Origin of the sequence: Pseudomonas oryziphila, assembly GCF_003940825.1 — a bacterium.
Classification (GTDB): domain Bacteria; phylum Pseudomonadota; class Gammaproteobacteria; order Pseudomonadales; family Pseudomonadaceae; genus Aquipseudomonas; species Aquipseudomonas sichuanensis.
Genome location: NZ_CP034338.1, coordinates 2,490,548 through 2,605,300 on the forward strand (window position 1 = coordinate 2,490,548; position 114,753 = coordinate 2,605,300).

The window sequence follows — 114,753 nt, forward strand, 5'->3', positions numbered from 1 at the left end:
GCTGAGCCGGGTGATCCAGGGCATTGTCGCGGGCATCGGCTTTCTCGGTGCAGGCACCATCCTCAAGGGCCACGGCCAGGACACCAGCCATGTGAAGGGCCTGACCACCGCCGCCGGGCTGTGGATGACCGCTGCCATCGGCACGGCCGCAGGCATGGGGCGCGAGGCCACGGCGTTGCTCAGCACGGTGCTGGCGCTGTTGGTGCTGGGCACGATGCCGCTGCTGGTGGACAAGGTGGAGGGCGGGAGCGAGGAGAATAGCGAGGAGGAGGGCAGGAAGCACTGAGGGGAGCCGAAGCTCCCCTCATAAGCGTTGTTGCCTGCTCTTTTTTTATTATTGGAGACTGGCCTGTTGTTGTTTTTGTCGGCTTTTGTCTCGGTACTGCGGGGCCCCTACCCGGGGCCAAGAGCAAACGTATTTTTTTGAGCGCTGACCTGCGTTCATGCAACGTGTGTGATCCAACCGTGACTGTCGCTACCTTCAGGTAGTTTTATTGTTCTGTGTCAGGCTGCGGGGCTTTTCTGCGAAAGCTTCCCTGGAAAGCACGTCGACTCCAAAAAAATCTGCTTGCTACGCTTCTGCCGTGTTGTTCTTGTTATGTCAGAACCGTTTCATGTTGTTTTTATTAGATGTCGCTTTTTTTGTTCTTGTTGTGCCAGAGATATAGCAGGTGCCGTGCCAACTTTTTAAATCCCTTTAAAATCAATGATTTAAGGATTTTCGAAAAAACCTGGCACCTGAAATTTTGTCGATTTGTTTCCCTGTTACCCGATTTTTTGCTGCCAGAGGTGTGGGCGGTAACACTCCACCCACACTTATGTGACACCGGTGTGACTCAGCCCGCGCTGCGTGCCCGTGCCACCCGCGAACCGGTAGCGCGGCCCAGTACCTCACTGATACGCAGGCCTGCGGCGATCAGGCGGTCGAGGTCTATGCCGGTTTCAATGCCCAGGCCCTGCAGCAGGTACAGCACGTCTTCGGTGGCAACGTTGCCAGTGGCGCCCTTGGCGTAGGGGCAGCCACCCAGGCCTGCGACCGAGCTGTCGAATACCGCGATGCCTTCGAGCAGGCTGGCATACACGTTGGCCAGCGCTTGGCCGTAGGTGTCGTGGAAGTGCCCGGCCAATTGCTCGCGTGGCACATCCTTGCCCACTACCTCGAACAACCTGCGGGTGTCGCCCGCCGTACCGGTGCCGATGGTGTCGCCCAGCGATACTTCATAGCAGCCCATCTGGTGCAAGGCGCGGGCCACTGGGGCAACCTGCTCGGCCTGCACGAAACCTTCGTACGGGCAGCCCAGCACGCACGAGACATAGCCGCGCACCCGCACGCCATGGCTGCGCGCTGCGTCCATGATCGGCTCGAAGCGCTTGAGGCTGTCGCTGATCGAGCAGTTGATATTGCGCTGGGAGAAGGCCTCGGACGCCGCCGCAAACACCGCCACCTCCTTCACCCCCGCCGCCAGGGCATCCTCGAAACCACGCAGGTTGGGCGCCAGCGCAGCGTAGGTCACGCCGGCACGTTGCTGGATACCGGCGAACACCTCGGCGGAGCCGGCCATCTGCGGCACCCACTTGGGCGAGACGAAGCTGCCCACCTCGATGTAGGCGAGGCCAGCGTCGGTAAGGTCGTCCACCAGCCGCACCTTGTCGGCGACACTGATAGGCTGGGCTTCGTTCTGCAGGCCGTCGCGGGGGCCGACTTCGACCAGGCGGACGTTCTTGGGCAATGACATGGCGGGCTTCCTGTGGCAGGTCAACGGTTGTGGGGCTGCTGGTTCAAGGTGGCGGCCAGGGCCTGCTCGCAGCGTTCCTGGGCGGTGTCCAGCTCCAGGTGCATCTGCTGGATGTCGAGCATCTGCTGCTCCAGCTGGGCACGGCGTTCGGCGATCTTGCCGAGCATGCTGTTGAGCTGTTTGAGGTTGCCGCCCGTGGGGTCGTACAGCTCGATCAGCTCGCGGCACTCGGCCAGCGAGAAGCCGATGCGCTTGCCGCGCAGGATCAGCTTGAGGGTGACCTTGTCGCGGGCCGAGTAGATGCGCTCCAGGCCGCGGCGCTCGGGGCTGAGCAGGCCCTGCTCCTCGTAGAAGCGGATGGCGCGGGTGGTGATGTCCAGCTCGCGGGACAGGTCGGAGATGCTGTAGGTCTGGCTGGTCATGCTGATGCTCGGGGGGTGGGATCAGCGTTAACCTAAAGTGAGCTTGACGTAAACGTCAAGCTGAAACCGCTGCAGGCTCCCGGCGGTCGATGTGCCGGGAGCCCGCGCAGGTGCTACTTGCAGTTACCGGCTTTGCGGTAGCCGGCCGCCTGCGCCGCGGCTTCGGAGTCGAATGCCACCTGGTTCTTCGCCGCCACCTGGGCATAACCCGGGCAGCCGCTGGCCAGGTGGTAGACCTGGCTGTTGCGGTTGCCCAGCACGACACCGTGCGGCGCCGTGTTGGCCGGGCTGGGCTTGGCAGGTTGCGCGGCGGCGGTCACCACCGGGGCGGCACCCGCTGGTTTGTAACCCGGCGTCCAGCTGCGCTCACCGGTCACGAACGGATTGGAATGCCCCATCACCGCCGCGATGCGACGGTCGCGTTCCTTCTCCCAGGGGGTAACCGGGTACTGCTTGTCCCACGCCATCAGCAACTGCTGTTGTTGGCGCGACATGCTCAGCTGGTAGCGATCGAACATGTAGAAGGTGGTGCGCGCCACCAGGCCTTTGACTTCGTTGCGCGGTTCGGCGGCTTTCTGCTGGAAGTCGATTTTCGTCGTGCACTGGCCGTACTGCGGGGCAACGCCTGCGGCCATGCCGTAGTTGAAGTTGCTGCGGTCACCGTTCACTTCGCCCACGGCCGGGTAGAGGTTGAACAGGTCGGCTTCCATGGCGCGAAACACCGGGTCCTTGTCGACGCAGGCTTCGCGGCCGCCGTTCTGCCAGCACTGGCGCTGGTGGCCGAAGGTCCAGGCCGGGACGATGTGTTCCCACTCGGTGCGTTCGGCGCGGCTCTGCTGCTTGCGGGTTTCATAACCGCAGGAGGCCGGGTCGACGCGCCCGCCCGACTTGCCGACCCAGGTCCATTTGCAGCCACAGTACAGGTCGCCCTGGGCGCTGTTGGCCTGGTCGAGGTAGATCTTCTGCTTGGCGATGACCTTGGCTTCGGTGAAGGTCGCCGGCGGGGTGGCGAAGGCGTGGGGGATGAGGGCGAGGCACAGGGATGCTGCGTACAACAGTCTTTTCATGAAGGGGTAAATCGCAGTCGGAAAAAGCCGCGATTATACGCACGATTTCTTACCTGTTCGGCTGCTGTTGAAAGGTTGTCCGTGGCAGAGGTTTGCGTCTGAAGCGTCCTGCATACCTTGTGAAAGCCCTTGCAGGGCAAGGGTTCCAGCTTGTTGCAGTTTGCGCATGGCAGGTGCAATGCACCCCCTTTATCGGAGATTCGCCATGAACAGCACCAAGCACCCTTTCCTTGTGTCCCGCGCTCTTCCCCTGTTGCTCTGGGCTGGGCTGGCATCGACCAGTGCCCTGGCCGGGGCTGTCCCGCTCACATCATCGGAGCACGCGCTGCAACAACGCATGTCCCTGTGCCAGGACCGCCTGGGCAGTTTGGAGCAACTGTTGATCGAGCGTATCGCCTGGGTGGAACGCGCCTTTGGCGATGAATTGCGTCGGCGCCCGCAACTGGAGCAACTGGCACGCGAGGCACTGCGCGAGTTGGAAGACGCCAAGGCACGCTATGGCTACCCGCCCACCAGGCCTGAACATCGCCTGTACTTCCAGGGTCTGGAAAACGCGCACAGCACCGTTCAAGGCAGCCTCGCGATCGCCCGTCGCGCCGAGCAAGGTATCGAGATCATCAAACCTTTCCTGAGCACCACGCGCACGCGTAAACAGGCCAACTTCATCTTGCTCGACGACTTCGATTACGCGCTTGAGGCGTGTGCCCACCGGACAGGTGATCAGGCCACTTGCCATGCCCAGGCGCTGCAACCTTTGCGCAAGCCCTTGCGCGATGCCTTGGGCGCCAGCCACCGGCTGCTCTACGACGCCTGGCCGCCGTTGCGCGCAGAAGACGTGCGTTACCCCAGCGATTGGGAAAATGACTGCATCCCTTTACCTGGTTCTGACTGATCGATTAGCCGTGTCCCACTTTGCGAGCAGGCCACTACCTACCCGTGATGGGGTTATTTCCTGCTTAAGCGGGCATGGGCAAAGCGCGCACATTGGTTCTGCCTGGCTTTGCTGGCGCCGCCATGAATGGTGGCTAAGGCCAGGCATGCCTGCCACGCACTGCGCCATCGTCGCAGCGGCCGTTACCAACCTACTGAAAGGATGTATTACATGTCTGAAATCGTCTCTTTTACCAATCGAAATGTCCTGCTGGAGAGTCAGATAACCGAGCAGGTACAGAGCATCGTCAGTGCTCAGCCACTGCAACTGCCCGGCGCTGAATCGCCGCTGGTGGCCAGTTTCAAGAAGAAGATCGAAGGCAATTACCAGATCGATCGCGCCAAGACCGACACCGACCATGCCATCGAGCTGCTGTACATCGCCTACAACACCACGCCCCAGGCCCAGGGCGCGATCCGGGTACGGATCGCCAATATCATGAATCGGCTGATCCAGGCCCAGCAGCAGAGCGAACGCAGCATCAAGGGCGCTGTGCGGGTCGCCAGGAGCCTCGGCACCCGGTTGCGCACGGTGCTGCCGGACTGGCTGGATGTGAAAGAAGACAACGATGCCGAAGAAATCCGCCAGTATGTCGGTGGTGAGTTGCTGGAAATGGCCCGGCACATTGCCCAGGCTGCGGCGGGGGTTCGCGGTAACCTGGCGACCATCGTCGATACCTATGAGCAGATCCTGCGTGATATCGAAGCGGTCATGGCCAGCAGCGAGATCGCCCTGAGCGAGACCCTCGAAGCCAATCGCAAGATCAAGCAGGAGATCCTCGAGGCCACGGCCCGGCGTGACGAACTGGACAGCTTGGTCATGGCGCTGCAGGAGCAGGTCAACCGTTTCGACAAGTTGGCGCGTGAGTACGGGCAGCAAGCCAAGGGCGCGGAACAGAAGGCGTTCTGGGCGTCGCTGATCAGCGGCGTCACCCAGGTCCTGTCGGCCGTGCTCCCGATCGCGGCCATGGGGGCTACCGGTGGCAGCTCGGCGCTGCTGGGCGCGGCCAGTGTCGGAGCGCTCGCCAACCAGTACAGCGCTAATGCCGACCCGACCAAGCTGGTGGAGAAGGCCAACCTGGAAACCAAGCGAGTCGCCCAGGGCAAGGTCGTTACCGATCTGCAGCGCACCCTTGCCGAGCTCGAGGCGCAGCGCGAAGCGGCAGCCAGTGAGCTGGCGGTTGAGGAACTGGACAAGCGCCTGGAGCGCGTGCGTGGCGAGTTGCGCGAGGCGCAAGCGTTGCTCGGTGGCACCGAGCAGCAGTTGGGCGCACTACTGCGCGAACTGGCAAATGCCGCGAGTGACGTGGGGGGGCAGCTTAGAGATCAAGCATTGTCGTTGCGCCAGTTGGAGCGGCAGATGCTCGACAACGTCGAGCGCTACGAAGGCGTCAAGCGCGAGCAGGCGGCGGAATTGGTGCGCATTACCGTGCTGCTCGACGGCGCGCGCAGTGAGCAGAGCAGCATCGAACTGGCGGTCAAGTCGCTGAACCTCAGCGTGGCGGCGCTCAAGCGCAGCAAGGAGATCGTCGAGGAAATCGCCTTCTTCTTCAAATCGTTCACCGATTTCATGCAGTTGATCATCGACGAGGCGTTGGAGCGGGTGGAGGACTACGAGCGTGCGGGCAGCAGTGAATCGCTGCGACGTAATCGCCTGGCGCAGCTGGTGCTGGCCACCGATCAGTTCTTCGTTACCCAGGCCGCGGAGTGGCTGGCGGTGAGTGCGGTTTCGGAGGATTTCGTGCAGGTGTTCAACGATGGCTGGAGCAAGCTGAACAAACTGTCGGGCACCTATATCACCGGCGATGCGCTGGAGGCTTACCTGGTGCAGGCGTCGCACCAGCTCAAAGTGATCGTCGAGGAGCGCGAGGCTGCCAGCGCCCAGCGCATCGCGTCGTTGCGCAGCTACCGCGCCGAGCTTGAGAGCCGCGCTGCTCAAGGCTGATTGCCTGGCTGTTATTCGCCATCATCGCGCCAGTGCCCTGTCTCGGCAAAACGTTTTCTTTTGGCGGTGGCTTGGCTGTCAAACCAAGCCACCGCCAGAAGCGAGCAGCTTGCTCCTGAGGCAGGACGCTAAGTGTGCGGTATGGCAGGTGTGCCATTGCCGGCATATTGCCCTTTCAGATGCCCCTGCTCATCCAGCAGATAGGCATCCATCACCTCGCGCACCACCGGCCCCGCCACCCGTCCACCGGCCTCGCCGTTCTCGATCATCACTGCCACCACCACGGCCGGGTGGTCGGCCGGGGCGAAGCCGACGAACAGGGCATTGTCGCGGTGGCGTTCCAGGGTCTTGTTACGGTTGTAGCGCTCGCCCTGCTTGATCGCCACCACCTGCGCGGTGCCGCTCTTGCCGGCGATGCGGTACTGGGCCCCGGCGGCGGCGGCGCGGGCGATGCCGCGGGCATCGTGCATGACCATTTGCATGCCCTGGTTGACTTGGTCCCAGGCGCGCTTGTCGTGCAGCACGATGTCCGGCATAGGGTTGGGGTCGATGGGGGCCTGGCCGCCGACGGTCATCGCCAGGTGCGGGCGGTGCCAGGCGCCCTTGCTGGCCAGCAGGCTGGTGGCCTGGGCCAGTTGCAGCGGGGTGACCTGCATGTAGCCCTGGCCGATGCCAAGGATCAGCGTTTCGCCGGGGAACCAGGCCTGGCGGCGGGTGGCGCGTTTCCAGGCTTGCGACGGCATCAGCCCGGGGGCTTCCTCGAACATGTCCAGCGAGACCTTCTGGCCCAGGCCGAATTCGGCCATGTAGTCATGCAGCCGGTCTATGCCCAGCTTGTGCGCCAGGTCGTAGAAGTAGGTGTCGTTGGAGCGCATGATCGCGGTGTACATGTCTACCCAGCCATCGCCGCTGTGGTTCCAGTTGCGGTACTTGTGGTCGTAGTTGGGCAGTTCGTAGTAACCGGGGTCGAACACCCGGCTACCGGGGGTGATCACGCCGCTGTCGAGGCCGGCAATGGCCACTTCCGGCTTGACCGTCGAGCCTGGGGCATACAGGCCGCGCAGCACGCGGTTGAACAATGGCCGGTCGATCGAGTCGCGCAGTGCCGAGTACTGCCTGGAGCTGATGCCCTTGACGAACAGGTTGGGGTCGAAGCTGGGGTTACTGACCATCGCCAGCACGTCGCCGTTGGCCGGGTCCAGCACCACCACTGCGCCACGTCGGTCACCCAGGGCCTTTTCCGCGGCCTGCTGCAGGTGGGCGTCCAGGCTCAGCACGATGGACTTGCCCGGCACCGGGTCGTGGTGGCGCAGCACGCGCATCACCCGGCCCTGGGCGTTGGTCTCGACCTCTTCGTAACCCACCTGGCCGTGCAGTTCATGTTCGTAGAAGCGCTCGACGCCGGTCTTGCCGATCGACTGGGTGCCCCGGTATTCGGTGCTGTCGAGGGACTTGGCTTCTTTCTCGTTGATGCGCCCGACATAGCCCACCGAATGGGCGAAGTGCTCGGCCAGTGGGTATTCGCGGATGAACTGCGGCTCCACCTCCAGCCCCGGCAGGCGGAACTGGTTGACGGCGATCAGGGCAATCTGTTCCTCGCTCAGGCCAACCATCAGCGTGACCGGCTCGAAGGGCTTGCGGCCACGGCGCAGGTCCTTGTCGAACTGGTGGCGCTCGTCCTCGCCGAGGTTGAGAACCTGCGCCAGGGCGTCGAGCACCTTGGCCGAATCACCGGCCCGCTCGCGGGTCATGGTCAGGTTGAAGCTGGGCTTGTTGTCGGCCAGGACCACGCCATTGCGGTCATAGATCAGCCCGCGCTCGGGCGGGATCGGCAGCACGTGCACGCGGTTGTTTTCCGACACTGCGGTCTGCTGGTCATGCTGCACCACCTGCAGCACATAGAGCCGGCCCACCAGCACCGCCACCAGGCTGAACACCAGCAGGGCACAGGCCAGCAACCGGCGGTTGACCAGGTGCTTTTCTGTTTCGTGGTCCTTGAGGGGGATGGGTTGTGGCATGGGCAGTGGCGGGTCGGTCAGGGCGATGCGTGCGGGGCGGCGATGCTACGCGGGCGTGCGACGGGGCTCAAGGTGGGGGCTGGCGTGCAGCGCCGGGGAGGGGCGTGGAGCCCTGCTGGCAGGGGCGCACAGCGAAGATGAAGATTCGTTCATGTCTTGGGCTGGGATGTTTGGGGGCGCGATGCATGCGGTTAGGCTGCCTGGGACAGCGGGGCTTCAAGCACCTCGCCGCGGGTTGTTGGGCTTCGCGTTGTGGATCGCGTGGGGGCAATGGGCTTGAGTTGCTATTGCGTAATGTTGTTGCTAGTTGCTAGTTGCTAGTTGCTAGTTGCTAGTTGCTAGTTGCTAGTTGCTAGTTGCTAGTTGTTTGGGGTGAGTGGGTTTGTGTAGTTGTATGTGCATTCATTTGTGATGTCGACGCGAAGTCACCTTTCCGCCCTTACGGCGGGTTACTTTTTTTCTTGGAAAAAAGTAACCAAAAACCGCTCGCTCCATTCATACGGCCCTCCGCTGCGCTGCGGGTCCCTTCGCTCCGGCGTCTTCCGGGCCCGCGCGGCCTCCGACTTGCTGCGCAAGTCTACATCTCGCGCCTTCGGCTGCGCCGAAGGGTGCTGCGCACCAGGGCCCTCCAGACGCCTACGCTCAGCCTCCTGAAGTCGCGAAGTTAGGGGCGGCGCCTGGGCTGGCGTTAGCTGTCGCTAGTTGGAATGGTTGGGAGCTCAGGATTGCAATGCACTGCACTTGTAGGAGCGGCCTTGTGCCGCGAAAGGGCCGCAAAGCGGCCCCAGCGTTACCACATAGATTGCCGGGGCCGCTGCGCAGCCCTTTCGCGGCACAAGGCCGCTCCTACAGTGAACGTGCAAGTTCAATGGGTTCGAACAAACAACACATAAACAACAGCCAAATATAGATAGCCGTATTACTGCTCTTGCTCTTGCTCTTGCTTTTGCTTCTAAGCGCGCAATAGTCCAGGCAACACAAATTGCGACTTCAGGAGGCCGAGTGGAGGTGACTGGAGGGCCCTGGTGCGCAGCACCCTTCGGCGTAAGCCGAAGGCGCGAGATGTAGACTTGCGCAGCAAGTCGTAGGCCGCGCGGGCCCGGAAGGCACCGGAGCGAGGGGACCCCGGAGCGCAGCGCAGGGGCCGTATGATGGGAGCGAACGGCTTTGGTTACTTTGGCCAAGACCAAAGTAACCCGCCGTAAGGGCGGAAAGGTGACTAAAAGTCGACATCACCGCTGAATGCGCATACATCTACCAAAACCAAAACACTAAGCCCCAAACCCCACCCTAAAAAATCTATACAAAATCAAGATTTCAGCCACCAATATCTGTACAAGAAAATATACTTGTACAGTATTCGCATACGCCTGGGTGTTCGCTAAATGGCCCACAACCCCGCAAGGCAAACGCTGATTACCCTGGCCATCCTCCTGGCCATGGCTATGGCCCTATCCCAGCCCGCCTGCGCAGACTGGCGCACCACCCTGCCACAGGCCCACCTGACCGGCAGCGGCGACTTCAGCTGGTTCGGCCTGCGCCTGTACAGCGCCCGCCTGTTCAGTGCCGGTTCGCCGCAAAGCTGGGATGAACCCTTCGCCCTCGAACTGCGCTACCACCGGGCACTGTCCCGCGACACCCTGGTCGACGCCAGCCTCACCGAAATGCGCCGTCTGGCCGCGCAGCCGCCCAGCCCGCAAACCCTCGAGCGCTGGGCAAACAACATGCGCGCCGCGTTTGTCGAGGTGCGCCCGGGCATGCGCATCACCGGGCTGTACCTGCCCGGGCAGGGCTGCCGCTTCTATGTCGATGGCCAACTGCGCGCCGAGGTCGCCGACCCGGCCTTCGCCCAGGCGTTCTTCGCCATCTGGCTGGACCCGAGAGCCCGAGACCCACAGTTGCGCCAACGCCTGCTCGGGCTGGCCAAAGAAGATCGCGGAGGCTGACCATGCGTAACCTCGTACTTGTGCTCGCCTGCCTGCTGCTCGGCAGTTGCGGCAATGTCGGCGTCGAACACTATCGCGGGCAGCAACCGGGCCTGGACCTGGTGGCGTTCTTTGCCACCCCGGTAGAAGCCTGGGGCATGTTCCAGAAACGCAACGGCGAAGTGGTCAAGCGCTTCCACGTGCGCATCGACAGCCGCCGTGAAGGCGAGCGGCTGATCCTCGACGAGCACTTTGTCTACAGCGACGGCACCCGCCAGCAGCGCACCTGGACGCTCACCCCGGACGGCCCCGGCCGCTGGCGGGGGCGGGCAGGGGACGTGATCGGCGAGGCCCGTGGCGAGGTAGCGGGCAATGCGCTGCGCTGGCAGTACCGCCTGGATCTGCCGGTGGATGGCAGCCACTGGCAGGTGGACCTCGACGACTGGATGTACCTGATGGATGAAGACACCCTGATCAACCGCTCGAGCATGCGCAAGTTCGGCGTGGAGATCGGCCAGATCACCTTGTTTTTCCGGCGTTTGCCCCAGGCCGGCGGATGAACAAAAGCCTGTTGCCGAGCAAAGTCTGCGTGGCCTGTGGCCGGCCGTTCAGCTGGCGCAAGCGCTGGGCGCGTTGTTGGCAGCAGGTGCGCTACTGCTCCGAGCGCTGCCGTCGCTCAGCGCCACGCGGCCAGGCGCAAGGCCAGCGGCAAGGCCAGCGCCCATAACGGCGCCAGCAGCAGGGCCGTGGCGAGTGAGCCCAGCGGCAGCCCCACGCCCGCAAGCTGCGCACCGGCCAGATAGGCCAGCGGACCGCCCAGCAAACCCAGCAGCACCCCGCGCCAGGCCGGTCTCGCGGCCCAGGCCAGGCTGTGGCGCAAGCCGCTGGCCAGCACCAGCCACAGCAAGGCCAGCCAGCCGGGTAGCGGCCATTGCGCAAAGCTGAAGACCCCCAGTGCGCCCAGCAGGCTGTCGAGCAGGCAACCGGCAAGCGTCACGCGCAACAGAGCCCGTGCCTCGCCCACGCGGTCGCGGCAATAGCGCAGGTGCAGCGCCAGCCCGGCAGCCACCAGCAGCAACAGCCAGGGCCGTGTTGCGCCGAGCACGCAGGCCCACCAGCCAGCCTGCAGCCACAGCGCATTGGCCAGCAGCCAGGCGCGCAGCATGCTCAGGCGCCCGGCAGCGGTGCCCGGCGTGCCTGGGGTGTGGCCCAGAGCAATTGCGCCACACCGATGACCCGCTCCTCGAAGCCGCCCTGGCAGTAGCACAAGTAGAACTCCCACAGCCGCTGGAAGGTGTCGTCGTAACCCATTTCGCTGAGCGCCCCGCGCGCCAGGCGCAGGTTGTCGCGCCAGTGGCGCAGGGTGCGTGCATAGTCCTGGCCGAAGTCCTCCATGTGCAGCAGGTTCAACGCGGTCTGCCGGCTGGCGGTGTCGAGCAGCACGCTGAGCGAGGGCAAGGCGCCGCCGGGGAAGATGTAGCGCTGGATGAAGTCCACCGAGCGGCGCGCCTGGGCGTAGCGCTGGTCGCGGATGGTGATGGCCTGCAGCAGCATCAGGCCGTCGTCCTTGAGCAACGCCGCGCACTGGCGAAAATAGGTTGGCAGGTAGCGATGGCCCACGGCCTCGATCATCTCGATCGACACCAGCTTGTCGAAGCGCCCGCGCAGGTCGCGGTAGTCCTCGCACAACACGCTGATGCGCCGCTCCAGGCCCAGCGCCTTGACCCGCTGCAGGGTATGGCTGTATTGCGCCTGGGACAGTGTGGTGGTAGTGACCCGGCAGCCATGGCGGGTGGCGGCGTGGATGGCCAGGCTGCCCCAGCCGCTGCCGATCTCCAGCAAGTGGTCGTGGGGCTTGAGCTCGAGCTTCTGACAGATACGTTCGAGCTTGTTCAACTGCGCCTGTTCCAGGCTTTGCTCGGCGCTGTCGAACTGCGCCGCGGAATACATCATGGTCGGGTCGAGCAAGCGTTCGAACAGGGCATTGCCCAAGTCGTAATGGGCCAGGATATTGCGCCGCGCGCCGCGCCGGCTGTTGCGATTGAGGCTGTGCAACAGGCGCAGGGCCGGGCGGCCGAAGCGCGCCAGGCCGCGTTCCATGGCATCGAGCACGTCGAGGTTGGCGACGAACAGACGGGTCACTGCCGCAAGGTCAGGGCTGCGCCAGTAACCGTGGATATAGGCCTCGCCGGCGCCAATCGAGCCATTGCCGGCAACCATGCCCCAGGCGGCCTCGTCCAGGATCTCGACTTCGGCGTATAGCGCGCTGTCGGTTTCACCGAAGGTCCATTGCTGGTCGTTGCCGATCAGCCGTAGCTGGCCGCGGCTGATCCGGCGTAGCTGGGCCAGCACGGCGTTCCTGACCAGGCCACCGAGCAGCGGTGTCAGGCCCGCCGATTTGCTAACGCTCAACGTGGGTTCGGGCATGTTTGGGCTCCTCACAGGTGGTCTGGCCAAGGCGCAGGTTGCCCTGGCTTGCGCGGTGATCGTGGATGGGCGTGCGCTTGAACAGCAGGCGCAGGGCTTGCCAGTAGATGGCCGACAGCGTGCGCAGGCTCATCCACGGGAAGGCCAGCAGGTGCTGGTGCAAGCTGCTGCGGTTCAGCACCCGGCGCTCAAGGGCCAGGTCGGCGGCGAACACTGCCTGCCCTTCGCGGTGGTTTTCCATGTGGATGCGCAGCCGCTGGGCATCGAGGAAAAAACGCAGGCGGTACTCCATGTCCAGCGGCATGAACGGCGACACATGGAAGGCCTTGGCCACGCAGAACTGCCGGGGCTGGCCTGGCTGCACCGGCAGCACGTAGTGGAAGCGTTCGCGCCAAGGGGTGTTGCGCACTTCCAGCAGGATCGCCGCGAGCTGGCCCTCGCGGTCATGGCAGAAGTAGAAACTCACCGGGTTGAACGACAGCCCCCAGCAGCGTGGCTGGGTGAGCAGGTGCACGGCGCCCTCGGGGACCTGCCCGGTAGCCTGGCCGACCAGTTGGCGGGCGGCCTGGGCCAGCGGCATGCCGCTGCGGGTAAGGGCCGGCAGGTAGTCGCTTTCACGCCAGCAAAGCGGGGCCAGGCGCGAGTGCCCGAGCCAGCGTGACAGGCCAAGCAGCCAGGGCTGTTCGGCCAGGTCCAGGTAGAGCATGCCGATGCGGTAGCGAAAGGCATGCAGGCGCGGTGTCAGGCGCCGATGGCTGACCCAGCCGCGGCACAGGCTGCTGTTCACAGGCGCTCTCCAAAGTGTTCGGCCACTTGCAGCGCGCTGACCACGCCGTCCTCGTGAAAGCCGTTGGCCCAGTAGGCACCGCAGTAATAGCTGTGCTGGCGCCCCTGCAACTCGCCTTGGCGGGCTTGGGCGGCCAGCGCCGCCAGGCTGTATTGCGGGTGGGCGTACTGGTAGCGGGCGAGGATCTGCGCTGGGTCCACCAGGGCGGTCTGGTTCAGGCTGACGCAGAACGTCACCGGAGCCTCGATGCCCTGCAGGATGTTCATGTCGTAGGTCAGCGCGGCGGGCGCCTGTTCGCTGCCACCCAGGCGGTAGTTCCAGCTGGCCCAGGCCTTGCGCCGCCTTGGCAGCAGGCGGGTGTCGGTGTGCAGCAGCACATCGTTGCTGGCGTAGCGAATGGCGCCGAGCACCGCGCGTTCCTCGGCGCTGGGGGCCTCCAGCAGCGCCAGGGCCTGGTCGCTGTGGCAGGCGAACACCACCCTGTCGAACCGTTCGCTGCCGGCCGTGCTGTTCAGCGTTACGCCGCCATCGTCACGGCAGACCCGGCTGACCGCGCAGTTCAGGCGAATGCGCTCTGCGAACGGCCGGCACAGCGGCGCCAGGTAACTGCGCGAACCGCCTTCGACCACCCGCCATTGCGGGCGGTGGCTGACCGACAGCAAGCCGTGGTTGCGGCAAAAGCGCACGAAGAACTGCAGCGGGAAGCGCAGCATGTCGCTGCGTGACATCGACCAGATCGCCGACCCCATGGGCACGATGTAGTGGTCGATGAAACGCTGGCCGTAGCGCTGCGTGCGCAGGTAGTCGCCAAGGGTGGTGGTGGCTTCGATGCGCTGGTTGTCCAGGTCGGCGAGGGCCTGGCGGTTGAAGCGCAAAATGTCCCGCAGCATGCCCCAGAAGCCCGGTGACAGCAGATTGCGACGTTGGGCGAAAAGGCTGTCGAGGGTGTGGCCGTTGTACTCGCAGCCGGTGCGCGGGTCGTGCACTGAAAAGCTCATCTGCGTGGGCCGCGAGGCTACCCCCAGGTAGCCCAGCAGGCGGATGAAGCTGGGGTAGGTCCAGTCGTTGAAGACGATGAACCCGGTGTCCACGGCATAGTGCTGGCCGCGCCACTGCACATCGACCGTGTGGGTGTGGCCACCGATCCAGTCGGCAGCCTCGAACACCGTGACTTGGTGCCGGCGCGAGAGTAGGTGGGCGCAGGTCAGGCCGGCGATGCCGCTGCCGATGATGGCGATCCGCATGGTCGGCTACCCCTGTTCACGGCGGGCCATGCGCTGGCCCAGCTTCAGGCGCCAGCGCACCGGCAGTGCGCCGAGCAGGCGCAACACGCAGGTGAACAGGCCGGGGAAGTTGATCTCCAGTGGCCGCTGCGCCAGGCGTGCGGCGATATGCCGGGCGGCGCGCTCGGCACTCCACATTTGCGGCATGGCGAAGTCGTTGCGCCGGGTCAGCGGCGTATCGACGAAGCCGGGGCTGACCAGGGTGACATCGATGCCTTCGGTGATCAGGTCGATGCGCAGCGACTCGACCAGGTAGCGCACTGCGGCCTTGGATGCGCCGTAGGCACCGGCCCGTGGCAGCGCCAGCCAGCTCACCGAACTGCCCATCACCACCAGATGTGGTCGCTGGCCGCGCCGAAGCAGGGGCAGGGCGGCCTGGATGCAGTGGCACAGGCCCAGCAGGTTGGTGCGCATTACCCGTTCGACCAGGGCCGGGTCGAAGTGGCCGGGCTCCAGGTACTCGCAGGTGCCGGCGTTGAGGATCACCAGGTCGAGGGCGCCCCAGTGCTGCTCGATACTCGCGGCGATCTGCGCTACTTGCGGCGCCTCGCTGATATCACCTACGGCCATTAGCGTCTGGCCTGCAAAGCGCTCGGCCAGCGCTTGCAAGCTGCTGGCCTGGCGGCCACCCAGCGCGACCTGATGGCCTTGTTCCAGCAAGCACAGCGCCAGGGCAGCGCCGATGCCGCTGCTGGCGCCGGTCAACCAGCAGCGGCTCATGCCAGCCGGCCCTTGAGCCAGCCGATCAGCCCACCGACCACGGGCACGTGCTCGTACAGCAGCGCGCCGGCATCGAAGTAGTCCTGGTGAAACTCGACTTGCTCGCGCCAGCGCAGGTGGCTGCAGCCGTCAAGGCTGATCGGCCTGCCGCCGGCCAGGCGCGGGTGGCAAAAATGCAGGGTCCAACGCAAGTAGCCGTGGCCCGGCTGTACCTGGTCGGCGCCGTGGAAGTCGTAGCGGATGACCTGCACGTTGGCGTACAGCGTGGCGAAGTAGGCACGCAGGGCAGGCAGGCCGTCGATCTGGTGCAGGGGGTCGCGGAAGGTCACCGTTTCGCTGTACAGCTCGTCGAGCCGCTGCAGGTTGCCAGCGTTCAAGCCGGCAAAGCGTTCGGCGAAGGTTTGCAGGTAGTCGGACATGCGCGGCTCCAGGCAATCCTGTACACGGAACGATTTTTGTACAGGTATACCTGAAGCCTATGTCTAAAACTGTACAAGTCAACCTGCTTGTACAGTTTTAGAAGGGCCCGCTCCCACAGGCGTGTACATCAGTGGTTGCTGGTGGCCAGTTGCTGGCGCAACTGCGCCACCTCGGCTTGCAGCTCGCGGACTTTCTGCTCGGCGGATACCTGTGCACTGACGTCACGCTGAATGCCGATGAAATAGGTCAGCTGGTCGGCCTCATTGTGCACCGGGGTGATCGACAGCTCGTTCCAGAACAGGCTGCCGTCCTTGCGGTAGTTGCGCAGCACTTCGCGGCAAGGGCGGCCGTCGCGGATCGCCTCGCGGATGTTCGCAAGCCCCGGCTGGTCATGGTCCTGGCCCTGCAGGAAGCGGCAGTCCTGGTAGAGGATGTCGTCGACGGCATAGCCGGTCAGGCGTTCGAATGCCGGGTTGGCGTAGATCAGGATGCTGTCGCTGCCTTCCTGTTCGGCGACGACGATGCCGTCGTTGGAGGTTTCGACCATCAGTTGCAGCAGCTTTGCGTCGATCATGTGAGCCTCGGGTAATGGTGGCGTGCGCGCTGGCCGCCATGATGACGCACGAACGCTCGGCGCAAAAGGCGGGGATGGGTTTAGAATGGCGTCCCCGGCCCCTAGACCCCACATGCCCGATGACCGAAGCGATTTCCCCTGATTTGCTGCCCATGCGCGATGTGGTGAGCCTGACCGGCATCAACCCGGTGACCCTGCGCGCCTGGGAGCGCCGCCACGGGCTGATCAGCCCCCAGCGCACCGAAGGCGGCCATCGCCTGTACACGCCCGAGGATGTACAGCGCATCCGCGACATCCTGCACTGGACGGGCAGTGGCCTGCCGATCAGCAAGGTCGGCGAGTTGCTGGCCCGTCAGCACGAGCAAGGGGGCCGGGCGGTCGAGCAGGGCAGCGATGCCTTCGACGACTGGCGCGCTGCCGTGCTGCGTGCCACCCAGGCCTTCGATGGGCAGGCGCTCGAAGCGCTGCATGGTCAGGTGTTCACTTTGTTCCCCAAAACCGTCGCGCTGCGCGAAGTGCTGATGCCGGTGTGGCGCCAGTTGGCCGCTGGCACGGCGTTCGGCCAACGCAGCCAATGGCTGTTCCTCGATACCTTCCTGCGCGCCCGGCTGTTGCTGCGCCTGCAACTGAACCAAGCCGCCGCCCCGCGCGTGCTGTTGTGCGCAGTCGGTGGCGTCAGCGAGTTGGAGCTGCTGTGCAGCGCCCTGATGCTGGGTGGGGAACAGCAGCGTGTCGAGGTGCTCGGCAACACCCAGCCGCTGGACGAGCTGCCGCTGCTGTGCGTGGCCATGCGCCCGGCTGCACTGGTGATCAGGGTGCAGGGCCCGATCAGCCCGGCCCTGGCCACGCGGTTGCGCAGCCTGCAGATGGAAATTGCCTGCCCGATGGCATTGCTGGGCGACGGCCTGGCCGAGTTTGCCTCGCTGTTGCAGGGCATCCCGTTGGCGCTGCTGGAGGGGCAGGGCGCCGAGGCCGGGCCCAAGCTTGCGGCCTTGCTCAGGGGCGCACTGGAGCTGTAAAGGCTCAGCCGCTGCGCCACTTCTCCAGCAGTATCGCCACGAACTTTTCCGCCGCAGGCGACAGCGAGGCGCCACGCCGGTACACAAGGCCCAGGGTGCGGGTGACCTCCGGCTCGGTGAGCGGGACGCTGACCAGGGTCGGGTGGTCGGGCCCAGGCATCGCCAGGCTGGGCATTGCCGAAACCCCCAGCCCGGCCTCGACCATCCCCAGGGATGTGGACAGGTGCTGCACCTCGTAGAACCATTTGGGCCTCAGGCTCAGCCCGCTCAAGGCGTGGTCCAGCAGCATGCGGTTGCCGCTCAGGCGGCCAACGCCGATCAGCCGATAGTCGGCCAGTTCCGACCAGGTCACCGCTTTGCGCGATGCCAGTTCATGGTCGCGCCGGCAGGCCAGGACGAACGGCTCCTGCACCAGCGAGACGAACTCGATGTCCGAGTGCTGGCCGCTCATCATGTTGATGCCGAAGTCCGCTTCGCCGCGCAGCACTGCCTCCAGGCCGTCGTTGGCGCTGAGGTCGAGCAGGCGGATGCGGATCTTCGGGTACTGCTGGTTGTACAGGCGGATCACCGAGGGCAGGAAGTAGAAGGCCGCCGTGGGGATGCAGGCGAGGGTGACCTGGCCGCTCTGGCGCTCGGCCAGCTCGCGGATGCTCAGGATCGAGTCCTCGAAATCATCGAGCAGGCGGCGTGCCTTGGGCAAAAAATCCCGGCCGACGCTGGTCAGGCTGACGCGCCGGGTGGTGCGTTCGAGCAGCGGCGTGCCCAGGCCCTCTTCGAGCTTCTTGATACGCCTGCTCAGCGCCGGCTGCGACAGGTGCAGCACCTCTGCCGCTTCGTGGAAGCTGCCCAGTTCGGCGATTTTCACGAAAGATCTGATGTCTTGGAGCTCGTATTCCATGGCGACTCTCGGTTTAGTCCTTGATATAGCGATCAGGGCTGCCTTGCAGCCCATCGCCGGCAAGCCGGCGATGAGGCCAGTGCCTGCCACACAAAACATGGGTTCCACACGTGATCAACATCCACGTTTGATTGATTTGCCAAACGCAATAATAGCTACGATCTTTGCATTGGATTGATTTATCCATGCCTGTCACTCTTTCGATCACAACATCAATTCAGCCGATTGATCAACAAGAGTCACTAGACATGCAACGAATCCCCTGTGTGCTCATGCGCGGCGGCACCTCCAAAGGCCCCATCTTCCATGCCTGGGATCTGCCCACCAATGTGGTCGAGCGCGATGAAGTGCTGCTGCGCCTGATGGGCTCCGGCCACGAGCTGGAAATCGACGGCATCGGTGGCGGCAGCCCGCAGACCAGCAAGGTGGCGATCGTCAGCCCGTCGCTGCACGCCGACGCCGATGTCGATTACCTGTTCGTCCAGGTGATGGTGGCCCAGCGCCGCGTGGACACCGCGCCCAACTGCGGCAACATGCTCTGCGCCGTGGGCCCGTTCGCCATCGAGCAAGGCCTGGTCAAGGCCGTCGAGGGCAAGACCCTGGTGCGCATCCGCAATCTCAACACCAACACCTTCGTCAATTCCCTGGTCGAGACGCCCAACGGCATCGTCCGTTACGAAGGCCGCACGGCCATCGATGGCGTGCCGGGCACGGCGGCGCCGATCCACCTGACCTTCCTCGACGCGGTCGGCAGCAAGACCGGGCAGCTGTTCCCCACCGGCCAAGCCTGCGATGTGATCGACGGCGTGCCGGTGACCTGCATCGACATGGCCATGCCGATGATGATCGTCGAGGCCAGCCAGCTGGGCCTGGACGGCGGCGAAAGCCCCGCCGAGCTGGATGCCGACAGCCGCCTGCTCAAGCGCCTGGAAGCGCTGCGCCTCAAAGCCGGGCGGGCCATGGGCCTGGGCGATGTCAGCGGCATGGTCATCCCCAAGCCGGTGCTGGTCAGCCCGGCGAAGTTCGGCGGCACGCTGCAGGTGCGCTACTTCATGCCGCACAACTGCCACCGGGCCCTGGCCATCACCGGAGCAATCGGGCTGGCAACTGCCTGCGTCAGCCCCGGCACCGTCACCATGAACCTGCTTGGCGATGCGGCCCAGGGCCTGCAGGAAGTGCGCCTCGAGCACCCCAGCGGTGGCATTGATGTGGCGCTTTCGCGCAGCGGGCCGGATGGCAAGACGATCCAGGCGTCCGTGGTGCGTACCGCCCGCCGGCTGTTCTCAGGTTTCGTCTACGCGCCAACGGCACGGCGGCTGGCTGGCTGAGCCGCTGTACCCACGGACGACACAGCGCATCCGCACAAATCCAACAATGGGTGATGCCTCATGAAACTGGTCAAATCGCTGTACTTCCAGATCCTCTGCGCCGTCCTGCTGGGCGTGGTGGTCGGGCACTTCTGGGCGCAACAGGCTGTGGCCCTGAAACCGCTGGGCGATGCCTTCATCAAGTTGATCAAGATGATGATCGCACCGGTGGTGTTCTGCACCATCGTCACCGGCATCGCCGGCATGAGCGATCGGCGCTCGCTGGGCCGGCTGATGAGCAAGACGCTGTTGCTGTTCCTGGTGCTGACCGTGATCAGCCTGGCGATCGGCCTGGCGGCGGTGCATATCTTGCGCCCGGGCGAGGGCATGAACATCGACCCGTCGACCCTCAGCACCCAAGGGCTGAGCCAGTACACCGACTCGGCGGCCAAGCTGGGTGTGGTCGACTTCTTCATGCACATCATCCCCGACACCTTCATCGGCGCGTTCAACAAAGGCGAAGTGCTGCCGGTGCTGTTCCTCGCCGTGCTGTGCGGCTTTGCCCTGTCGGCCATGGGCGAGCGCGGCCAGCCGGTGCTCACGGTGCTGGAGTCGGCCTCGCAGATGGTGTTCAAGATCTTCGGCTACCTGATGCGCTTCGCCCCGGTAGGTGCCTTCGGCGCCCTGGCGTTCACCGTGGGGCAGTACGGCATCAGCTCGCTCGGCGCGCTGGCCAAGCTGGTCATGACCCTGTACATCGCCTGCGCCTTCTTCGTGCTGGTGGTGCTTGGCGGGGTGTGCCGGGCCAATGGCTTCAGCCTGTGGAAGCTGCTGCGCTACCTGCGCGAAGAGTTTTTGGTGGTGCTCGGTACTTCGTCCACCGAGCCGGTGCTGCCGCGCATGCTGCAGAAGCTCGAAGCCCTGGGCTGCAAGAAGGGCGTGGTAGGGCTGGTGCTGCCCACCGGCTATTCGTTCAACCTCGACGGCACGGCCATCTACCTGTCGCTGGCCGCGGTGTTCATCGCCCAGGCCTGCAACATCGACCTGACCCTGGGCCAGACCCTGACCATGCTGGCGATCATGCTGCTGTCGTCCAAGGGCGCGGCGGGGGTCACTGGTAGCGGCTTCGTTGCGCTGGCCTCGACCCTGACCGTGATTCACGACATCCCGCTGGCGGGGCTGGCGCTGCTGATCGGTGTCGACCGCTTCATGTCCGAGGCGCGGGCGCTGACTAGCCTTGCCAGCAACGCGGTAGCCACGGTGGTCATCTCGCTGTCGGAAAACGCCTGTGACCGGCAGACGCTGATGCGCACCCTGGCCGATGGCCCGCAACCCGCCGCCAGCACAGACAGCCCAGCCCACTGGCCGGCCGGTGAGCCACACCGGCACGGCTAGACCGCCCGCTTACAAGCACTGAATGACATAAACTTCCACCCAGCGCCGCGAGGCGCGGGTGGGGCAAGGGCCGTTCGCGCTCGCCGCGGCCACTCCCAATAAAAACAAGAGAATATTCCCATGCTTGCATTGCTTGGCCTGGTCATGGTGGTGACCTTCACCTACCTGATCATGAGCAAACGCCTGTCGCCGATCGTCGCGCTCACCGTAGTGCCCATTGTCTTCGCCGTGATCGGTGGCTTTGCCCCGGACCTTGGCAAGATGATGCTCGACGGCCTGAAAACGGTCGCACCGTCCGCCGCCCTGCTGCTGTTCGCCATCCTGTTCTTCGGCCTGATGATCGATGCCGGGCTGTTCGACCCGTTGATCCGCAAGATCCTCAAACGGGTCAATGGCGACCCGATCAAGATCGCCATGGGCACCGCGTTGCTGTCGCTGCTGGTGGCCCTCGACGGCGACGGCACCACCACCTACATGATCACCTGCGCCGCCATGCTGCCGCTGTACAAGCGCATCGGCATGAACCCTATGATCCTGGCGACCATCGCCATGCTGTCGCTGAGCATCATGAGCGGCCTGAGCCCGTGGGGCGGGCCGGCCACCCGGGCCATCGCCGCCCTGGGCCTGGATGCCAGCGAGTACTTCATCCCGATGCTGCCGACCATGGTCGGCGGCGCTGCCTGGGTAGTGTTCACCGCCTTCCTGCTGGGCCGCGCCGAGCGCAAGCGCATCGGCAACATCAAGCTCGAATCCGGCGGCGGCAACTGCTACATCAAGGCGATCCTGGAAGACACTCCGCACAAGCGCCCGCGCCTGGCCTACGTCAACCTGGTGCTGGTGATCGCAGTGATGGTCGCGCTGGTGATGGGCCTGATGCATGCGGCGATCCTGTTCATGATCGGCTTCGTCGCGGCCTTGATGATCAACTACCCGCAGCTCGAGCTGCAGAAGGAACGCATCCTCGCTCACTCCGGCAACGCCATGACCGTGGTGCTGCTGGTGTTCGCCGCCGGCATTTTCGCTGGCATCTTCTCCGGCACCAAGATGGTCGATGCGCTGGCGCAGACCCTGGTCGACTGGATCCCTGAAGCCTGGGGCCACTGGTTCCCGCTGGTGGTGGCGATCACCAGCATGCCGCTGACCTTCGTGCTGTCCAACGATGCCTACTACTTCGGTGTGGTGCCGATCCTGGCCAACGCGGCCGCCGCCTATGGCATCGACCCGGTGGAGATCGCCCGCGCCTCGGTGCTTGGGCAGCCGGTGCACCTGATGAGCCCGCTGGTGGCGTCCACCTTGCTGTTGGTCGGCATGGTCGACCGCGACATCGGCGAGTTCCAGAAAGCCACGGTGAAGTGGGCGGTGCTGACTTCGCTGGTGATCACCGCGCTGGCCCTGCTGACCGGGGCCCTGTCCTTCTTCGTCTGACCCTCCCTGACGGGTGGCCGAGCGGCCGCCCGGTAACGCGCCAATAACAATAAAAGAGTCCCCGAACATGACACGAGCCCTTCAGCGTGGGGCCGCTTGCGGCCTGCTGTTCTGCACCTTGCCTGCGGCCCAGGCGGCCGGTTTCATCGATGACGCCAGCCTCAAGCTGCAGCTGCGCAATGTGTATTTCAACGAGAACTTTCGCGACGAGCAGGGCCTGAGCCCCCGCGCCGCCGCCAACGCCAAGAGCGAGCGGGTGGAATGGGCGCAGGGTTTCCTGCTGGACTACCAGTCTGGTTTCACCCAAGGCCCGCTCGGCCTGGGGGTGGATGCCCTGGCACTGGTCGGGGTGAAGCTCGATTCGGGACGTGGGCGCAGTGGCACCGGCCTGCTGCCGGTGCATGACGACGGCCGCGCGGCGGACGAATTCGCCAGTGCCGGGGTAACCGCCAAGGCCCGGCTGGGCGCCACCGTGGTCAAGCACGGCAGCTTGCTGCCCAAGACCCCGGTGCTGGTCTACAACGATGCTCGCCTGCTGCCGCAGACCTACCAGGGTACCCAGCTGGTCAGCACCGACATCAGCGGCCTGACCCTGAGCGCCGGCCACCTCGACCGCTTCAAGCAGCGCGACTCTTCCGACAGCACCGGGCTGTATGCCGACGGCTACGGCGGTCGCGAATCGGGTGATTTCACCTACGCCGGCGCCGAGTACGCAGTCAGCAAGCAACTGCGCTTGAGCTACTTCCACGGCGAGCTGGAGCACTTCTATCGCCAGGACTTCGGCGGGGTCCAGCATGACCTGCCGCTGGCGGGCGGCGTGCTGACCACCGACCTGCGCTATTTCAAGAGCCACGACAGCGGCGCGGCCTACGGCGGCCGCATCGACAACGACATGTTCAGCGGCCAGCTGGCCTACACCCACAGCGGCCACACCCTGGGCGCGGGCTACCAGGTGCTCGATGGCGAGGCAGGGCTGCCTTATGTCAGCGGGGCGACGGTGTATTCGTTCAGCAACGTCGGCATCGGCAAGTTCATCGAGGAAGAAGAGAAAACCTGGATGGCCAGCTATGCCTACAACTTCGCCGCTGCCGGCGTGCCGGGGCTGACGTTCATGACCCGTTACCTGAGCGGCGACAATGGCCGCTCCGGCACGGCGGGCTTGAGCGAGTGGGAACGCGACATGGAGCTGGCGTACGTGGTGCAGTCGGGCAGCTTCAAAGGCCTGGGGGTGAAGCTGCGCAACTATGTGTACCGGGCGGACTTCGCCCGTGGCCGGGACAGCAACCGCATTTACCTGACCTACGACATCGCCCTGTGGTAGCGCATCCTCGGGCTAGGGTTTATACGAGAAGTTCTGTGGGAGCGGGTTTACCCGCGAAGGGCTGCAAAGCAGCCCCATTAGTGGCGATGAAACCTTAGCTGACTGGCACCCGGCAGTGGGGGAGGGCTGAACTTGCATTTTCTAATAGCGGGCGATGAGCTTAGTTAGCGAGCTTTGGCCTTGCCCTTGTCAGGGACTGGGTCGCCGTTAAGCAGGCGGTGGACGAGGTTGCCGCGCTCATCGTACTGATAGTGGGTGCCGGCGTACTCGCGCAGCAGGTTGTCCATCCGCTTGTTACGGCGCGGGTCGCGTTCCAGCGGGCGGTTGAGCTGCTGGGCGTTGTCGTCCAGCAGGTTGCCGGCCGGGTCGAAGGCAAAGGTCTCGACGCCCAGGCGGCTGGTGGCTTGCAACAGGCGCCCGATCGGGTCGTACCGATAGGTCAGATGGCCACGGCGACTGTCCTGGATATCGGTCAGCTGGCCAACCGCATCGTATTGATACTGGCGCTTGAGCAGTGTGGACTTGCCGTCATGGCTACCCAGCAATTGTTCTTGCAACCGACCTGCCGGGCCCCAAGCATGATGGCGGACCACTTCGCGGTACAGTTCATCGCACTTATAGTTCAGCAGTATCTTGAAGCTGTTGCGCACCTCTTGGCGCACCAAATAAAGGTGCACCACCTCATTCCGGGGCCGAACACGTAGCGACAGTAGCTTCGCGGGCTTATTTTATATATCAGGGCAATAATTTCGGCACGTACCCCGGACTGGCATTTAGAGGTTTCCTAACCCCTGTATTGAAAAACAAATGCCAGTTTTTCCCCGAACTCAATGCCCCGTCCGTCCAGTGATACCTATCATTTACATGCTTCCCATCCCCCGCAGAGCTCATAACACCTTTATGCGCTATTTTCTTGAGCAATTTGTTTGTGATTCTACTAATTTTCTGTTCCGCTTCGGATCTGTCGCCTGCGAGTACTGATGCTCCTATCGCATGTTCATCCTCACCACCATAAACAACCCTGACAAAACCCACCTTATCTTGGCGATTCACTGCACCTTGCCGCACGCCTGCAAAGCCAAAATCTTTTTTATCCCCGATCAGCACCATCATCTGAATAGAGTCTTCAAAGTGTTTCTTGGTTATCGAGGAAATTTCTTCAATCAGAGTAAATGGCTCAGAATAATTGGTCGACATGAACACATCATAGCCGGACTCATTCTTTAGCTGCTCAAGCAAAACCAAGTACTCATCAAAGCTCATGAAGACATTTTTTTCCACAATACACCTCAAGGACAGGGCTTATTATATGCACGGAACTGTACTTCATCAGAGGCATCCTCTTGGGAGGCCTTAGTTCTTAGATCTTCCATCGCCTTCTGTTCACGTGCTATAGGCGTTTCACCATCTGCTTTTACCTTGCCAACATTCCCGTATACCCTCTTACCATTTTCGTCGACATAAATAATATCGGGGCGCCGTCCATTTTTGTGGCCACCTGGTGTAAAGATTTTTCGTTCACTCAACACCCCTCCACCGGCAATTACCGTACCACCAGAAGCCTGCACCTCTCGCCCCCACGCCGCAATTACCTGGTTATGCGGCCCCTCACCATTAGTTTTCGGCCCCCGCTTCGCCAACCCAAGCGGGTCTATCCAGTCAATAGGGTTCGGCGTATACGCAAAGAGGTTCAACCCACCAAAGTAGCTGATCGGATCTTGGTTGATGAACCGCCCAGCCTTCGGATCATAGTATCTATAACGGTTGTAATGCAGCCCGGTCTCGTGATCGTGGTACTGCCCCTGGAAGCGAATCGGGTTGCTCAGGCCAATCTGCCTGGCCCACTCCGAACGCGCCTCGCGTACTTCACCCCAAGCCTTGTATTGTCCGGCCCACGCCACCTCACCGTTGTGATCGGTTAGCTCCATCGGCGTGCCCAGGTGATCGCACTGATACCAGGCAATCGCCTCGAATGGCTGCGCCTTGACCTCGGTGTGCCACAACGGATCCTGATCGAAATCGTATTCCCGGCCGCACCAGTCGGGCTGGCGCAGCAAGCGGATCGGGGTATTTCGTTGTGCCTGGACCACCGGCACAAAACTGCCCGGCTCGTACAGGTAGTGCACGGTCCGCCCGGTCTCGCCTTCGTCTTGCGGCGGCGAGCTTTCCCAGGCGAGGGTGTCGCCATCCCAGCCATACAGGGTGTAGCCACACCCCAGTTCACGTTGGCGTTTGGCCCGCTGCATCCGGTTCCAGCCGCTGCCCGAACGGGGATCGTCCTGATAGCGTGCGCTCGAGTGCTTATGCAGGCGGCGGCCCAGGGCGTCGTAGCTGTAGACCACGCTGAGCTTGCTGTCGTCAAAGCGAGTCAGCCGGTCGAACAGGTCCCAGGTCAGGCGCGCCTTGTCGCCGTTATGCAGGCGGTGGACGAGGTTGCCGCGCTCGTCGTACTGATAGTGGGTGCCGGCGTACTCGCGCAGCAGGTTGTCCATCCGCTTGTTACGGCGCGGGTCGCGTTCCAGCGGGCGGTTGAGCTGCTGGGCGTTGTCGTCCAGCAGGTTGCCGGCCGGGTCGAAGGCGAAGGTCTCGACGCCCAGGCGGCTGGTGGCTTGCAGCAAACGCCCCACCGGGTCGTATTGGTAGGCCAGGTGGCCACGGCGGGTGTCGTGGATATCGGTCAGCTGGCCAACCGCATCGTATCGATACTGGCGCTTGAGCATCGTGGACTTGCCGTCATGGCTGCCCAGCAGTTGTTCCTGTAAACGGCCTGCCGGGTCCCAGGCCTGGGTCTGCATCAACTGGTTGCCTTGATGGCGGACCACTTCGCGGTGCAGGTCGTCACGCTCGTAGGCCAACAGTTCGTGCTGGTCGAGGGTCATGCCCAACACATGGCCGCTGCCGTAGGTGAGCACGCTGACCTTGTGCCCGTCCGGGCGAATCGTCGAAACACGATGATTGAGGGCGTCGTACGCGTGCTGCCACACCGCGACCATCGGCACGTCAGTCTTGAAGTAGTACTGGTGCTCGCGGGTCAGGTTGCCGGCTTCATCAAAGAACCACTGCAGCTTGCTGTCGGCGTTGACGGCCTGGACCAGCTTGCCGTTACCGTCGTAGGCAAAGGTTTCTTCCTGGCGCTGGTCGCCCAGGCTCGCCACCCGCGAGGCCAGGCGCCCCACGGCATCGAAGGTGATATCGATCCGGCGTTGGCCGACCTGCGTGCTGGCCAGCCGACCGCTGTCCGGGTCGTACCGGTAGCGCGTCACCAGGCCATCGAAGCCCTTTTCTTCCAGCAAACGACCCACCGGGTCGTGGAGGAAGGTGGCCTTGCTTTCGTTCTCGTTCTCCAGCCCGATCAGGCGGCCCAGCTTGTCCCAGCGGTAACGCACCGTGTGCTCGGCAGCATCCACGCGTTCAGCAAGCAGCCCCGCCGTGTTGTAAGACCAAGTGGTGCAGCGGTCCAGGGCATCGGCGTGGGCCAGCAGGCGGCCTTCGGCATCACGTTCGAAGCGCTCTTCGGTGTTGTCCGGATGAATGACTTTCGCCAGCTGGCCGGCGTTGTATTCATAGGCGGTCTTGCTGCCGGCGGCATCGGTGAACAGCGCTAGGCGGCCGAGATCGTCGTATGCCCACTGGCTGGTCTTGCCTGAGCAGTCGGTGAACTCGACCAACTGATCGGCTGCGTTGTAAGCCAGCTTCTTTTCGTTGCCCGCTGCATCCTTGATTGCCTTGATCAGGCCCGAGGGCGTGTAGGTGTATTCGGTCCTGTTGCCCAGCGGGTCAGTGGCTTCAATCAGGTTGCCCTTGAGATCGTAATCACGCAGCCACAGGCCACCTTCGGCATCGCGGATCTTGATCGGATGGCGACGGTCGTCATAGGCAATGTGGACCTTGCTATGGTCGGCACGGATATGGCGGATGACGCTGCCTTGATCATCGTAGTCGTAGCGGTCTTCGCTGCCGTCCGGGTGAACATGACGCACGAGTTTTTTGCGGTCATCGCGGAACAACCACTCCGAACGCTCGTCGGGGTAGCGGATGCGATAAAGGTGCCCCTGGATATCGTAGTAGTACCAAGTCTCCTGGCCGTGGGCGTCGGTGACGTAGGTCAGGCGGATGTTCTCGTCCCACTCCAGTCGGGTGTCGAAGCTGCCGTCGTCGGCCCACTCATGAATAGCCTTGGCGTGGGCGCTGCTACCGTCCCATTCCAGGTTCATGCCGCGACCGGTACGGTCGGTGTAGCGGGTCACCAAATGGTGCTGGTACTGGTAGTGCCAGGCAGCGCCGTTTTCATCCTGGGCGGCGACCAGGTCGCCCTGGTCGTCGTAGTGGTAGGCGCACAGCTGGCGCAGCGGCTGGCCGTCGCGCATTTCCCACAGGCCGGTGATATGGCCGTGGTCGTCGATCAGTGTGCCGAGGTGGCGCAGCACATCCTGCGCATCGCCCTGGAAGGTGATGATGTCGGACAGCACCGGGCGGCCTTCGTGGCGATGCTCGTAATGCAGCATGCAGCCGGCGTCGTTCCCCAGCAGGATCTTGCGCAGGTAATAGCGATCGCCCACGCGCAGGTAATACTCCTTGCGCACGAAACCACGGCAGATCACCAGCTCCTCTTCGCTGCTGCGCACCAGCAGCAGGTCTTCGATGGCGTTGAACAGCGCCTTGCCGACCTTGGGCAGGTCGAAGGCATGGCTGCGAGCGTCGTGGTCATGGAACACCAGGCCCTTGCCCACCACGTCGATTCGGGTAGTGAATTCGGTGACCCAGCGCGCCCCGAGGCTGCCCTGGTCATATTCGGCCAGGCGCGAGTGATAGGTCCGCTGCCATTCGATGGGGAAGGGGCCAGGCAAACTGAAATCGGTATGCAGGATGAACTCGGAACCTAGCGAGAAACTGATGCTATGGCCGGTACGGGCCTTCGGCTCGGGTGGGCAAGGGGGACGCTTGGGGCTCGGTGTCTGCTCAGCCGGTGCCTGCCTGCCACTGACCGCCAACTGCCCCTTGCTTTGCTCGCGCTCCACCTGGGTCACGGTATCCGGCTTGACCACCCCCGGCTGGCCGTTCCTGTTGCGCTTGCGAAAGCCCTTTACCGCGCCGTCCAACACGTTGAGCATCCAGCCGATGCTCATCTGCGTGCCAGGGTCGGCCAGCTTGTTCAACTGCTGGGTCGTCTCCGGGCCCAGGGCGCGCAACTGGCCGGTGTTGGCCAGCACCTTGGTCTTGATTTCGTCCGGCAGCAGCTTGCTGGTCGCGCTGTTGGCCAGGCCCTTGCCGGCAGCCTTGTAGGCGCTGTGTACCGCACCGAAGAAATTGCTGATCGCGGTCTTGGGGTCATAGAGCAACTGATCGCTCGCCGCCGCCATCTGCCTGCTCACCGCCGCTTTGTCGCCTTTGGCATCCAGCTGGCCGAGCACCACCTTCTCCAGGCCATCGGCAATCTCGCCGGTCACCTTGGTGCCGAGCGCACCGGCGTCGGCGAGGATCTCGGCAATCTTCGGCTGGGCCTGTTTGACGAAGTCGTCGATGGTGCCGGCGATGGTGGCGTTGAGGTGCCCGCTCAATACCGTGATCAGCGAATCGCCCAGCAGCATCTTGGCGCTGTTGCGCAGCTCCTGGCGCACCAGGAACAGCGTTGGCCGCAGGCTCATGCGCGCCGCGGCCATGGTCGGCGGCGTCGGCAGCACGCCGATCAGGTTGATGCCCAGGCTCACCCAGTCGAGCAACTGGCGGTTCTTGCTCTTGACCAGGGTCACCACGTCGCCCAGGGCGTCGACCAGGGCCATGATGTTGCCGACCACCGGCAGGGCGCCGGCCACGGACTTGATCCGTTCAAGGGTGACGTAGCCAGCGCTGACCGATTGCAGCCAGGCGTCGAAGGCGGCGGCGCCACGGCCGACGTCCTTGGCATCGATGGTGTTGAGCGGGGCGACGGCGACCTGGGATTCGCGCTGCCTGGTTTCGCCGCTCATGGCAGCGCCTCGCTGTCCAGCGGGCGCTTGGCCTGTTTTCCAGGGGTGACGGCCATCTTGGCGCGTGTTGCCATGTGCAGCTCTCCATGCGTGAACGCGGTCGCCCGGCGGGATCCAGCCAGGTCGAAACGGGGCTGGAAAAGATACCGAGGCGGTTCACAGGGAGGGCGTCAGGTCTTTCTTGAGAGGCTGAAGGGCGTTTCCTGCATGACGGCTGGATAATTCCTACAGGCGGCAGGGGCAGATAAGTGGCATTCGATCATCAATGGGCCGGCAGAAAATGGTCAGCCCAACCCAGGCTGATGCATGCAGGCGTTCAGGTCTTCAAGAAACGCCTGCAGGATCGGCGGTGGCGATACCCCACGGCGGGTGATGACGTCGAACGGCGAGGTCAGGTCCAGGCTGCTGGCGCCCAGGCGGCGCATGTCGCCGGTCTTCACCCACTGCTCGGCGAAGTGCACCGGCAAGAAGCCGATGTAGGCGCCGGAAATGATCAGGATCGCCGCCGCCTCGATGTTCTCCACGGTAGCGGCGGCCTTGCTCACGCCCAGTTGCTCCAGGTCGTACTGCTGCATGTAGCCGCGCACGACGATATGGCAGCCGCGCACTTCTTCCAGCAGGCGGCCATTGCTTGCCTTGCTCCCATACAGCGGGTGGCGCCGGCCGCAGTACAAGCCCAGGGCTTCGTCATACAGCGGCAGGTAGGACAGCCCCGGCACCCGCAGGGGGAAATGGCCGATGGCCAGGTGCAGACGGCTGTCCAGCACCCGCTCTTCCAACTCCGCCGGGGCGCCGATGTAGATGTGCAGGTGGGCATCGTGCCCGCGCGAGACGAAGCGCTGGGTGGTGCTCGAGGTGATGCAGCGCTTGCGCGAGCACCAGGTCGACATGCTGACCCTGGGGCATTACCTGCAACCGTCGCGCAGCCACCTGCCGGTGCAGCGTTTCGTGCACCCGGACACCTTCGCCTGGTTTGCCGAGCAGGCCGTGGCGATGGGCTTCAGGAACGTGGCGTCGGGGCCGCTGGTGCGCTCGTCCTACCATGCCGAGCAACAGGCGGCGCAGGCGGTGGGGTAGATCCCGCGCTGCATGGGCCGGCCGACACTGTCGGCCGGCCTGCGCGCTCAGCCCCGCAACATGTGCACTGCCAGGCCCGCCAAGGCACAGGCGAGCAACACTTGAATCACCCCACGGCGCCAGCGGAACAATGCCAGCGCCGCGCCCGCGGCAATCAGCGCCGAAGGCCAGTCGAATGCCCCAGCGAAGCCGTTGGGCCACAGCACGTGGTAACCGAAGAACAGCGCCAGGTTGAGGATCACGCCTACGACGGCAGCCGTGATCGCGGTCAACGGCGCCGTGAACCTCATTTCGTCGTGGGTGGATTCCACCAATGGGCCGCCGGCAAGGATGAACAGGAACGACGGCAGGAAGGTGAACCAGGTGACCAAACTCGCCGCGAGCGCCCCGGCAAGCAACGGATGCTCGGCACCGAACATCGGTTGCAGGTAGCCACCGACGAAGCCGACGAATGCCACCACCATGATCAGAGGCCCTGGCGTGGTTTCCCCCAACGCCAGGCCGTCGATCATCTGCGTGGGCGACAGCCAGCCGTAATGGCCGACTGCCCCCTGGTACACGTAGGGCAACACCGCGTAGGCACCGCCGAAGGTCAACAGGGCGGCCTTGGTAAAGAACCAGCCCATTTGCGTCAGGGTGCCGCCCCAGCCGAATGCCAGGGTCAGCAGCCCCATGGGCAGCAGCCATAGCGCGGCGCCGATCACCACAAGGCGCAGCAGGTGTCGCCAACGAAAGCGCGCATGTTCGGGTGGGGGCGTATCGTCATCGATCAGCGCCGGCCCGTAGTGCTGGCGGGCGGCGCCATGGCCGCCACCGATGACGAAGGTGCCGGGCGCCAGTCGCCCGCCCGCATAGCCGACGATAGCGGCCACCAGCACGATCAGCGGGAACGGCACATTCAGGGCGAAAATGGCCACGAACGACGCGCCGGCGATGGCCCACAACCAGCCGTTCTTCAGCGCGCGCGAGCCGATGCGGTGGGCCGCATGCAACACGATCGCGGTCACCGCAGGCTTGATGCCGTAAAAGATGCCGGCCACCATCGGCACTTCGCCAAAGGCCAGGTAAACCCACGACAAGCCGATCAGGATGAACAGCGACGGCAGCACGAACAGGGCGCCGGCAATCACGCCGCCCCAGGCGCGGTGCATCAGCCAGCCGATGTAGGTGGCCAACTGCTGGGCCTCGGGGCCGGGCAGCAACATGCAGTAGTTAAGTGCGTGCAGGAAGCGTTTTTCACTGATCCAGCGTCGGCGCTCCACCAGTTCCTGGTGCATGATCGCGATCTGCCCGGCGGGCCCGCCAAAGCTGATGAAGCCCAGTTTGAGCCAGAAGCGCAGGGCTTCGGCCAGGCTTATCGGTTGCCTGGCCGCCCGTGGTTGTTCGCTGACCGGGGTGCTGCCTTCACTCATTGTCGATGCCCTCGTGTGGCAAAACCGTCAGCAGGAGTCACCCACCTTCGGCTGCCGAGCGGCGCCGCAGTCGGTGGGGTTGCGCAGGACATTAATCGATATTCGCTCGAAGTCGAAAGCCTGGTTTCGCTGCCCGACCCACATCCCAGCAGCACCGGCCGCTGCGATTGGCCTGGGGGCACGGATACCGTGCTTTTTTACGCTCTTTTTACGGCCGGCCAGATCGCTTGCAAGGATACTGGCCGCCTCTGCTGCCCGGTCCGCAGGGCCTCAGGCAGGTAGCCGGGGGCGGAGCGGGCGCCACGCGAGGTCGTCATGCACAGGGAGGGCAGGCGCTTTCCACCCGCCAGCCCAGAGACGTCATCCGTGAGCCAGAGCGTTACCGCTGCAACCCCAACCCATCCCGGCAAGACCACCGCAATCGGCACCCTCGTTGCCGCGGTCGGCGTGGTGTATGGCGACATCGGCACCAGCCCGCTGTACACCCTCAAGGAAGTCTTCGCCGGCCACTACGGCGTCCAGGCCAATACCGTCGGCGTGCTCGGCGTATTGTCGCTGGTGTTCTGGTCGTTGATCTGGGTGGTGTCGCTCAAGTACGTGCTGTTCATTCTGCGCGCCAGCAACCAGGGCGAAGGCGGCATCATGGCCCTGACCGCACTGGCGCACCGGGCCGCGGCGCCCTATGCGCGCCTGGGCAAGGGGCTGGTGCTGCTGGGGCTGTTCGGCGCCGCCTTGTTCTACGGCGACAGCATGATCACCCCGGCGATATCGGTGCTCTCGGCGGTGGAAGGCCTGCAACTGGCCTTCGACGGCATCGAGCACTGGGTGGTGCCGTTGTCGGTGGTGGTGCTGGTGGCGCTGTTCGTCATCCAGAAGCACGGCACCGCGCGCATCGGCATCCTGTTCGGGCCAATCATGGTGCTGTGGTTCGTCGTGCTCGGGGCGCTTGGCGTGCATGGCATCGCCCAGCGCCCCGAGGTGCTGCAGGCGCTCAATCCGGCCTGGGCGGTGCAGTTCTTCGTCGCCCACCCTGGCATGGGCGTGGCCATCCTCGGCGCTGTGGTGCTGGCGTTGACCGGCGCCGAAGCGCTGTATGCCGACATGGGGCACTTCGGCCGCAAGCCCATCGCCAGGGCCTGGTTCCTGCTGGTGCTGCCGGGCCTGGTGCTGAACTACTTTGGCCAGGGCGCGTTGATCCTCGGCAACCCGGACGCGGTGCGCAACCCGTTCTATCTGCTCGCCCCCGACTGGGCCCTGCTGCCCATGGTGGGGCTCGCCACGCTGGCCACCATCATTGCCTCCCAGGCGGTGATTTCCGGCGCCTTCTCCCTGACCCGCCAGGCCATTCAGCTCGGTTATGTGCCGCGCATGTTCATCCAGCACACCTCCAGCGAAGAGCAGGGGCAGATCTACATCGGCATGGTCAACTGGGCGTTGATGGTCGGCGTGGTACTGCTGGTGGTGGGCTTCGAGTCGTCCAGTGCACTGGCCGCCGCCTATGGCGTAGCGGTGACCGGCACCATGCTGATCACCACCTTGCTGGCCTCGGCGGTGGTGCTGTTGCTGTGGAAGACGCCACGCTGGTTGGCGATCCCGCTGTTGCTGGGCTTCCTGCTGGTAGACAGCCTGTACTTTGCCGCCAACGCCCCGAAGATCTTGCAGGGCGGTGCGTTCCCGGTGATCGCCGGGGTTGCCCTGTTCGTGCTGATGACCACCTGGAAGCGCGGGCGCCGGCTGATCGTCGAGCGCCTTGACGAAGGCGCGCTGCCGCTCGACCTGTTCATCGCCAGCCTGCAGTGCCAGCCACCCCACCGGGTCACGGGCACGGCGGTGTTCCTCAGCGCCAGGCCCGAAGCGGTGCCGCACGCGCTGTTGCACAACCTGTTGCACAACCAGGTCTTGCACGAGCAGGTGGTGCTGCTGACGGTGGTGTTCGAGGACGAACCGCGGGTCAGCGTGGGCAAGCGTTTCGAGGTCGAAGCCTTCGGTGAGGGCTTCTTCCGCGTAAGCCTGCATTTCGGTTTCATGGAAGAGCCCAACGTGCCGCTGGCCCTGAGCCGCTGCCAGCGCGACGATCTGGAGTTCGCCGCCATGCGCACCACCTATTTCCTCAGCCGGGAAACCGTCATCGCCAGCAAGCGCATGGGCATGGCCAGGTGGCGTGAGCACCTGTTCGCGTTCCTGCTCAAGAATGCCAACAGCAACCTCAAGTACTTCCAGTTGCCGCTGAACCGGGTGATCGAGCTCGGCACCCAGGTCGAGATGTAAGCACATCGGGCCCTGTTCAGTGCCCGACCAACTCCCCCAGCAACCGTTGCTTGAAGCCCTGCAGCAGCGCACTGTCGCGCTGCCGTGGGTGCGGCAGGTCGATGCGCAGGTCCTCGCGGATGCGCCCCGGGTGGGCATCCAGCACGATCACCCGGTCGCCCAGGTACAGCGCCTCCTCGATGTCGTGGGTGACCATGATCACCGTGCAGCGCTCCTGTACCCAGATCCGTTGCAGCTCCTGTTGCAGCCGCACCCGGGTCAGGGCATCGAGGGCGCCGAGGGGCTCGTCGAGCAGCAGCACCTTGGGCTTGTTCACCAGTGCCCGGGCAATCGCGGCACGTTGGGCCATGCCACCGGAGAGCTGGTGCGGGTAGGCGCTCTCAAAGCCGGTGAGGCCCACCAGGTCGATGTGCTCGGCCACCAGGCGGTTTTTTTCGGTGACGGGCAGGGCGTGGTTCTTCAGGGCCAGGGCGATGTTCTGCTGCAAGGTCATCCACGGGAACAAGCGATGGTCCTGGAACACGATGCCGCGCTCCAGGCCCGGGCCGCGCACCGGCTGCTGGTCGAGCAGGATCTGCCCTTGATAGTCCTGGTCGAGGCCGACGACCAGCCGCAGCAGGGTGGACTTGCCGCAGCCACTGGCGCCGAGAATGCTGACGAACTCGCCGGGGCGGATGTCCAGGTCGATGCTTTCAAGCACCGGCACCTGTTTACCCTTGAGCGGGTAGGACTTGCTCAGGCCGCGGATGGACAGCGCGCCGGTGGCGGTGCTGGGGTCAAGCTTGGGAGCGATGGCGTTCATGGTCGGGCCTTTCAAGGGGTCGGGTGGCCGCGCAGCAGGCGGCGGGCGAGGAGGGTGCAGAGCCAGGACATCACATAGCCGCACAGGCCGATGCACAGCACGCAGACCAGGATGATCTCCATGCGCGCGCCGGCCTCGGCGTTCATCATCAGGCTGCCCAGGCCGGCGCCGGAGGCCAGGAACAGCTCGCTGCCCACCGCCGTCACCCAGGCGAAGGCCAGGGCCTGCAGCACGCCGGCGGCAATGCCCGGCAAGGCGGCCGGCAGCAGGATCAGGCGCAGCTGCTGGCTGCGGCTGAGCATCAGCACCCGGGCCGCCTCGCGGTGCTGGCCCTCGACCTGGCGCAGGCTTTCGAAGGTGTTGAGCACCATCGGGTACAACGCCGCGAGGCTGACGATCAGCAGCTTGGCGCTTTCACCGTTGCCCAGCCACAGGGCGATCAACGGGATCCAGCCAAGCATCGGCACCTGGCGCAGGGCGTGGAACAAGGGTGCGATCAGGCGGTTGGCCAGGCCCGACAGGGCCATCAGCGCACCCAGGGCGGTGCCAGCGACGATCCCTACGGCCAGGCCGATGCAGGTACGCAGCAGGCTCGCCCACAGGTTGACCAGCAGCTCGCCATTGCCCAGCAGTTCGGCCAGGGCCGCGCCCACCTGGGCCAAGGGCACGAAAGCGTAGGCGCCGGCAGTGCTCTGGCGCGAGGCATATTCCCAGGCGGCCAGCAGCAGTAACGGCAGCAGCAGGCCACGCAGTGCGTTCAGTTTCATCAGCAGCTCCTTAGCGGCTTTGCCAGCCGGACAAGCGTCGTTCGACCCGGCGCAGGCCGACATCCAGGGTGAAACCGATCACCCCGGTGACCACCACCCCGACCATCACCACATCGATGCGCAGCATCTGCCGGCCCATCTCGATCATCTGCCCCAGGCCGCTGTCGGCGGCCAGCAGCTCGCAGGCCACCAGCACCACCCAGGCGCGGGTCAGGGCGATGCGCAGGCCGGTGACGATGCCCGGTGTGGCGGCGGGCAGGGCCACGCTCAGCAGCAGGCTGTACCAGGGCAGGCGATACACCCGGGCTACTTCCAGGTAGCGCTGGGGGATGTGGCGCACCGCCTCGGTGGTGGCCAGGGCCACCGGGAAGAACACGGTCAGGCCGACAATGGCGACCTTGAACAGCTCTTCGATGCCGAACAGCAGCACGAACATCGGGATCAGCGCCAGGCTGGGGAGCTGGCGCAGGGTATGGAACAGCGGCGCGCAATAGGCCTCGACCCGCGCTGACAACGCCAGCGCCAGGCCGAAGCCCAGGCCCGCCGCGCTGCCAAAGGCGAAGCCCTGGGCCAGGCGCAGCAGGCTGAACGCCAGGTGTTCGGGCAGCTCACCACTGGCGCACAGCTCAACAAAGGTCTGCCAGACCGCTGCCGGCGCGATCAGCAGGTTGGCCGGGAACAGCCCGGCGCTGGCCGCCCAGTGCCAGGCCAGCAACAGCAACAGCGGTGAAGCCAGGCCGTTCAGGCGGTAGCCGATACGCTTCATGCCACCACCTCCTGTACCTGCTGACGGCGCTGCCGGCAGCACCAGGCCACCAGCAGCAACAGCGGGATCCAGCACAGGAACAGATTGGCCAGGCCGGCGAAGTGGCTGATCGCGCCACCCAGCAGGGCGCCGCCGAAGCTGCCGGCCATCGACGCCAGGTTGAACAGGCCGGAGAGCTTGCTGCTGTCCTCGCGGCGCTGGCTCAGGCGAGCCATGTTGACCAGGTGCACCGTCGCCGTGGCCAGGCTCACCAGCACCGCCGCCAGCACCAGCCAGCCGTAGCCATGGCCCAGGCCGCACACCAGCAGGGCGGTGATCGCCAGCGCCAGGCCCAGGGCATAGGCGCGGCCCGGGCTGGTCGAGCGCAACACCCTGCCGAGGCCGAACAGGGCAAGCACCGCGAACAGCGCTTCGATCATCACCAGGCTCACCGCATGGCCCTGAGGCACGCCGCCTTCCAGAGCCAGGAGGATGATGAAGGTGGTGAACAGGCTGGTGGTGGCGCTGTTGCTCAGCTCCACGGTGCAGCTCTGGCGAATGCTGCGCTCGCCCAGCAGATGGCGAACCTGGGCCAGCATGCCGCTGGCCGGGGCCGTGCCGCTTGGGCTGGCGTCGCCGGCGCCCTCCCAGAAGCGCAGGCTGTACAGCGCCATGCCGGCGAAGCTGGCGGCAATCAGCATGAAGGCCAGGGAGAACGCGCCGCGCTCGCTGAAGGCGTTGCCCAGCAGCGGGCCGAGCAGGCCCAGGCCCAGGGTCAGGGCGCCGCGATACCAGCCGGCCTTGTCGGTGCCCAGGTGCTTGAGCTGGCGCAGGAAGCTGCCGTTCATGGCGACGATGCGAAACGGGATGAACAGGCCGATCAGCAGCTGCCCCAGGGCCAGCCACCACCAGGCGGCATACAGCGGGATCGCCAGGTTGACCAGCATCGGCCCGAGGCTGGACAGGGCATACACCCGGCGCGCGCCGAAACGGGCGATGACGAAGCCGGCAGGCAGGGTCAGGAACAGCATGCCCAGGGCCTCCATCGCCGCGATGACGCCGATCTGCCAGGCGTCGGCGCCCAGCGCCAGGGCGTACAGGGTGATGACGATCTTGGCCATGCCCACGGTGGCGCCGCTGACCAGCGCCAGCAGCAGGAAGCGCGGCAGAAAACCGCTCGCAGGGTGACTCATGGCAGCCAGCGTCCCAGCTCCGGCGTGCCCCAGGGCAGGCGCTGTTGCAGGTGCGCGGCAACCCGCAGCAGGCGGTCCTCGGCGTACCACGGGCCAACCAGCTGCACCCCCAGCGGCCAGCCCTCGCGGCTGAGCCCGGCGGGCAGGCTCAGGGCCGGGTGGCCGCTGAGGTTGAATGGGTGCAGATAGTGAATCCAGTCGAAGTCGCCGTCCGTGCCGTCGGCGGCCAGTGGCGGCGCCGACAGGGCCGGCGTGAGCAGCACGTCGACCTCTGCGAACAGCCCCTGGATACGCCGCAGCAGGCGGGTCCGGACGAACTGCGCGTGCTGCAGTTCGTCGGCGCTCAGCTGCGGCAGACGGGCGTCCAGCCAGCCGCGAAAGCCTGGGTCGAGCTGATCGGCCTGGGCCGGGTAGCGCTCGCCGAGGAAGCGGCGCTTGAGGGCCAGCACGGTGGGCTCGAAGGCAGCGCCGCTGTCGCTCAGGTCCAGTCGATGCTGCTCCACTGTGGCGCCGGCCTCGCGCAGGGCGTTGGCCACCCGCTCGCCGGCCTGCAGCACCTGGGCATCGGCCGGGCCTTTGCCAACCTCCGGCAACCAGGCGACCCGCAGGCCGCCCAGGTCGCCGTCGGCCCGGGCGGCGTCGCGCAGTGCCCGCCGGGGAACGCGCAACGACCAGGGGTCCCTGGGGTCGGGGCCGATCAATACCTCCAGTGCCAGTGCGGCATCCGCCACGCTGCGGGTCAGGGTGCCCTGATGGCCAAGGGCGTTGAACAGGTCGAGGGCATGCACCTGGGGAATCGCCCCGAGCGTCGGCTTGATGCCGAGCACGCCACAGCAGCTGGCGGGGATGCGCACGGAGCCGGCGATGTCGGTACCCACGGCAATCGCCCCGGCGCCCACCGCCACCGCTGCCGCCGCGCCACCGCTGGAGCCGCCGGTGGTGCGGCTGGGGTCCCAGGGGTTGCGGGTGATGCCGAACAGGCGGCTGTCGGTGCTGGCCTTGGCGCCGAACTCCGGCATGGTGGTGGTGCCCAGCAGGATGCCCCCGGCGTTGCGCAGGCGCTGCACGCTGGGGTCGTCGGCGCTGGCGACGTGGTCGCGGTAGAGCGCCGAGCCGAAGGTCTGTGGCGCGCCGGCCACCGGGATCTGCTCCTTGACCGTGAACGGCACGCCCAGCAGCGCCGGCAGCTCACCGCCCGCGCGGTAGCGGCGCTCCGCCTCCAAGGCCGAGGCCCGGGCGCGCTCGCGGTCCTGCCAGGTGAACAGGCGCAGGTGCGGGTCGATGGCGTCGATGCGGGCGAAACTCTGGTCGATCAGCTCGACCGGTGACAGCGCACCACTGCGCAAAAGGCTGACCTGTTCGGCGACGGGCAGCAGGGTCGGGTCAGGCATCGAAAGGCTCCAGGTCGGGGTGGCGGTCGGTGAGCGCGAGCAGGGCTTCCAGTTCGGCCGCCACTTTCAGCAGCGGGCCGTCGGCGTACCAGGGCGCGACCAGTTGCAGGCCCACCGGCAGGCCATCGGCACTGAAACCGGCGGGCAGGCTCAAGGCCGGGTGGCCGCTGAGGTTGAACGGGTACAGGTAGTCGATGTAATGGCGCGCCTGTTGCGCGCCTTCGCTGTTGCCGGCCAGGCCCGCTTCGGCGGCGATGGGCGGCCGGGTCAGGGTAGGGCTGGCGAGGAAGTCGAAGTCTGCGAACAGCGCCTGGACCCGGCCGAACACCCGGTTGCGCGCTTCGCCGGCGTCGCCCAGGGCTTGCCAGTCGATGTCGGCGCTGCGCTCCAGGCGCTGGCGGTACACCGGGTCGAACAGCGCGGCGTCTGCGGCCAGGCGCGGGGCGTAGCGGGCGTGGTGCTGGCTGGAAACCAGAATGCCGAAGCGCTCGGCATCGCCGTGCAGGTCGAAGTCGATGCGGGTGACCTGGGCGCCGAGGGCACGCAACCGCTCCAGGGTCTGCAGGCCAATGGCGATGACCTGCGGATCGACGTCCGGGATGGGCAGGTCGAGCCAGGCGATGCGCACCCCGTCCAGGCGCCCATCGGGTTGCGCCTGGCGGGCATAGTCCTGGCTCACAAGGCCCAGCGACCATGGATCGCGCGGGTCGGCGCCGGCCAGCAGCTCGAGGGCCAGGGCGTTGTCGGCGACAGTGCGGGTCAGTGGCCCGATGTGGGCCAGTTGGGCGAAGCCATCGACGGCTTCCACCACCGGGATCACCCCGAGGGTGGGTTTAAGCCCGACCAGGTGGCAGCAGGACGCCGGGATGCGTACCGAGCCCGCCACGTCGGTGCCCAGCGCCAGCGGGCCGATGCCGGCCGCCACCGCGCCGGCCGAACCGCCGCTGGAGCCGCCCGGGGTGCGCGCGGGGTCCCAGGGGTTGCGGCTGACGCCATGCAGGGGGCTGTCGGTGGTGGCCTTGGTGCCGAACTCCGGCATGGTGGTGATACCGACCACGATCGCCCCCGCAGCGCGCAGGCGCTGGACCGCGACGTTGTCTTCGCGGGCGTGGTGGTCTTGGTACAGCCGCGAACCGAAGGTCTGCGGCGCACCCGCCACACCGAGGTTGTCCTTGATCGACACCGGCACCCCGTGCAGCGGGCCGACGCTACGGCCCTCGCGGTAGTCGGCGGTGGCCTGGCGGGCCTGGGCCAGGGCGTGCTCGCGGTCGAGCCAGGTGAACAGGCGCAGCGTCGGGTCGAGCCGGTCGATGCGGGCGAACACCTGCTCGATCACCGCCAGCGGCGACAGTTCAAGCTGGCGATAGGCCCGGGTCAGCCCGGCGATATCCAGGTACAGGGCGCTCATCAGCGGTCTCCCGAGTCGGTGGTGGCGTGGCTGCCACGGGTCCAGAAAATCACCCGCCGCTCAAGCCAGCGCACCAGTTGCGAACCGGCCACCCCGAGCAGGGCGAGCAGCAGCACGGCGGCGAACATCAGCGGCATGTTCATGTTTACCGAGGCGGCCTGGACCAGAAAGCCAAGGCCGCCTTGGGCGGCGAGGAACTCGGCCACCACCGCGCCGATCAGCGCCAGCGACACGGCGATCTGCAGGCCGGCGAAGATGTCACCGGCGGCGGCCGGCAGCTTGACGTGGAAGAACAGGTAGGCGCGCGAAGCGGAAAACGCCCGGCAGGCGTCGAGCAGGTCCGGGTCGGCGCGGCGGATGCCGGAGAAGGTATTGACGAACAGTGGGAAGAAGCAGGTGAGGGCGACGATGATCAGTTTCGAGGTGTGCTCGAAGCCGAACCACACCAGGATCAGCGGCGCCAGCGCCACCTTGGGCGCCGATTGCAGGGCCAGCAGCAAGGGGTAGCAGAAGCGTTCGAACAGCGTCGATTCCGAAAGCAGGGCGCCCAGCAGCAAGGCCAGCGCCGAGCCGCACAGAAAACCGCCGAGCACCTCGCCGAGGGTGATCCACACATGCTTGAGCAGGTCGCCCTGGTTCACGCCCTGCCACAGGGCCAGCAGCACGTCGCGGGGCGAGGCGAGGATGTAGTCGGGCACGCCGAACAGGCTGATCGCCAGCTGCCAGGCGAGCAACAGCAGCAGGGTCGAGATCAAGGGGTAGGCGAAAGCGGGAAGGCGGCTCATGGGCTGAAGTACCTGCGCAGGTGTTGGCTGAGTTCGATGAAACGCGGCGCGGCCAGGGTGTCGAGGGTGCGCGGGCGCGGCAGGTCGATGGCGAGGTTTTCGACGATGCGCCCGGGGCGCGCCGACATCACCAGCACCCGGTCGGAGAGGAACACTGCTTCGGCGATGCTGTGGGTGATGAACAGCACCGACTTGGCCTGGGCCTGCCAGATGCGTTGCAGCTCCAGCATCAGGTGTTCGCGGGTCATGGCGTCGAGGGCGGCGAAGGGTTCGTCCATCAGCAGCAGCTGCGGGTCGTGCAGCAGCATGCGGGCGATGCCGACCCGCTGCTGCATGCCGCCGGACAGCTCGAACGGGTAGTTGTCGGCGAACGCCGCCAGCCCGACCAGCTCCAGCACCTGCTCGGCCCGCGCGGCGGCCTGGGCCTTCGGCAGGCCGAGGGTCTGGGCCGGCAGCAGCACGTTGGCGCGCACGCTTTTCCACGGCAGCAGGTTGGGTTTCTGGAACACCACGCCGGTTTCGCGGCGTGGCGCGCTGATGGGTGTGCCGTCGAGCAGCAGCTCGCCCTGGCTGGCCGGCAGCAGGCCGGCGGCCAGCTTGAGCAAGGTCGATTTACCGCAGCCCGAGGGGCCGAGGATGGAGACGAATTCGCCGCGGCCGATGCGCAGGTCCACTCCGGCCAGGGCGTCGATCGGGCCGCGTCGGCTGGCGTAGCGCACGCCGACGTCGCGGGCGCTGAGCACGCTGTCGGCCAGGTGGGGGAAGATGGCCTGGTTCATTGGGCCGCCTTGGCGCGGGCGTCGAGGGCTGCGCGGTCATAGTCGGTGAAGGACGCGGCCAACTGGTTGGAGAACAGCGCCGGCAGGTCCAGCGCGATGCCCTTGAAGTAGCCCTGGCCCTGCATGGCCGCCAGGTAACCGGTGATGCGCGTGTGGTCGAAGCGGCCCTGGCTGGCGGCGGGATCGGCTTCGATCAACTGCAGGCGCCGGCTCAGCAGGGTGACCGCGTCGGCCTCGTTGTTGATCAGCGCGCCCTGGCTCGGCCGGGTTTGCGGGTACTGCTGCCACACCGCGCGCACGCAGAACGCCGGGTTGGCCACGCAGGCTCGTTGCCCTTGGTTGTATGCGCGGCCAAAGCGGGCCAGCAGCTCGGGCTGCTCGCGCAGGGTGTCGGCATGGGTAATGAACACCCCGGCGCCCAGGCCACGGAAGGCGTCCGGGTAGTGCAGGCGGCGCAGCTTGAAGCCGGTCAGCTCGAACATGTCGTTCCAGCTGTCATTGAAATTAAGCGCGTCGATGCGCTGGCTGCGCAGGGCGTGGAAGCCCGCGCCGAGCACGCCGACGGCGGAGAAGGTGAAGTCCCGTTCGCCGATGCCCACCGACTTGAGCACAGCACGGGTGGTGTCCACCTGTGGCCAGTTCAGCGCCCCGGTGCCGACCCGCTTGCCCTTGAGGTCTTCCAGGCGCTGGATGTTCGAGTCAGCGGCGACGGCGAACTCGAAGGTCTGCGGCAGCAGGTTGTAGAAGAAGGCGATGGGCAGCGTCTTGCCGGGGTTCTGCTGGTAATAGTTGAGGATCGGCTCGGGCAGGCCCACCGCCAGGGTCACCCGTTTGCTGGTCAGGGCGGGCAGGGTGTCGGTGATTTCGAAGGCTTCGACGTCGAGGTTGGCGTCCTTGAACAGGCCCAGGGCCTGAGCGGCGGCGAAGGGCGCCAGGCTGACCACGTTCGGCGCCGGGCCGAGGCCGACCTTGACAGTGTCGGCTGCCTGGCTGGAAAGGCTGGCCAACGCCAGGGCGAGGGCACTGAGGGTGGTGCGCACGGTAGTCGGGGTCATGGCGGGCTTTCCGGGAATGTCTTGAGGCTGAGATAGCAGGTTGCATGCCAGGCCCTGTGGGCGCGGGCAAAGCCGCGCCGTTGCTGGGTTGTGGCGTTGGGCAGGGATGGCGTTGGTGCGGGGTTGCTGCTGGGGCAGCAGGGGTTGGGCGCCGGGGTGTTGCTCCAGCAGCAGTGGTGGGAGCAACTGTCTGTTATTGCCTGTTCGGGCCTCATCGCTGGCAAGCCAGCTCCCACAGGTTTTCCAGCGTCCTTATGGGAGCTGGCAAGTCAGTTCTCACAGGTTTTCCAGCGTCGTTGTGGGGGCTGGCAAGTCAGCTCTCACAGGTTTGCCAGCGTCGTTGTGGGAGCTGGCTTGCCAGCGATGAGGCCCGTATCAGCAGTGCAAGGCCGTTGCTTCTACCCCGTGGCTCAGAACTTGGCAGTAACGCTCACACCCGCAGTACGCGGATCGCCGTAGGCTGCCCAGTACGGCGAGCTGCCGCGGTTCAGCGACAGCCCGTGGACCTGGTACTGCTTGTCGGTGACGTTGTTGACGTAGCCGGTGACGCTGTACTTGTCGTCGGCAGTGGCATAGGTCAGGTGCACGTTGGCCAGGGCGTAGCCGTCCTGGTCCAGCCAGTTCCAGTCCGAACGCTGGTAGGCCGAGGTGAAGTACTCCTTGCTCTGGTAGCGCACATCGCCCCCGATATTGATCTTGCCCGGGATGTCCAGCGGCAGGCGGTAGTCCAGGCCCAGGGCGTAGACGTGCTTGGGCGAGCGCACGAAGCTGTTGCCTTTCCACAGGTCGCCGGTGAACTCGGTGTCCAGGTAGGAGGCGCTGAACTGCACCAGCAGGTCGTCGATCGGGCGTGCCTGGATTTCCAGCTCGGCGCCCCTGGCCTTGCCCTGGGCGTCGTTGGCCAGCAGCGAGACGATGCTGCCGCTGGCGGTGGTGGTGGTCGCGCTCACCTGCATGTCGTCGTAGTCGTAGTAGAAGATGTTGGCGTTGGCGTTCAGGCGCCCGTTGAACCATTCCGACTTCAGGCCCAGCTCATAGGAGTGCAGGGTTTCCGGGTTGACCGTGCTCAGTTGCTCCAGGCTGCTCGACAAACCGGTGTTGAACGCCCCGGAGCGGAAGCCCTTGGCGTAGCGGGCATACACCCGCAGGTTGTCGGTGAGGCGGTATTCCGGGGTCAGGTCATAGGTGACCGCGCGCCAGGTCTTGTTGCGCCGAGCGTTGCCGTTGGCCCCTGCGCCGGCGATGGCTTGCGGGTCTTGCAGGTTGCCGAAGTCCCACCAGTCGCCGCCGTCGCCGCCGGTGAAACCGCTGCCGGTGTACTGCAGCAGGTCCAGGTCGATGTCCTTTTTCTCTTGGGTCCAGCGCAGGCCGCCGGTGAGGGTGAAGGCATCGGTGAAGTCGTAGGCGAGGTTGCCGAACAGCGCGTAGCTGGTGCTGTTGTGGTCGAAGTCGATGCCGGTGTAGGCGGCATCGCTGTCCAGCACCGAGGTGGCCTGTTTGCTGATCAAGGCTTCGTGGAAGGCGTGGGCGCCGACGATCCAGCGCAGGGTTTCGCTGGTCGGCGAGGCCAGGCGCAGCTCCTGGGAGTACTGGCGCCAGCGGTTGTTGGTGTAGGCGTGGCCGCCTTCGACCGGGGTCAGGTCGTCGTCGTTGGTGGCGCGCTGGCGGGTCTGGTCGTAGGCGGTGATCGAGGTCAGGCGGTAGTCGCCCAGGTCGTAGTTGAGGGTCAGGGAGGTGCCGTCGTGCTGGACCTTGGATTTGTTCTCGACGTTGCTTTCGATGTAGCGGCGGTGCGGGTCCTGCCGGGTGTAGCCGTTCAGCCAGGGGAAGCGGCCCACCGGCAACAGGCCGTTGGCGTTGCCGCGCGACTCGCTGTTGTGGATGTTCCACAGCGCTTCCAGGTCGGGGTTGAGCTTGGCCAGGAACTGCAGGCGGAAGGCCTTGCGGTCGATGGCGTCGTTGTCGCCGCCGATATTGGTGTTGCTGACGAAACCGTCGCGCTCCTTGGAGTAGATCGACACTCGCGCGGCCAGGCGGTCCTCGACCAGGGCGCCGCCGATGGCGCCGTTGACGATCTGCTCGTTCTTGCTGCCGTAGGCGAGGGTGCCGTAGCCGTCGGTGTCGAAGGTGGGCCGCTTGCTGATCACGTTGACCGCGCCGCCGGTGGTGTTCTTGCCGTACAGGGTGCCTTGCGGGCCGCGCAGCACTTCGATGCGGTCGATGTCGAACAGCGGGTCGCCACCGGCCAGCGGTGCGTTGAGGTAGACGTCGTCGGCGTAGATGCCCACCGGGAACACCGTCGCGGCGCCGACGTCGCCGGTGCCGACGCCGCGGATGTACCAGCGTGGGCGGTCATCGCCGTCGGGGTTCTTGGCCTGGGCGTTGGGCACGAAGGTCAGGGTCTTGCCGACGTAGTCGGTGGCGGTCTGGCCGAGGTTCTCGCCGCTTACCGCGGTGACGGCGTTGGCGATGTCTTGCACGCTTTCTTCGCGGCGCTGGGCGGTGACTGTGACGGTCTTCAGGGCTGGGCTGGCTGTGGTGGTTGCCGGGGTGTCCTCGGCGGTGGGTTCGGCGGCGAGCAGGTGTGGGCTGGCCAGGGCGCCGGTCAGCAGGCTGGCGTGCCACAGGGCGCGGGTGATGGGGTTGATAGGGGTGCGGATGGGCATGGTGGCTCCGTTGTCACTGGCAGAATATTTATGAGGGCGCCACGCGGCGTACTAGGCCATAGCAGACCTTGTGCCAGCTTTTTGTGTTTTCTAACTTGTTGATTTGTAACTGTTATTTGTTTTTTGGGGTGGGGTGTGTTGAGCGGCGGGCAGTTGATTGCTCATGGGGTGCTGATCTGGCAGCAGTGACGGGGGCGGGATCTTGGGGGGGCAGGCTTACGCGGGGCGCTGGTCTATTAGTTGCTGGGTGTTGGGTGTTGGTTTTGGAAGTTGTATGCGCATTCATTTGTGATGTCGACGCGTAGTCACCTTTCCGCCCTTACGGCGGCCTACTTTGGTCTTGGCCAAAGTAGGCAAAGCCGCTCGCTCCCATCATACGGCCCCTACGCTGCGCTTCGGGGTCCCTTCGCTCCGGCGTCCTCCGGGCCCGCGCGGCCTCCGACTTGCTGCGCAAGTCTACATCTCGCGCCTTCGGCTAACGCCGAAGGGTGCTGCGCACCAGGGCCCTCCAGACGCCTGCGCTCAGCCTCCTGAAGTCGCGAAGTTAGGGGCGGCGCCTGGGCTGGCGTTAGCTGTCGCTAGTTGGATTGGTTGGGAACTCAGGATTGCAATCGCTGGCAAGCCAGCTCCCACAAGTTAGAGCGAAACTTTCAGACTTGCGCTGCACCTGTGGGAGCCGGCTTGCCGGCGATAAGGCCCGAACAAACAACACATAAACAACAGCCAAGCCTAGATAGCCGCATTACTGCTCTTGATCTGCTCTTGATCTGTTTTTGCTCTTGCTTCTAAGCGCGCAATAGTCCAGGCAACACAAATTGCGACTTCAGGAGGCCGAGTGGAGGTGACTGGAGGGCCCTGGTGCGCAGCACCCTTCGGCGTAAGCCGAAGGCGCGAGATGTAGACTTGCGCAGCAAGTCGTAGGCCGCGCGGGCCCGGAAGGCACCGGAGCGAGGGGACCCCGGAGCGCAGCGCAGGGGCCGTATGATGGGAGCGGGCGGCTTTGGTTACTTTGGCCAAGACCAAAGTAACCCGCCGTAAGGGCGGAAAGGTGACTAAAAGTCGCCATCGCCGCTGAATGCGCATACATCTACAAAAACCAACACTTTGAACTCAAACCGCCAACCGCGAAGTCGACCGCAACACCGCCTCAAGCACACTAAAGTCAATCCACTCCCGCACATCGAACCGCCGCGGAATAAACCCCCACCGGTGTAAAAAATCGGTGAAATCCTGCAACCCCACAATCGACTGCTCATCAAGCATGGTCCGCAAGCGCCGATGCGCATCCTCCCCATAGGCCGTGGCCACCCAATGCTCACTGGTGTTCAGCTCACGGGCCAAAAACTGCCGAGTTTCCTCCGGGTGCGCCCAAGCCCACTGCTCAGCCCGCAACACACTATCGACGATCAGCCGCGCCGCCTCAGGATGATGCTGCAGCAGGTGGCCATCCATGGTCAGGGTCCGCGGCGTGCCGTTGTTCGAGCGGATCAACGGGTCAGGGTGCGACCCCGTGTCGATGACCACATGCAGCCCGAACTCGTTGGCCAGGCTCACCGCATGGGCACCCTTGAGGAAGATCGCATCGATGTCGCCGCGCAACAGACCGATCAGTTCGTTGTTGCGCAAGATCGGCCCGTTGCTGGCGTAGGCCACCGTGGTGCCGTGCACGCGGCGGATCTGCTCGTCGCTGTGGGTGCCGCCGTAGGGGTAGTCCACCAACTCCACGTCACTGACGCTCAGGCCTTCGAGCTTGAGGGCGTTTTCCAGGCCGCGCAGGGCCTGGGCACGGGTGAAATCTATCTGCACATTGGCCCACTTGGGCAGGCCGAAGCGCCGGTGGCGCAGGTCGCGCACGCTCTTCACGCCGCTGTCTGCGGTGGTCAGAATCAACTGCACCTCGTCGCTCCACGACAAGCCGAGCAGGCGCGTGTCGCGCCCGCTGGCGTAGGCCCAGATCGCCGGGATGTTGCCGCCATGGCGCACCGAGTTGGGCAGGTGGTGGTCGTAGTGGGCTTCGCGCACATCGCGCAGCGCCGACTCGCGCAGCGCCTGGATATTGGTGCCGTGCGGGCGCAGGGCTTCGGCCAGGCGCCCGGACTCGACAGCCAGGCCGAGCCCGGTCGGTACCGGGCTGTGGGTGTACCAGAGGGTGTCCAGTGGGGTGCTCATCGCAGGTCCTTGCGTGGCTGGTCGGGGGTGTTGCGCAGCAGCGGCAGGACTTCCTGGCCGATGCGCAGGGCTTCTTCGAGGTGCGGGTTGCCGGCCAGGATGAAGGTCGAGAAACCAGCCTCCTGGTACTCGGCCAGGCGTTCGGCGATGTTCTGGTGGCTGCCCACCAGGCCCACGGCCGGGCCGGGCTTGGCCTTGGCGAAACCGGCCCACAGGTTCGGCCCGATCATCAGGTCGTCGAAGCGCTCCAGGTGTTGGTGATAAGCCGTCTGGCGGGCGGCACCGACCGAGTCGGAGCCGCGGGTGAAGTCCTGACTGACCCGGCTGGGGCGGTTGCCGATGGCCTCGAACTGCCGGCGCAGGTCACGCCAGGCGGCGTCTTCGGTCTCGCGGGCGAACAGGTCCACGCGCAGGCCGAAGCGCACCTGGCGGCCCTGTTTGTCGGCCAGTTCGCGCACCCGCTCCAGGTGCGGCTTGAGCGCCGCCACCGGCTCCGCCCAGTTCAGATAGACGTCGGCATGCCGGGCGGCAACGTCCAGGGCCGGGTCGGAGAAGCCCGAGAAATACACCGCCGGCTTGCGCTCGTGGCGCAGCTCTTCGGGCAGGCTGGCGTGCTCCAGGCGGTAGACCTCGCCCTCGTAGCTGAACTGCGGGTGGCGCCACAGGCCGTCGATGATGTCGAGGAACTCGTCGGTGCGCCGGTAGCGCTGGTCGTGGTCGAGGAAGTCACCGTGGGCCCGCTGGCTGGCGGGGTTGCCGCCAGTGATGATGTTCCAGTCCAGGCGGCCGTGGCTCAGGTGCTGGAGGATCGCGGCCTGCTGCGCCACATAGGCCGGCAGCGTCCAGGCGGCCTGGAACGCCACCAGAAAACGCAGGCGCCGGGTTTCCCGGGCCAGGGCCGCGGCGGCGATCCATGGCTCGGGGCCGGTGGGCAGCAGGGCGCCCTCGAAGCCTGCCAGCTCGGCGGCCTTGGCCACCTGGGCGATGTAGTCGATGTAGGTGAAACCGTCGGCGCTGCCGCTGGCCGTGCGGCCGGGGGCGATATGGCCGGGCCGGGCCGAGAAACTGCCACGGTCGTGCAGGTCGGTGCTCAGCTGGTGGCCATCGCTGCCCAGCGGCAGGCGCCAGAAGAATTCACTGCTCATGGATTCGCGTTCCTGAACCAAAGGTAGGGGTGACAAGGGATAGCAATGCCCATGCCACGCCCCTGGCCGCGGCCTGGCGAGGGCTTGCCGGTGGGCGCTGCTGCTGGAGCAGCACTGCGTCAGCAACGGCTGCTGGGGTGTCAGCAGCTGCGGGCCGCCCGCGTGCGACACAGGCCAGCGCGGGCGCGGCTTGGCCCACCTGGCACAGGTTCTGCTGACAGGCCTGGCAGCCATCTACGGCGCTTACCCTTGCCAGGAGTCAACATGAGCCAGATTTCCCCACTTCTCGACGCCGCCATTCTGGCCCAGGTCGAGCAGGCCAAGCGTGATACCGCCAAGGTATTCCGGGTGCTCAAGGACAGCCGCACGCTGACCGCCACCAACACCTTCCAGGCGCACCTGCGGGTGCCCGGCACCGACCTTGTGATCGCCCTGGCCACCCCCAGCCCGTGGGACGACGACCAGAGCATCCGCGCTGTGGTCGCCAGCTACGACGGCGTGGTCCTTCTCGATGAATACTTGGCCCCGGGCGTGGCGCTCGGCGAAAGCCGCCAGGGCGGCGCGGGCAAGCGCTACGCCGCGGTGCTGCAACAGCGCCCCGAGGTCAATGTAGTGATCCACGTGCACACGCCCTACCTGGGCGGCTGGGCCGGCGCCCACCGGGCATTGCCGCTGGACTACGCCGCCGCCCAGCGCGTCACCCTGGCCCGCGAGCTGCCGGTGTACATCGACCGCCGCCAGCCGGAGGCGGCGTTCATCGTGCAGGTGATCGAGGCCAATCCGCACACCCCGGCGATTCTTGAAGCCAATGGCGGGGCGACGTTCTGGGGCGAGGGCATCCTCAAGTCGGCCAAGTGGATCCTGCTGTTCGAGGAGGGCGCCTACTTCCAGACGCTGGCCGAGGCGGTGGGCGGTGGCAAGCCGTTCGGGCCCGGCGTGCTGGAGCAGCAATGGCGCATGAGCGGGCTGTGGGAGCAGGGCCGGGCGCTGATCGCCGAGGTCTAGCCGCGGGTTGCCGCAGCGCCCGGGGCGCTGCGGTGCTGGCTCAGCCCTGTTTGGCGCGCAGGCCCTTTTCACCCTTGGCCAGGATGGCGGTGTACTCGCCCGGGTCGACGCCGTTGAGGTAGTAGTTGCCGATGTGATGCAGGCGCCAGCGGATCGGGTCATGGGTGGTGTGGGCCCGGGCATCGCGCCAGAAGCGATCGAGGTTCCATTTGCTGAGGATCGCGCTGGCACCCAGCAGCGAGAAGATGTCGCTGGCGATCTTCAACGCGGCGGCATCGGCATGGGCGCGGGCGGTAGCCACCGCCAGGATCAGTTCGTCCTGCAACGGCTTGTCGTCCTCGTCCTGCAGGTGCTGGTCGAACAAGCGGGCGGCCTCGCGCAGCACGGCTTCGGCGCCGCGCAGGGCCACGGCGTACTCGCCGACCTGACGGATGATGTGCGGTTCCTCCCAGGCATGCTCCACACCGCTTTCCACCCAGGGCCGGGCGCGGCTGCGCAGGTACTCGCTGCCGGCCTGCAGGGCGCCGGCGGCGATACCGCTGTCGATGGCTGCGTGGAGGATCTGCGGGAAGGTCAGGCCGGTGCGCTTCATCGGCCCTTCGCTGGCGACGAAGAAGTCGTCGTCCACCTCGATGTCGTGGAAGTTGACCGTGCCGCTGACCGAGTGGCGCTGGCCGAAGGCGCGCCAGTCGTCGATCAACTCAAGGCCGGGCGCCTCGCGGTTGATCCATACGCCTGCGGCGCCCTCGCCGTAGCTGGCGGTGAGCCAGATCCAGTCGGCCAGGTAGGCGCCGGTGCAGTAGAACTTGCTGCCGTTGAGCAGCAGGCGGCCGTCGGCGCCACGCGCCAGCTGGGTCTTGATGGCGAACTTGTTCTTGCCGCCGACTTCCGCCAGGGCATTGGCCAGGCGCTTGCCGGCCAGCACGTCGGCGAGAATCCGGGCGCGGGCGGTGGCGCTGTAGCCCTCGATGATGCCGCGCAGCATCACGTTGTGGATCTGCAGGATCTGACCAACGCCGCCATCGGCGCTGGCGATCAGGCGCACCACCTCGACGATGGTCGCCACCGAGGCGCCAAGGCCGCCGTACTGGCGCGGTACGCCGATGGCGGTGAGGCCGCTGGCGCTGAGCAGCTCGGCCTGGCGGATGGGCAGTTGCTGTTCGCTGTGCGGGTCGCTGGCCAGCTGGCTGATTTCGGTGGCCACTTCGCGGGCCACGGCAATGGCCTCGGCCTCGCTGTGCAGGGTTCTTGTGTGGGGGGTGTGGCTCATGGTGGCTCCTGGGTCGGTTAAGCGAGGCAGGGGCAGGAGCAAGTTCTGCGCCAGCGCCCGCAGACACCCTGGGCACGGGCCTGGCAGCGGCGGGGCAGGGGCTATGAACGGGCCGTTTGCGCAGCCAGCAGCAGCGCACTGCTGGCCAACTGCTGCTGAGGCAGCAATAACCCCTTCAGATGAGGGCAAGGCCCCGGAATACCTGGGCTGCAGGGGTTGGCATGGGCATTGCGATGTGCTCGGCAAACGGCCTAGTCGGCCCTCTCAATCCTGGAGTACTTCATGCCAAACGCTGCCAGCGCGCCTGCGTCGCCGCCCCCGCCTCTGGACCGCCTGTGGTTCACCCGTTGCCCGGTCCCCACCGCCTCCGGGCTGGCCTACAAACTGGGCTGGCTGCAACAAGAGTTCGCCGCCGACGGCATCCGCGTCGACACCTTGCAGGACGCCCGTGAACTGGGCCGCCATCACTACGACCACGAGCTGCCCGGGCTGATCCGCGAGGGCGGCAACGTGCCGGCCCTGGCGGCGCGCGCGGCGGGCTCGCCCACCCGGCTGATCGGCCTGACCTGGATCGAGGAGTGGCAGACCATCCTGGTTCGCCGCGATGCGGGCATCAGCCGCCCGGCCGACCTCAAGGGCAAGCGCCTGGCCTTGCCGGCCTGGAGCGAGGCCGGGCGCCCGGGCAGTTTTGTCCGCGCCATGAGCCTGCACGGCTACAGCAGTGCCTTGAAGCTCGGCGGGCTGGACTTCGACGACGTGCAGCTGGTCGAAGTGCCGCTGGCCAGCCTCGATGACGGGCCGGGGCCGGCCCGCATCGACCACCTGCAACGGCTGTGGAGCGGCCTGGATTACCTGGTGCGCGGTGAAGTCGATGCGGTCTACGTCAAGGGCGGCGCCGCGGCGGATGCGGCGCGGCGCCTGGGCCTGGTGGTGGGTATCGACCTCGACCTGATCGCCGCGCCGCGCTACCGCATCAACAACGGCACGCCGCGGCCGATCACCGTTCACCAACGGCTGCTCGACGAGCACTTCGACCTGGTGGTGCGCTTTCTCGCCCAGACCCTGCTGGCGGCCGACTGGGCTCGGGACAACCTTGGCCCGCTGCGCGCCATCCTCGCCGAAGAGACCGCTTCCGAGCAGGCGGGCATCGAGCAGGCCTACCGGGGCGACTTCCACGCCTCGCTGCACCCGGACTTGTCTGCCGAGCGCCTGGAATACCTGGCCCTGCAAAAGCACTTCCTCTACCGCCATGGCTTTCTCGAACGCGACTTCGAGTTGGCCGGCTGGGCCGACCCACGCCCGCTGCAGGCGGCCCACGAACTGATCGCCCGCCGTCATGGCGCCCGGCTTGGAGTGACACCCGCATGAAACCGCCTTTCCAGTTGCAGCGCCTGGCCTTGCTGATCGCCCTGGGGGCTGGCCAGGCCCTGGCCGCCGACAGCGTGGCGCCGCAAGCCGACCCGCAGACCCTGACCACGGTCACCGTCACCGCGCAGAAACGCGAAGAGTCGCTGCAGGATGTGCCGGCGGCCATCTCGGCGGTGTCCGCCGAGCAGATCCGCAACACCGGTGGCGGCTTCACCGCCGGCAAGGCGCTGCAGGATGTGCCGAACGCCATCGCCCCGGAGTTCGCCGGCCACCAGCGGCCGCGCTGGTACATCCGTGGCATGGGCTCGGGTGACATGGCCTCGACCACGGTGTACCCGGTGGGCATCTACACCGACGATGTCTATATCAGCCCCCACGTGGCCACGGGCTTCCCCCTGTACGACCTGGAACGGGTGGAAATCCTGCGCGGGCCCCAGGGCACCCTGTGGGGCAAGAACACCACTGGCGGGGCGATCAACTTCGTGTCGCGCAAGCCGAGCTTTGCCGACCCCGCCAATGGCTACTTCAAGGTCGATGCCGGCAACTACGCCTCGCGGCTGTACGAAGGCGCCTATGGCGGCAGCCTGGTGCAGGACCGCCTGGCGGCGCGGGTGGCCTTCAGCGAGCAAAGCCGCGATGGCCAGTTGAAGAACCTGGTGGACGGCCACACGGTCGGCGATATCCATGACCAGGCGGTGCGCGCGCAACTGCTCGCGCAAATCACCGAAGACCTGCAAGCGACCCTGCAGCTGCATGCCCGCGACTACCTCGGCCAGGGCATCGCCACCCGTGCCTGGGGCAGTGGCCCCGGCTACACCACGCTGTTCGGCCCGACCCCGGTGCTGGACACCGACGAAGCCGCGTTCACCGGCAAGGCCGAAGACCGCATTCGCCACAACGGCGTGCAACTGGGCCTGAAATGGCAACTGGGCGAGCTGCAACTGGACTCGATCACCGCCTTCGATGATGTCACCGAGAAGGCCCAGGGCCCGAACATGAGCATCTATGAGTTCGGCCGCTCCTATGGCGACGACCACTGGAAGCAGGTGTCCCAGGAGCTGCGCCTGTCGTCGCCGCGTGATCAGACCGTGAGCTGGATCGTCGGCACCCACCTGTTCCACGAAAGCCTCGACAGCGCCAGCAGCAGTGCCATTCTGCCGGCGGCCTACAACCAGGCGTTCGACGTCGCCAGCTATGGCCGTACCGACCTTGAGCAGAGCACCACCAGCTACGCGCTGTTCGGCAGCAGTACCTGGCAGGCCACCGATGACCTGCGCCTGACCCTCGGCCTGCGCTGGACCCGCGAGACCAAGGACATCGACCTCGACCGCGTGGTCGCACCCGACGCCGCCAGCGTGTCGGTGGGCAGCAATGCCGACTGGTGGCGCAGCTACAACGGCGCGCTGGTGACCGCCGCGCAGCAGGACGACAAGCGCACCTGGAACAAGCTGACCTATGACTTCACCCCCGAGTACCAACTGAACGACAACGCGCGGGTGTACTTCCGTTATGCCAAGGGCTTCCGTTCCGGTGGCTTCAATGGCGGCGCCACGGTGCAGGCGGAAACCTCGGTGGTGTCGCCGGAGACCGTCGATGCCTACGAGCTGGGGATCAAGAGCGAATGGCTGGACGAGCGCCTGGTGGCCAATGCCAACGTCTTCTACTACGACTACTCGGACATCCAGGTCAACGCGGTGTCGGTGCGTGACGGCCAGGTGGTGTCGCTGCTGACCAACGCCGCCCAGGGCGTGATCCGTGGCGCCGAGTTCGAGCTGCAGGCGCTGCCGCTGGACAACCTGCACCTGAACGCCTCGGTCGGCCTGCTGCACACCGAACTGCAGGACTTCGTCTCCGGCGGCGTGGACTACTCCGGCAACCGCATCGCCCGCTCGCCGGCGCGCACCCTGTCGCTGGGCGCCCGCTACCGCATCCCGCTGGCCGGCGGCGATGCCGTGACTCTGGAAAACACCTGGCGCTACCAGGGCCGCATCTACTTCCTGCCCACCTCCCAGGAGGACCACAGCGTGTCCCAGGGCGGCTACACCCTGGGCAACGCCAGCGCCACCTACCACTTCGGCGGCGCGCTGGACCTGGATGTCAGCGCCTACGTCAACAACCTGACCGACAAGCAGTACAAGACCGACAGCGTGCCGTTGCCGTTCGACATCGCCTGGGATGCCCGTGGCGACCGGCGCACCTACGGGCTGTCGCTCACCACCAACTTCTGACCGAGCGGGGGGCACACCCCGCCCTGGCACCCGAGCCGTCGCGTGCACCCGACGAACCTCTTTTCAAGGAACAACCCTGATGGCGATCAAACTGCTCTGGTACCTCACCGCCCCCGACGGCCCTTACCCGTGGGAGGCCGAGGGCCGCTGGCGAACCGGCTTCAACCACCTCAAGCAAGTGGCCGTGGCGGCCGACCGCCTGGGCTATTACGGCGCGCTGCTGGGCACCGGGCCCAACGCCAACCTGGTGACGGCGACCTCGCTGATCGACGCCACCGAGCGCCTGCGCTTTCTGGTGGCCCAGTACCCCGGCGAACTCTCGCCCGCGGTGCTGGCCCATTACGCGCTGACGTTTGACAAGTACTCGGGCGGGCGCCTGCTGCTCAACCTGGTCAACGGTAACGATGACGGGCTGGCGTCGCTTGGCGTGCATTTCCCCCACGCCGAGCGCTACCAGTTCAGCCGCGATTACTGGCGTGCGTTCCAGCATGTGTATACCGGCCGTACCGAGGCGTTCGACAGCCCCTACGTCAAGCTTGCCGCCCGTGCGCCCGAGGACGCCGAGCACCCGCTGGGTGGCTGGAACGCCCCACGGCAATTGCCCGGCGTGCCGTTCTGGGGGGCGGGCAGCTCGCCGGCCGGGGTGGCCCATTCGGTGGAGCTGCTGGACGTTTACCTGAGCTTTGCCGACACCCCGCGCAAGCTGGGCGACAAGTTCCGCCGGGTCGCCGCCGAGGCGGCCAAGCTTGGGCGCACCTTGAGCTACGGCACGCGGCTGCAGATCATCGTGCGGGAAACCGAGGCGCAAGCCTGGGCGCATGCCGAGCACCTGCTGCAGCGCACGTCGTTGCAGACCGCGCTGGACTCGGTCGCCAGCCAGTTGCCAGCCGGCGAGTCGTTGCACAGCTACCGCAGCGAAGACCCGCGTGTGCAACGTTGCCTGGAGGCTCTGAAGGCCGGGCGCTTGCCGGCGCTGCGTGACCTGGAGGTGTACCCCAACGTATGGACCGGCCCCAGCCTGTTCGGCTTCGACATCCTGCGCCCGGCGGCGGGCACCTACCTGGTCGGCAGCGCCGAACAGGTCGCCGAGCGCCTGCGCGAGTACCAGGCAGAGGGTGTTTCGGCGTTCATCCTGTCGGGCTTCCCGCTGGTGGACGAGGCGCAGCGGGTGGCCGACCTGCTGTTCCCGCTGCTGGAGCTGGACCACGGTTTCGCCGTGACCCCGCTCAACGGCTCCCATCGCCAGGAGGGCTGAGCCATGCGCCAGGTTGCCCAAGGTTCGGCAAAGCAGCTGTTGCGCCGTGGCCTGTTGTGGTTCGCGGCGATCCTGCTGCTGGCCTTGTGCGGCCCTTGGCTGGCACCCCATGACCTCACCGCCTTGCGCGGCGAGGTGTATGGCCCGGCGCTAGGCGGGGCGCCGCTGGGCTTCGATTACCTGGGCCGCGATGTGCTGTCGCGGGTGCTGGCTGGGGGCCGCTCGCTGGTGCTGATGAGCCTGGCCGCCGCCACCCTGGCCTTGCTGGTGGGCACCGTGCTGGGCCTGCTGGCGGGGTTCAGCCGCGGCTGGGCGGACCGCCTGTTGCAGTGGTTGGCCGACCTGTCGCTGGCCTTTCCGGATTTGATCCTGGTGCTGCTGGTGGTGTCGTTGCTCGGCCGTGAGCCGTGGCTGATCGTGGCGAGCGTGGCGTTCGCCTTCTTGCCGGGCACCTTGCGCCTGGCCAGGAGCAGTGCCCTGGCCCTGGCCGGGCAGGAGTTCGTCGAGGCGGTGCGGCTGCTGGGCGTGCCGCGCTGGCGGATCCTGCTCGGCGAAATCCTGCCGAACATGCTCGGGCCGCTGCTGGTGCACTACGGCAACCTGCTGACCTGGGCGGTCGGCATCCTCTCGGGCTTGAGCTTTCTGGGCTACGGGGTGGCGCCGCCGGCGGCCGACTGGGGCCTGATGATCCAGGAAAACCAGATGGGGCTGCGCCTGCAGCCGTGGCCGGTGCTATTGCCGGTGTTGTTGATCGCTTCGTTTGCCTATGCCTGCGACCTGCTGGCCGAAGGCGTTTCCCGTTGTTTCCAGGAAGGTAGCCATGTCTGAATACCTACTCACTGTCAGCGGCCTGCGGGTGGCCCTGGCCTCGGGGCGCGAGGTGCTCAAGGGGATCTCGTTGAACATTGCCGCCGGGGAGATCGTTGCCCTGGTGGGCGAGTCTGGCGCGGGCAAGTCGACCCTGGCCCTGGCGCTATTGGCCCACGCCAGGCGCGGCGCCAGGGTCAGCGCGGGGCAGGTGCTGGTGGCCGGCCAGGCGCTGCTGGGCTTGCAGGGCGAAGCCCTGCGCCAGGCCCGTGGCGCTCTGGTGGGCTATGTGCCGCAGGACCCGGCCATGGCCCTCAACCCGGCACGGCGCATCGGCAGCCTGCTGCTGGAAACCTTGCGCGCGCATCAGCGCCTGGCGGGCCCCGCCGAGCAGGCGCGGGTGCGCCGGACCCTGGTCGATGTCGGCCTGCCCGATGACGCAGGGTTTTTGCGGCGTTATGCCCATCAGCTTTCGGGCGGCCAGCAACAGCGCCTGCTGCTGGCCTTGGCGTTCGTGCTGCAGCCGCGGCTGATCGTGCTGGACGAGCCGACCACGGCGCTCGATGTGACCACCCAGGCCCATGTGCTCGAGACCTTGCGCGGGCTGTGCCGGCAGCGCGGGGTGGCGGCGCTGTATGTGTCCCACGACCTGGGGCTGGTCGAGGCGCTGGCCGACCGGGTGCTGTTGATGCGTGACGGTGAGTTGCTGGAGAGCGCCACGGCCACGGCGTTCTTCCGCCAGCCCCGCCATGCTTATGGCCAGCAGTTGCTGGCCGCCATGCCGCAACGTTCGACGCGCAGGCCCCGTGCGCCGGGTGCCGACGCGCTGCTGAGCGTGAGCGGGCTGTCGATCCGCCAAGGCGGGCGAGCATTGCTGAGTGCGGCGGCCTTTACCTTGCACGCGGGCGAATGCCTGGCCCTGGTCGGCGCCTCCGGTTGCGGCAAGACCAGCCTGGCCCGGGCGTTGGTCGGCCTGGGTGAGGAGGTGAGCGGGCAGTTGCTGCTGGAGGGTGCGCCGCTGCCCTTGCCCCTGGAAAGGCGCGATGCCCGGCAGCGGCGTGCGGTGCAGTACGTGTTCCAGAATGCCTACCGGGCGCTGAACCCTCGCTTGCGCATTGCCCAGAGCCTGGCCACGCCGCTGCGCCACTGCTTTGGCCTGGCCGGTGCGGCATTGCAGGCGGCCTTGGCCGAGGCGCTGGCCAAGGTGGCGTTGCCGCTGGAGGTGCTGCGCAAGTACCCCGGCGAGTTGTCCGGGGGTGAACGCCAGCGGGTCGCCATCGCCCGCGCCCTGGCGTGCAGGCCGAAAGTGTTGGTGTGCGATGAGATCACCTCGGCGCTGGACGCTGCCACCCAGGTGGCGATCCTCGACCTGCTGCAAGGCTTGCAGGCCGAGGGCCTGGCCGTGCTGTTCGTCACCCATGACCCGCAGGTGGTGCGCAGCCTGGCCAACCGGGTGCTGACCTTCGACGCCGGGCGGCTGCTGGAGCGCCCGGCGGCCCTTGCGCCTGTATTGCTCAACCCGCCGTGCGCAGCCGTGGGGTGAGCAGTACCGTCAGCGCATCGGCCAGCAGATTGACCAGCACCACGAAGGCCGCGACCAGGCTGATGCCGGCCTGGATCAGCGGCACGTCGCGGCGGCGCAAGGCGTCGTTGAGCAGATTGCCCAGCCCCGGGTAGTTGAAGGCGATTTCCACCAGCAACACGCTGCTGAAGAACACGCTGAGCACCAGGGCCATGCCCTGCACCAGCGGCAGCAGGGCATTGGGCAGGGCGTGGCGCAGCAGCAGGCGCCAGGGCGCGATGCCGCGCAGGCGGGCGGCGTCGAGGTAGTCGCTGTTCCAGGCCTCGATCATGGCCGCCCGTTGCAGGCGCACCAGGTAGGGGGCGGCCGACAGCAACAGGGTCAGCGCCGGCAGGGCCAAGTAGCGGGGCTGGGCCCAGGGCGAACGCTCGCTGTCGAGCAGCGACATGGCCGGCAGCCAGGTGAACACGCTGGTGGCCAGCAGCATGATCAACAGCACCGCGACGACGAACACCGGCAGCGACTTGAACAGCGCCAGCAGCGGCAGGCACAGGCGGTCGAGCCGGCCGCCCTGGCGCAGCGCCAGCAGGCTGCCCAGGGCCAGCGCCAGCAGCAGCGCCGGCAGCGCGAAGGCGCCGAGCAGGGCCAGCGAGGCGCCAAGGCGCTCGGCCAGCAGCGGCACCACGGCGACGTGGGAATCCAGCGACTGGCCGAAGTCACCGCGCAGGGCGCTGCCCAGCCAGCCCAGGTATTGGCTGGCCAGGGGCCGGTCCATGCCCAGTTGGTGCCGCAGGGCCTGCACGCTCGAAGCCGGCGCGCCGGGGCCGAGGATCACCCGTGCCGGGTCCGAGGGCAGCAGGCGGATGGCGAGGAACACCAGCAGGCTGATGCTCAGCACCCCCAGCAGGCCGGCGCCCAGGCGCAGCGTGAGCCAGCGCAAGGGCCGCATCAGGCGTGCTCCTTGAGCCACAACTGGTCGAAGCGCCAGGTGGGGAACAGGGTCTTCTCGGCGTGCGCGCCGCCCACCCGGCTGGAGACGCCGTCCAGCAGGTTGGCGTAGCCCCATACCAGCAGGCCGCCGCGCTCGTACTGGATGCGTTGCGCCGCGTGGACCAGCGGGGTGCGTTTGGCAAGGTCCGGCTCGGCCAGGGCCTTGAGGAACAGCTCGGCGAACTGCGGGTCGTTGAAATGAGTCTTGTTGGCCACCGACACCGGCGCGTCGGCGTGCAGGGCGCAGGTGAGGAACGGCGCACCGATGCTGCCGCCAGTGCTGAAGGCCCATTCGGTGTGCTGGGGGCCGTTGAAGGTGGCGCTGTCGACCTGGCGCACCTGGACGTCGACGCCGGCGCGCCTGGCCTGTTCGGCGAACACCAGCGCCGAGGTCACGGCGGCGCCGTCCTGCTCGGCCACCAGTTCGACGCTGAGCTGCTCGTGGCCGGCCTCGCGCAGCAGCGCCCTGGCCTGCGCCACGTCGTGGGGGCGCGGGGCAATGCTGTGGTCGAAGGTCGGGTCGTGGGGCGCGTACAGGTCGTTGGCCACCCGGCCCTGGCCGTTCAGGGCGCGGGCCACCAGCTCTTCGCGGTCGGCCAGCAGGCGGAAGGCCTGGCGCACCCGCACGTCATCGAACGGCGCTTTTTGCGTGTTCATGTCGAAGCTCAGCCAGTTGCTGGTCACCGAGCTGAGGGTGTGCACGTTGGGCACGCCTTGCAACAGGCGCAGGTGCTCGCCGGCCAGGGCGTTGGCCAGGTCGATCTGCCCGGCCTGCAGTGCGGCCAGGCGGGCGTTCTGGTCCTTGAAGTCGATGATCTCCAGCTCGTCGGCGTAGGGCTGGTTGGGCTTGTAGTAGTTCTCGAAGCGGGTGAACAGCGAGCGCTGGCCGGGGGTGAAGCTTTTCAGCTTGTAGGGGCCGGCGCCCACCGGGTTGGTTTGCGGGTGGTAGTCCACCGGCACGATGCCGCCGAAGTTGACCCAGGTTTCCGGCAGCGGCACGAAGCCGGCGCCGTCGACGAAGCGTACGCGGATGGTGCGGTCGTCGAGCTTTTGCAGGTTGTTGCGGTCGATCCAGTGCAACAGCGCGGCGTAGGGCGAGGCCAGTTGCGGGTCGGTGAGGCGGCGCACCGAGAAGATCAGGTCGTCGGCGTCGATGGTCTTGCCGTGGTGGAACTCCAGGCCCTGGCGCAGGCGCAGGGTCCACACCCTGCCGTCGGCGCTGACCTCGGCCTCTTCGGCCAGGGCCAGGCGCGGCAGCATGTTTTCGTCCCACTCCCACAGCTTGCTGTACAGGGCGAAGCCGCGGACGATGCCGCCGCCCGTGGGCTTGTGGGCATCCAGGTCGCCGCCGGGGCCGCCGTCGATGATGCCCAGGCGCAGGCGCCCGCCATGGCGTGGGCCGCTGTCGCCGGTGCTGCTGGTGGCAGGGCGCGGGGCCTGGTCGCAGCCGCCGAGCAGCCCGGCGCCCAGTGCCAGGCCGCCCAGGGCCAGGCTGGCGCCGATGAAGCGACGCCGGCCGAAAGGTGGGCGCTCGATCATGCCGGCACCCCTGGGTTGCTGGCCGCTGCCTGGCGGCCGGCGGGGCGGCGTTGCTGACGGAAGTGCGGCAGGATGTGCTCGCCGATGCGGTAGCTTTCTTCCAGGTGCGGGTAGCCGGCGAGGAAGAACAGGTCGATGCCCACCGCGTGGTACTCGCGGATGCGCGCCACCACGTTCGCGTAGCTGCCCACCAGGGCGATGCCCGGCGGCAGGCCGATGTAGCCGAAGCCCGACCAGACGTTGGGGTGGATGAAGAAGTCATCGAAGGCCACGCCTTCGTGCTTGTCGCCGTATTCGTGCTCGAAGCTCAGCTTGCGCGCCGAGCGCAACCCGGCATGGGCGGCCAGGGCCTTGACCACGCCCTTGGCGATGCCTTCGTCGAAATAGCGCTTGGCTTCGGCGAAGGCTTCCTCGTCGCTGGGGCGGGTGATCACGTCGATCGACAGGCCGAAGCGGATCCCGGAGTTGCCGTGGGCGATGGCGCGCTGGCGCACATCGTCGATCAGGGCGCGGATATCCTCGGGGCGTTCGGCGCGCATCAGGTAGTAATCAGCGTGCCTGGCGGCCAGCTCGCGGGCCGCCTCGGAGGAGCCGGCGGTGCAGATCAGCGGCAGCTCGGCTTTTTTCTGCGGGCCGCGCAGGCCGCCGCCGTCCGCCTGGTAGTAGGTGCCCTGGTAGTGGAACTGCTCGTTGTGCCAGTAGCCCTTGACCACGTCGAGGAATTCGCTGGCGCGGCGGTAGCGGTCGTCGTGGTCGGTGAAGTCGCCGACCTGGCGCTGGATCACCTCCGAGCCGCCGTTGATGATGTTCCACACCAGGCGATTGCCGCTGGCGCGCTGGTAGGTGGCGGCCATCTGCGCGGCGGCGAAGGGCGAGAAGTGGAAGGGCTGGAAGGCGGTGACGAACTTGAGCCTGCGGGTTTCCCGGGCCAGCAGCGAGCACACCGTCCACGGCTCTTCGCCGCCGGGGGCGTTGACCATCAGTACGCCGCCGAAGCCGTTGATTTCGGCGGCGCGGGCGATCTGGCCGAGATAGTCGATGTAGGTGAAGTCGTCGCCCACGGCAAAGTCGGAGACTGCGCCGCCGGCGCTGGGCGCTGCCTGCCAGTCGCCGCGGTTGCGTGGGTCGCCGGGCAGGTGAAGGGTTTCGCCATGCAGCGGCAGGCGGGTGAAGAAGTCGATGCTCATGGGGTAACTCCGGTGGCGTTCTGGGCAGTGTCGAGGGCCGGCCAGGTGTGCTGCAGGTTCTGTTCGAGCAGGGCCTGGCGGGTGAAATGGGTGGCCAGCGCCGGGGCGATGTCGACCTTGGCGCGGACCAGTTTGTTGTCCAGGGCGTACTGGCTCAGGGCGTTGTAGTGGGCCAGCAGCTGGGCGTCGGTTTTCGGTGCCCAGCGTTGCGCCCACGGCACCGGGTCGCCCTGGCTTTCCCGGCGCAGCACGCTTTCTGGGGTGCCGGCGCGCGAGGCGTAGCGGTAGAAGGCGTCGGCGTTCTGTTCCTGGGCGATCCAGCCGGCGGCGCGCACCCAGGCGTTGGCGACCAGCTGGGTGAGGTCGGCGTGGTCGTTGACGAAGCGGTCGGTGGCCCACAGGTCGGAGACCAGGCGCCAGTCGTTGCTGCCTTGCTTGGTCGACCAGATCACCTTGGCCACCTGCTTGTCTTCGAGCAGGTAGCTTTCGCTGAGCAGCACGGCGGCATCGACCTTGCCGGCGGACACGGCGGCGGCGCCCACCTGGGGGTTGAGGTTGCTGATCTTGAAGTCGGCCAGGCTCAGGCCCTTGCTGGCGAGGAACTGGCTGAAGGCGAACTCCCAGGGGCGGCCACGGTGCAGGGCCAGGCGTTTGCCCTTGAGGTCTTCGACAGTGGTGGCGCTGGAGTGGGCCGGCACCACCAGGTAGACGTTGTCGCCGTTGCCGCCGGGCACCACCAGCTTGCCCGGCACGCCGCCGGCCAGGGCGATCACCGAGGGCAGGTCGCCGCGCACGGCGAAGTCCAGGCTGCCGTTGGCGAAGCCTTCGTTGATCTGCGGGCCGGCGTTGGCGTGGGGCAGGGCTTGCCATTGCAGCTCGGCGCCGCGCTCGCGCAGGGCCTGTTGCAGCCAGCCTTCTTCCACGACCCGCCCGGCGATGCCGCCGAACACCGGCTGGCCGCCTTGGGTGAAAGAAACGATGGCGATCCTGACCGGCACCAGCGGCTCGGCCTGGAGGGGTAAGGCGCAGATCAGTGAGGCGAGGGCGAGCAGGCCGTTACGGTAGAAAGTGAGCATGGGCGCGATCCTTGGACGAGTGCGATGCCAAGGCGTCGGCAAGATGCATGCCAGCGGTTTTTCGCCGGTTTTAGTGGGCTGCAGGCGGCAGGGCTGCTGGTTCGGGGGCAGCTGTTGCTGCTGTACTGCTGCTGGAGCAGCAGTGGGTTGGTAATGAATAAAAAGGAATATGCAAAGACGAATTTATAATTATTTGGCCTAACAGGGTTTGGGGCATGATGTGCCATGGCACGCTCATCGCCGCCGTTGTAAGGAAACGATCATGACCCAGCTGACCCACCCACACGCCCGTGAACTGACCAAGTCGGTACGCGCCACCGTGCTGGTTTTCAAGGACCCGCGCTCCCAGGAGTTGCTTAGCCGCATCGAGCGGCTGGCGCCCAGTGAGGCCAATGCGTTGATCATTGGCGAAACCGGTACCGGCAAGGAGCTGGTCGCTCGCCATGTGCATCACCTGAGCCGGCGCAGCCAGGCGCCGTTCGTGGCGGTGAACTGCGGCGCCTTCCCCGAGACCCTGGTGGAAAGCGAGCTGTTCGGCCACGAAAAAGGCGCCTTTACCGGCGCCACCAGCAGCAAGGCTGGCTGGTTCGAGGCGGCCAACGGCGGCACCCTGTTCCTCGATGAGATCGGTGACTTGCCGCTGGGCATGCAGGTCAAGCTGCTGCGGGTGTTGCAGGAGCGCGAAGTGGTGCGCCTGGGGTCACGCACGCCGATCCCGATCAATGTGCGGCTGGTGGCCGCGACCAACGTCAACCTGGCCGACGCGGTGGTGGCCGGGCACTTTCGCGAAGACCTGTTCTACCGCCTGCACGTGGCGACCATCCGCCTGCCGCCGCTGCGCGAGCGGCCAGGGGACATCCTGCCGCTGGCCGAGTTCTTCCTTGAGGAGCACTGCCAGCGCTTGGGCTACCAGCGTGCGTGCCTGAGCGAGGAGGCCGAGCGCAAGCTGCTCACCCACCCGTGGCCGGGCAATATCCGCGAGCTGGAAAACGCCCTGCACCATGCGCTGCTGGTGTGCCGCCACCAGCGCGTGCAGCCGAGCGACCTGAACCTGGCCGACCTGCGGCCCAACTTGCCGGCAGCGGCCGCCGCCGGCTACGCCGCGCCCTTGGAGGTGAGCCTGGAGGCAGCGCTCAATGCACTGTACGAACAGAACCTGGACAACCTGTACGAGCACATCGAGGCCACCATCTTCCGCACGGCCTACCGCTATTGCCACGGCAACCAGTTGCAGACCGGGCGGTTGCTCAACATCAGCCGCAATATCGTGCGTGCGCGGCTGGAGTTGATCGGCGAGCTGAAGCCTTCAGCCCAGGCGGCCGGCCAGGGGTGAGGCGCTGTGCCTGGTCCTGCTCTATGCTCAAGCCTTCGTCCATAGGGGGTTTGTGATGAAAGCAGTATTAGAGCGACTGGATACGTGGTTGGAAACCAACCTGGACGAAGTACATGCAGACCTGGCGCCAGGCTGCTCGGAGGCCGCGTTGGCCGAGTTCGAAGAGCTGGTTGGGCAGCACTTTCCTGAGAGCTTGAAAGCACTCTACCGGTGGCATGACGGGCAAAAAGGCGAGGCGAGCACTGGGCCGTTCTTTGGACTGACTTTCCTGTCTTTGGCGGAGGCCCTTAAACACTGGGCGTCGTGGAAGGACCTGGTCGAGGAGTGGTCTGACGAAGATATGGCGGCGGCCAGTGACTTCTGCAGCTCGGTACCACCGGGTGCCATCAAGCCGCTCTATGCCAACCGTTACTGGATTCCGTTTGCCTACGACTATGGCGGCAATCACCTGGGGGTGGACCTGGACCCTGCAGAGCAGGGCAGCGTGGGGCAGGTCATCAATTTTGGCCGCGATGAAGAAGAGAAATTCGTGGTGGCCAGTTCATTGGAGGCCTTTGTGGCGTGGCTGGTCGAGCAATTCGAGACTGGCAATGTGGCGATCAGGGTGGAGGATGATGGGGCGCGCAGCCTGAATACCAAGGTGCCGGAGCTGCATCACTTTTTGGATTCGGTGCAGGTTTTGTTTGCTGAGCAGCGGCCGGGGGGGTGAGGGTGGATTCCAGGTGCCTGCCTTGCAATCGCATGTGGGCCACTAGGTGCTCGCCGGTGTTTTTGTAGCGCCCTCAAGATCGAGCGCCGCCCGCGCGGCGCTTCGCGGGTAAACCCGCTCCCACAGTTTGTTTCGGGCCAATTATTCCTGTGAAAGTACCGGCGCCTGCCTTGGTGCATGCCTTGAGTCATGTGGGGCGGCGGCAACGCCCACGCTGAAACCGCGTCGTACCAACAAGGCGGACCAGGTGATGGCACAGGAGAGACTGGCCCGAAACAGACTGTGGGAGCGGGTTTACCCGCGAAGCGCCGCGCGGGCGGCGCTCGATCTCATAGGCGCTGCAAAAACACCGCCGAGCACCTGGTGGCCTCGATGCAATCTCCTGAAGGACACCAAGCGGCCTTGTGCCTCGCCATCAAGGCTCGCCAGCCGAGTGGCCACCCTTCTCGAGAATCCTCGGCCCCGCACCTTCCTGCCCCAACACATCCCCCGGGTTGCGCAATGGACAATCCTCCAGCGACAGGCAACCGCAACCAATGCAATTGTCGAGGCTGTCGCGCAGGGCCTCCAGCGTGCGAATACGCGCGTTCAGGTCCTCCCTCCAGGCCGATGACATCTCCCCCCACTGGGCGGCGGTGAGCTTGCTGTTGGGGGCGTAGCGGCCCAGGGCACGCTTGATTTCCTCAAGGGGAATGCCTGTGCGCTGGGCCACCTTGATGATCGCGATGGTGCGCAGCACCAGTGCCGGGAAGCGCCGCTGGTTGCCCGCCGTGCGGGTGCTGGCGATCAGCCCCTTGGCCTCGTAGAAATGCAGCGTGGACACCGGTACGCCGCTGCGTCGGGTGACTTCACCCACGCTAAGCATCCGTGTGCTGTCGCTGGTTTTTTTCACTGCCACGGCTATTGGCCTCAAGTTAAGTTGAGCTCTTATAGTCCCGTCAGATCGTTCCCGCAATCGTTTCCCCGGAGGATCGCAGCCATGGTGCGCTGGCCGGTGCACACACCCACCGTAGCTATTGGCATAAGCAGCGCGCTCGGGATCGTAAGTTGATAGTCGATTCTGGCGGTGTTGCTCGATCAGATGGCTACTCGAAGCTTGAAGCATCGACGCTTACTGCCATAAAACAAAAAAGGAGCACAAATGTGCTCCTCTCTGTTTTCCCTCACTCAACCCCTCAATCCGCCATCTGCAACGCCGGCAACTTGACCCGGAACGCCTTGGTAATCCCCAGCAAACACAGGAACCCCAACGCCATCCAGCTCAAGCCGATCATGAACGACATGCTCGACAGGCTGGTCCACAACCAGATGGTGGTCAAAAAGCCCAGCGCCGGAATCGCGCCATACAGCAGCCAGTTGCGGCCCCCGCGCAGTTTCTGGTCCACCAGGTAATGCTTGACCACCGCCAGGTTCACCGCCGAGAAGGCGAACAGCGCGCCGAAGCTGATCATGTTGGCGACGGTGTCGAGGGTGATGAACAGGGCAATCAGCGACAGCAGGCTGACCAGCATGATCGCGGTGGCGGGCACGCGCTTTTTGGTCACCAGGCGGCCGAACACCTTCGGCAGTGCGCCGTCGCGGCCCATGGCAAACAGCACCCGCGACACACTGGCCTGGGACACCATCGCCGAGGCGAAGCAGCCGGCGACGTAAGTGGCGGTGAAGGCGGTGACCATCAGCTCGCCGCCCACCCGGCGCATCACGTCCAGCGAGGCGGAGTCCGGGTCTTTGAAGATGGCCCACTCGGGGAACACCATCTGCGCACACCACGACACGATCAAGAACAGCAGGCCGCCGAACAGGGTCACCGCCATGATCGCCAGGGGGATGCGGAACTTGGGGTTGGCGGTTTCCTCGGCCATGGTCGACACCGCGTCGAAGCCCAGGAACGACAGGCACAGCACCGCCGCGCCGGTCATGATCAGCGGCATGTTGAAGCCTTCGTGGTGGAACGGCTTGAGCAGCGAAACCGGCTCGGCCTGGGCGCCCATGTTATGGATCGACAAGCCGACGAAGACCACGATGAACACCAGTTGGGCCACCACCAGCACGCAGTTGACCCGGGTGATGGATTCGATGCCGATCAGGTTGAGGAAGGTCACCAGGGCGATGGAGCCGAGCACCCACACCCAGGCGTGCACGGCGGGGAAGTACTCCGCCATGTAGATGCCGATCAGCAGGTAGCTGAGCAACGGTAGGAAGATGTAGTCGAGCAGCAAGGTCCAGCCGGCCATGAAGCCGAAGTAGCTGCCGAAGGCCTTGCGGGTGTAGGTGTACACCGAGCCTGAGAACGGATGGGCCTGGACCATGCGGCCGTAGCTGTAGGCGGTCAGCAGCATGGCGGCGAGGGTCAGCAGGTAGGCGGTGGGCAAGTGGCCCTTGGTCATCTGGGTGACCAGGCCGTAGGTGGTGAACACCGCCAGCGGCACCATGTACGCCAGGCCGAACAGCACCAGCGCGGTAAGGCCCATGGTTTGCCGGAAGCGGCCACTTGCGCTGGCCTGCGATGGGGACGGATGGGCGTGAGCATCGGCTGTATTTGTTGTTGTATGCATTGCGAACTCCTGGAAATTGACGACAGGACGCCGCGGTACACGCGGGGCGCGCACCGTCTGGAGAGCTTCACTTGGGGCGGGGGCGGCCGGGGCCGTGCACGCAAGCCGCCCACCCTGGCAGGGGTGGGCGGCGGCTTCAGGTCAGAGCTTGCCGACCAGGCGTGCGGTGCGGTCGACGGCTATGCGGGTCTTTTCCACCAGCTCGTCGAGTTCGCTGCGGGTGGCGATCAGGGCCGGGGCCATGATCATGCGGCCAAGGGTGGAGCGGATGATCACGCCTTCTTCGAAACCGAAGGTGCGGCACTGCCAGGCCAGGTCGTTCTCGTTGGCGAAGCGCTTGCGGCTGGCCTTGTCTTCGGCGAACTGCAGGGCGCCCAGCAGGCCGGTGCCCTGGATGTCGCCGATCAGCGGGTGATCGCTGAAGGTTTCGCGCAGCAGCTGCTGCAGGTAGGGGCCGGTGTCGTCCTTCACCGTGGCGACGATGTTTTCGTCGCGCAGGGCCTTGAGGTTGGCCACCGCCACCGCAGCGGCCACCGGGTGGCCGGAGTAGGTCAGGCCGTGGGCGAACACGCCGCCGCGCTCCACCAGGGCCTCGGCGATGCGCTTGCTCAGCACCAGGCCGCCCATGGGCACGTAGCCGCTGGTCAGGCCCTTGGCGATGGACAGGGTGTCGGGCTGGAAGCCGAAGTATTCGTGGGCGAACCATTCGCCGGTGCGGCCGAAGCCGCCGATGACTTCGTCGGCGCACAGCAGCACGTCGTACTGGCGGCAGATGCGCTGGATTTCCGGCCAGTAGCTCTCGGGCGGGAAGATCATGCCGCCCGCGCCCTGGAACGGCTCGGCGATGAAACCGGCGACGTTCTCGGCGCCCAGTTCGAGAATCTTCTCTTCCAGTTGCAGGGCGCAGCGCTTGCCGAACTCGGCCGGGGTCAGCTCGCCGCCGGCGGCGTACCAGTAGGGCTCGTCGATGTGGGCGATGTCGGGGATCAGCCCGCCCATTTCGTGCATGAACTTCATGCCGCCCAGGGCGGTGGCCGCCAGGGTCGAGCCGTGGTAGCCGTTCCAGCGGCCGATCATGATCTTTTTCTGTGGCTGGCCGACCACCTGCCAGTAACGGCGCACGGTGCGGATCAGCACCTCGTTGGCCTCGGAGCCGGAGTTGGTGTAGATGGCGTGGCTGTAGTGGCCCGGCAGCAGGCTGAACAGCAGCTCGGACAGCTCGATCACCGCCGGGTGGGTGGTGTGGAAGAACATGTTGTAGTAGGCCAGCTGGTCCATCTGCGCAGCGGCGGCGGCGGTCAGGTCCCGGCGGCCATAGCCGAGCTGGGTGCACCACAGGCCAGACATGCCATCGAGGTAGCGGTTGCCGTCGTTGTCCCACAGGTTCAGGCGCTCACCGCGCACCATCACCCGCGGCCCTTCGGCGTTCAGGGCCTTCTGATCCAGGAACGCATGGATGTGGTGGGCGGCGTCGGCTTGTTGGTAGTCCTGGGTCTGGCGTTGCGGTGCGAAGGGAGCATTCATGGCTTTTTCTCTTTCTTGGAAGTCGCGCAAGGGGGATGCAATCGGGGGCAGGTCCTCTGCTTGAACGGGCGCCGGTCCTGGGCCCTGGGGTTGGAGAAATGCTCCCACACCCGCGCAATCGCCGAAATCACCCGTTTTGGTGAGTGGCGCGTCTTCCAAAAGGCATGTGCCAGATAGCAAAAGGGCCGCTGAGCGGCCCTTGGTTGGTTAGTGAGTGAACGCCTTCAAGCTGCCCTTGCGGCTGGCCTCATAGGCTTCGCGCTCCATGGGCTGGGCCTGCGGATTGCCCAGGTCTTCCATGGCCAGGCGGTGCGTCTCCGGCGCGAGGTACGCGGCAAAGGCGCACACGCAGGTGATGAAGAACGCAAGGCCACCGACCACCATTGGGATGTTGTCCGAACCCGGTGGCGCCACCATGGCGAACAGGGCCGGCAGCATGGCGGTGAGCATGGTGCCGATGTTCTGCGCGATGGCCATGGCCGAAACCCGGTAGCGGGTCTGGAACAGCTCTGGGTAGAAGCTTGGGAACACCGCGTTGTAGCCCTGGTAGACCATGCCCCACATGACGATCGAGGCGACGAACGCCAGCGGCACGTTCTGGATGCTGATCGCGTACAGGTAGACGAAGGCCAGCAGGCCTGAGCCCAGGCAACCGGCGATCATGGTCGGGCGGCGGCCGATCTTGTCGGAAAGGTTGCCGACGAAGGGGATCACCAGCACCGCGACGATGTTGCCCACCACCGGGATCCACAGGTACACGCTCTTGTCGAAGCCGATGCCGTAGGCCGGCTGCACCGCGTAGGCCGCGCCGAAGATGGTGGCGACCACCGGGATCACGTTCATCAGGGCCATGAACATCACCAGCACCATGTGCTTCCAGCTGTGGCGGAAGGCTTCGCTGATCGGCGACTTGGCCACCTTGTCCTGTTTTTCTTCCTGGACGAAGGCCGGGGTCTCATGCACTTCTTTGCGGATGATGAAACCGGCGATCAGCACCACGGCGCTCATCAGGAACGGAATGCGCCAGCCCCACTCGTTGAACGCTTCGCTGGGCATGAAGTAGGCCAGCGGCAGGAACACCGCCGCCGCCATCACCTGGCCGGCCTGCACGCCCTGCAGGGTGAAGCTTGCGTAGTAGCCGCGGCGGCCGAAGGGGGCGTGCTCCATGATCATCGAGCTTGCCCCGGAGATCTCGCCGGCCACGGCGAAGCCCTGCACCAGGCGCAGCACCACCAGCAGCGCCGGGGCGAGCAGGCCGATGTCGTGGTAGGTGGGCAGCAGGCCCACGGCCATGGTCGACAGGCCCATCAGGAACATGCACAGCAGCAGCACGTTCTTGCGCCCACGGGTATCACCCCAGTGGCCGAGCACGAAGGCACCCACCGGGCGCGCCAGGTAACCCACGCCATAGGTGGCCAGCGAGGCGATGATGGCCATCTTCGGGTCGGTGTTGGGGAAGAAGATCTGCGGGAAGATCAGCGCCGCGGCCTGGGCATAGATGAAGAAGTCGTAGTACTCGAGGGCAGAGCCGATCCATCCGCTGGCGGTGGCTTTCTTGGCTTGGGAACTTGAGTGGGCCATGTTGTCTCCGTTGTTCTTGTCAGGGGCCGGTGGTCAGCGCGCGCGGGGCACGGCAACGGGGCTATGGGGAGAAGACGAACGAGGCGATGCGGGTCGCAGGGCGAGGAAGCTGTGCATAGGTCGGTACCCGTTTTATTGAACTTATTATGTGGTGACGTTGGGCTGTACAGCGCAGGTTCCGCCGAACGACCGGCGTGGCAGCAAGAAAGGCCGACGGGCCTGCGACTGGTGATCATGGTTGTTCACGGGGCGGGGTGAATCAATTCGTCGAAACGGGTTTTGTTCGGTAATCGAACAAAAACTAACTGTTTCGTACAAAGTGCATTGCCGGGGCGACTTTACCTGCGAATAATCGATCGTGCCAACGGTTGTTGCAGCGCCGGCCTCATCGCTGGCAAGCCAGCTCCCACAGGGGCTGCGCTGGCCTGAAGTTGTGCGAGCCGGCTTGCCGGCGACGAGGCCGGCACAAGCAACCGCATCACCCGCCAATAACAAGGAACACCCGCCATGCAGCGTTCGATCGCCACCGTGTCCCTCAGCGGCACCCTGCCAGAGAAACTCGAAGCCATCGCCGCCGCGGGCTTCGACGGCGTCGAGATCTTCGAAAACGACCTGCTGTATTACGCCGGCAGCCCCCGCGAGATCCGCCAGATGTGCGCCGATCTGGGGCTGGCCATCACCCTGTTCCAGCCGTTTCGCGACTTCGAGGGCTGCCGGCGCGAGCGCCTGCACAAGAACCTCGACCGCGCCGAGCGCAAGTTCGACCTGATGCAGGAGCTGGGCACCGACCTAGTGCTGGTGTGCAGCAACGTGCAGCCCGATGCCCTGGGCGATGAGCAACTGCTGGTGGACGACCTGCGCCTGCTCGCCGAGCACGCAGGCCGTCGTGGCCTGCGCATCGGCTACGAGGCGCTGGCCTGGGGCCGCCACGTCAACACCTACCAGCAGGTGTGGAACCTGGTGCGCCAGGCCGACCACGCGGCGCTGGGGGTGATCCTCGACAGTTTCCACACCCTGTCGCTCAAGGGTGACCCGAGCGCCATCCGCGATATCCCGGGCGACAAGATCTTCTTCGTGCAGATGGCCGATGCGCCGATCCTGGCCATGGACGTGCTGGAGTGGAGCCGGCATTTCCGTTGCTTCCCGGGGCAGGGCGAGATGGACCTGGCCGGTTTCCTCGCGCCGATCCTGGCCACGGGTTACCGCGGGCCGTTGTCGCTGGAGGTGTTCAACGACGGCTTCCGCGCCGCGCCCCCTCGGCAGAATGCCGCCGATGGCCTGCGCTCGCTGTTGTACCTGGAAGAGAAAACTCGCCTGCAGCTGGAACGCGAGGCCCGGGCCGTGGAGCCGAGCGTGCTGTTTGCGCCGCCTGCCGCCAGCGCCTACGACGGCGTGGAGTTTCTTGAGTTCGCAGTCGACGAGGCCGTCGGCGCGCGCCTGGGCGTGTGGCTCAAGCGCCTGGGCTTCGCCGAGGCCGGCGCGCACCGCAGCAAGGCCGTGCGCCTGCTGCGCCAGGGCGATATCAACATCGTGCTCAACGCCGAACCCTATTCGTTTGCCCACAATTTCTTCGAGGCCCACGGCCCATCACTGTGCGCCACCGCCTTGCGGGTGAAGGACGGCCCGGCGGCGCTGCAGCGCGCCACCGCCTACCGCGGCCAGCCGTTCCGTGGCTTGGTCGGCCCCAACGAGCGGGAGATCCCAGCCGTGCGCGCGCCTGATGGCAGCCTGCTGTACCTGGTCGAGCCCGAAGGCGCAGGCCAGAGCATCTACGACACCGACTTCCGCCTGGAGCAGGGCGCCAGCGCCAGCGGCGGCTTGCAGCGCATCGACCATATGGCCCTGGCGCTGCCCGCCGAGGCGCTGGACAGCTGGGTGCTGTTCTACAAGAGCGTGTTCGATTTCACCGCCGACGACGAGGTGGTGCTGCCCGACCCCTACGGCCTGGTCAAGAGCCGCGCCCTGCGCAGCCACTGCGGCACCTTGCGGGTGCCGCTGAACATCTCCGAGAACCGCAATACCGCCATTGCCCATGCCCTGAACAGCTATCGCGGTTCGGGCGTGCACCATATTGCCTTCGACTGCGACGACATCTTCCGCGAAGTGGCACGGGCCAAGGAGGCAGGGGTGCCGTTGCTGGAGATCCCGCTGAACTACTACGACGACCTGGCGGCGCGCTTCGATTTCGACGATGAGTTCTTGAGTGAGCTGGCCTACTACAACGTGCTGTACGACCGCGATGCCCAGGGCGGCGAGCTGTTCCACGTGTACACCGAGCCGTTCGAAGGGCGGTTCTTCTTCGAGATCCTGCAGCGCAAGGGTGGCTATGCCGGATACGGCGCGGCCAACGTGGCGGTGCGCCTGGCCGCGATGGCCAAGGCGCGTAGCGGGGCAGGGCGTAAACCGGTGCTGTGAAATTCATCGGTGGTCTGAACGGGCCTCATCGCTGGCAAGCCAGCTCCCACAGGTAAGTCGTTGGTCTTGAAGGTCGCGCAAATCTGTGGGAGCCGGCTTGCCGGCGATGAGGCCAGTACAGGTGCATCACAAGCCTGTTCGTTGATGGCAAACCTGACCACCCGACCAACAGCGCGCTTCCCTGCGCCGCCCGGCTCACGGATAATCCTGCGGATTCCTACAATGAGCCTGTGAGTCGGTATGAGTGATTCGGTAGTCCAGCCAGAAGCCGAAGGGGTGCGCAAAACCCGCAAGAACAACCCGGAGAAGACCCGCGAGAACATTCTCCAGGCCGCCATCACCGAGTTCGTCCAGCAGGGCCTGGCCGGCGCGCGGGTGGACGCCATCGCCGAGCGCACCGCCACCTCCAAGCGCATGATCTACTACTACTTCGGCAGCAAGGAGCAGCTGTACGTCGAGTGCCTGGTCAAGCTCTACGGCGATATCCGCAAGACCGAGCACAGCCTCGACCTCGAATCACTGGCCCCCGAGCAGGCGATTCAGCGCCTGGTGGAGTTCACCTTCGACCACCATGCCAACAACGTCGATTTCGTGCGCATCGTCTGCACCGAGAACATTCACTACGGCGAGTACGTCAAGCAGTCGCCGGTGATCCGCGAGATGAGCAGCATGGTGCTTGATGCACTGGGCAAGATCCTCGCCCGTGGCGAGCGCGAAGGCGTGTTCCGCCCGGGGATCGAGGTGATCGACCTGCACATGCTGATGAGTTCGTTCTGCTTCTACCGGGTGTCCAACCGCCACACCTTTGGCGATATCTTCCAGATCGACCTGTCGGACGAGCAGGTCAAGCAGCGCCACAAGCAGGTGATCTGCGAGGCGGTGATGCGTTACATCAAGGCTTGAACCACGGCCTCTGTAGGAGCGGCACAAGGCCGCTCCTACAGGGGCGGCGTCTTCCTCAGTCAAAACTGGCGAAATGCGCCTGCATGCGCTCGGCATCGGCGGTGCGCCCGCTGAACAGCTCGAACGCCTTCACCGCCTGGAACACCGCCATGGTGCCGCCATCCAGCGTGCGGCAGCCCAAGGCCCGGGCATGGCGCAGCAGTTCGGTCTCCAACGGGAAATAGATGATCTCCGCCACCCACAGCCGGGCATGCAACAGCGCTGCCGGCAGGGGCATGCCCGGCAGCTTGGTCATGCCCACCGGCGTGGTGTTGACCAGGCCATCGGCCTCGGCCACTGCGCCGGCCAAGTCGCTGCCGAGCATTGCGCGGCCGACACCGAAGTGCTGGGTAAGATTGTCCACCAGCGCCTGGCCACGGGCCGCGTCCACCTCGAACAGCACCAGCCGCTCGACCCCTTCGGCCAGCAGCGCATGGGCCACCGCCGAGCCCGCACCACCGGCGCCCAGTTGCACCACCTGACGCCTGGCCACGTCCGGCAAGCCACGCCGCAGGCCTTCGGCGAAGCCCAGGCAGTCGGTGTTGTGGCCGACCCGTTTGCCGCCACGCAGTACCACGGTGTTCACCGCGCCGATACCCCGCGCCTCATCCGACAGTTCGTCGAGCAAGGGCAGGATCGCCTGCTTGAACGGGAAGGTGATGTTCAGCCCGGTGAAACCGGTGCGCTCGGCCGCATCGAGCAGTTGCGCCAGGGCGCTGTCGTCCACGCCCAGTTGGTCGGCGTCGATCAGCCGGTACAGGTAGCGCAACGCCTGGGCATCGCCTTCGTGCTCATGCAGCGCCGGGGTGCGCGAGGCCTGGATGCCACGGCCGATCAGGCCGGCGAGGATGCCTGGAGTGCTCATGCCTGCTCCTTGAAGTGCTCGGCGAAGTACGCCAGGGCCATCTCGTAGCCTTGGCTGCCGAGCCCACAGATCACGCCGACGGCGATGCTGGAGACGAACGACAGGTGACGGAAGGGTTCGCGCTTGTGCACGTTGGACAGGTGCACTTCGATCACCGGCAGCTCGCTGGCGATCAGCGCGTCGCGGATGGCGACCGAGGTGTGGGTCCAGGCGGCGGGGTTGATCAGGATGCCGTGGCAGCGGCCACGGGCGGCGTGGATCCAGTCGAGCAGTTCGCCTTCGTGGTTGGTCTGGCGAAATTCCAGCTCCAGGCCCAGTTCAGCGGCACTGGTGGCGCACAGGTTGGCCAGGTCGGCGAGGGTTTCGTGGCCGTACTGGGCCGGTTCGCGGGTGCCCAGCAGGTTGAGGTTGGGGCCGTTGAGCACGAGGATTCGGGGTGTCATGGCGGGGTATCGCTTTGTTGTTTTTGGATGTCGTGAGTTTTGTACTACCCGGTTAGTTTCGTCAAATGGTCGGCCTGGAAAATGGGCGATTATCGGACTGGGGGAGGGCTGGCATGGGTTCGCCGGTGTTTTTGCGGCGCCTATGAGATCGAGCGCCGCCCGCGCGGCGCTCGATCTTGAGAGCGCTGCATGGCTGTCGCCCTACACCTGGTGGCCCGCACACGATCCAGGCCAGGCCCATGCCGAAATTACAAAATTGTAATCCTCACGCCACCGCCCCGATAACCAGCCCTCCCTACAGTCCCTCGCCAACGCATTCCGCCGCGCGTCGACGAGGACCCAAGCCGTGCCCATCCCCCGCAAGATCGCCTTGCTCTGCCTGTTGCTGGCCGGCCCCGCCAGCGCCCAGGGCCTGAGCCTGGACCAGGCGCTCGCCGCCGCCTTCGCCGAAAACCCCGAACTCGCCGCCGCCGGCCGCGAGATCGGCATTGCCGAGGGCGAGCGCCGCCAGGCCGGGCTGATCCCCAACCCCGAGCTGTCCTGGGAGGTCGAGGACACCCGCCGCGATACCAGCACCACCACCGTCACCCTCAGCCAACCGCTGGAACTGGGCGGCAAGCGCGGTGCGCGCATCGACCTGGCCGAGGCCGGCCAGGCGGTCGCCCAACTGGAACTGGAGCGCCAGCGCAACGGCCTGCGCGCCGATGTGATCCAGGCCTTCCACGCCGCCCTGCGCGCACAGACCGCGCTGGAGCTGGCGCAGCAGTCCCAGGCCCTGACCGAGCGCGGTCTGCGGGTGGTGCAAGGGCGGGTCAAGGCCGGCCAGTCGTCACCGGTCGAGGCGACCCGCGCCCAGGTGCAGCTGGCCCAGGCCGAGGCGGCGGTGCGCCGTGCCCGTACCCAGCGCAGCGTGGCCTGGCAGGCCCTGGCGCGGCTGACCGGCAGCGCCCAGGCCGGCTTCGACAGCCTCGACGGCAGCAACCTGTCACCTGGCCCGGCACCCCAGGCCGAGCAGTTGCTGGGCAAGGTCGAGCAAACCGCCGACTGGCGCCTGGCCGCGGCGCAGATCGAGCGTGGCGAGGCCAGCCTGGGCTCGGAGAAGGCCAAGCGCATCCCCGACCTGACCGTCAGCGTCGGCAGCCAGTACAGCCGCGAGGACCGTGAGCGAGTCAATGTAGTGGGGCTGTCGATGCCGCTGCCGCTGTTCGACCGCAACCAGGGCAACGTGCTGGCCGCTTCGCGCCGCGCCGATCAGGCCCGCGACCTGCGCAATGCCGTGGAGTTGCGCCTGCGCAGCGATACCCGCAGTGCCCTCGACCAGTGGGCCACGGCCATGGGCGAGGTGCAGGCCTATGACCGCACCATCCTGCCGGCGGCGCAGCAGGCGGTGGACACCGCGACCCGCGGCTTCGAAATGGGCAAGTTCGCGTTCCTCGATGTGCTCGATGCCCAACGCACCTTGATCGAGGCGCGTGGGATGTACCTCGAGGCGCTGGCCTCGGCCACCGATGCCCGGGCGCAGGTGGAACGCATCTACGGCGAGCTCTGAGCCGCAGCCCATCGCGGGGCAAGCCCGCTCCCACGAGTCTTGGCTTTGCCCTTGTGGGAGCGGGCTTGCCCCGCGATGGGGCCCGAATTGCAACTGACGATTTCCCCAGCAGGAGCCTCCATGACCAACCCCCGCAAACTCGCGATCCTCGCCGCTGCCCTGGCCGCCCTCGGCCTCGGTGGCCTGGCCTGGACCGGCACCCTCGGCCAGGCCTCCAGTGGCCAGGCCCAGCACGATGACCATGGCGAAGAAGACCACGGCCATGCCGAAGAAAAGGACGATGGCCACGGCCATGCTGCGTCCGAAGGTGAAGACCACGCCGAAGAAGAGGGCCAACTGCACCTCACCGCCGAACAGATCCAGGCCGCCGGCGTGCAGTTGGTCACCGCTGGCCCGCAAACCCTGGGCACCGCCATCAGCTTCCCCGGCGAGATCCGTTTCGACGAAGACCGCACCGCCCACGTCGTGCCCCGGGTGCCCGGCGTGGTCGAGTCGGTGCACGCCGACCTCGGCCAGGCAGTCAAGCGCGGCCAGGTGCTGGCGGTGATCGCCAGCCAGCAGATCTCCGAACTGCGCAGCGAGCAGCAGGCGGCCCAGCGCCGTCTGGAACTGGCACGCCTGACCTTCGAGCGCGAAAAGCAGTTGTGGCAGGAGCGCATCAGCGCCGAGCAGGACTACCTGCAGGCCCGCCAGGCCCTGCAGGAGGCCGAAATCGCCGCGGCCAACGCCGGGCAGAAGGTCGCCGCCGTGGCGCCGGCCGGCAAGGGCAACCGCTATGAGCTGCGCGCGCCGTTCGATGCGGTGGTGGTGGAGAAACACCTGACCGTGGGCGAGGTGGTGGACGAGACCAGCAACGCCTTCACCCTGTCTGACCTGAGCCGGGTCTGGGCCACCTTCGCCGTGGCCCCGCGCGACCTGGACAAGGTGGTCAGCGGCCGTGGCGTGACCGTCAGCGCACCGGACCTCGGCGCGCAGGTGCAAGGCAAGGTCAACTACGTCGGCAGCCTGCTGGGCGAGCAGAACCGCGCCGCCACCGTCCGCGCTACCCTGGCCAACCCCAATGGCGCCTGGCGCCCGGGGCTGTTCGTCAACATCGCCGTCACCGTCGAGCGTTTCGACGCGGCCGTGGTGGTGCCCGAAGCGGCCCTGCAAACCTGGGAAGAGCAGACCGTGGTGTTCGCCCGCACCGAAGAAGGCTTCGAGGCACGCCCGGTGAAACCAGGCCGCCGCGATGGCGGCCAGGTGGAGATCCACGAGGGGCTCGCCGCCGGTACCCAGGTGGCTGCCGCCGGCAGCTTCGTCCTCAAGTCCGAGCTGGGCAAAGGCTCGGCCGAACACAGCCACTGACCGGGAACGCCTGACATGTTCGAACGCCTGATCCAGTTCGCCATCGAGCAACGCCTGGTGGTGATGCTCGCCGTGGTGCTGATGGCCGCCGTGGGCATCCACAGCTACCAGAAACTGCCCATCGACGCGGTGCCCGACATCACCAACGTCCAGGTGCAGATCAACACCGCCGCGCCCGGTTATTCACCGCTGGAGACCGAGCAGCGCATCACCTTTGCCATCGAAACCGCCATGGCCGGCCTGCCGGGCCTCAAGCAGACCCGCTCGCTGTCGCGCTCGGGGTTGTCGCAGGTGACGGTGATCTTCGATGACAGCACCGATATCTTCTTCGCCCGCCAGTTGGTCAACGAGCGCCTGCAGGTGGCTCGCGAGCAGTTGCCCGAAGGCATCGAGGCGGCCATGGGGCCGATCTCCACTGGCCTGGGCGAGATCTTTTTGTGGACCGTGGAGGCCAGGGACGGCGCGCTGAAGGACGACGGCACGCCTTATACCGCCACCGACCTGCGGGTGATTCAGGACTGGATCATCAAGCCGCAGTTGCGCAACGTGCCGGGCGTGGCCGAGGTGAACAGCATCGGCGGCCATGCCAAGCAGTACCTGATCGCGCCGGAGCCCAAGCGTCTGGCGGCCTACAAGCTCACCCTCAACGATCTGATCGGCGCCCTGGAGCGCAACAACGCCAACGTCGGCGCCGGCTACATCGAGCGCAACGGCGAACAGCTGCTGATCCGTGCGCCGGGCCAGGTGGCTTCCGCCGAGGACATCGCCAACATCGTCATTTCCAGTGTCGATGGCACGCCGATCCGCGTCAGCCATGTGGCCGAGGTGGGCCTGGGCCAGGAGCTGCGCTCGGGCGCGGCCACCGAGAACGGCCGTGAGGTGGTCTTGGGCACGGTGTTCATGCTGATCGGCGAGAACAGCCGCACAGTGTCCCAGGCCGTGGCCGCCAAGCTGGAAGAGGTCAACCGCAGCCTGCCCAAGGGCGTGGTGGCGGTCACCGTGTACGACCGCACCAACCTGGTCGAAAAAGCCATCGCCACGGTGAAGAAGAACCTGATCGAAGGCGCGATCCTGGTGATCGCCGTGCTGTTCCTGTTCCTGGGCAACATCCGCGCCGCGCTGATCACCGCCATGGTGATCCCGCTGTCGATGCTGTTCACCTTTACCGGCATGTTCAGCAACAAGGTCAGCGCCAACCTGATGAGCCTCGGCGCCCTGGACTTCGGCATCATCGTCGACGGCGCGGTGGTGATCGTCGAGAACGCCATTCGCCGCCTGGCCCACGCCCAGCAGCGCCATGGCCGCATCCTCACCCGTGCCGAGCGCTTCCATGAAGTGTTCGCCGCCGCCCGCGAGGCGCGCCGGCCGCTGATCTACGGGCAGCTGATCATCATGGTGGTGTACCTGCCGATCTTTGCCCTGACCGGGGTCGAGGGCAAGATGTTCCACCCCATGGCTTTCACCGTGGTGCTGGCGCTGCTGGGGGCGATGATCCTCTCGGTGACCTTCGTGCCGGCGGCCATCGCGCTGTTCGTCACCGGCAAGGTCAAGGAAGAGGAGGGCGTGGTGATGCGCGCCGCGCGCCGCCGTTACGCCCCGGTGCTGGCCTGGGTGCTGGGCCGGCGCAACCTGGCCTTTGCCGGCGCCGCTACCCTGGTGCTGCTGTCGGGGGTGCTGGCCAACCGCATGGGCAGCGAGTTCATCCCCAGCCTCAGCGAGGGCGACTTCGCCCTGCAGGCCTTGCGTGTGCCGGGCACCAGCCTGTCGCAGTCGGTGGACATGCAGCAGCGTCTGGAAAAGACCATCATCGAGCGGGTGCCGGAAGTGGAGCGGGTGTTCGCCCGTACCGGCACGGCGGAAATCGCCTCCGACCCGATGCCGCCGAACATCTCCGATGCCTACGTGATGCTCAAGCCCCGTGAGCAATGGCAAGACCCGGGCAAACCGCGGGATGAGCTGATCGCTGAAGTGCAACGCGCTGCAGCCAGCGTGCCGGGCAGTAACTACGAGCTGTCGCAGCCGATCCAGCTGCGTTTCAACGAGCTGATCTCCGGGGTGCGCAGCGATGTCGCGGTGAAGGTGTTCGGTGACGACATGGAGGTGCTCAACCGCACCGCCGCGCAGATCGCCGCCGGCCTGCAGCAGGTGCCGGGGGCGTCGGAAGTGAAGGTCGAGCAGACCACCGGCCTGCCGGTGCTGACCATCGACATCGACCGTGACAAGGCCGCACGTTACGGCTTGAACGTGGGTGATGTGCAGGACGCCATCGCCATCGCCGTGGGCGGGCGCAGCGCCGGCACCCTGTACGAGGGCGACCGCCGCTTCGACATGGTGGTGCGCCTGCCCGAAACCCTGCGCACCGATGTGGACGGGTTGTCCAGCCTGTTGATCCCGGTGCCCGCCAGTGCCGCCAGCGGCGCCACGCAGATCGGCTTCATCCCGTTGTCCCAGGTGGCCACGTTGAACCTGCAACTGGGCCCCAACCAGATCAGCCGCGAGGACGGCAAGCGGGTGGTGGTGGTCAGCGCCAACGTGCGCGGGCGTGACCTCGGCTCGTTCGTCGAAGAGGCGTCGCAGGCGCTGATCGACAAGGTGCAGATCCCGCCCGGCTACTGGACCCGCTGGGGCGGCCAGTTCGAGCAGCTGCAGTCGGCCGCCGAGCGCCTGCGGGTGGTGGTACCGGTGTCGTTGCTGCTGGTGATGGCGCTGCTGCTGATGATGTTCAACAACCTCAAGGACGGCCTGCTGGTGTTCACCGGTATTCCGTTTGCCCTGACTGGCGGTGTGCTGGCGCTGTGGCTGCGGGATATTCCGCTGTCGATCTCGGCGGGGGTGGGGTTCATCGCGCTGTCGGGGGTGGCAGTGCTCAACGGCCTGGTGATGATTGCCTTTATCCGCAACCTGCGCGAAGAGGGCCGCGGGCTGCGTGCGGCGGTCGAGGAGGGCGCGCTGACCCGCCTGCGCCCGGTGCTGATGACCGCATTGGTGGCGTCGCTGGGCTTCATCCCCATGGCCCTGGCCACCGGCACCGGCGCCGAGGTGCAACGGCCGCTGGCGACCGTGGTGATTGGCGGCATCCTGTCGTCCACCGCGCTGACCTTGCTGGTGTTGCCGGCGTTGTATCAGTGGGCGCATCGGCGGGATGAGGAGGTGGTGCCGCCAGCGGCGCAGTAACCGTGGCCGGGGCACTCGCCATTGCCTCTGGCAACGCGCATGATGCCCCCATGCCCTAATGCCAGTCAGTTAACGCTTCATGGCACTTATTGGGGCTGCTTTGCAGCCCTTCGCGGGTAAATCGCAGCGGCGAACCGCCGCTCCCACAAGTACAGCGCTCGATTCAGACTTTGCACGATCCTGTGGGAGCGGGTTTACCCGCGAAGGGTCGCGTAGCGACCCCAATTGGCTTAACTGACTGGCATTACCCCATGACCCGCCTTTCTTCCCTTCACGCCGTCCGCCGCGCCCTGCGCCCGGGCGGCGTGCACCTGCTCTGGCTGCGCTACCAGCCACCCTATCACTGGCCCTCGACCCAGGCCTTCCTGGCTGCGCGCTGCATCCCCGGTATCGAAACCTTCGCCGATGGCGTGTACCGGCGCAGCTTCGTCCATGCCGGCCGGCACGGCGTGCTGGAAGCGAACCCGGTAGCAGGCCCCTGGCTGCAGGTGCGTCTGCATGAAGTGGCGCCGGCGCTGTTGCCGGGGCTGATCGCACGCCTGCGCCGGGTATACGACCTGGATGCGCGCCCGGCACAGATTGCCGCCGGGCTGGCCGGCGACGCGCTCATGGCGCGGCTGCTCGCTGCGCGCCCCGGTTTGCGTGTACCCCAGGGCTGGGATGCTTTCGAACAGGCCATGCGCACGGTGCTCGGCCAGCAGATCAGCGTGGCCGGGGCGATGACCCTGGCCGGGCGCCTGGTGGCGCGGCATGGGGCGTTGCTGCAGGTGGAGGCGGCCGCGCTGAGCCATGTATTCCCCTCGGCCATGGCGGTGGCGGCGGCTGAACTCGAAGGGCTGGGTATGCCACGGGCGCGGGCGGCAACCCTCGGCACCCTGGCCAGGGCGCTGCTTGAGCAGCCGAACCTGCTGCAGCCTGGGCAAACCCTGGACGCGGTGCTCGCACGCTTGTGCAGCTTGAAGGGCATCGGCCCGTGGAGTGCCCACTACCTGGCCCTGCGCCAGGTGGGGGCCAGGGATGCCTTGCCGTTGGGCGATGTGGCGCTGGTCAAGGCCCTGCGCCTGCTGGAGGGGCCGCAGGTGCTGCTGGCCGAGCGGGCCTTGGCCTGGCGGCCATGGCGCGCTTATGCGGCGCAGCACCTGTGGGCGTCTTTGGCGGTCACTGGCCCGATTGGCGCCAGCTGACTTCGCTGATGCCGTAGCGCTCGGCCATGGGCCGGCTGACTTTGCGGATCTTCTCGCGGTCATAGCGACCGATACGGCCCACACCGGCATCGCAACTGGCCCAGTGCCAGGCTTCGGCGTTGTCCATCCGCTCGGCGCGGATGATGAACGTCTTGTGCTGGCCGTGCAGTGCGTAGTCGATCACGTAGAGTTTGGCGTCGATCATCGGGGTTCCTTTGGTCAAGCGGGTCCATGCCTGATTGTGGGAGCCGCGCCTGGGCGGAAAAGTTTTACCCGATGCGGGTGACGGGGGACGAACGGTCATGTGCCTGCCATCTGTCGCCAAGTTGCCGTCATTGATCGAACCCTGGCTGCAGGGGCGTGTTCTTCCACTAAGGTGCTAGAGGATCTTGCGCGTCATCATTGCCCGGGCGAATGGACCACCCCCAGGGCATGGGCAATATCAATTGGCACTGCGCCGGGTTACGGCGTAACCACACAACAGGCCATCCAGTATAGAGAGGGTCGTACCATGTCGTTGATAGGCGTTTCGATGCTTGAGATGCGGCAGATGATCGAACAGGGCTGCCTGCCCGATCACTGCGAGGTGAGTTGCCCGGACGGCGAGCACCTCACCATCCGCCTGAGCCAGGGCGACAACCTGGGAGAGTGCTTCACCACCGAAGTGTCGGTGGCCAGCCTCAACAGTTGCCGTGACCTTGTGGCGTTGGTGGCGCAGCTCAAACAGCACCACCACGCGCAGGCGCAGCCGCTCAAGGCCATTGCCTGAGCGCGAGGTGCCCGGTCAGCCGAGACTGGCCGGGCGCACGTATTCCGGCATCAGGCCGTTGGACCAGAACAGGATCATCGCCACCAGGATGGTCACCAGCAGCAACAGGCCCACCCCCCATACACAGGTCGCGAACAGCATTGCCTGCTCTTTGCGCAGGCGCAAAAATGTCTGCAAACCGCCATACAGCAGCACGCTGGCGTAAGCGCTGGCTGCCAGCAGCGCCAGTAACGCCAGCCAGCGCATCGGCAGCAGGCCGACCACCCCGGCGACGAACCAGGGTGTCGCGCAGTAGGCGGCGAAGCCGATGCACTGGTTGAGGTTGGGCTGCACATCGAAACCGCGCGACATCCAGCGGATCATCACCCCCATCAGCATCACCCCGCCTACCGTGGTGGCGTACAGCAGCCCGGCCAGTTGCGCGGCGCTGGCCAGGCTCAGGCGCACACGGTCCTCACCTGCCAGGCTCCAACCGTAGGTGGTGGTACCGACCAACAGGCACAGGGCGGGGATCAGCGCGAGCAGCAGCAGGCGCGGCAGGTATTGCTGGGGATGGTCTTCCTCGGCGCGGCGGATTTCGAGCCAGGCGTCGGCTGGGTCGGTGAAGAGCTTGAGTAGCGGGCTGTTCATGGCGTTCTCCTCCAGGGGCGGCGCAGTAGCGCGCATCCTCTTTCAATGGAGGCGTCGGGATCGCGGCGGGTTCAGCTCAGTTCGCTGCCGTTGATCGCCTTATTGCAGTTCGAGCAGCAGGTTCAAGCCACCGTCGCCGCATTTGCCCTGCTCTCGGACCACGCCATGGTAGCTGCGGCCATCCCAGGTAAACGCCACGCTGTGGGCGCGCTCGACCTTGTCCGGCAGCGGCGGGCAGATATGCAGGCGTAGTGCGGGGCGGCCTTGCAGGGTGAGGGCAGCGAGTTGTGCCTGGCATTCGACGCTCGACGCCACCGGGCCGAACAGGGTGTCGCGGACGTAATCCAGTTGCAGGCAGGCATTGGGTGCGCGGCAGGGCATCTTCATGGCGCTGCGGGGGAGCGAGTGAGCATGGCAGGGCTCCTGGCGAAAGATGGCAAGGCATCAAACGTTGGAGGCCAGAAACGGGGCGATGTTCAAACCGTTTCGAGGGAAATTTTGCCGTTGTTGATCGCCCTGTAGGAGCGCCCCGGCAAGGCCGCTCCTACAGGCTGCGCGTCAGCCGTCAGCCGTCAGCCCTCGGCGAAATGGCGAAGGCGCTCGCCGTCCAGGCGATAGCGAATCCACTCATCCTGCGGCTCGGCGCCCAGCGACTGGTAAAAACCAATCGCTGGCTCGTTCCAGTCCAGCACGCTCCACTCAAGGCGCCCGCAGTTGTTCGCCAGCGCTTCCCGGGCGATATGGCGCAGCAGCGTGCGCCCGGCGCCGTCACCGCGTTGCTGCGGGGTGACGTACAGGTCTTCGAGGTAGATGCCGTTGCGCCCCAGCCAGGTGGAGTAGCTGTAGAAGTACACGGCAAAACCGATGGCCTGACCGTCGCGCTCGCAGATCAGGCTGCGCACGGTGCTGCCTGGGTCGAACAGGCTGTGCTCGATATCGGCGAGGCTGGCCACCACTTCGTGGCGGGCGCGCTCGTAGTCGGCCAGCTCTGTGATGAAGGCGAGGATTTGCGCGGCGTCGCTGCGTACGGCAGGGCGAATGGTCAGGCTCATGGTCGGGCTTCCTTGTATTGGGGCTGGCGCCATCGTACTGGTCCGGCAGCGCAGAAGCGATATGACCAGTTCAGTAGAGTGTATTCATGCAATTTTGCTTAACTGTACCGGTCGGTCGCCCCGCGGCTCCGTTACTGTGTGGCAACACATAACGAGAAACCCGGAAGACTGCCGCCATGCTTGCCTCGCTCGATCTGCTCAGCGCCTTCGTGCTGTTCGCCTTCGTATCCTCCATCACCCCCGGCCCCAACAACACCATGTTGCTGGCCTCGGGGGTCAACTTCGGAGTGCGGCGCAGCATCCCCCATGCGCTGGGCATCAGCATCGGCTTCATGGTGATGGTGCTGGCGGTAGGCCTGGGGCTAGGCGAGGTGTTCAAGGCCTGGCCGCCGCTGTACAGCATCCTGCGCTATGCTGGCGCCGCCTATCTGCTGTACCTGGCCTGGAAGATCGCCACCTCCGGGCCGATGTCCGGTGACACTGCCGGCAGCCGCAAGCCGCTGGGGTTCTGGGGCGCAGCAGCCTTCCAGTGGGTCAACCCCAAGGCCTGGGTGATGGCGGTGGGGGCGATCACCACCTACACCCCGGCCCAAGGCTATGTGTTCAATGTGATCGTCATCGCCGCCGTGTTCGGCCTGGTCAACCTGCCCAGTGTCGGGGTCTGGGTGATGTTCGGCAGCGCCTTGCGCAACCTGTTGCGCAATCCGCGTGCGGTGGTGCTGTTCAATGTCCTGATGGCCGTGCTGCTGGTGATTTCGCTGTATCCGCTGTTGTTTGTAGAATCGTCGTTTTCCTAGAACCGACGAGTGCAGTAAACAGATGGAGTTGATTCCCTGGTCCCATGAATGCGCCGAAGGCTTCACCCTGCGTGGCTGGCGCATGCCGCCCAGTGGCCGGCCATTGCTGCATTTCCTGCACGGCAACGGTTTCTGCTGCCTGGCCTACCAGCCCATGCTGCTGCGCCTGGCGGAGCACTTCGACCTGTGGCTGAGCGATGTGCAGGGCCATGGCGACAGTGATCACGGCGGCAACTTCGTTGGTTGGAACCGCACGGCGGCGCTGGCGGTGGAAGCTTTCGAGGCGGGGCGTGGCGAGTACGGCGACGTGCCTCGCTTTGCGGTCGGCCACAGTTTCGGCGGGGTGCTCACCGGCCTGATCCTGGCCGGCCAACCGCAACTGTTCCAGCGCGCGGTGCTGCTCGACCCGGTGCTGTTCAGCCGGCGCATGCTGGGGGTGATGGGCGCCGCCGCGCTGGTCGGCCTGCACCGGCGCCACGCCCTCGCTCGCAAGGCTGCGACCCGCCGCAGCCACTGGCCGGATCGTCAGGCCGCGCTGGCCGCGCTGCAGGGGCGCGGTATCTTCAAGGGCTGGAGCGAAACCGCGCTGCACGCCTATGTGGAGCATGCCATCGGCGATTGCGGCGAAGCCGTGGTGCTCAAGTGCCGGCCCAGCCGCGAGGTGGAAATCTTCAGTTCATTCCCTGCGCGCATGTGGCAGCAACTGCTGGCCATCTCCACACCCACGCGCATCCTCTACGGTGAGCACACTTATCCGTTCGTGCCCCACTCGGTACAGCGCCTGGCCAGGCTGAACAGCCAGGTGAGTGCGCAGCAGGTGGCGGGTGGGCATTGCTTCATGCAGGAAGATCCGGCAGCGGCGGCGGAGCAGGTCGTGGCGTTTCTTCTGCCCTGACAGGCGCCGCCACCTGTCATTGCCCTAGCGAGGCGTACCGAACATCCCGGTCCAGTAGATCCCTGCGTCGCTTTTCGGGTCTGTCGCGTAGGCGGCGCCGAGGTCGCGGTAGTCCGGGTTCATCAGGGTGGCGCAATGCCCGGGGCTGGCCAGCCAGCCATCGACCACCTTGCGTGCGGTATCGCTCCCGGCGGCGATGTTTTCGCCAAGCTGCTGATAGTTGTAGTCGGCCAGGTCGGCGCGGTCATCTGGGGTGCGACCGTCGCGGTCGATGTGATCGAAGAAATTCTGGTTGGCCATGTTGCGCGAGTGGTTGGCGGCGACGCCTGCCAGCACGCTGTTCCAGCTCAGCGGCTTGGCGGCGGGGAAGGGCTGGCCACCGCACTGGCGCGGCACGCCGCGGGCAGCGTTGATTTCCTGCAGCAGCTTCTGCCCCTCGGCCTGCCAGTCGCCCAGGCGCCCGCTGAGCAGCGGCCGGGCGAGCACGATGCGCCAGTCGCGGCCCTCCTGGCTGACGCCGATGTCGATGAACTGCGGGTCGAGCACCACCTGGCAGAAGCTCTCTTCGATGGCCTTCATCGCCGCTTTCGCATCGCGCGGCCCGGACAGGCTGATGGCCTGCACGTTGACCATGGGGTAGGCGGCGCGGCTCATGGCCTGCTGCAGGTCACGGGTGCCTTCGGGCGACAGCGCCAGGCGGGTGTCGCTGTTGAGCGGTGGCAACTCCAGCGAGGCCCCGCCGCCACAGTGCTGGGACTGGCTGCGGTAGACGTTGATCGTATCGATCAGTTGCGCTTCTTCGCCGCTCATGGCCTGGGCGCCGGTCGAGGCGAGCAGGCCCAGCGACAGGCCGAAGAAGCAGGCAACGGATGGGACGCGCATGTGGATCTCCCTGTACTGGCAGCGTCTGCTTGTGCGCTGCCCATCCTACACAAGCACAGGGCTTTTGGCCCAGCGATGTGCAGGGCTGTGAACCCTTGGTCATTCGTTGTGATGCGGTGTAGGGGTGGGTAGACCGCCTGCCGGCGCAAAAGTGCAATCCATGCTACACCCAGCGCCGTACCCTTAACGCGCCAGCGCCTGGTTCGGCTTGTAGAACAGGAAATGGGTGGTTTGTGCCGTCTGGCGGTAAGTCTTGGCCCAGTCGGGGTGGACGGTGCGGTCATGGAAGTACAGCGCACCGTCCGTAGGGTCCTTGAGCTGCTGGTTCAGGGCCTTGCGCGCGATCTCCTTGGCCACCGCGTAGCGTTCCTCCTCTTCCACCTGGTCGGGGCGCCCGTCGCACCACCAGGAGAACTGGCAGCTCTTGCTCTCCACCCCTTGCTTGACCACGCCGCAGATGGTGTTGGGGAAACCGTCATGGCCCAGGCGGTTGAGCACCACGCTGGCCACCGCGCTCATGTCCTCGCTGTCGGCGCCCTTGGCTTCCCAGTAGATGGTGCGGGCCAGGCAGGTGATGCTGTCGTCCATCGGTGCCTGGCCGGCCGGGTCGACCGCCTGCACTTCGGTGGGGGTGATGGTTTCGGCTTTTTTCGGTGGCGGCGCGTCCTCCACCACCTTTTCCTCCAGCACTTGCGCCTTGTCTTCGGCGACGGCGGCCTTCTGGCTGTCGGCGGCGGTGAGCGGGCCTGCAAGCAGGGTTAGCGACAAGCCGAACAGCATCCACGAAAGGCGCATGGTCGAGGTTCCGAGTAGTGGGGCTGATCACAGTCTAGCCGGGCGGATTCAACTCAGCGTCAGGCTCAGCACCAGCGGCAGGGTAAGGGCGGCGGCCATGGTCTGCAGGGCGATGATGGTGGCCATCAGCGGTGCGTTGCCGCCCATCTGCCGGGCCATCACATAGGACGACGAGGCGGTCGGCAGGGCCTGGAACAGCACCGCCACCACCGCCGCCTGGCCGCCGAGGCCGAGCAGCCGGCACAGGCCCCAGGTGGTCAGCGGCATGACCAGGAACTTGAACAGCGAGGCCGCCAGCAAAGGCTTCACCTGTTGGCCCAGGCGTGCGCCACCCAGGGCCGCGCCGACGCACAAAAGGCCCAGCGGCAGGGCGGCCTGGCCGAGCGCCTTGACGGTCGGCTCCAGCCCCGCCGGCAAACCCAGGCCACTCACCCGCAGCAGCAGGCCACCGGCGCAGCCGACGATCAAGGGGTTGGCGAAGATCGCCTTGAGCACCGTGGCCGGCGAGCTGTGGCGGGCGCTGAAGCGGGCAAACACCAGCACACAGAGCAGGTTGACCAGCGGCACGATGGCGGCGTTGGCCACCGCCGCCAGGGCAATCCCAGCACTGCCATAGATGCCTGCGGCCAAAGTGGCGCCGATGTAGTTGTTGAAGCGCACGCCGCCCTGGAACACCGAGGTGAAGTCGGCACCGTCATGGCTGGCTGCACCCTGGTACAGCACCAGCAGCAGGGCGCCGAGCAGGGTCGAGAGCATCAGCACGCCAACCATGCCCAGTATCGGCACGCCGTCGAGGTTGGCGGTGGCCAGGCCGTGCAGGAACAGCGACGGCAGCAGCACGTAGTAGCTCAGGCGCTCGGCGCCGGGCCAGAAGGTTTCGGCGAGAAAACCGCGCACCCGCAGCCAAGTGCCCAGGGCGATGAGCAGGATGATCGGGACGAGGGTGGTCAGCAGCAGATGGAGCATGGTCGGCAGTCCGTGGTCGGGTACCGGCACAGGGTAGCGGAGGGGAGTGAGCAGAAAAAACGTTGTTTTCTGTAGTGACTGTTGAGAAAAACTGCATCAATCCTTACGGCGTGGGAGCAACTCCGCGAGCTCTGTGGGAGCGGGTTCACCCGCGAACACGGGCATAGCCCGTGCCAGGCACCGAGGTGTCATCTTCGCGGGTAAATCGCGGCGGCGAACCGCCGCTCCCACAGGTACTGTGCAATCCAGGGGAATGCATGGCCCCTGTGGGAGCGGGCTTGCCCCGCGATTGACTCGCACGGGGCCTGGCACGATCAAGGGGCAAGCCCACTACGCCTCGCTCAAACCTCCAGGGCTGTCTTCAACACCGCACTCAAATGCCGCCGCTGGCTCTTCTCATGCTCCAGCAACACCACGCGCCGGGTCAGTTGCGGTTCGCCGAACGGCTGCACGCTGGCCGGCGGGAGGCGTTCGAGGTCGTCGTCGCTCATGGGGATGACCGCCACCCCCAGGCCCATGGCCGCCATGCGTGCCAGGGCCTCCTGGCTGTCCAGTTCCATCTGCTCGCTGACCTGCAGGCGCTGGCGCCGCAGCTCCTGTTCGATCTGCCGGCCGGCCCAGGCGCGCTTGTCGAAGCGCAGGAACGGCTGGCTGGCGAGCAGCGCCGGCACGCTTTGCCCGGCCAGCTCGGGGCTGGCGATGGCCCAGAAGCGGTCCTCGAACAGCGGGGTGAATTGCAGGCTCTGCGGGTATGGGCTGACCGGCTCGGTGGTGATCGCCGCATCCAGCTCGCCGTCCTCGACGCGACGGGCCAGCTCCGCCGACATGCCCGAGACCACACTGATATGCAGCTGCGGATGGTGCGCCTTGATCCACACCAAGGCTCGTGGCAGGCGCCGCGCCAGCACGGTGTGGATCGCGCCGATGCGCAGCCGGCCACGCAGGCTGGGGCCGCTGGCGAGGGTGTCGGCCAGTTCGTCATAGGCGCCGAGGATGCTCTCGGCACGGGCCACGGCCAGTTGCCCGGCCTCGGTCAGCACCACTTGCCGGCGGCTGCGGTCGAACAGGGTGACCTGCAGTTCGTCTTCCAGGGTCTTGATGTGCAGGCTCACCGCCGAGGGCGTGAGGCTGAGCAGGTCGGCGGCGCGGGCGAAGGTGCCGTGGCGGGCGATGGTCACCAGGGTGCGCAGGGCTTTGAGGGACACGCGGGAACTCCGGGGGTGCTGGGCAATGAGCAGAGGGCACGATACTGCAATAGCGGCCTCAGCGCCCAGCGCGCCCGTACGCCTGGCTGATCCGGTCGATCACCATCGCCAGGGCGACGATCGCCAGCCCCGCCTCGACGCCCTGGCCGACGTTCAGCGTCTGGATGCCGGCCAGCACGTCCTCGCCCAGCCCGCGGGCGCCGATCATCGAGGCCACCACCACCATCGACAGGGCCATCATCACCGACTGGTTGAGCCCGGCCATGATGCTCGGCAGCGCCAGCGGCAGGGCAATGCGCCGCAAGCGCTGCCAGCGGCCGGCGCCCAGGCCGTGAGCGGCCTGCAGCAATGACGGGTCGATCTGTGCCAGGCCCAGCTGGGTCAGGCGCACCAGCGGCGGCAGGGCGTAGATCAGGGTGGCGAACACCGCCGGCACCTTGCCCAGGCCGAACAGCATCAATACCGGGATCAGGTAGACGAAGGCGGGTAGGGTCTGCATGACGTCGAGCACCGGCAGCAGCAGGCGCCGGGCCAGCGGGCGGGTGGCCAGCAGGATGCCCAGCGGCACGCCGATCAGCACGCACAGGCCGGTGCTCACCAGTACCAGGGCGAGGGTCTGCAGCAGCTTGTCCCACAGCCCCAGCACCCCGATCAGCGCCAGCAGCCCGGTCAGGGCCACGGCGCGCAGCAAGCTGCGGCTGGCGTGCCAGGCCAGCAGCCCGACCAGCAGCAACAGCAGCCACCAGGGCAGCAGGCGCAGCAGGCTTTCCAGGGCGACCAGCAGTTGCAGCAACTGCTCGGAGACGCCGCGCAACTGGTCGCCGTAGTGCAGCACCAGCCAGTCGACCAGGCGGTTGACCGAGGGCGCGAAGGAGTATTGCAGGGCTTCGGGGAAGCCGCCGCTCATAGGCCGGCCCCGACCTTGGCGGCCTTGTCGGCAGGCAGCCAGGCCTTCCATACCTCGGGGTGTTCGCGCAGGAAGGCGAGGGCTGCCTCACGTGGTTTCTGGCGGGTTTCGCTCATGTGGGCGAGGGTTCTGTTCAGGGTGTCGATGGGCAGGTCGACTTTTTCGAACACGGCCACCAGGTCGGGGTACTGGTCATGGAAGGCCTTGGAGACGCCGATCGACAACTTGGCCGGCAGCGAGCTGCTGCCTTGTGGGTTGGGGTTGTTGGCATCGGTAAGGGTGGCCCAGGCCGCCGCGTCGAACGCCGGTTCTTCCAGGCGCACGAGTTCATGACGCCCCATCAGCGGGGTCGGGCTCCAGTAATAGAACAGCACCGGCTGGCCGCGGCGGATCGCCGAGGTGATCTCGGCGTCGAGGGCTGCGCCGGTGCCGCTGCGGAAGTTGTTGTACAGGGTGTCCAGGCCATAGGCCTTGAGCTTCTGGCTGTTGACTGTCTCGGAGGTCCAGCCGCTGGGGCTGTTGAGGAAACGGCCTTTGTCTGGCACCTCAGGGTCGCGGAACACCTGCGGGTAGCGCTTGAGGTCGGCGACATTTTTAAGGTCCGGGGCCAATGGCTTCAGGCCACGTGAGGGGTCGCCTTTGATCACGTAGGCCGGCACCCACCAGCCTTCCTCGGCATTTTTTACCGTGTCGCCCAGGGCGAACACCTGGCCGGCCTGTTCGGCCTTGACCCAGGCGGGGCTGCGCCCGGCCCATTCCTCGGCGATCACCTGCAGGTCGTTGCGTGCGAGCGCCACTTCCATGCTCACCGAGGTGCCGGGCAGGGTGTCGGTAGGGTAGCCGTAACCGCGCTCGACGATCAGGCGCAGGATCTCGGTGGTCAGTGCGCCGCTTTCCCAGGTGATGTCGCCGAAGTGGATCGGGGGTGGTTGTGTGGCTACGGCGGGAGCGAAGGTGCCCAGGCCACACACCAGGAGCAGGCTGGCAAGCAGGCTTTGGATCTGTTTCATCGACACCTCTACGGGGGGCCAGGTGGGGGAAGTGTAGACGACGGTCGCAGTCGGCAGCCCCAGGCATGGAGGAAGGCGTGCAGGCTGGGTAAGGCGGTTGCCAGTGTCGACAATGGCGATCCACGCGCCCCCCCACCCCTTTCGAAGGAGCGATCGATGAACTTGGCTCTTGATTTTGTCTACTACCGCAACTTCCGTTTCGACGGCAGGTTTCATGTCCGCTGCCAGGGCGACGATCTGGCCAAGGTTGCCCGTATCCGCTACGAGCTGCAGCGGGTTACCGCGGCAGGCACGGAGCAGCTGGCCGGTGTTTCTGCGCGCTCCTTTGCCCGCACCGGCTCGCTGGCCGACCACGGGTGCCCGGCCAGCCTGCTCACTTCGGCGCGAGCAGGGCAGTACCGGATCACGCCGAGGGTCATCCTGTTGGAGAAGGAGGCCCGGGCAATGAATCACCCCGTCGGGGCGCAAGGGGTGATCGATCTGCCTGCGCTGGCCATTGATATCGTCGAAGAGGACCTGGACAGGCGCATTCTCGACAAGGTGCCCCTGGCCAACGGACGCCGACAGCGCCGGCATGCCGTTGTCCGCAAGGAGGACGACAGGTTTGTCGACGACCCCTATGGCCAGCGTTTGGCGCCGCTGCCTGCGGTTGGCCCGGACGGTCGCTGTGCGCCGCTGCTGATCAAGTTCCGTGAGGATGGCCTGGCACAATTGCGCCAAGATCTGCGACCCGGCTCGAACGCGCCGCTGGCCCGTTGGTGGCCGAACCTGGGGGCTCAGCTCGTCCTGCGGCCGGTGCTCGAGCCAGCGGAGCGCGAGGACCCACGGCTCGCTGCCTTGCGCCCTTACTGCTGGATGGAACAGCCCGGCGCCATGTCAGTCGAGACCTATCACGCGTTGCTCAGAACATTCGCGGCGCTGGAGTACGTGGACTCGTTGCTGCCTGCCCCAGCCACGAGCGCGACCCCACTGTTGTTGCTGGGAGGCGCGGCGTTGCTGGCGACGCTGTTGACAGGCGGCGCGCTGGTGCTGGGCAACAGGGCGTATGACGATGCGCAGCCAACAGCAGATTTCGAAGCGCGTCAGTACTACCTTGACGAGCCTGGGGCACGCTGGCAGGGCCTGAATATCCGCAAGGTCTGGGCCGAACAGGTGACAGGCAAGGGCGCGCGAATCCACTTCAGCGATGGCGGCCTTTTCCCCAACCATGAAGAACTGCGCGGCAATCCGAAACTGCAGATCGTGTCCGCCAAGCCCAATGATGATCCCGAGCATGGCACTGCGTCGCTTGGAATCATGGTGGCCGCACGCAACGGCCTGGGCGTGACCGGCATCGCCCATGGCAGCGAACTCTTTGTGCACGACAACCGCGCCAGCGATGTCGCAGGTGCCACCCAGACGCTGAAGAATCTGCTGTTGCAGGTGCAGCCGGGCGACATCGTCGGCATCAATCGGCAGGCCGCCAACCCGGCCGTGCTGACGACCGTTCTGCCGTCGCTGCATGAGCGCCCTTGGTGGGATGTGATGCAGTCGCTCAGCCAGCGTGGTGCGGTGGTGCTCAACGCCGCCGCCAACGGCAGCTCGGCGTCGCTCGAGGACAAAGGGACGGTGCGTGGCTACGGCGTCGACCTCTCGCAGTGGCGCTTCTTCGACGATCATGGCGACGCAGGTTGCATTCTGGTCGGTGCATGTCACTCCTGGGATGGCAAGCCGCACCAGTACTCCAATTTCAATTATCGCCACCGCATGCTCAACGCCTGGGGGGACAGCGTGGTCACCCTGGGCTATGGCAAGCTCCAGGACAAGTCCGGCCATGATCGGGACTACACCGACACCTATGCCGGGACGTCCAGCGCGACGCCTCTGGTGGCCGGTGCCCTGGCACTGATCCAGTCGTATGCGATCGAACAGCATCATGTCTACCTGGACGGCGACCAGATGCACCTGCTGGTCTGCGCCTCGGGTTATCAGGACGCGACCCTGCCGGATAGCGATGTGCTGCCCATGGGGCATCGGCCGGACGTGCATGGCGCGCTGTTGCTGCTCGATCGCCTGCTCGGCGGTGGCCGGTTCCACTCTCCAAGGGAGGAGCTGTGAGCCGCGCAAAGCCTGAAGGCCGCTGACCTGTCATTTCTGCGTCGGTGGTGGCCAGGCCGAAGCAGAGCAGCAGGCCGGCCAGCAGGGCAGGAAATCTTTTCATTGCAGCCTCGCTTTCGGGGGGCGGGCAAAAGCGTAGACGACGGGGTATCGAGGCCTTCCACAGGGTTGGCTGTGCGTTGGGAGACACCTGGCATTTTTGCCAGTAGAGGGGGCAACGCCCTTGCCATACGCTCTCAAGCAATCCTCCCAGCCTGGGCAAGCGCCCAGAGGTACCCCATGGATCGCAACAGGATTGCTGCATGCTTGGTGATCTGCCTTGGTGTGTACGCACCGGGCTTGTCAATGGCCACCGATGCGACGCAGGCGGGCGTACGTAACGGATCAGGCGGCGAGATCCTGTTGCAGGGATTCCACTGGAACTCCAGCCGGCAGGCTGATCAAACCTGGTACCAGACACTGGCGGAGAAGTCCGCGAAAATCGCCGCTGATGGTTTCACCGCCATCTGGATGCCGCCGCCCTGGCGTGATGAGTCGCATTGGCAGGACGACCAGCAGCACACCGTTGGCGGAGGTGAGGGCTACTTCTGGCGGGACTTCGACAAGAATGGCCGTTATGGGTCGGACGACCAATTGCAGGCAGCGGCCAAGGCATTGAAAGGCGCCGGGGTCAAAGTCATTTTCGATGTGGTGCCCAATCACAAGGACGGTGTGTGCAACGGCCTGCCGATGGACAAGGAGGCTGTGGCTGCCGGCAAGTGCGCACGTGGATTGACGCGCGACGAGGGTGACGCCTTTATGAGTGGCGATGCCGACCTGGACACGGCCGACCCTTCGGTCGATAGCCTGTTCCGCGTCGAGTTCGCCAACCTGCGCGATCGTTATGGTGCTGAGGGGCTGCGCTTCGATTTTGTCAAAGGCTATGCGCCAGAGAGGGTCGACGGCTGGATGAAGCGGTTCGGCGACCGTCTGTATTGTGTCGGCGAGCTGTGGAAGGCCCCCGGTGAGTTCCCGCAGGACGACTGGCGCAGGAGCGCGGGCTGGCAGGACATCCTGAAGGACTGGTCTGATCGAGCCCATTGCAGTGTGTTCGACTTTGCGCTCAAGGAGCGCATGCAGAACGGCAGCTTGCGCGACTGGCGCTACGGTCTGAACGCCAACCCCGACGCGAGCTGGCGCGCCGCGGCGGTGACGTTCGTCGACAATCATGACACCGGCTATTCGCCAGGCGCCAATGGTGGCCAGCATCATTGGGCATTGCCCGAGGAGCGTCGTGACCAGGCCTATGCCTATGTACTCACCAGCCCGGGCACGCCCAGCGTCTACTGGCCAGACATGTACGACTGGCCGCGCGGTGGCCTGCTGCGCCAGCTCATCGCTGCACGGCGAGCTGTTGGCATCCGTGCAGGCTCGACCATTTCCTTCGCCTTGATGGAAAACCACGCCGGTTTGGTCAGCCTGACCCAGGGCGATCAGGGCAGCCTGCTGCTGGCGCTGGACTCAGACCTCGGTGCGGCGCCCGGCGGCTTCGAACCGGTCGTCCTGGCCCACGACAACGGGCCCGGAAAACCGAATATCAGGCTCTGGCGAGCCACCGACCGGCGTCCTTGGGTCGAGGTGGTGCTGAGCTGCGAAAACGGTACGACGAACCCTGGCGACAGCGTCTATGTGGTGGGTGACAGTGTCGTGCTGGGCGGGTGGAAGCCCGCCAATGCATTGCGCCTGAAGGATGTCAGCCAGTACCCCCTGTGGCAGGGGCGTGTCAGTCTGCCGGCGGATCAGGATGTGCAGTGGAAGTGCATCGTGCGCAGCGAGACAGCGCCGGAGGTGGTCAGACGCTGGCAGGCGGGGGACAACAATGTCCTGAAGGCGGGCGTGCGAGCCGGCAGCGGCCGTTTATGAGAGAGGCGCCATCCTTGGCGCGACGGATTCAGACGCGGAACTGGTCCATCAACCCCTGCTGCTGGTTGGCCAGGCTGTTCAGCGACTGGCTGACCCGCGCCGATTCGTTGGCCTGGCCCGACAGCGACTCGGTGACGTCGCGGATGGTGGCGACGTTGCTGTTGATCTCTTCGGCCACCGCGCTCTGCTCTTCGGCAGCGCTGGCGATCTGCAGGTTCATGTCGGTGATCACCGTCACTGCCTGGCCGATGCGCTGCAACGCGGTGGCCGCCTGGCCGACCTGCTCGACACCGCCCTGGGCCTGGCGGTGGCTGCTGTTCATGGCGCCGACCACATCGCGGGTACCGGCCTGCAGCGCCTCGATCACCTGGCGGGTCTCTTCCACCGACTCCTGGGTACGGCGGGCGAGGTTGCGCACTTCATCGGCGACCACCGCAAAACCGCGCCCGGCTTCACCGGCACGGGCCGCTTCGATGGCGGCGTTGAGCGCCAGCAGGTTGGTCTGCTCAGCGATCGAGCGGATCACTTCCAGTACCGAGCCGATCTTCTCACTGTTCTGCGCCAGGCCTTCGACCTCGGCCATGGCGCTGCTCATGTCGGCGGCCAGGGTGTCGATGCTGGTGGTGGTGCGGTCGATCACCGCCAGGCCTTCGCGGGTGGCCTGATCGGCGTCGCGGGCGGCCTGTGCGGCCTGGGCCGCGCTGCGGGCGACGTCCTGGGCGGTGGCGCTCATTTCGTGGGAGGCGGTGGCCACCTGGTCCACCTGGCGGTACTGCTGCTCCATGCCGGCGCTGGTCTGGGTGGCGATGGCCGCGGACTGGTCGGCGGTGCCACGGGCGGCCTGCACCGAACGCTTCACTTCGGCGATGGTCGGCTGCAGCTTGTCGAGGAAGCGGTTGAACCAGCCGGCCAGTTCGCCCAGCTCGTCGCGCTTGTCGTATTGCAGGCGGCGGGTCAGGTCGCCTTCGCCGCTGGCGATGTCCTTGAGCATGGCGGCCACGCCGAGGATCGGCCTGGTCACGGTGCGGGCCATCAGCCACACCAGCAGCAGGCCGGCGATGGCGGCGGCCAGGCCCAGGCCCAGTTCCAGCAGGGTGCCGCTGGTATTGAGGGCGTCGAGTTCCTGCTTGAGCGTTTCGGCCGGGCCGGTCAGGGCGCTTTCCGGTACGTCCAGCAGCACGCCCCACGGCTTGCCGCCGGGGATCGGCTCGAAGGCGGCCAGCACTTTCAGGCGCTGCGCACCATGCAGGATCTGCAACTTGCCTTCGGTCAGCTTGCGCACCAGCTCCGCGCCTTGCGCGGTGTCGACCTGGTCCAGGCGCTGGGCCAGCTTGCCGGCATCGGCGCTGTAGCCGGCCAGCAAGCCGACCGGGCTGAGGATGCCGACCGTGGTGCGGCCTTCGTACAGGCCACGGCTGGCCGACTCGCTCAGGGCCTGCAGGCTGTTGAGGTTGATGTCGATGGACAGGGTGGCGATCACCTTGCCGTTGCTCTTGAGCGGGAACACGATGCTGGTCATCAGCACGCGCTGGCCGTCGATGTCGTAGAAGTACGGCTCGACCACGCACACCGTGCCGGTGCTGCGTGGGCACACCCACCAGGTGTTGGCCGGCTGGCCGCTGGGGCCGACTTCGGTGTTGGCCATGTCGTGTTCGGGCAGTGCCATCGAGGTCAACTGGCCGGCGCGCGGTTGCGACCAGTACAGGGCGAAGCGGCCAGTCTCGTTGCTGCCCAGTTCCGCCTGGCCGGTGAACAGCTTGTCCTTGCCGTCCAGTGCGCCGGGCTCGAATACCAGCGACAGGCCGAGCAGGTCAGGGTTGGCCTGCAGCGCGGCACGCACCTGGGCGGTCATGTCCTGGCGCAGGTCGTAGGCGTCGAGGAAGCGTTTTTCCGCCTGTTCACGCAGGAACAGTACCTGGCGGGCAAAACCAGCGCCGTATTGGTAGGCGTCCATGAACTGGCGGCGGATGTTCAGGGCCTGCACTTCACCTTGCGATTCGATGCGCGACTGCGCCGCTTCGCTGAGCATGTGCATGCTGCTGGCCTTGACCAGGTCGGAACTGTGGTCCATGCGGTACAGCGAAAGGCCGACCAGCAAGGTGACGATACTGGCCAGGCACAGGCCGGCCAGCAGGGTGATCTTCCATTGGATGGAGAGTTGTCGCAGCGCAGGCATTGGGGCAAATCCCTTGTAATAGGTTTGATGCTGCATGCTGTATCGGCGCTACAGGATTTTTCTTTATTCAAACGTTCAATTTAAACCCGCTACTTTCGTCTATGTCCTACAAGGACGCGCGGCGCAGACGCTTTTGACTTCTGCTGGCCTGTGCTTCAGAGTGTGCGCCCTTCATAACAACATCCCCTGGTCCGGCCACTGCCTGCGCGCAGCTGTCGCCGGAACGCTCGCTTTTTGTCTGTCGTAAAGAGGTTTGCACACCATGAATGCAGTGATTGCCGCGGTCGGGCTCATGCTGATCCTGAGCCTGTCCCGCGTGCATGTGGTCATCGCGCTGATCATCGGCGCCCTGGCCGGTGGCCTGGTCGGAGGCCTGGGTATCGAGGGCACGCTCAAGGCCTTCAACGGTGGCCTGGGTGGCGGTGCCACGGTGGCGTTGTCGTATGCGCTGCTTGGCGCCTTCGCGGTGGCCATCGCCAAATCGGGCCTGGCCCATGCCCTGGCCGACCGCGCCCTGGCGATGATCGACCGTCAGGGGCATGCCGATGGCGGCAAGGTCAAATGGCTGCTGATCGGCCTGATGCTGGTGGTGGCGGTTTCGTCGCAGAACATCCTGCCGATCCACATCGCCTTCATTCCGTTGCTGGTGCCACCGCTTTTATATGTACTGACGCGCCTGCGCATCGACCGCCGGCTGATCGCCTGTGTGATCACCTTCGGCCTGATCACCCCGTACATGTTCCTGCCGGTGGGCTTTGGCAACATCTTCCTCAACGAGATCCTGCTGGCCAACGTCGCCCGCGCGGGCGTGGACGTGAGCGGGGTCAATGTCACCCACGCCATGGCCATCCCGGCGGCCGGCATGCTCGCTGGCCTGCTGCTGGCCGTGTTCGTCAGCTATCGCAAGAAGCGCGACTACGACCTGGCGCGCATCGAAGAGGTCGAGCAGGTCAGCGTGCAATACAACCCGCTGACCCTGGTGGTCGCCGGTGTGGCCATCGGTGCGGCGTTCATCATCCAGCTGTGGCTGGACTCGATGATCATCGGCGCGATGGTGGGTTTTTTGATCTTCTCGCTGTCGGGCATCGTGCGCTGGAAGGACACTGACGACCTGTTCACCGAGGGCATGAAGATGATGGCGATGATCGGCTTCATCATGATCGCCGCCTCGGGCTTTGCCGATGTGATGAAGGCCACCGGTGAAGTGAAGACCCTGGTCGAGACCTCGGCGCAGTGGATCGACCACAGCAAGGGTATCGGCGCGTTGCTGATGCTGTTGGTGGGGTTGCTGGTGACCATGGGCATCGGCTCGTCGTTCTCCACCGTGCCGATCCTGGCAGCGATCTTCGTGCCGCTGTGCGTGCAACTGGGCTTCGACCCGGTGGCCACGGTGTGCATCGTCGGTACCGCCGGTGCCTTGGGCGATGCCGGTTCGCCAGCTTCGGATTCAACCTTGGGGCCGACCTCGGGGCTGAACGTGGATGGCCAGCACCACCATATCTGGGACACCGTGGTGCCGACGTTCATCCATTACAACCTGCCGTTGCTGGCGTTTGGCTGGTTGGCGGCGATGACGCTTTGACGTGCGTTTGATCTGGGGGGCCGCTCTGCGGCCCTTTCGCCGGCGTAGCCTGCTCTCACTTCCACCGCGTCGAACTTGAGCCTTGTGCTGTACCTGTGGGAGCCGGCTTGCCGGCGATCACCGGCGTAGGCGGTGGCCAGAATCGCGGTGCCTGCATCGCCGGCAAGCCGGCTCCCACAGCAATCGCGGATGTTCAAGGAGCCGGGTTAGACGGCTCCGTCAGCTGCGGCTTGGCGGCGGGGTGATGCGGTTGAGGACGGTGCTGCCGTCCTTGCTGCGGGTGAGGTACACCGGCAGTACCTTGGGCAGGGTGTCGACCAGGCGTGCCACTTCGCGGGTGTTGTAGACACCGCTGATGCGGATCCTGGCAGTGCTGTCATCGGCCAGGCGCAGTGGCTTGTCGAGGTAGCGGTTGATCACCGGCAAGGCCTGGGCCAGGCTCAGGTTGTCCAGCACCAGCTTGCCACTGCGCCAGGCCAGGCTGTTGCCCGAGTCGTCGCTCTGGCTCAACTGCGGTTCGAAATCTCCGGTGTGGTAGCTGGCCTGCATGCCCGGGCCGAGGCGGTAGCCTCCGGCGTTGCCATCGTTGCTGACCAGCACCGAGCCCTCCACCAACGTCACCTTGACCTGGTCTTCATATTTCCACACGTTGAACTGGGTGCCGGTGACCCGGGTCTGGCCGTTGCCGGCACGGACGATGAAGGGGTGGCTGCTGTCGTGCACGACCTTGAAGAACGCCTCGCCCTTGATCAGGGTGACGCGGCGTTCGTCCTTGTAGTTCAGGTAGCGCAGCTCGCTGTGCAGGTTGAGTTCGACGCTGCTGCCGTCGCTCAGGCGTACCTGGCGCAACTGGTCTGTGGTTTCGACATGCTGGTAGCCGTTGGGCAGCCAGCCTTGTTCCCAGCCCACCCAGCCGGCCAGGGGCAGGGCGAGCAGGGCAATGGCCGCCGCCGAGGCCAATGGCCGCCAATTGCGGGCCGCGGCCTGCCGGGGTTTGAGCTCCACCACCTGGGCGCTACGCGGCAGCAGGTCGGCGGTCTGCCAGATCTCCAGCATCGCCTGGTACTCCTGCGCGTGCCGCAGGTCGGCCGCCAGCCACTGGCTGAACGCCGCCTGTTCCGCCGCCGTGCAGTCTTCGGCGTGCAGGCGCATGCACCAATGCGCGGCGGCGTCGGTGATGGCATCGTCTTCGCTGGGGGTGAGGCGGTCCTGGTTCATTACGGCTCCCGGTTTTGCGGGCATTCTACCCTCGGGTGGTGGCTCCCGAGAACGGATTAATGGCGAATGACTATCAATTGTAGGAATTTTCCTGGTGGATGCACATGGGTCGCATTGGCGCGGGGCAGTGTTCGCCCGCGCTGCCCCGTGTTTCAGAATGGCTCGATTACTGACGGATAGAGGCTGACGCTACGGGCCCGAATGCAGGTTTGCATTGCTTGCGTAACGCTGTTCAAAGCGGCCTTGAGTGTGCCCTTCGTGGCTGGGGCTTCGCTTTCACCGTTCAGTGGCCTCTCCAGGCCATGCATATCCATTGCCAACGGCGACCTGGCATTTTTGTCAGTTGCCGTCTTGGACGCGTCGGGATCGAATGTAGCCATCCGATAGCGAGCAGGGGCAAGACAATGGCCTACACCGCCGCAGACTTTCAAAACCACTTTCATTCGGATGAGCCGCTCACGGTGGACGGCATCATCGGCACCTATGTTGTCGCATGGGACGACCAGTTGCAGATCAAGGTGGCTCAGGTACAAAACATCGCCCTTGCGGGTATCAAGTCGGTACCTGAACTCGAGCGGAAAATGGCCGAGGCCTCTGCTGCGCTTGAGCAACTGATCGACGATGGGGCTGTTCTGCTGAAACCTGAGCAATGGCAGAGCCTTTCGCCGGCCAGTGGTCTGGTACTCGCATACTTGCCAGGGGGCTACCTAGGGCCACAGAAGGCAGCCTTCTTATACGGGGTGCCCACCTTTAAAGCCCACGCCGAGTACCCCAAGATCCAATTCGCGGTGGATGCGAAAGGCAGAAGCACTTATGACGCTATCAAAGGAAAGTATGACCCGCTTGGTAAGTGGAGTACCTATGACGGGCAGTATGATTATACCCGTTACATCGGTGACATTTACCTACTGGAGGCTGCGCTGGCAGCCACTGCGGATGACTCGGTAACGCGAGAACCTTCCGAACCTGAGGGCACCCCGGAGGAGCCGTGGAACACCTATTCCGACGGCCCGCTAGCCGATTTCGTGGACATTGGCAGCGAGGACGACAACGACAAGTTGCCGGACATGACGGGCTTTGAGACGGATACGATCGGGGCAGGGGTACACGTATGGCGTAGCCCAGGCTTTCTGCTGGCCGATCGTGATCTGGAGGTTGGTGAAAAGGTCCAGGCCTGGGTGGTGCGCACGCAGGACGGGGGTATCGCCAAAGCCGTTGCCCTGACCGCCAACAAGACCAACAAGGCCATGGCGCAATGGCCGGTCGAATTCCTCAAGGCGGTCAATGCCGCGCCTGCTGCGAGCGAAGGCGGCAAATTGTTGCTCGGCGGTCGTTTGAGCGAAACAGGTGCACTGACGGTAGGCTATACCGATAGCCCATCGACCGCGGCAGTCGCATCAAAGTCGGCGGTAGAGAAAAGTGCCCTGAACCGGCTCCTGAACCGGCTCTGGTGTTACGGCAATGATCATCGGTTGTTCACCAACGCACCATTCCAGACCAATCTGGCGATCGCCGGGCGCCTGCCGGACATGGCCCTGCCCGAGGGGGAAAGTGTGGTTGTCCAGGTTCGCGACCGCACTACGCTGCATCTGTACGAAACCCATCTGTTCACCCCGGTCAGCGAGGCTGAATGTGCTTCGGGCGTATGGTCGAAAGCGCTTTGCACTGCCATCAATGCCGCCTACGGAATGTTGCGGGCGGGTGTGCGGGCGGATGAAAAACCGTGCATAGCGCCAGCCAAAAGCGGCAATGCACTGTGGGTGCCGCAATGTTCCGATTTGTCGGTGGAGGTAGACCGCATCGGTTGGCGCAGGCACCGCGTGGTGGAGGCGTTCGTGCCGGTAGTGGGGGCGACGGTGCAACTGATGCTGTACGACCGTTACTCCGGTGCGCAGTTGCCGGGTTCGCCGTTCAGTTACAAGGTTGCAGAAGGCGAGGCCGATGCTGCGGCATGCCTGGCGGCGATGGGCAAGGCATTGAAGGACTCGACACTGGGGAGCTATCTGCGATTGGCCGGGCGAGGGTCGGTCGACAGTGCCGCTGGGTCGGCAACGGACTGGGCGTTGTGGGTAGTGTCGCTGCCCGTTCGGGTGGTGGTGCTCGGTGTGCCTGGACTAGCCGGCGACTATGAAAAAGCCCTCGAAACACCGGCGGGTGAGTCTCTGACACTGGGGGCGGTGTATGCCGATTATCCGGATGGCTTGAGGCTTGCGCTGGTTGACCGTTGGACTGGGCATGATGTTGCTTCCTGGTCATTCAGGCCCCAGGCAGATGCTGTTTCGAGCCTGGCCGCATGGGCCCATGGGCTGGACGAATGCTTGAGGTCAAGCGGTGATAGAGAGGTGGCATTGATCGGGTGGGGGCAAGCGTCGGCGCAGGGCGCGACCCTCAAAGACGTGAATGACGATCTGACCGAGTGGACGCTGTGGTTGCCGCAGGATCTTGAGTGCTTGCTTACGGTCGGGCTTCTGGTCCCGGAGGTGGAAGTGAAGGGGGCGCCGCCTCGTATAGGGAAGTACCTCACTTCTTTGCGCGACAGCCTGGTGATCGATGAGGCGTACACATATGTCGATGCACGGAAAGGCGGATCGGGCAGCGCGAAACTCTTTGCATGGGGTGGAGATGTATTGTCAACCGCCGATGTTGTTAGTCTTCATGATGATATTGCTTATTCGCGAGGGGGAAAACGCCCGAAATCATTACGCCAGGAAGCATTAGAGAAAGAAAGCAAAAGCGGCTTCTCGAATAGCTACTGGATTAATTCTGAATCACCTAACTATCTTGGTCCTCAAGAAGCTTTACAGTCTGCCAACGTAAGCGCGCTCTTGGCGTCACGACTTTCTCGCTCTGATGTTTTGTTGCCTAGGAAAGATTCTTGGTGCATTCGGCTACCCTTATCCAGTTGGGCTGAAGCTGTTAGTTGCTCAGACGGGGCTATGGTTCTTCAAATTGAGTCTTTTAGTTTGGCAGAGCTATATGTCCTTAGAGCTGTTCAGTGGCTGGAATTTTTGCAGCTGCTGGAGGGGTATGGTGAGTCGGAGAAGCATGATGCTATCAGGCTTAATTTTGGCAAGGTGCTTGATAAGGAGAATTTCCTTGGCGCGTTGCATGAGGAGTTAAATGCGTTAAAGGCTTTGGCGTTACTTTCTGCTGGGTCAGAAGATTTGGTGTCTTGTATTAAGTATTTACTTTCGCTTGCGGCTCGTGTTTGGACACAGCGGCGTGCGGAGAGTATAATTGAAGGTGGTCTTAAAAAAGCGGGCCACAGGAATTTTGATGCTGTTGGGGATGGGCGTAAGTTAATTAAATTTATTGGTTCGATTGTTGAGGCTGCTGTCTTTTTTTCTGACTCCCCTGACCCTGGGGACGAGCTGTATGTTTTTGGGGGGACGAATGAAATTCGTCAAATATTCTATGGGGGAGTGATTTCTGATCGTACATCAATACCTGTAGTCGTACAGAGATTTGAGGATTTTATTGAATCTGAGTGTATAGAATTCTACGATGATCTAGGGTCTGATTCTAACGAGGGTGTGGGCGAAGATAGCGAAGATAGCGAAGATAGCGAAGATAGCGAGGATAGCGAAGATAGCGAAGATAGCGAAGATAGCGAAGATAGCGAAGATAGCGAAGATAGCGAGGATAGCGAGGATAGCGAGGATAGCGAAGATAGCGAAGATAGCGAGGATAGCGAGGATAGCGAGGATAGCGAAGATAGCGAAGATAGCGAGGATAGCGAAGATAGCGAAGATATGTTTGTTCAAAAGGCGAAAGCGTTGGTTCGTACCTACTTTAAAAGTGCGGCAGCTGTTGCGCGTGCTGATGTTATCACTGCAGCGGCGAGTGGTGATCCACTTGCTGTCAGGCTTTTGGATGCATTTTCCGTCTTTGATAAAGCGTTTGTCAATGTTCGCGATGATGCTGGTGTCGGTGATTTTATTTTTTTTGCAACTATGGTGTACAAGATTTTCGAAAGAGGTGGCGAGCACTCTAGGAGCTCAGCTCTATGGGTGGGCTCTCTGATTTTTCGTTCACAATCGCTTTCGGCTTTCGTCTATGATTCTAAGCTCGAATTTGAAAAGGCGATCAAGATATCGCTAGAGGCATTGCGTGTAGAAGAGGAAAAGTCTGCAGATCCGTCAAAATTAGAAGGAGGGGTTGAAGAGGTGCTGGCCAGACCGGAAGTGATGCGTGCGATGAGGGCAGGGGGGGGCGAACGCTGTGAGAGCCGAAATGCTTCGACATTCCACATCTCAGGGTTATGTATTTCTGCGCTTAAGTGAAAAGGCATTGGCTAAATCTATTAAGTTTATCTTCTATGCGTCCGACCTTGCTGTGCCGGGCATCAGTGCGACGCCATTGAATTATGTGATTCAGGGGAAGCACAGGCACAGTGGTGGTATCAATTTGTACTTGCCTGACGGATTGGAGATTGATTATCGATTTCCCCTTGCCAGTGCTAGCTATGTTGACGAAGCCGGGATAAGTTCTATCTGTTACGAGCGCGGCTCGATGCGGGTCGCCAGTGCGCTTTGCATTAATCCGCCCATCAACGGAAAAGCCTTCATCCCTTCAGACACCCTCTGCGCCGACTACGCCAACACAATCGCCTCGGAGATTTACGACATCACCGGCGCAAGTGAAAACGGCGTCGATCCCCGAACTGGCCTGTTCCACGCCCACTACCCCGTAGGTGTGATCCGCGGCTTGAGTGGCAACGGCCCAGAGCTCGACCTGACCCTGCACTACAGCGCCGCCCGGGCCAACGAAAGTGCACTGGGCGATGGCTGGGCCTTCCGTTTTTCCGCCTACGACAATCGCCAGCACCGTTTGACGCTCAGCACCGGCCAGACGATCACGCTGACGGCCGAGCACATCATCAAGGCGACCGGTAAGAAGCGCTTGATGATCAACGGTGTCTGCCTGACGGGGGCCAGCGGCGACTTCAATGACTTGACCGGGTTGACCGTGATTTACCCTTCCGGTCGCAAGGAGCGATTGGCCAAGCCATGCAAGCATGATGGCCTAGAGGCAAATGAACAATACAAGAAGGCGTTGGTCGTCAAGCTCGACAAACTCAAAGAGAACCTTGAGAAATGGCTCAAGGAGGGGGGGAACGTGTATGCCCAGGCTGGCGGGTTGATTTCTGGCGGTGGCCTCGGGCTCCTCATGACGCCCACGCAGCCGGAACTGACCAGCGAGCAGAAAGACGCCATTCGTAAAAAGCTCGAGGCTATCGAGCCGATGCGCAAGGATATGGTGCGCAAGGCATTCGTGCTGGTCCCGAACAGTATCACCTCACCCCAGGGGGGCGAGCTGTCCCTGGCCTGGGAGGGCAAGAAAGGCCACGTCAGCCTGCTGACCATCCGCGATGGCGAGACAACACTGCTAAGCGGCGAGCATGCCGAACCGGTGGCCCAAGGGGAGTACGTCACTACGTTCACGGTCTGGCCGAACAGTGAGGAAGCGTACAGCGTCAAGCTGTTGATCAAGGATTGCCTGCTCACCCAGCTCACCCGCACCGGCAAGGACCAGACCACCCCGGTTCAGGTCGTGAAGTTCGGCTATGAGGGGGAGCCGGTGCTGGATCGGGTGCTCTGTTCCATCGAGGAAGAAGACGGCTCGCTGGAGCACGTGAGCTATGCCCCCGCCTGGAAGCATTGGGAGATCGGCAACAGCCTCATCCCACTGTCGCGGGTCATCCAGCACACCCTGGTGCCGGGTGCCGGGCAGCAGACCATCAGCCATCGCTGGCAGTTCGAGGGGTTGGACAACCTGGCGATGCAAGAGGGCGATCGCATCGTCGCCACCGAGATGCTCGACAACGGCAGCGGCCTGACCGGGCCTTTCACCCGCCGCACCTGGACGCTGAAGAATGGCTTCAGTGTGGAAACGGAGATTGTCGAGGAAACACCTGGCGTTATGCGCGAGACGACGACCCATACCTACCCCGACAGCATCGCCAGCACCGACGAGACCGTGAAGTTTCGCCTGGCTACTCAACCGATCAGGACGACCGTCATCACAGAAGACTTGCGTCCGGCACCTATTGCCCCAGTCGAGCCTTCTACAGCGGAGAATCAGCCATGAGCCAAGACAGCACCTCCACTGCTTCCGAGCCCAGTGCAACGTCTAGCCCGCTAAAAAAACTGACGCAGACCACATGTTCGGTCTACGACCAGCGCTCGGGGCTGCTTACCCAGTTGACGGAAGATGATGGCCAGACCACCTACCTGGACTACTACCAGGTGCCCACCAAGGCCAAAACCGACCGCAGCGACCAGCTACCGCTGCTGACTACCTTGCTGAAAGACTTCAAGTTGCAAGGTCCAACCGGCACCAAGCTGCTGGATGCAATGGCACTGTCCTGCCCGAATATCCCTGACAGCACACTGCCGCCATTGATGGCCCAATGTGAGTACCAGCAGTTTCCAGACGAAAGCAAGCGCTCGGTCATGTTGTTGACTCTGTACGGCTATGCCCAAGGCAGCAAGAACGCCAGCGGTGTGCTGATTCCAGACACAGTGCTGAAACTCGAGGGCGTAGCGGTGGACACAACTGTCTCCCCTTGGACAGTGGAAATGGCTGAAGGGCGCGAAGGGCTCGTTGTGGACCTGCTGCAATTAATCAACACGCGAAGTGCGGACGAGATCAAGACAGTGACGACCTCGACGCGCTGGTACAAAAACAACGCCACCCGTCAAGAACGGACTCTGACTCAGACGACCAAGGTCGACACTACGAACGGTACGTTGCTCACGAAAAGCACCGCGCCGTTGCAGCTGGGTGAGCTCACCTTAACCGCCATCCTGGCGCAACAACTGCGTTCGGCGCGCAGCGGCCGCGTGTTGCTGGAAACCCAGCAGGATGAGCTTGGGCGGCCCAAAGTCATGCTGTCCCCGCGATACGATGTTCGCGATCGTTCGCTTGGTAGCCGTTGTTATGCTTGGGATGAAGCGGACTTCATCAAGGGTAGCCGTGACGATAATGCCCTGACAGCCGAGCATTTGGAGTGGATCGACACTGGAGACGGCACCTGGGTACGTGTGCAGGGGCCGGATGGGCGTTGCGGGCGCACTCTGCTCGATGGCTTGCAGCGGCCGGTACGCCGCGAGCTGCAACGAATCGCGGGCGATAATCATGATGATGCCAACTACATCTGCCTGGAAGAAATTGCTTACGACACCAATGGTGGGATAGCTCACCGGTGTACCTATGACTACCTACCTGGTGGTTTGTGCTTGCGCAACGAAGGTGTGGCCTTGTCGGAAAACCAGCGTGACTGGTTCTGGCAAGCGCAAGAACGGATATCGGCGCAGGTCAGCCAAGGTGGTGAAGCCCTGACCACCAAAACCATGACGGGCACCCTGGTGCAAGGCCCGCTGCGCCGACTCACGTTAAGACAGGAGAATTTGCGTGACGGGAAAGTCACTCGGACCTGTCTGAATGAGCGCTGGAACGCCACGACCAAGGCCCTGGAAGAGACCGGGTTGTCGTGGGTCCAGCGTTTCGATGCCCAGGGGCAACTGACCCAGGTAGTTGAGCAGCATCAGGTCAATGGGCAGTCGATCAAACGCAATTGGACTTGCGACCATGATGAATTAGGCAGGAGGGTGAAAATCGTCACTCCGGATGAGAGCGTGTTGGAGTGGTCGTATGAAGGGTTTGGGACGACGCCTGTGAAGATCACCCTTACTGCAAAGGGAAAAGGTGGCCAGGTACTGGGCACGGCTGTCAACCAGGGTGAAGAAATGATCGCTCGCACGGTTGGAACTGCCGAGTCGCCCCTCAAGCACTCTCTTGACGGCAAGCGAGTCCGGCGCCCGGATGATACTCGCATCTGGAACGAGCTCAGCGACGATGGCAACACATTGAGCTGGTACACCGATTTCGCCGAGAGTGGCGTCAAGGTGCCTAAGCGGCTGGTAGCTTCGTTCACCTATAACGAAGTCACCCAGGGCCTGTACAGCGAACGACCTGAACAGGCCTTGTCAGCGCAAGCGCGCATTCACTGTGAAAGCACGGCACCGCAGCTGTTGGGGCGGTACTTGTCGACGCGCTATGTGCGTGGCATGCGCCAGCTGCAGCATAGCCAGCGATCACTGCGCAGTGGCGGTGGAGTTGGGCGCCATGCCAGCGGCGTCACCCACCGGGCTTGGCAAGATGGGCAGCAGCGCCGTAACCGCATACGCCGGGGAGGGTTGGAATACCGATACCTTTATGGCGCCCAAGGGGAAATCGAGCAACTAGTCCTACAGGAGCTGCGCAGTGGACGCACCTTGTCGCTACGCATGACCTATGACAGCTTTGGCCGGGAAATTCAGCGAACTTATCGTTTGGATGGGGTGCTCATGAGTCGGTACCAGCAAAGCTGGTCTGCTATAGGGCAACTGCTGGAAAAAACCTGGTACCGCAATGGCGAGGATCAGCCGACGCGCACCGAGACGTTTACCTATTGCAAGTTTCGTAATGAACTTGAGACGTGGAGTGTCGTGGCTGCCGACGGTTTCGCCATCGAAGACGCGAATGGTAAGGCACTCAAGGCGCAGGCTTATACCTACGATGAGTTAGGAAATGTACTGAGCTGCATCACGACGTTTGACGATGACGCGTGCGAGACGCGTACCTATGCCTATAGTGACGCGACACAACCGACACGGCGTACGAGTACCACCTTGGTGGTCCCAGGTAGCAAGGGGGGGAATGCTGTCGAACTTGATACTGATGTCAATGGCAGCCTGGTGAGCAATGCCCAGGGACAGTCGTTGACATATACCTATGATGGCCAACTGCAATCGATCAAGGATGGTGACCAGCTCATTACCTCCTATGAATATGATGAGCTAGGGCGCCTTGCAACGCAGTGGAACGAAAGCCTCAAGCAGCGCCATGTGTTCGAGTATGACCAGGACCGGCTGTGTGGTGAGCAATGGCTGAGTGCTGAAGGCGTAATGCTCAAGCATCGAGTGTTGGACGAAGAGGCCGGGCTGGCGGTCTATCACACCGATCAGGGGGAGGAAGGCGATACCACACGCTTGTACTTCGTTCTGGCGGACCCTCAGGGCAGTGGGGGAGAAGAGTACGTGATTGACGGCACGGGGCAGTGGCAGAGTCAGTCCATCGGGTTTACCCCATGGGGGGAGGCACCTTTACGACGTCTCACTGCAATGAACAGCGGACTAAGCTACAACGCTCAACGCGTTGACCCAGTGACCGGCCATTATCACCTGGGCAATGGCTATCGAGTATACGACCCACAACACCAGGCGTTCTATCAGAGTGACAGCCTCAGCCCGTTTGGTGAGGGTGGACTGAACGATCGGGCTTATTGCGCCGGCCGGGACCCGGTGAACTGGCACGACCCCAGCGGGCATATCATGATCAATCGCCGTGAGCAGTCTGAAAGCCTCGCATCGTTGGACGAGATGATTCGTGATACCACGCCACCGCACCATGAGCCGACGCCATGGTGGGAATACTTGGTGTTGGGTTATCTGTTTATCTTGGCCGTTGCGGCGGCGGTCGTGACCGCTGGGGCCGCTGGGGCGTTGATACTGGCGGTCGCGATGGCGGCCACTGCTTTGAGTGCCGCTGCAATGGCAACGCGGCATAGCAATCCAGTGTTATCTAACAAGCTCGACTTGGCGTCCGTCATAGTGGGCTTCGCAGATACGATTCTCACAGGAGGAGCCAAAGCAGCAGCGAAGATTGGCAAGTGGGGCATGCAAGCAGCTAGGTCAGGTCGGTCTTTACGTAATTATGTGAAGGTTGCAAGCCTCAAACTGCTCAGCAAGCTTTCTGGGGGAGTTAAACTCCAGGCCACTATCATGCCGCAACGGGCAGTAAGCCCTGTAGGTGCTTCCTCCCATCTGAATCGGTCAATGATCACTTGGGGTGGCGCAATTGATTCTCCCTTTTCGGTTTACTACAGCAGCAACCCTGACTGCACCGCCAAGATCTGGGTAGCACATGACCTCTACAATGTCAAGCCGGCGCTTCAGCACAACATACTTGAGGTGCAGAAAGCGAAATCATCGCTCGCAGGCATCGTAACGGATGCTGAAAGTATTCTGCCTAGTACCATCAATACCGGGAGCGGTGCGCTGACCGACTTTAATGCTGCTGTGAAGCGGGCAAAAGATGCTCAAGTGGATATTCAGGCCATCGGGAATGAAATGGCATCACTTAGTGTCAGCCTGCAACAGTGCGAGAATGCCTTGCAAACACAATTATTAGACCTTGCGCCCTGGGACAAAAAATACGACGACTGGACCGCATTACTGGATTCGTTCAGGAAACAAAATACAGGCGAGCCTTTAAAAAGACAGCAGTTGCTGGCTTTTTTCAAAAAGCAGAATTTGAAGCCGAATGGTTACGACGCCCTCAAAAGTCGAAGCGTGCTGAGCCCGAAAAGTGAAAACGCTTTCGTAATTAAAGAGTGCACGTTACTCATTGATAAGGAGCATGGGGCACGGATCGCTCTCAAGAAAAGCCTGAGCCTGGCGCAGAAACTTGAACAAGACAAAGTTGGACCTTTGCTGCAGCGCTTGAAGGCCAGTAAGGGTGAGATTGCAAGCGTGCTAAAAGAGTTACCGGAAAAAATGTTGCTGTATGCAAACTCTATTTCCGATGCCACCTTGAGCGCCAGTGCGCTGACAGCGCAGGGACGAGTATTGATGGCGTCGTCAAACACTGCGTTTAGTTTCAGACATCCGCTGAAACGGCTGAAGCTGATGTTTCATGGTGCAAGGCCGCAGCATATAAATGGTCCCGTTCCAACCTCTCAAGCTGTTGTACAGATTCCCGCCTATCCGGGAGCACCTAACAAAAGCTACTGGGGGGCTGACAAAATGTACTCGGAGCTGTCCGCGTTGACAGACAGAAACGGTAGGCAATTGATCGATTTTAAATCAGTAGATGTCATTCAGTTAAATATGTGCCATGGCGCGGCAGGGGGACAGCACTCGTTTGCCCAAGAGATGTCCGTGCTTGCCGGCTCCCCGGTCAAAGGGTATGTGGAACCACTGACGACGTTATACTCGGTGGATACTCTGGATGATACGGTTCAGCATACCTTTAAAGGGGTGAATAGTGGGATGACCCCAGGTGCGCCGGGCTGGACAGAGATGAAAGAGGTGGTTTACTTTGTTACTGACAACTTTAGGGATACGCTGTATCTGCGAAGTGCCAAGTTGAAGGCTAATCCTCAATTGCACTCTGTGGCCTATGACCCGCAATGGTTTTTTCCGAAAAATCGGGCGAAACCACAGTCGCATCAAGATCTGAAGCAGTGGATGCGCCTACTGTAAGGCTACTCAAGCGTACGCTGTAGATCGAGTTGACGAGGGCGCTGGCGTGTCCAGATTATGATTTTCTAATGCGGTGTTTCAGAGGTACTACTGAAACACCGCATTAGCGAATGAAATGCACCTTACCGCTATCATCATTACCCATATAGATGCCATACACCCCCGCCTGACGCTCAAGAATGTACCGCTCCTAGGCTCTGTCTGAAATCCCAAGAAACTGAAATGTGGCCTCGGAACAGCCTGGGTTCTGTACAGTCGCCGGCCATCTACGGAAAGGAATTCTGTGATGGCAAAGCGTTATGAACTCTCGGATGAAGCGTGGGCAGTGGTCGCCGACCTCTTTACGGCGGCCCACGTCAGGGGCAGGCCCCGCAGCAGTGATCGTTTGATGCTCGATGGTGTGCTCTGGGTGCTCTGCTCAGGAGCAGCCTGGCGAGATATGCCCGAGCGCTTCGGGTCTTGGGCAACGGTCTATCACCGCTTCCGACTCTGGCGAAACCGCGGAACATTCGATCAGATGCTCAGACGATTGCACCTCAGACTCAATGACAAAGGCTTGATCGATCCCCACACCTGGATGATCGATTCGACCGCTGTTCGAGCAACCCGTGCTTCATCTGGAGCGCGGAAAAAAGGGGGCCTGACGAGCCTGCCGATCACGCTCTAGGCCGCAGTCGCGGCGGCCTGACAACCAAAATCCATATGCTCTGCGACGCCAACGGGATACCGTTGCGCTTCCTTCTCTCTGGCGGCCAAGCCAGCGACATCAGCTATGCCCAGCCGTTGCTTGATGATGTCAGCATCCCGACAAACCAGCGTGGTCGTCCACGCAAACGATGCAAATGGTTGCTGGCTGACAAAGGCTACGACGCCGAGGCCTTGCGCCGTTACTGCGATCGATATCGGATGCAGCCGGTCATTCCGCTGCGCTCAATGAAACGCAAGCCCAAACCCGGCTTGCCGAGACTGTTTGATCGCCCCAAATATCGACAGCGCAACATCATCGAACGCATGTTCGGCTGGCTAAAAGAGAACCGCCGAATCGTCACGCGCTTCGACAAGCTCGCAAAAAGTTATGCCGCAATGGTCTCGCTGGCTTGCGTCATGCGGTGTATGCGACGGCTTTTTTCAGACAGAGCCTAGATCTGCCGAATCGCCGGGTAGTAGATTTCATCCCACGGAATCTCCTCAGGCTCGAAAAACTTGTAGGCCAGGGTCTCAGGCCCATACTCCCCGGTCTTTTCAGTCGTAATGGCCCGAAAGATGATCTACGCCTCGCTGATCTGCGTCACGCTGAAGATCGAGTAGGGCGAGACGATCTCGGTGCGCACGCCACTCTCTTCCCACACCTAGCGCAACGCAGTCTGCTCGGTGGTCTCGCCGGCCTCCATGGACCCGGCCGGCAGTGTCCAAGTCCCCGGCCGCGGAAAATTTCCACACCTGCGT

At 64.8% G+C, this 114,753-nt stretch carries 86 protein-coding genes and 7 pseudogenes (2 of these 93 only partly in view); 38 read left to right on the forward strand and 55 right to left on the reverse strand.

Going from position 1 to position 114,753, the window contains the following annotated elements; genetic code table 11:
• Window positions 1–286: the 3' portion of an MgtC/SapB family protein gene (locus EJA05_RS11685; RefSeq protein WP_125858345.1), read on the forward strand. 230 nt of this gene lie to the left of the window's left edge; the window shows 286 of its 516 coding nt (coding positions 231–516); the start codon falls outside the window, past its left edge; the stop codon is at window positions 284–286.
• A gap of 550 nt (window positions 287–836) precedes the next feature.
• On the opposite strand, the gene EJA05_RS11690 is transcribed toward EJA05_RS11685, so the two are convergent.
• From EJA05_RS11690 to EJA05_RS11700, 3 genes are all read right to left on the reverse strand, one after another.
• On the reverse strand, window positions 837–1,736 hold the full coding sequence (locus EJA05_RS11690) for a hydroxymethylglutaryl-CoA lyase (RefSeq protein ID WP_125858346.1): 900 nt from the start codon (window positions 1,734–1,736) through the stop codon (window positions 837–839).
• Between the two features lie 20 nt (window positions 1,737–1,756).
• A complete protein-coding gene (locus EJA05_RS11695) occupies window positions 1,757–2,158 on the reverse strand; it encodes a MerR family transcriptional regulator (protein WP_110994597.1) in 402 nt (133 codons plus the stop codon).
• Between the two features lie 113 nt (window positions 2,159–2,271).
• A complete protein-coding gene (locus EJA05_RS11700; protein WP_125858347.1) occupies window positions 2,272–3,225 on the reverse strand; it encodes an endonuclease in 954 nt (317 codons plus the stop codon).
• Between the two features lie 205 nt (window positions 3,226–3,430).
• Between EJA05_RS11700 and EJA05_RS11705 the strand changes: the two genes are divergently transcribed.
• Window positions 3,431–4,117 (forward strand): hypothetical protein, encoded by a 687-nt coding sequence (locus tag EJA05_RS11705; protein WP_150132779.1) that lies wholly within the window; start codon window positions 3,431–3,433, stop codon window positions 4,115–4,117.
• Between the two features lie 210 nt (window positions 4,118–4,327).
• Window positions 4,328–6,100: a coiled-coil domain-containing protein gene (locus EJA05_RS11710; protein WP_125858349.1), complete on the forward strand. Its 1,773-nt coding sequence runs from the start codon at window positions 4,328–4,330 to the stop codon at window positions 6,098–6,100.
• A gap of 128 nt (window positions 6,101–6,228) precedes the next feature.
• Here the strand turns inward: EJA05_RS11710 and mrdA are convergent, their stop codons facing one another.
• Window positions 6,229–8,118 carry a penicillin-binding protein 2 gene (gene mrdA, locus EJA05_RS11715; protein ID WP_125858350.1) on the reverse strand — a complete coding sequence of 630 codons (1,890 nt, stop codon included), beginning with the start codon at window positions 8,116–8,118 and terminating at the stop codon, window positions 6,229–6,231.
• A gap of 1,385 nt (window positions 8,119–9,503) precedes the next feature.
• On the opposite strand from mrdA, the gene EJA05_RS11720 reads away from it, so the two are divergent.
• The 3 genes from EJA05_RS11720 to EJA05_RS11730 are packed head-to-tail and all read left to right on the forward strand — an operon-like array spanning window position 9,504 to window position 10,770.
• Entirely contained in the window at window positions 9,504–10,064 is a 561-nt protein-coding gene (locus tag EJA05_RS11720) for a chalcone isomerase family protein (protein WP_125858351.1), read from the forward strand.
• Window positions 10,065–10,066: 2 nt separating this feature from the next.
• A complete protein-coding gene (locus EJA05_RS11725; protein ID WP_125463742.1) occupies window positions 10,067–10,603 on the forward strand; it encodes a DUF3833 domain-containing protein in 537 nt (178 codons plus the stop codon).
• Complete coding sequence (locus EJA05_RS11730) at window positions 10,600–10,770, forward strand: DUF2256 domain-containing protein (protein WP_125858352.1); 171 nt, start codon at window positions 10,600–10,602, stop codon at window positions 10,768–10,770. Before EJA05_RS11725 ends, EJA05_RS11730 begins: the two co-directional genes overlap by 4 nt.
• Here EJA05_RS11730 and EJA05_RS11735 read toward each other — a convergent pair.
• The 7 genes from EJA05_RS11735 to EJA05_RS11765 form a co-directional block, all read right to left on the reverse strand.
• A complete protein-coding gene (locus tag EJA05_RS11735; protein WP_125858353.1) occupies window positions 10,720–11,208 on the reverse strand; it encodes a DUF2878 family protein in 489 nt (162 codons plus the stop codon). The genes EJA05_RS11730 and EJA05_RS11735 overlap by 51 nt on opposite strands.
• A gap of 2 nt (window positions 11,209–11,210) precedes the next feature.
• Window positions 11,211–12,470, reverse strand: a complete 1,260-nt coding sequence (locus tag EJA05_RS11740; protein WP_125858354.1) for an SAM-dependent methyltransferase — start codon at window positions 12,468–12,470, stop codon at window positions 11,211–11,213.
• Window positions 12,445–13,257 carry a DUF1365 domain-containing protein gene (locus EJA05_RS11745; RefSeq protein ID WP_125858355.1) on the reverse strand — a complete coding sequence of 271 codons (813 nt, stop codon included), beginning with the start codon at window positions 13,255–13,257 and terminating at the stop codon, window positions 12,445–12,447. Before EJA05_RS11745 ends, EJA05_RS11740 begins: the two co-directional genes overlap by 26 nt.
• A complete protein-coding gene (locus EJA05_RS11750) occupies window positions 13,254–14,501 on the reverse strand; it encodes an NAD(P)/FAD-dependent oxidoreductase (protein ID WP_125858356.1) in 1,248 nt (415 codons plus the stop codon). The genes EJA05_RS11745 and EJA05_RS11750 overlap by 4 nt, the downstream gene beginning before the upstream one ends.
• 6 nt (window positions 14,502–14,507) lie before the next feature.
• On the reverse strand, window positions 14,508–15,260 hold the full coding sequence (locus EJA05_RS11755) for an SDR family NAD(P)-dependent oxidoreductase (RefSeq protein WP_125858357.1): 753 nt from the start codon (window positions 15,258–15,260) through the stop codon (window positions 14,508–14,510).
• Window positions 15,257–15,679: a nuclear transport factor 2 family protein gene (locus EJA05_RS11760; RefSeq protein ID WP_125858358.1), complete on the reverse strand. Its 423-nt coding sequence runs from the start codon at window positions 15,677–15,679 to the stop codon at window positions 15,257–15,259. The genes EJA05_RS11755 and EJA05_RS11760 overlap by 4 nt, the downstream gene beginning before the upstream one ends.
• A 128-nt stretch (window positions 15,680–15,807) precedes the next feature.
• A complete protein-coding gene (locus EJA05_RS11765) occupies window positions 15,808–16,254 on the reverse strand; it encodes a PAS domain-containing protein (RefSeq protein WP_125858359.1) in 447 nt (148 codons plus the stop codon).
• Window positions 16,255–16,373: 119 nt separating this feature from the next.
• On the opposite strand from EJA05_RS11765, the gene EJA05_RS11770 reads away from it, so the two are divergent.
• Window positions 16,374–17,273, forward strand: coding sequence for a MerR family transcriptional regulator (locus EJA05_RS11770; RefSeq protein ID WP_125858360.1), 900 nt, complete (start codon window positions 16,374–16,376; stop codon window positions 17,271–17,273).
• 4 nt (window positions 17,274–17,277) lie between these two features.
• On the opposite strand, the gene EJA05_RS11775 is transcribed toward EJA05_RS11770, so the two are convergent.
• Window positions 17,278–18,171: a LysR family transcriptional regulator gene (locus EJA05_RS11775; RefSeq protein WP_110994839.1), complete on the reverse strand. Its 894-nt coding sequence runs from the start codon at window positions 18,169–18,171 to the stop codon at window positions 17,278–17,280.
• A 248-nt stretch (window positions 18,172–18,419) separates the two neighbouring features.
• Between EJA05_RS11775 and EJA05_RS11780 the strand changes: the two genes are divergently transcribed.
• The 4 genes from EJA05_RS11780 to EJA05_RS11795 all read left to right on the forward strand — a co-directional run bounded on the left by EJA05_RS11780 (window position 18,420) and on the right by EJA05_RS11795 (window position 23,619).
• The gene (locus tag EJA05_RS11780; protein ID WP_125858361.1) at window positions 18,420–19,499 is read left to right on the forward strand and encodes a 4-oxalomesaconate tautomerase; all 1,080 of its coding nucleotides are present in this window, start codon (window positions 18,420–18,422) and stop codon (window positions 19,497–19,499) included.
• Window positions 19,500–19,559: 60 nt separating this feature from the next.
• On the forward strand, window positions 19,560–20,873 hold the full coding sequence (gene dctA / locus EJA05_RS11785; protein WP_125858362.1) for a C4-dicarboxylate transporter DctA: 1,314 nt from the start codon (window positions 19,560–19,562) through the stop codon (window positions 20,871–20,873).
• 120 nt (window positions 20,874–20,993) lie between these two features.
• Window positions 20,994–22,298 (forward strand): CitMHS family transporter, encoded by a 1,305-nt coding sequence (locus EJA05_RS11790; protein ID WP_110994842.1) that lies wholly within the window; start codon window positions 20,994–20,996, stop codon window positions 22,296–22,298.
• 67 nt (window positions 22,299–22,365) lie between these two features.
• Window positions 22,366–23,619: an OprD family porin gene (locus EJA05_RS11795; protein ID WP_125463755.1), complete on the forward strand. Its 1,254-nt coding sequence runs from the start codon at window positions 22,366–22,368 to the stop codon at window positions 23,617–23,619.
• A gap of 203 nt (window positions 23,620–23,822) precedes the next feature.
• On the opposite strand, the pseudogene EJA05_RS11800 reads toward EJA05_RS11795, so the two are convergent.
• The 4 genes and pseudogenes from EJA05_RS11800 to EJA05_RS11815 all read right to left on the reverse strand — a co-directional run.
• A pseudogene (locus EJA05_RS11800) lies at window positions 23,823–24,248 on the reverse strand (RHS repeat domain-containing protein); the annotation flags it as partial.
• 106 nt (window positions 24,249–24,354) lie between these two features.
• Window positions 24,355–24,882, reverse strand: coding sequence for a hypothetical protein (locus tag EJA05_RS11805; protein WP_125858363.1), 528 nt, complete (start codon window positions 24,880–24,882; stop codon window positions 24,355–24,357).
• A gap of 26 nt (window positions 24,883–24,908) precedes the next feature.
• The gene (locus EJA05_RS11810; protein WP_223811913.1) at window positions 24,909–29,585 is read right to left on the reverse strand and encodes an RHS repeat-associated core domain-containing protein; all 4,677 of its coding nucleotides are present in this window, start codon (window positions 29,583–29,585) and stop codon (window positions 24,909–24,911) included.
• 284 nt (window positions 29,586–29,869) lie between these two features.
• Window positions 29,870–30,433: pseudogene (locus EJA05_RS11815) on the reverse strand (substrate-binding domain-containing protein); the annotation flags it as partial.
• Between EJA05_RS11815 and EJA05_RS11820 the strand changes: the two are divergent.
• Window positions 30,432–30,662 (forward strand): annotated as a pseudogene (locus EJA05_RS11820) (lipoyl synthase); the annotation flags it as partial. The pseudogenes EJA05_RS11815 and EJA05_RS11820 sit on opposite strands and share 2 nt — an antisense overlap.
• A gap of 47 nt (window positions 30,663–30,709) precedes the next feature.
• On the opposite strand, the gene chrA reads toward EJA05_RS11820, so the two are convergent.
• Window positions 30,710–32,074, reverse strand: a complete 1,365-nt coding sequence (gene chrA, locus EJA05_RS11825; protein WP_125858364.1) for a chromate efflux transporter — start codon at window positions 32,072–32,074, stop codon at window positions 30,710–30,712.
• Between the two features lie 366 nt (window positions 32,075–32,440).
• Between chrA and EJA05_RS11830 the strand changes: the two genes are divergently transcribed.
• Window positions 32,441–34,342 (forward strand): potassium transporter Kup, encoded by a 1,902-nt coding sequence (locus tag EJA05_RS11830; protein WP_190306057.1) that lies wholly within the window; start codon window positions 32,441–32,443, stop codon window positions 34,340–34,342.
• 16 nt (window positions 34,343–34,358) lie between these two features.
• On the opposite strand, the gene EJA05_RS11835 is transcribed toward EJA05_RS11830, so the two are convergent.
• The 12 genes from EJA05_RS11835 to EJA05_RS11890 all read right to left on the reverse strand — a co-directional run bounded on the left by EJA05_RS11835 (window position 34,359) and on the right by EJA05_RS11890 (window position 49,247).
• Window positions 34,359–35,144, reverse strand: coding sequence for an ABC transporter ATP-binding protein (locus EJA05_RS11835; protein ID WP_125858365.1), 786 nt, complete (start codon window positions 35,142–35,144; stop codon window positions 34,359–34,361).
• Between the two features lie 11 nt (window positions 35,145–35,155).
• A complete protein-coding gene (locus EJA05_RS11840; protein WP_125858366.1) occupies window positions 35,156–35,911 on the reverse strand; it encodes an ABC transporter permease in 756 nt (251 codons plus the stop codon).
• Window positions 35,912–35,921: 10 nt separating this feature from the next.
• Window positions 35,922–36,677: an ABC transporter permease gene (locus EJA05_RS11845; protein WP_125858367.1), complete on the reverse strand. Its 756-nt coding sequence runs from the start codon at window positions 36,675–36,677 to the stop codon at window positions 35,922–35,924.
• Window positions 36,674–37,849, reverse strand: a complete 1,176-nt coding sequence (locus EJA05_RS11850; RefSeq protein WP_125858368.1) for an MFS transporter — start codon at window positions 37,847–37,849, stop codon at window positions 36,674–36,676. The genes EJA05_RS11845 and EJA05_RS11850 overlap by 4 nt, the downstream gene beginning before the upstream one ends.
• Window positions 37,846–39,240, reverse strand: a complete 1,395-nt coding sequence (locus EJA05_RS11855) for an amidase (protein ID WP_125858369.1) — start codon at window positions 39,238–39,240, stop codon at window positions 37,846–37,848. Before EJA05_RS11855 ends, EJA05_RS11850 begins: the two co-directional genes overlap by 4 nt.
• A complete protein-coding gene (locus tag EJA05_RS11860; protein WP_125858370.1) occupies window positions 39,233–40,648 on the reverse strand; it encodes an amidase in 1,416 nt (471 codons plus the stop codon). The genes EJA05_RS11855 and EJA05_RS11860 overlap by 8 nt, the downstream gene beginning before the upstream one ends.
• Window positions 40,648–41,433, reverse strand: a complete 786-nt coding sequence (locus tag EJA05_RS11865) for an ABC transporter permease (protein WP_125858371.1) — start codon at window positions 41,431–41,433, stop codon at window positions 40,648–40,650. Before EJA05_RS11865 ends, EJA05_RS11860 begins: the two co-directional genes overlap by 1 nt.
• Window positions 41,430–42,212, reverse strand: coding sequence for an ABC transporter ATP-binding protein (locus EJA05_RS11870; protein WP_125463770.1), 783 nt, complete (start codon window positions 42,210–42,212; stop codon window positions 41,430–41,432). Before EJA05_RS11870 ends, EJA05_RS11865 begins: the two co-directional genes overlap by 4 nt.
• Window positions 42,209–43,267 (reverse strand): ABC transporter substrate-binding protein, encoded by a 1,059-nt coding sequence (locus EJA05_RS11875; protein ID WP_125858372.1) that lies wholly within the window; start codon window positions 43,265–43,267, stop codon window positions 42,209–42,211. Before EJA05_RS11875 ends, EJA05_RS11870 begins: the two co-directional genes overlap by 4 nt.
• A gap of 410 nt (window positions 43,268–43,677) precedes the next feature.
• Complete coding sequence (locus tag EJA05_RS11880; protein ID WP_125858373.1) at window positions 43,678–45,933, reverse strand: TonB-dependent receptor; 2,256 nt, start codon at window positions 45,931–45,933, stop codon at window positions 43,678–43,680.
• 1,110 nt (window positions 45,934–47,043) lie between these two features.
• Window positions 47,044–48,102 (reverse strand): ABC transporter substrate-binding protein, encoded by a 1,059-nt coding sequence (locus EJA05_RS11885; protein ID WP_125463773.1) that lies wholly within the window; start codon window positions 48,100–48,102, stop codon window positions 47,044–47,046.
• Window positions 48,099–49,247 carry an LLM class flavin-dependent oxidoreductase gene (locus EJA05_RS11890; protein WP_125858374.1) on the reverse strand — a complete coding sequence of 383 codons (1,149 nt, stop codon included), beginning with the start codon at window positions 49,245–49,247 and terminating at the stop codon, window positions 48,099–48,101. Before EJA05_RS11890 ends, EJA05_RS11885 begins: the two co-directional genes overlap by 4 nt.
• Before the next feature lie 264 nt (window positions 49,248–49,511).
• Here EJA05_RS11890 and EJA05_RS11895 point away from each other — a divergent pair, with 264 nt between their 5' ends.
• Window positions 49,512–50,252: a class II aldolase/adducin family protein gene (locus tag EJA05_RS11895; protein WP_125858375.1), complete on the forward strand. Its 741-nt coding sequence runs from the start codon at window positions 49,512–49,514 to the stop codon at window positions 50,250–50,252.
• A 40-nt stretch (window positions 50,253–50,292) separates the two neighbouring features.
• On the opposite strand, the gene EJA05_RS11900 is transcribed toward EJA05_RS11895, so the two are convergent.
• Window positions 50,293–51,522 carry an acyl-CoA dehydrogenase family protein gene (locus EJA05_RS11900; protein ID WP_125858376.1) on the reverse strand — a complete coding sequence of 410 codons (1,230 nt, stop codon included), beginning with the start codon at window positions 51,520–51,522 and terminating at the stop codon, window positions 50,293–50,295.
• A 282-nt stretch (window positions 51,523–51,804) separates the two neighbouring features.
• Here EJA05_RS11900 and EJA05_RS11905 point away from each other — a divergent pair, with 282 nt between their 5' ends.
• From EJA05_RS11905 to EJA05_RS11925, 5 genes are all read left to right on the forward strand, one after another.
• Complete coding sequence (locus EJA05_RS11905) at window positions 51,805–52,890, forward strand: ABC transporter substrate-binding protein (RefSeq protein ID WP_125858377.1); 1,086 nt, start codon at window positions 51,805–51,807, stop codon at window positions 52,888–52,890.
• Window positions 52,887–55,118 (forward strand): TonB-dependent receptor, encoded by a 2,232-nt coding sequence (locus EJA05_RS11910; RefSeq protein WP_125858378.1) that lies wholly within the window; start codon window positions 52,887–52,889, stop codon window positions 55,116–55,118. The genes EJA05_RS11905 and EJA05_RS11910 overlap by 4 nt, the downstream gene beginning before the upstream one ends.
• A gap of 79 nt (window positions 55,119–55,197) precedes the next feature.
• Window positions 55,198–56,373, forward strand: a complete 1,176-nt coding sequence (locus EJA05_RS11915) for an LLM class flavin-dependent oxidoreductase (protein WP_125858379.1) — start codon at window positions 55,198–55,200, stop codon at window positions 56,371–56,373.
• A 3-nt stretch (window positions 56,374–56,376) separates the two neighbouring features.
• Window positions 56,377–57,201, forward strand: a complete 825-nt coding sequence (locus tag EJA05_RS11920; RefSeq protein ID WP_125858380.1) for an ABC transporter permease — start codon at window positions 56,377–56,379, stop codon at window positions 57,199–57,201.
• The gene (locus EJA05_RS11925) at window positions 57,194–58,723 is read left to right on the forward strand and encodes an ATP-binding cassette domain-containing protein (RefSeq protein WP_190306058.1); all 1,530 of its coding nucleotides are present in this window, start codon (window positions 57,194–57,196) and stop codon (window positions 58,721–58,723) included. The genes EJA05_RS11920 and EJA05_RS11925 overlap by 8 nt, the downstream gene beginning before the upstream one ends.
• Here the strand turns inward: EJA05_RS11925 and EJA05_RS11930 are convergent.
• Genes EJA05_RS11930 through EJA05_RS11945 form a run of 4 tightly spaced genes read right to left on the reverse strand, consistent with a single transcriptional unit; the run spans window position 58,695 to window position 63,494 of the window.
• A complete protein-coding gene (locus tag EJA05_RS11930) occupies window positions 58,695–59,651 on the reverse strand; it encodes an ABC transporter permease (RefSeq protein ID WP_125858382.1) in 957 nt (318 codons plus the stop codon). The two genes, EJA05_RS11925 and EJA05_RS11930, sit on opposite strands and share 29 nt — an antisense overlap.
• Window positions 59,651–61,231, reverse strand: coding sequence for an ABC transporter substrate-binding protein (locus EJA05_RS11935; RefSeq protein ID WP_125858383.1), 1,581 nt, complete (start codon window positions 61,229–61,231; stop codon window positions 59,651–59,653). The genes EJA05_RS11930 and EJA05_RS11935 overlap by 1 nt, the downstream gene beginning before the upstream one ends.
• A complete protein-coding gene (locus EJA05_RS11940) occupies window positions 61,228–62,418 on the reverse strand; it encodes an LLM class flavin-dependent oxidoreductase (RefSeq protein ID WP_125858384.1) in 1,191 nt (396 codons plus the stop codon). The genes EJA05_RS11935 and EJA05_RS11940 overlap by 4 nt, the downstream gene beginning before the upstream one ends.
• Window positions 62,415–63,494, reverse strand: coding sequence for an ABC transporter substrate-binding protein (locus EJA05_RS11945; RefSeq protein ID WP_125858385.1), 1,080 nt, complete (start codon window positions 63,492–63,494; stop codon window positions 62,415–62,417). Before EJA05_RS11945 ends, EJA05_RS11940 begins: the two co-directional genes overlap by 4 nt.
• A 262-nt stretch (window positions 63,495–63,756) precedes the next feature.
• Here EJA05_RS11945 and EJA05_RS11950 point away from each other — a divergent pair, with 262 nt between their 5' ends.
• A complete protein-coding gene (locus EJA05_RS11950) occupies window positions 63,757–64,827 on the forward strand; it encodes a sigma-54 interaction domain-containing protein (protein ID WP_125858386.1) in 1,071 nt (356 codons plus the stop codon).
• A gap of 55 nt (window positions 64,828–64,882) precedes the next feature.
• Entirely contained in the window at window positions 64,883–65,536 is a 654-nt protein-coding gene (locus EJA05_RS11955; protein WP_125858387.1) for an SMI1/KNR4 family protein, read from the forward strand.
• Window positions 65,537–65,951: 415 nt separating this feature from the next.
• Here EJA05_RS11955 and soxR read toward each other — a convergent pair whose 3' ends face one another.
• The 4 genes from soxR to EJA05_RS11975 all read right to left on the reverse strand — a co-directional run bounded on the left by soxR (window position 65,952) and on the right by EJA05_RS11975 (window position 71,196).
• Complete coding sequence (soxR, locus tag EJA05_RS11960) at window positions 65,952–66,401, reverse strand: redox-sensitive transcriptional activator SoxR (RefSeq protein WP_125861302.1); 450 nt, start codon at window positions 66,399–66,401, stop codon at window positions 65,952–65,954.
• Between the two features lie 310 nt (window positions 66,402–66,711).
• Window positions 66,712–68,091, reverse strand: a complete 1,380-nt coding sequence (locus EJA05_RS11965; RefSeq protein WP_125858388.1) for an APC family permease — start codon at window positions 68,089–68,091, stop codon at window positions 66,712–66,714.
• Window positions 68,092–68,232: 141 nt separating this feature from the next.
• Window positions 68,233–69,615, reverse strand: a complete 1,383-nt coding sequence (locus EJA05_RS11970) for an aspartate aminotransferase family protein (protein WP_125858389.1) — start codon at window positions 69,613–69,615, stop codon at window positions 68,233–68,235.
• A gap of 207 nt (window positions 69,616–69,822) precedes the next feature.
• Window positions 69,823–71,196: an MFS transporter gene (locus tag EJA05_RS11975; protein ID WP_110995943.1), complete on the reverse strand. Its 1,374-nt coding sequence runs from the start codon at window positions 71,194–71,196 to the stop codon at window positions 69,823–69,825.
• Between the two features lie 507 nt (window positions 71,197–71,703).
• Here EJA05_RS11975 and quiC point away from each other — a divergent pair.
• Both quiC and EJA05_RS11985 read left to right on the forward strand, forming a co-directional pair.
• Complete coding sequence (gene quiC, locus EJA05_RS11980) at window positions 71,704–73,611, forward strand: 3-dehydroshikimate dehydratase QuiC (protein ID WP_125858390.1); 1,908 nt, start codon at window positions 71,704–71,706, stop codon at window positions 73,609–73,611.
• 240 nt (window positions 73,612–73,851) lie between these two features.
• Window positions 73,852–74,514: a TetR/AcrR family transcriptional regulator gene (locus tag EJA05_RS11985; protein WP_110995941.1), complete on the forward strand. Its 663-nt coding sequence runs from the start codon at window positions 73,852–73,854 to the stop codon at window positions 74,512–74,514.
• Between the two features lie 55 nt (window positions 74,515–74,569).
• Here the strand turns inward: EJA05_RS11985 and EJA05_RS11990 are convergent, their stop codons facing one another.
• Together EJA05_RS11990 and aroQ are read right to left on the reverse strand one after the other, a co-directional pair.
• A complete protein-coding gene (locus EJA05_RS11990; RefSeq protein WP_125858391.1) occupies window positions 74,570–75,418 on the reverse strand; it encodes a shikimate dehydrogenase in 849 nt (282 codons plus the stop codon).
• Entirely contained in the window at window positions 75,415–75,861 is a 447-nt protein-coding gene (gene aroQ, locus EJA05_RS11995; protein WP_125858392.1) for a type II 3-dehydroquinate dehydratase, read from the reverse strand. The genes EJA05_RS11990 and aroQ overlap by 4 nt, the downstream gene beginning before the upstream one ends.
• A 346-nt stretch (window positions 75,862–76,207) precedes the next feature.
• Here aroQ and EJA05_RS12000 point away from each other — a divergent pair, with 346 nt between their 5' ends.
• From EJA05_RS12000 to EJA05_RS12015, 4 genes are all read left to right on the forward strand, one after another.
• Window positions 76,208–77,410 carry a TolC family protein gene (locus EJA05_RS12000; RefSeq protein WP_125858393.1) on the forward strand — a complete coding sequence of 401 codons (1,203 nt, stop codon included), beginning with the start codon at window positions 76,208–76,210 and terminating at the stop codon, window positions 77,408–77,410.
• A 120-nt stretch (window positions 77,411–77,530) separates the two neighbouring features.
• Window positions 77,531–78,757: an efflux RND transporter periplasmic adaptor subunit gene (locus tag EJA05_RS12005; RefSeq protein WP_125858394.1), complete on the forward strand. Its 1,227-nt coding sequence runs from the start codon at window positions 77,531–77,533 to the stop codon at window positions 78,755–78,757.
• Window positions 78,758–78,772: 15 nt separating this feature from the next.
• Entirely contained in the window at window positions 78,773–81,931 is a 3,159-nt protein-coding gene (locus EJA05_RS12010; RefSeq protein WP_125858395.1) for an efflux RND transporter permease subunit, read from the forward strand.
• Between the two features lie 251 nt (window positions 81,932–82,182).
• Entirely contained in the window at window positions 82,183–83,115 is a 933-nt protein-coding gene (locus EJA05_RS12015; RefSeq protein ID WP_125858396.1) for a DNA-3-methyladenine glycosylase family protein, read from the forward strand.
• Here EJA05_RS12015 and EJA05_RS12020 read toward each other — a convergent pair.
• On the reverse strand, window positions 83,090–83,320 hold the full coding sequence (locus EJA05_RS12020) for a DUF6555 family protein (protein ID WP_110995934.1): 231 nt from the start codon (window positions 83,318–83,320) through the stop codon (window positions 83,090–83,092). The two genes, EJA05_RS12015 and EJA05_RS12020, sit on opposite strands and share 26 nt — an antisense overlap.
• Before the next feature lie 306 nt (window positions 83,321–83,626).
• On the opposite strand from EJA05_RS12020, the gene EJA05_RS12025 reads away from it, so the two are divergent.
• Window positions 83,627–83,884: a DUF1652 domain-containing protein gene (locus tag EJA05_RS12025; RefSeq protein ID WP_125858397.1), complete on the forward strand. Its 258-nt coding sequence runs from the start codon at window positions 83,627–83,629 to the stop codon at window positions 83,882–83,884.
• A gap of 15 nt (window positions 83,885–83,899) precedes the next feature.
• Here the strand turns inward: EJA05_RS12025 and EJA05_RS12030 are convergent, their stop codons facing one another.
• The 3 genes from EJA05_RS12030 to EJA05_RS12040 form a co-directional block, all read right to left on the reverse strand.
• Entirely contained in the window at window positions 83,900–84,514 is a 615-nt protein-coding gene (locus EJA05_RS12030; RefSeq protein ID WP_125858398.1) for a Yip1 family protein, read from the reverse strand.
• Between the two features lie 99 nt (window positions 84,515–84,613).
• Window positions 84,614–84,901, reverse strand: a complete 288-nt coding sequence (locus tag EJA05_RS12035; protein ID WP_110995931.1) for a hypothetical protein — start codon at window positions 84,899–84,901, stop codon at window positions 84,614–84,616.
• Window positions 84,902–85,086: 185 nt separating this feature from the next.
• On the reverse strand, window positions 85,087–85,566 hold the full coding sequence (locus EJA05_RS12040; protein WP_125858399.1) for a GNAT family N-acetyltransferase: 480 nt from the start codon (window positions 85,564–85,566) through the stop codon (window positions 85,087–85,089).
• A gap of 176 nt (window positions 85,567–85,742) precedes the next feature.
• On the opposite strand from EJA05_RS12040, the gene EJA05_RS12045 reads away from it, so the two are divergent.
• Both EJA05_RS12045 and EJA05_RS12050 read left to right on the forward strand, forming a co-directional pair.
• A complete protein-coding gene (locus EJA05_RS12045; RefSeq protein ID WP_110996246.1) occupies window positions 85,743–86,363 on the forward strand; it encodes a LysE family translocator in 621 nt (206 codons plus the stop codon).
• A 22-nt stretch (window positions 86,364–86,385) separates the two neighbouring features.
• Window positions 86,386–87,258, forward strand: a complete 873-nt coding sequence (locus EJA05_RS12050; RefSeq protein WP_125858400.1) for an alpha/beta fold hydrolase — start codon at window positions 86,386–86,388, stop codon at window positions 87,256–87,258.
• A gap of 24 nt (window positions 87,259–87,282) precedes the next feature.
• Here the strand turns inward: EJA05_RS12050 and EJA05_RS12055 are convergent, their stop codons facing one another.
• The 6 genes from EJA05_RS12055 to EJA05_RS12085 form a co-directional block, all read right to left on the reverse strand.
• Complete coding sequence (locus tag EJA05_RS12055; protein ID WP_125858401.1) at window positions 87,283–88,140, reverse strand: CAP domain-containing protein; 858 nt, start codon at window positions 88,138–88,140, stop codon at window positions 87,283–87,285.
• A gap of 183 nt (window positions 88,141–88,323) precedes the next feature.
• Window positions 88,324–88,935 carry a cell wall hydrolase gene (locus tag EJA05_RS12060; RefSeq protein WP_125858402.1) on the reverse strand — a complete coding sequence of 204 codons (612 nt, stop codon included), beginning with the start codon at window positions 88,933–88,935 and terminating at the stop codon, window positions 88,324–88,326.
• Between the two features lie 48 nt (window positions 88,936–88,983).
• On the reverse strand, window positions 88,984–89,901 hold the full coding sequence (locus EJA05_RS12065) for an AEC family transporter (protein WP_125463809.1): 918 nt from the start codon (window positions 89,899–89,901) through the stop codon (window positions 88,984–88,986).
• A 341-nt stretch (window positions 89,902–90,242) separates the two neighbouring features.
• On the reverse strand, window positions 90,243–91,106 hold the full coding sequence (locus EJA05_RS12075; RefSeq protein ID WP_125858403.1) for a LysR family transcriptional regulator: 864 nt from the start codon (window positions 91,104–91,106) through the stop codon (window positions 90,243–90,245).
• A 58-nt stretch (window positions 91,107–91,164) separates the two neighbouring features.
• Entirely contained in the window at window positions 91,165–92,013 is an 849-nt protein-coding gene (locus EJA05_RS12080; protein WP_125463811.1) for an ABC transporter permease, read from the reverse strand.
• Window positions 92,010–93,023 carry an ABC transporter substrate-binding protein gene (locus EJA05_RS12085; protein WP_125858404.1) on the reverse strand — a complete coding sequence of 338 codons (1,014 nt, stop codon included), beginning with the start codon at window positions 93,021–93,023 and terminating at the stop codon, window positions 92,010–92,012. The genes EJA05_RS12080 and EJA05_RS12085 overlap by 4 nt, the downstream gene beginning before the upstream one ends.
• Window positions 93,024–93,179: 156 nt before the next feature.
• Here EJA05_RS12085 and EJA05_RS12090 point away from each other — a divergent pair, with 156 nt between their 5' ends.
• Window positions 93,180–95,120, forward strand: coding sequence for a S8 family serine peptidase (locus EJA05_RS12090; RefSeq protein WP_125858405.1), 1,941 nt, complete (start codon window positions 93,180–93,182; stop codon window positions 95,118–95,120).
• Window positions 95,121–95,399: 279 nt separating this feature from the next.
• On the forward strand, window positions 95,400–97,022 hold the full coding sequence (locus EJA05_RS12095) for a glucan 1,4-alpha-maltotetraohydrolase domain-containing protein (RefSeq protein WP_125858406.1): 1,623 nt from the start codon (window positions 95,400–95,402) through the stop codon (window positions 97,020–97,022).
• A 28-nt stretch (window positions 97,023–97,050) separates the two neighbouring features.
• On the opposite strand, the gene EJA05_RS28750 is transcribed toward EJA05_RS12095, so the two are convergent.
• On the reverse strand, window positions 97,051–97,806 hold the full coding sequence (locus EJA05_RS28750; RefSeq protein ID WP_371923751.1) for a methyl-accepting chemotaxis protein: 756 nt from the start codon (window positions 97,804–97,806) through the stop codon (window positions 97,051–97,053).
• Window positions 97,807–97,908: 102 nt separating this feature from the next.
• Window positions 97,909–99,234, reverse strand: a pseudogene (locus EJA05_RS28755) (HAMP domain-containing protein); the annotation flags it as partial.
• Window positions 99,235–99,460: 226 nt separating this feature from the next.
• Between EJA05_RS28755 and EJA05_RS12105 the strand changes: the two are divergent.
• Window positions 99,461–100,780 carry a Na+/H+ antiporter family protein gene (locus EJA05_RS12105; protein WP_125463816.1) on the forward strand — a complete coding sequence of 440 codons (1,320 nt, stop codon included), beginning with the start codon at window positions 99,461–99,463 and terminating at the stop codon, window positions 100,778–100,780.
• 219 nt (window positions 100,781–100,999) lie between these two features.
• On the opposite strand, the gene EJA05_RS12110 is transcribed toward EJA05_RS12105, so the two are convergent.
• Complete coding sequence (locus tag EJA05_RS12110) at window positions 101,000–101,998, reverse strand: FecR family protein (protein ID WP_125858407.1); 999 nt, start codon at window positions 101,996–101,998, stop codon at window positions 101,000–101,002.
• Between the two features lie 404 nt (window positions 101,999–102,402).
• Between EJA05_RS12110 and EJA05_RS12115 the strand changes: the two genes are divergently transcribed.
• Genes EJA05_RS12115 through EJA05_RS12125 form a run of 3 tightly spaced genes read left to right on the forward strand, consistent with a single transcriptional unit; the run spans window position 102,403 to window position 113,307 of the window.
• Window positions 102,403–106,281 (forward strand): hypothetical protein, encoded by a 3,879-nt coding sequence (locus EJA05_RS12115; RefSeq protein WP_125858408.1) that lies wholly within the window; start codon window positions 102,403–102,405, stop codon window positions 106,279–106,281.
• A complete protein-coding gene (locus EJA05_RS12120) occupies window positions 106,232–108,088 on the forward strand; it encodes a hypothetical protein (protein WP_125858409.1) in 1,857 nt (618 codons plus the stop codon). Before EJA05_RS12115 ends, EJA05_RS12120 begins: the two co-directional genes overlap by 50 nt.
• Entirely contained in the window at window positions 108,085–113,307 is a 5,223-nt protein-coding gene (locus EJA05_RS12125; RefSeq protein ID WP_125858410.1) for an RHS repeat domain-containing protein, read from the forward strand. Before EJA05_RS12120 ends, EJA05_RS12125 begins: the two co-directional genes overlap by 4 nt.
• Before the next feature lie 103 nt (window positions 113,308–113,410).
• Here EJA05_RS12125 and EJA05_RS12130 read toward each other — a convergent pair.
• Window positions 113,411–113,497 (reverse strand): annotated as a pseudogene (locus tag EJA05_RS12130) (NUDIX hydrolase); the annotation flags it as partial.
• 96 nt (window positions 113,498–113,593) lie between these two features.
• On the opposite strand from EJA05_RS12130, the gene EJA05_RS12135 reads away from it, so the two are divergent.
• Window positions 113,594–114,450, forward strand: a protein-coding gene (locus EJA05_RS12135) for an IS5 family transposase (protein WP_190305981.1) whose coding sequence is annotated in 2 segments (ribosomal slippage) — window positions 113,594–113,942 and window positions 113,942–114,450 — 858 coding nt in all. Because the reading frame shifts where the segments join, the coding sequence is not laid out codon by codon here.
• On the opposite strand, the pseudogene EJA05_RS12140 reads toward EJA05_RS12135, so the two are convergent.
• Window positions 114,447–114,734: pseudogene (locus tag EJA05_RS12140) on the reverse strand (NUDIX domain-containing protein); the annotation flags it as partial. The gene EJA05_RS12135 and the pseudogene EJA05_RS12140 overlap by 4 nt on opposite strands.
• Between EJA05_RS12140 and EJA05_RS12145 the strand changes: the two are divergent.
• Window positions 114,713–114,753: pseudogene (locus EJA05_RS12145) on the forward strand (MarR family winged helix-turn-helix transcriptional regulator) (its annotated part continues 319 nt past the right edge of the window); the annotation flags it as partial. The pseudogenes EJA05_RS12140 and EJA05_RS12145 overlap by 22 nt on opposite strands.

Excerpts from the sequence above, each read along its gene's own strand:
- EJA05_RS11895 (WP_125858375.1), top strand. The coding sequence starts at position 49,512 with ATGAGCCAGATTTCCCCACTTCTCGACGCCGCCATTCTGGCCCAGGTC.
- EJA05_RS12010 (WP_125858395.1), top strand. The coding sequence starts at position 78,773 with ATGTTCGAACGCCTGATCCAGTTCGCCATCGAGCAACGCCTGGTGGTG.
- EJA05_RS12065 (WP_125463809.1), bottom strand. The coding sequence starts at position 89,901 with ATGCTCCATCTGCTGCTGACCACCCTCGTCCCGATCATCCTGCTCATC.
- EJA05_RS12080 (WP_125463811.1), bottom strand. The coding sequence starts at position 92,013 with ATGAGCGGCGGCTTCCCCGAAGCCCTGCAATACTCCTTCGCGCCCTCG.
- EJA05_RS12020 (WP_110995934.1), bottom strand. The coding sequence starts at position 83,320 with ATGATCGACGCCAAACTCTACGTGATCGACTACGCACTGCACGGCCAG.
- EJA05_RS11985 (WP_110995941.1), top strand. The coding sequence starts at position 73,852 with ATGAGTGATTCGGTAGTCCAGCCAGAAGCCGAAGGGGTGCGCAAAACC.
- EJA05_RS11765 (WP_125858359.1), bottom strand. The coding sequence starts at position 16,254 with ATGATCGACGCAAAGCTGCTGCAACTGATGGTCGAAACCTCCAACGAC.
- EJA05_RS11795 (WP_125463755.1), top strand. The coding sequence starts at position 22,366 with ATGACACGAGCCCTTCAGCGTGGGGCCGCTTGCGGCCTGCTGTTCTGC.
- EJA05_RS11805 (WP_125858363.1), bottom strand. The coding sequence starts at position 24,882 with ATGAGCTTTGATGAGTACTTGGTTTTGCTTGAGCAGCTAAAGAATGAG.
- EJA05_RS11940 (WP_125858384.1), bottom strand. The coding sequence starts at position 62,418 with ATGAGCATCGACTTCTTCACCCGCCTGCCGCTGCATGGCGAAACCCTT.
- EJA05_RS12085 (WP_125858404.1), bottom strand. The coding sequence starts at position 93,023 with ATGAAACAGATCCAAAGCCTGCTTGCCAGCCTGCTCCTGGTGTGTGGC.
- EJA05_RS11770 (WP_125858360.1), top strand. The coding sequence starts at position 16,374 with ATGACCGAAGCGATTTCCCCTGATTTGCTGCCCATGCGCGATGTGGTG.
- EJA05_RS12035 (WP_110995931.1), bottom strand. The coding sequence starts at position 84,901 with ATGAAGATGCCCTGCCGCGCACCCAATGCCTGCCTGCAACTGGATTAC.
- EJA05_RS12050 (WP_125858400.1), top strand. The coding sequence starts at position 86,386 with ATGGAGTTGATTCCCTGGTCCCATGAATGCGCCGAAGGCTTCACCCTG.
- EJA05_RS11705 (WP_150132779.1), top strand. The coding sequence starts at position 3,431 with ATGAACAGCACCAAGCACCCTTTCCTTGTGTCCCGCGCTCTTCCCCTG.
- EJA05_RS11775 (WP_110994839.1), bottom strand. The coding sequence starts at position 18,171 with ATGGAATACGAGCTCCAAGACATCAGATCTTTCGTGAAAATCGCCGAA.
- soxR (WP_125861302.1), bottom strand. The coding sequence starts at position 66,401 with ATGCTTAGCGTGGGTGAAGTCACCCGACGCAGCGGCGTACCGGTGTCC.
- EJA05_RS11870 (WP_125463770.1), bottom strand. The coding sequence starts at position 42,212 with ATGAACCAGGCCATCTTCCCCCACCTGGCCGACAGCGTGCTCAGCGCC.
- EJA05_RS12055 (WP_125858401.1), bottom strand. The coding sequence starts at position 88,140 with ATGCGCGTCCCATCCGTTGCCTGCTTCTTCGGCCTGTCGCTGGGCCTG.
- EJA05_RS11950 (WP_125858386.1), top strand. The coding sequence starts at position 63,757 with ATGACCCAGCTGACCCACCCACACGCCCGTGAACTGACCAAGTCGGTA.
- EJA05_RS12120 (WP_125858409.1), top strand. The coding sequence starts at position 106,232 with ATGCTTCGACATTCCACATCTCAGGGTTATGTATTTCTGCGCTTAAGT.
- EJA05_RS11925 (WP_190306058.1), top strand. The coding sequence starts at position 57,194 with ATGTCTGAATACCTACTCACTGTCAGCGGCCTGCGGGTGGCCCTGGCC.
- EJA05_RS11700 (WP_125858347.1), bottom strand. The coding sequence starts at position 3,225 with ATGAAAAGACTGTTGTACGCAGCATCCCTGTGCCTCGCCCTCATCCCC.
- EJA05_RS12060 (WP_125858402.1), bottom strand. The coding sequence starts at position 88,935 with ATGCGCCTTTCGTGGATGCTGTTCGGCTTGTCGCTAACCCTGCTTGCA.
- EJA05_RS11935 (WP_125858383.1), bottom strand. The coding sequence starts at position 61,231 with ATGATCGAGCGCCCACCTTTCGGCCGGCGTCGCTTCATCGGCGCCAGC.
- EJA05_RS11880 (WP_125858373.1), bottom strand. The coding sequence starts at position 45,933 with ATGCCCATCCGCACCCCTATCAACCCCATCACCCGCGCCCTGTGGCAC.
- chrA (WP_125858364.1), bottom strand. The coding sequence starts at position 32,074 with ATGAGTGAAGGCAGCACCCCGGTCAGCGAACAACCACGGGCGGCCAGG.
- EJA05_RS11910 (WP_125858378.1), top strand. The coding sequence starts at position 52,887 with ATGAAACCGCCTTTCCAGTTGCAGCGCCTGGCCTTGCTGATCGCCCTG.
- EJA05_RS12005 (WP_125858394.1), top strand. The coding sequence starts at position 77,531 with ATGACCAACCCCCGCAAACTCGCGATCCTCGCCGCTGCCCTGGCCGCC.
- EJA05_RS11690 (WP_125858346.1), bottom strand. The coding sequence starts at position 1,736 with ATGTCATTGCCCAAGAACGTCCGCCTGGTCGAAGTCGGCCCCCGCGAC.
- EJA05_RS12125 (WP_125858410.1), top strand. The coding sequence starts at position 108,085 with ATGAGCCAAGACAGCACCTCCACTGCTTCCGAGCCCAGTGCAACGTCT.
- EJA05_RS12015 (WP_125858396.1), top strand. The coding sequence starts at position 82,183 with ATGACCCGCCTTTCTTCCCTTCACGCCGTCCGCCGCGCCCTGCGCCCG.
- EJA05_RS11915 (WP_125858379.1), top strand. The coding sequence starts at position 55,198 with ATGGCGATCAAACTGCTCTGGTACCTCACCGCCCCCGACGGCCCTTAC.
- mrdA (WP_125858350.1), bottom strand. The coding sequence starts at position 8,118 with ATGCCACAACCCATCCCCCTCAAGGACCACGAAACAGAAAAGCACCTG.
- EJA05_RS11850 (WP_125858368.1), bottom strand. The coding sequence starts at position 37,849 with ATGAGTCACCCTGCGAGCGGTTTTCTGCCGCGCTTCCTGCTGCTGGCG.
- EJA05_RS11890 (WP_125858374.1), bottom strand. The coding sequence starts at position 49,247 with ATGAGCAGTGAATTCTTCTGGCGCCTGCCGCTGGGCAGCGATGGCCAC.
- EJA05_RS12030 (WP_125858398.1), bottom strand. The coding sequence starts at position 84,514 with ATGAACAGCCCGCTACTCAAGCTCTTCACCGACCCAGCCGACGCCTGG.
- EJA05_RS28750 (WP_371923751.1), bottom strand. The coding sequence starts at position 97,806 with ATGGAGCAGCAGTACCGCCAGGTGGACCAGGTGGCCACCGCCTCCCAC.
- EJA05_RS12110 (WP_125858407.1), bottom strand. The coding sequence starts at position 101,998 with ATGAACCAGGACCGCCTCACCCCCAGCGAAGACGATGCCATCACCGAC.
- EJA05_RS11945 (WP_125858385.1), bottom strand. The coding sequence starts at position 63,494 with ATGCTCACTTTCTACCGTAACGGCCTGCTCGCCCTCGCCTCACTGATC.
- EJA05_RS11710 (WP_125858349.1), top strand. The coding sequence starts at position 4,328 with ATGTCTGAAATCGTCTCTTTTACCAATCGAAATGTCCTGCTGGAGAGT.
- EJA05_RS11885 (WP_125463773.1), bottom strand. The coding sequence starts at position 48,102 with ATGAGCACCCCACTGGACACCCTCTGGTACACCCACAGCCCGGTACCG.
- EJA05_RS11755 (WP_125858357.1), bottom strand. The coding sequence starts at position 15,260 with ATGAGCCGCTGCTGGTTGACCGGCGCCAGCAGCGGCATCGGCGCTGCC.
- EJA05_RS12105 (WP_125463816.1), top strand. The coding sequence starts at position 99,461 with ATGAATGCAGTGATTGCCGCGGTCGGGCTCATGCTGATCCTGAGCCTG.
- dctA (WP_125858362.1), top strand. The coding sequence starts at position 19,560 with ATGAAACTGGTCAAATCGCTGTACTTCCAGATCCTCTGCGCCGTCCTG.
- EJA05_RS11810 (WP_223811913.1), bottom strand. The coding sequence starts at position 29,585 with ATGAGCGGCGAAACCAGGCAGCGCGAATCCCAGGTCGCCGTCGCCCCG.
- EJA05_RS11845 (WP_125858367.1), bottom strand. The coding sequence starts at position 36,677 with ATGAAGCGTATCGGCTACCGCCTGAACGGCCTGGCTTCACCGCTGTTG.
- EJA05_RS11725 (WP_125463742.1), top strand. The coding sequence starts at position 10,067 with ATGCGTAACCTCGTACTTGTGCTCGCCTGCCTGCTGCTCGGCAGTTGC.
- EJA05_RS11720 (WP_125858351.1), top strand. The coding sequence starts at position 9,504 with ATGGCCCACAACCCCGCAAGGCAAACGCTGATTACCCTGGCCATCCTC.
- EJA05_RS11840 (WP_125858366.1), bottom strand. The coding sequence starts at position 35,911 with ATGAAACTGAACGCACTGCGTGGCCTGCTGCTGCCGTTACTGCTGCTG.
- EJA05_RS11920 (WP_125858380.1), top strand. The coding sequence starts at position 56,377 with ATGCGCCAGGTTGCCCAAGGTTCGGCAAAGCAGCTGTTGCGCCGTGGC.
- EJA05_RS11740 (WP_125858354.1), bottom strand. The coding sequence starts at position 12,470 with ATGCCCGAACCCACGTTGAGCGTTAGCAAATCGGCGGGCCTGACACCG.
- EJA05_RS11970 (WP_125858389.1), bottom strand. The coding sequence starts at position 69,615 with ATGAATGCTCCCTTCGCACCGCAACGCCAGACCCAGGACTACCAACAA.
- EJA05_RS11860 (WP_125858370.1), bottom strand. The coding sequence starts at position 40,648 with ATGAGCGCCCTGTACCTGGATATCGCCGGGCTGACCCGGGCCTATCGC.
- EJA05_RS11730 (WP_125858352.1), top strand. The coding sequence starts at position 10,600 with ATGAACAAAAGCCTGTTGCCGAGCAAAGTCTGCGTGGCCTGTGGCCGG.
- EJA05_RS11835 (WP_125858365.1), bottom strand. The coding sequence starts at position 35,144 with ATGAACGCCATCGCTCCCAAGCTTGACCCCAGCACCGCCACCGGCGCG.
- aroQ (WP_125858392.1), bottom strand. The coding sequence starts at position 75,861 with ATGACACCCCGAATCCTCGTGCTCAACGGCCCCAACCTCAACCTGCTG.
- EJA05_RS11875 (WP_125858372.1), bottom strand. The coding sequence starts at position 43,267 with ATGACCCCGACTACCGTGCGCACCACCCTCAGTGCCCTCGCCCTGGCG.
- EJA05_RS12040 (WP_125858399.1), bottom strand. The coding sequence starts at position 85,566 with ATGAGCCTGACCATTCGCCCTGCCGTACGCAGCGACGCCGCGCAAATC.
- EJA05_RS12090 (WP_125858405.1), top strand. The coding sequence starts at position 93,180 with ATGAACTTGGCTCTTGATTTTGTCTACTACCGCAACTTCCGTTTCGAC.
- EJA05_RS11790 (WP_110994842.1), top strand. The coding sequence starts at position 20,994 with ATGCTTGCATTGCTTGGCCTGGTCATGGTGGTGACCTTCACCTACCTG.
- EJA05_RS11780 (WP_125858361.1), top strand. The coding sequence starts at position 18,420 with ATGCAACGAATCCCCTGTGTGCTCATGCGCGGCGGCACCTCCAAAGGC.
- EJA05_RS11905 (WP_125858377.1), top strand. The coding sequence starts at position 51,805 with ATGCCAAACGCTGCCAGCGCGCCTGCGTCGCCGCCCCCGCCTCTGGAC.
- EJA05_RS11955 (WP_125858387.1), top strand. The coding sequence starts at position 64,883 with ATGAAAGCAGTATTAGAGCGACTGGATACGTGGTTGGAAACCAACCTG.
- EJA05_RS11900 (WP_125858376.1), bottom strand. The coding sequence starts at position 51,522 with ATGAGCCACACCCCCCACACAAGAACCCTGCACAGCGAGGCCGAGGCC.
- EJA05_RS11760 (WP_125858358.1), bottom strand. The coding sequence starts at position 15,679 with ATGTCCGACTACCTGCAAACCTTCGCCGAACGCTTTGCCGGCTTGAAC.
- EJA05_RS11865 (WP_125858371.1), bottom strand. The coding sequence starts at position 41,433 with ATGAGCCGCCTTCCCGCTTTCGCCTACCCCTTGATCTCGACCCTGCTG.
- EJA05_RS12115 (WP_125858408.1), top strand. The coding sequence starts at position 102,403 with ATGGCCTACACCGCCGCAGACTTTCAAAACCACTTTCATTCGGATGAG.
- EJA05_RS11735 (WP_125858353.1), bottom strand. The coding sequence starts at position 11,208 with ATGCTGCGCGCCTGGCTGCTGGCCAATGCGCTGTGGCTGCAGGCTGGC.
- EJA05_RS11975 (WP_110995943.1), bottom strand. The coding sequence starts at position 71,196 with ATGGCCCACTCAAGTTCCCAAGCCAAGAAAGCCACCGCCAGCGGATGG.
- EJA05_RS11750 (WP_125858356.1), bottom strand. The coding sequence starts at position 14,501 with ATGCGGATCGCCATCATCGGCAGCGGCATCGCCGGCCTGACCTGCGCC.
- EJA05_RS12045 (WP_110996246.1), top strand. The coding sequence starts at position 85,743 with ATGCTTGCCTCGCTCGATCTGCTCAGCGCCTTCGTGCTGTTCGCCTTC.
- EJA05_RS11695 (WP_110994597.1), bottom strand. The coding sequence starts at position 2,158 with ATGACCAGCCAGACCTACAGCATCTCCGACCTGTCCCGCGAGCTGGAC.
- quiC (WP_125858390.1), top strand. The coding sequence starts at position 71,704 with ATGCAGCGTTCGATCGCCACCGTGTCCCTCAGCGGCACCCTGCCAGAG.
- EJA05_RS11965 (WP_125858388.1), bottom strand. The coding sequence starts at position 68,091 with ATGCATACAACAACAAATACAGCCGATGCTCACGCCCATCCGTCCCCA.
- EJA05_RS11990 (WP_125858391.1), bottom strand. The coding sequence starts at position 75,418 with ATGAGCACTCCAGGCATCCTCGCCGGCCTGATCGGCCGTGGCATCCAG.
- EJA05_RS12025 (WP_125858397.1), top strand. The coding sequence starts at position 83,627 with ATGTCGTTGATAGGCGTTTCGATGCTTGAGATGCGGCAGATGATCGAA.
- EJA05_RS11855 (WP_125858369.1), bottom strand. The coding sequence starts at position 39,240 with ATGCCTGACCCGACCCTGCTGCCCGTCGCCGAACAGGTCAGCCTTTTG.
- EJA05_RS12095 (WP_125858406.1), top strand. The coding sequence starts at position 95,400 with ATGGATCGCAACAGGATTGCTGCATGCTTGGTGATCTGCCTTGGTGTG.
- EJA05_RS11930 (WP_125858382.1), bottom strand. The coding sequence starts at position 59,651 with ATGCGGCCCTTGCGCTGGCTCACGCTGCGCCTGGGCGCCGGCCTGCTG.